At 34.6% G+C, this 115,343-nt stretch carries 94 protein-coding genes, 1 tRNA gene and 1 riboswitch (2 of these 96 cut by a window edge); of the genes, 32 read left to right on the top strand and 63 right to left on the bottom strand.

Going from position 1 to position 115,343, the window contains the following annotated elements; all coding sequences use genetic code 11:
• The 18 genes from ACNQGO_RS01000 to ACNQGO_RS00915 form a co-directional block, all read right to left on the bottom strand.
• A protein-coding gene (locus tag ACNQGO_RS01000; RefSeq protein WP_417983891.1) for a gliding motility protein RemB crosses the window boundary here: on the bottom strand, positions 1-296 show its 5' portion. Its footprint begins 1,828 nt before the window's first position; the window shows 296 of its 2,124 coding nt (coding positions 1-296); it begins with the start codon at positions 294-296; its stop codon lies off the left edge, out of view.
• Positions 297-314: 18 nt separating this feature from the next.
• Positions 315-1,058, bottom strand: a complete 744-nt coding sequence (gene deoC / locus ACNQGO_RS00995; protein ID WP_417983890.1) for a deoxyribose-phosphate aldolase — start codon at positions 1,056-1,058, stop codon at positions 315-317.
• Positions 1,059-1,280: 222 nt separating this feature from the next.
• Positions 1,281-1,634, bottom strand: coding sequence for a VanZ family protein (locus ACNQGO_RS00990; RefSeq protein WP_417969434.1), 354 nt, complete (start codon positions 1,632-1,634; stop codon positions 1,281-1,283).
• A 13-nt stretch (positions 1,635-1,647) separates the two neighbouring features.
• Positions 1,648-2,028: a glycine cleavage system protein GcvH gene (gcvH, locus tag ACNQGO_RS00985; RefSeq protein ID WP_417944735.1), complete on the bottom strand. Its 381-nt coding sequence runs from the start codon at positions 2,026-2,028 to the stop codon at positions 1,648-1,650.
• Between the two features lie 94 nt (positions 2,029-2,122).
• Positions 2,123-9,277, bottom strand: a complete 7,155-nt coding sequence (sov, locus tag ACNQGO_RS00980) for a T9SS outer membrane translocon Sov/SprA (RefSeq protein WP_417983889.1) — start codon at positions 9,275-9,277, stop codon at positions 2,123-2,125.
• A 23-nt stretch (positions 9,278-9,300) separates the two neighbouring features.
• On the bottom strand, positions 9,301-9,882 hold the full coding sequence (gene ruvA, locus ACNQGO_RS00975; RefSeq protein ID WP_417969438.1) for a Holliday junction branch migration protein RuvA: 582 nt from the start codon (positions 9,880-9,882) through the stop codon (positions 9,301-9,303).
• 95 nt (positions 9,883-9,977) lie between these two features.
• Positions 9,978-12,266, bottom strand: a complete 2,289-nt coding sequence (locus ACNQGO_RS00970; RefSeq protein WP_417977543.1) for an NADP-dependent malic enzyme — start codon at positions 12,264-12,266, stop codon at positions 9,978-9,980.
• Between the two features lie 157 nt (positions 12,267-12,423).
• Complete coding sequence (locus tag ACNQGO_RS00965) at positions 12,424-12,849, bottom strand: CBS domain-containing protein (RefSeq protein ID WP_309755326.1); 426 nt, start codon at positions 12,847-12,849, stop codon at positions 12,424-12,426.
• Between the two features lie 246 nt (positions 12,850-13,095).
• Positions 13,096-14,052 (bottom strand): tRNA epoxyqueuosine(34) reductase QueG, encoded by a 957-nt coding sequence (gene queG, locus ACNQGO_RS00960; RefSeq protein WP_417983888.1) that lies wholly within the window; start codon positions 14,050-14,052, stop codon positions 13,096-13,098.
• A gap of 89 nt (positions 14,053-14,141) precedes the next feature.
• Entirely contained in the window at positions 14,142-15,164 is a 1,023-nt protein-coding gene (gene ruvB, locus ACNQGO_RS00955; protein ID WP_309755327.1) for a Holliday junction branch migration DNA helicase RuvB, read from the bottom strand.
• 146 nt (positions 15,165-15,310) lie between these two features.
• Complete coding sequence (locus ACNQGO_RS00950) at positions 15,311-17,107, bottom strand: cytochrome c oxidase subunit I (RefSeq protein ID WP_417944741.1); 1,797 nt, start codon at positions 17,105-17,107, stop codon at positions 15,311-15,313.
• 28 nt (positions 17,108-17,135) lie between these two features.
• Positions 17,136-18,296: a cytochrome c oxidase subunit II gene (locus tag ACNQGO_RS00945; protein ID WP_417983887.1), complete on the bottom strand. Its 1,161-nt coding sequence runs from the start codon at positions 18,294-18,296 to the stop codon at positions 17,136-17,138.
• Between the two features lie 19 nt (positions 18,297-18,315).
• Positions 18,316-19,782: a quinol:cytochrome C oxidoreductase gene (locus tag ACNQGO_RS00940; RefSeq protein ID WP_417983886.1), complete on the bottom strand. Its 1,467-nt coding sequence runs from the start codon at positions 19,780-19,782 to the stop codon at positions 18,316-18,318.
• A 27-nt stretch (positions 19,783-19,809) separates the two neighbouring features.
• Complete coding sequence (locus ACNQGO_RS00935; protein ID WP_417944747.1) at positions 19,810-20,358, bottom strand: c-type cytochrome; 549 nt, start codon at positions 20,356-20,358, stop codon at positions 19,810-19,812.
• Between the two features lie 8 nt (positions 20,359-20,366).
• Positions 20,367-20,891, bottom strand: a complete 525-nt coding sequence (locus ACNQGO_RS00930) for a DUF3341 domain-containing protein (protein ID WP_417983885.1) — start codon at positions 20,889-20,891, stop codon at positions 20,367-20,369.
• Positions 20,884-22,287: an NrfD/PsrC family molybdoenzyme membrane anchor subunit gene (nrfD, locus tag ACNQGO_RS00925; protein WP_417944749.1), complete on the bottom strand. Its 1,404-nt coding sequence runs from the start codon at positions 22,285-22,287 to the stop codon at positions 20,884-20,886. The genes ACNQGO_RS00930 and nrfD overlap by 8 nt, the downstream gene beginning before the upstream one ends.
• Before the next feature lie 37 nt (positions 22,288-22,324).
• Entirely contained in the window at positions 22,325-25,381 is a 3,057-nt protein-coding gene (locus ACNQGO_RS00920; RefSeq protein WP_417983884.1) for a TAT-variant-translocated molybdopterin oxidoreductase, read from the bottom strand.
• A gap of 29 nt (positions 25,382-25,410) precedes the next feature.
• Entirely contained in the window at positions 25,411-26,754 is a 1,344-nt protein-coding gene (locus ACNQGO_RS00915; protein ID WP_417983883.1) for a c-type cytochrome, read from the bottom strand.
• Positions 26,755-26,969: 215 nt separating this feature from the next.
• Here ACNQGO_RS00915 and ACNQGO_RS00910 point away from each other — a divergent pair, with 215 nt between their 5' ends.
• Positions 26,970-27,359: an SPOR domain-containing protein gene (locus ACNQGO_RS00910; RefSeq protein ID WP_417944754.1), complete on the top strand. Its 390-nt coding sequence runs from the start codon at positions 26,970-26,972 to the stop codon at positions 27,357-27,359.
• 1,261 nt (positions 27,360-28,620) lie between these two features.
• Here ACNQGO_RS00910 and ACNQGO_RS00905 read toward each other — a convergent pair.
• The 5 genes from ACNQGO_RS00905 to rimP all read right to left on the bottom strand — a co-directional run bounded on the left by ACNQGO_RS00905 (position 28,621) and on the right by rimP (position 33,843).
• Positions 28,621-28,812, bottom strand: coding sequence for a hypothetical protein (locus ACNQGO_RS00905; RefSeq protein ID WP_417983882.1), 192 nt, complete (start codon positions 28,810-28,812; stop codon positions 28,621-28,623).
• Complete coding sequence (locus tag ACNQGO_RS00900; protein ID WP_417983881.1) at positions 28,812-29,027, bottom strand: hypothetical protein; 216 nt, start codon at positions 29,025-29,027, stop codon at positions 28,812-28,814. The genes ACNQGO_RS00905 and ACNQGO_RS00900 overlap by 1 nt, the downstream gene beginning before the upstream one ends.
• Positions 29,028-29,112: 85 nt before the next feature.
• The gene (gene infB / locus ACNQGO_RS00895) at positions 29,113-31,998 is read right to left on the bottom strand and encodes a translation initiation factor IF-2 (RefSeq protein ID WP_417983880.1); all 2,886 of its coding nucleotides are present in this window, start codon (positions 31,996-31,998) and stop codon (positions 29,113-29,115) included.
• Positions 31,999-32,111: 113 nt separating this feature from the next.
• Complete coding sequence (gene nusA / locus ACNQGO_RS00890) at positions 32,112-33,365, bottom strand: transcription termination factor NusA (protein WP_417983879.1); 1,254 nt, start codon at positions 33,363-33,365, stop codon at positions 32,112-32,114.
• 13 nt (positions 33,366-33,378) lie between these two features.
• On the bottom strand, positions 33,379-33,843 hold the full coding sequence (gene rimP / locus ACNQGO_RS00885) for a ribosome assembly cofactor RimP (protein ID WP_417983878.1): 465 nt from the start codon (positions 33,841-33,843) through the stop codon (positions 33,379-33,381).
• A 174-nt stretch (positions 33,844-34,017) separates the two neighbouring features.
• Here rimP and ACNQGO_RS00880 point away from each other — a divergent pair, with 174 nt between their 5' ends.
• The gene (locus tag ACNQGO_RS00880; RefSeq protein WP_417947970.1) at positions 34,018-34,842 is read left to right on the top strand and encodes a universal stress protein; all 825 of its coding nucleotides are present in this window, start codon (positions 34,018-34,020) and stop codon (positions 34,840-34,842) included.
• Positions 34,843-34,970: 128 nt separating this feature from the next.
• On the opposite strand, the gene ACNQGO_RS00875 is transcribed toward ACNQGO_RS00880, so the two are convergent.
• Positions 34,971-35,041 (bottom strand) — tRNA-Gln (locus ACNQGO_RS00875).
• 238 nt (positions 35,042-35,279) lie between these two features.
• Between ACNQGO_RS00875 and ACNQGO_RS00870 the strand changes: the two genes are divergently transcribed.
• The gene (locus tag ACNQGO_RS00870) at positions 35,280-38,561 is read left to right on the top strand and encodes a glycosyltransferase family 117 protein (protein WP_417983877.1); all 3,282 of its coding nucleotides are present in this window, start codon (positions 35,280-35,282) and stop codon (positions 38,559-38,561) included.
• 76 nt (positions 38,562-38,637) lie between these two features.
• Positions 38,638-39,285 carry a polysaccharide deacetylase family protein gene (locus tag ACNQGO_RS00865; RefSeq protein WP_417969466.1) on the top strand — a complete coding sequence of 216 codons (648 nt, stop codon included), beginning with the start codon at positions 38,638-38,640 and terminating at the stop codon, positions 39,283-39,285.
• A 9-nt stretch (positions 39,286-39,294) separates the two neighbouring features.
• Here ACNQGO_RS00865 and ACNQGO_RS00860 read toward each other — a convergent pair whose 3' ends face one another.
• From ACNQGO_RS00860 to ACNQGO_RS00850, 3 genes are all read right to left on the bottom strand, one after another.
• Positions 39,295-39,591: a thioredoxin family protein gene (locus tag ACNQGO_RS00860; protein WP_309759141.1), complete on the bottom strand. Its 297-nt coding sequence runs from the start codon at positions 39,589-39,591 to the stop codon at positions 39,295-39,297.
• 73 nt (positions 39,592-39,664) lie between these two features.
• The gene (locus tag ACNQGO_RS00855) at positions 39,665-40,900 is read right to left on the bottom strand and encodes a metallophosphoesterase (protein WP_417945971.1); all 1,236 of its coding nucleotides are present in this window, start codon (positions 40,898-40,900) and stop codon (positions 39,665-39,667) included.
• 166 nt (positions 40,901-41,066) lie between these two features.
• The gene (locus ACNQGO_RS00850) at positions 41,067-42,557 is read right to left on the bottom strand and encodes a hypothetical protein (RefSeq protein WP_417983876.1); all 1,491 of its coding nucleotides are present in this window, start codon (positions 42,555-42,557) and stop codon (positions 41,067-41,069) included.
• A 295-nt stretch (positions 42,558-42,852) separates the two neighbouring features.
• On the opposite strand from ACNQGO_RS00850, the gene polA reads away from it, so the two are divergent.
• Entirely contained in the window at positions 42,853-45,696 is a 2,844-nt protein-coding gene (gene polA / locus ACNQGO_RS00845) for a DNA polymerase I (RefSeq protein ID WP_417983875.1), read from the top strand.
• A gap of 79 nt (positions 45,697-45,775) precedes the next feature.
• On the opposite strand, the gene ACNQGO_RS00840 is transcribed toward polA, so the two are convergent.
• Positions 45,776-46,798, bottom strand: coding sequence for a LacI family DNA-binding transcriptional regulator (locus ACNQGO_RS00840; RefSeq protein WP_417983874.1), 1,023 nt, complete (start codon positions 46,796-46,798; stop codon positions 45,776-45,778).
• A 343-nt stretch (positions 46,799-47,141) separates the two neighbouring features.
• Between ACNQGO_RS00840 and rplM the strand changes: the two genes are divergently transcribed.
• The 5 genes from rplM (at position 47,142) to ACNQGO_RS00815 (ending at position 51,917) form a co-directional block, all read left to right on the top strand.
• Positions 47,142-47,597 carry a 50S ribosomal protein L13 gene (rplM, locus tag ACNQGO_RS00835; RefSeq protein WP_417945976.1) on the top strand — a complete coding sequence of 152 codons (456 nt, stop codon included), beginning with the start codon at positions 47,142-47,144 and terminating at the stop codon, positions 47,595-47,597.
• Positions 47,597-47,983, top strand: a complete 387-nt coding sequence (rpsI, locus tag ACNQGO_RS00830; protein ID WP_066080508.1) for a 30S ribosomal protein S9 — start codon at positions 47,597-47,599, stop codon at positions 47,981-47,983. Before rplM ends, rpsI begins: the two co-directional genes overlap by 1 nt.
• A gap of 238 nt (positions 47,984-48,221) precedes the next feature.
• A complete protein-coding gene (gene rpsB / locus ACNQGO_RS00825) occupies positions 48,222-49,019 on the top strand; it encodes a 30S ribosomal protein S2 (protein WP_417969476.1) in 798 nt (265 codons plus the stop codon).
• A gap of 109 nt (positions 49,020-49,128) precedes the next feature.
• Positions 49,129-50,091: a translation elongation factor Ts gene (gene tsf, locus ACNQGO_RS00820; RefSeq protein WP_417969478.1), complete on the top strand. Its 963-nt coding sequence runs from the start codon at positions 49,129-49,131 to the stop codon at positions 50,089-50,091.
• Positions 50,092-50,543: 452 nt separating this feature from the next.
• Positions 50,544-51,917: a S8 family peptidase gene (locus tag ACNQGO_RS00815; protein WP_417969480.1), complete on the top strand. Its 1,374-nt coding sequence runs from the start codon at positions 50,544-50,546 to the stop codon at positions 51,915-51,917.
• A gap of 357 nt (positions 51,918-52,274) precedes the next feature.
• Here the strand turns inward: ACNQGO_RS00815 and ACNQGO_RS00810 are convergent, their stop codons facing one another.
• From ACNQGO_RS00810 to ACNQGO_RS00795, 4 genes are read right to left on the bottom strand one after another with little or no spacing between them, the layout of a single operon-like run.
• Positions 52,275-54,854 carry a hypothetical protein gene (locus ACNQGO_RS00810; protein WP_417947419.1) on the bottom strand — a complete coding sequence of 860 codons (2,580 nt, stop codon included), beginning with the start codon at positions 54,852-54,854 and terminating at the stop codon, positions 52,275-52,277.
• Between the two features lie 10 nt (positions 54,855-54,864).
• Entirely contained in the window at positions 54,865-55,509 is a 645-nt protein-coding gene (locus ACNQGO_RS00805; protein WP_417947420.1) for a GLPGLI family protein, read from the bottom strand.
• Positions 55,510-55,526: 17 nt separating this feature from the next.
• Positions 55,527-56,294 carry a GLPGLI family protein gene (locus ACNQGO_RS00800; protein WP_417983873.1) on the bottom strand — a complete coding sequence of 256 codons (768 nt, stop codon included), beginning with the start codon at positions 56,292-56,294 and terminating at the stop codon, positions 55,527-55,529.
• Positions 56,295-56,352: 58 nt separating this feature from the next.
• Positions 56,353-56,628, bottom strand: a complete 276-nt coding sequence (locus tag ACNQGO_RS00795; protein ID WP_417947798.1) for a hypothetical protein — start codon at positions 56,626-56,628, stop codon at positions 56,353-56,355.
• 308 nt (positions 56,629-56,936) lie between these two features.
• Here ACNQGO_RS00795 and ACNQGO_RS00790 point away from each other — a divergent pair, with 308 nt between their 5' ends.
• The 11 genes from ACNQGO_RS00790 (at position 56,937) to ACNQGO_RS00740 (ending at position 65,982) form a co-directional block, all read left to right on the top strand.
• Positions 56,937-57,590, top strand: a complete 654-nt coding sequence (locus ACNQGO_RS00790) for a queuosine precursor transporter (RefSeq protein ID WP_417947800.1) — start codon at positions 56,937-56,939, stop codon at positions 57,588-57,590.
• Positions 57,587-58,156, top strand: coding sequence for a DNA-3-methyladenine glycosylase I (locus ACNQGO_RS00785; RefSeq protein WP_417947799.1), 570 nt, complete (start codon positions 57,587-57,589; stop codon positions 58,154-58,156). Before ACNQGO_RS00790 ends, ACNQGO_RS00785 begins: the two co-directional genes overlap by 4 nt.
• A 37-nt stretch (positions 58,157-58,193) precedes the next feature.
• Positions 58,194-58,290, top strand: a riboswitch (TPP riboswitch).
• Positions 58,291-58,353: 63 nt separating this feature from the next.
• Positions 58,354-58,560: a sulfur carrier protein ThiS gene (thiS, locus tag ACNQGO_RS00780; RefSeq protein WP_417983872.1), complete on the top strand. Its 207-nt coding sequence runs from the start codon at positions 58,354-58,356 to the stop codon at positions 58,558-58,560.
• A gap of 186 nt (positions 58,561-58,746) precedes the next feature.
• Complete coding sequence (gene thiC, locus ACNQGO_RS00775) at positions 58,747-60,591, top strand: phosphomethylpyrimidine synthase ThiC (protein WP_417977607.1); 1,845 nt, start codon at positions 58,747-58,749, stop codon at positions 60,589-60,591.
• Positions 60,592-60,691: 100 nt separating this feature from the next.
• The gene (locus ACNQGO_RS00770; RefSeq protein ID WP_417977609.1) at positions 60,692-61,291 is read left to right on the top strand and encodes a thiamine phosphate synthase; all 600 of its coding nucleotides are present in this window, start codon (positions 60,692-60,694) and stop codon (positions 61,289-61,291) included.
• Complete coding sequence (locus ACNQGO_RS00765; protein ID WP_417977611.1) at positions 61,264-62,019, top strand: hydroxymethylpyrimidine/phosphomethylpyrimidine kinase; 756 nt, start codon at positions 61,264-61,266, stop codon at positions 62,017-62,019. The genes ACNQGO_RS00770 and ACNQGO_RS00765 overlap by 28 nt, the downstream gene beginning before the upstream one ends.
• Positions 62,012-62,644, top strand: coding sequence for a thiamine phosphate synthase (locus ACNQGO_RS00760; protein WP_417948063.1), 633 nt, complete (start codon positions 62,012-62,014; stop codon positions 62,642-62,644). Before ACNQGO_RS00765 ends, ACNQGO_RS00760 begins: the two co-directional genes overlap by 8 nt.
• The gene (locus ACNQGO_RS00755) at positions 62,631-63,401 is read left to right on the top strand and encodes a thiazole synthase (RefSeq protein ID WP_417983871.1); all 771 of its coding nucleotides are present in this window, start codon (positions 62,631-62,633) and stop codon (positions 63,399-63,401) included. Before ACNQGO_RS00760 ends, ACNQGO_RS00755 begins: the two co-directional genes overlap by 14 nt.
• Positions 63,402-63,549: 148 nt before the next feature.
• Positions 63,550-63,927, top strand: coding sequence for a GxxExxY protein (locus ACNQGO_RS00750; protein ID WP_417948146.1), 378 nt, complete (start codon positions 63,550-63,552; stop codon positions 63,925-63,927).
• Between the two features lie 132 nt (positions 63,928-64,059).
• Entirely contained in the window at positions 64,060-65,181 is a 1,122-nt protein-coding gene (gene thiH / locus ACNQGO_RS00745; protein ID WP_417983870.1) for a 2-iminoacetate synthase ThiH, read from the top strand.
• Between the two features lie 90 nt (positions 65,182-65,271).
• Entirely contained in the window at positions 65,272-65,982 is a 711-nt protein-coding gene (locus ACNQGO_RS00740) for a HesA/MoeB/ThiF family protein (protein ID WP_417983869.1), read from the top strand.
• Between the two features lie 3 nt (positions 65,983-65,985).
• On the opposite strand, the gene aat is transcribed toward ACNQGO_RS00740, so the two are convergent.
• From aat to ACNQGO_RS00725, 3 genes are all read right to left on the bottom strand, one after another.
• Positions 65,986-66,624 (bottom strand): leucyl/phenylalanyl-tRNA--protein transferase, encoded by a 639-nt coding sequence (aat, locus tag ACNQGO_RS00735; protein ID WP_417977621.1) that lies wholly within the window; start codon positions 66,622-66,624, stop codon positions 65,986-65,988.
• Between the two features lie 122 nt (positions 66,625-66,746).
• Positions 66,747-67,127: a DUF3127 domain-containing protein gene (locus ACNQGO_RS00730; protein WP_309760170.1), complete on the bottom strand. Its 381-nt coding sequence runs from the start codon at positions 67,125-67,127 to the stop codon at positions 66,747-66,749.
• 24 nt (positions 67,128-67,151) lie between these two features.
• Entirely contained in the window at positions 67,152-68,033 is an 882-nt protein-coding gene (locus tag ACNQGO_RS00725; RefSeq protein ID WP_417977623.1) for a flavin reductase family protein, read from the bottom strand.
• 176 nt (positions 68,034-68,209) lie between these two features.
• Here ACNQGO_RS00725 and ACNQGO_RS00720 point away from each other — a divergent pair, with 176 nt between their 5' ends.
• Positions 68,210-69,358, top strand: coding sequence for a sensor histidine kinase (locus tag ACNQGO_RS00720; protein WP_417983868.1), 1,149 nt, complete (start codon positions 68,210-68,212; stop codon positions 69,356-69,358).
• On the opposite strand, the gene ACNQGO_RS00715 is transcribed toward ACNQGO_RS00720, so the two are convergent.
• The 3 genes from ACNQGO_RS00715 to greA all read right to left on the bottom strand — a co-directional run bounded on the left by ACNQGO_RS00715 (position 69,355) and on the right by greA (position 71,546).
• Positions 69,355-70,530 carry a transglutaminase domain-containing protein gene (locus tag ACNQGO_RS00715; protein ID WP_417947927.1) on the bottom strand — a complete coding sequence of 392 codons (1,176 nt, stop codon included), beginning with the start codon at positions 70,528-70,530 and terminating at the stop codon, positions 69,355-69,357. The genes ACNQGO_RS00720 and ACNQGO_RS00715 overlap by 4 nt on opposite strands.
• Positions 70,531-70,618: 88 nt before the next feature.
• The gene (locus ACNQGO_RS00710; RefSeq protein WP_417983867.1) at positions 70,619-71,008 is read right to left on the bottom strand and encodes an HIT family protein; all 390 of its coding nucleotides are present in this window, start codon (positions 71,006-71,008) and stop codon (positions 70,619-70,621) included.
• Between the two features lie 61 nt (positions 71,009-71,069).
• Positions 71,070-71,546, bottom strand: a complete 477-nt coding sequence (greA, locus tag ACNQGO_RS00705; protein ID WP_309757065.1) for a transcription elongation factor GreA — start codon at positions 71,544-71,546, stop codon at positions 71,070-71,072.
• A gap of 159 nt (positions 71,547-71,705) precedes the next feature.
• Between greA and ACNQGO_RS00700 the strand changes: the two genes are divergently transcribed.
• Positions 71,706-72,119 (top strand): hypothetical protein, encoded by a 414-nt coding sequence (locus ACNQGO_RS00700; RefSeq protein ID WP_417947262.1) that lies wholly within the window; start codon positions 71,706-71,708, stop codon positions 72,117-72,119.
• Here the strand turns inward: ACNQGO_RS00700 and ACNQGO_RS00695 are convergent, their stop codons facing one another.
• From ACNQGO_RS00695 to ACNQGO_RS00645, 11 genes are all read right to left on the bottom strand, one after another.
• A complete protein-coding gene (locus ACNQGO_RS00695; protein ID WP_417983866.1) occupies positions 72,120-74,789 on the bottom strand; it encodes a carboxypeptidase regulatory-like domain-containing protein in 2,670 nt (889 codons plus the stop codon).
• A 55-nt stretch (positions 74,790-74,844) separates the two neighbouring features.
• Entirely contained in the window at positions 74,845-75,579 is a 735-nt protein-coding gene (locus tag ACNQGO_RS00690; protein WP_417947259.1) for a GLPGLI family protein, read from the bottom strand.
• Positions 75,580-75,634: 55 nt separating this feature from the next.
• Positions 75,635-75,901 carry a hypothetical protein gene (locus ACNQGO_RS00685; RefSeq protein ID WP_417947258.1) on the bottom strand — a complete coding sequence of 89 codons (267 nt, stop codon included), beginning with the start codon at positions 75,899-75,901 and terminating at the stop codon, positions 75,635-75,637.
• A gap of 369 nt (positions 75,902-76,270) precedes the next feature.
• The gene (locus ACNQGO_RS00680) at positions 76,271-76,990 is read right to left on the bottom strand and encodes a GLPGLI family protein (RefSeq protein ID WP_417947256.1); all 720 of its coding nucleotides are present in this window, start codon (positions 76,988-76,990) and stop codon (positions 76,271-76,273) included.
• A 38-nt stretch (positions 76,991-77,028) separates the two neighbouring features.
• Positions 77,029-77,247: a hypothetical protein gene (locus tag ACNQGO_RS00675; RefSeq protein ID WP_417947254.1), complete on the bottom strand. Its 219-nt coding sequence runs from the start codon at positions 77,245-77,247 to the stop codon at positions 77,029-77,031.
• Between the two features lie 153 nt (positions 77,248-77,400).
• Entirely contained in the window at positions 77,401-79,563 is a 2,163-nt protein-coding gene (locus ACNQGO_RS00670) for a TonB-dependent receptor (RefSeq protein ID WP_417983865.1), read from the bottom strand.
• Positions 79,564-79,833: 270 nt separating this feature from the next.
• On the bottom strand, positions 79,834-80,235 hold the full coding sequence (gene arfB / locus ACNQGO_RS00665; RefSeq protein WP_417948204.1) for an alternative ribosome rescue aminoacyl-tRNA hydrolase ArfB: 402 nt from the start codon (positions 80,233-80,235) through the stop codon (positions 79,834-79,836).
• Entirely contained in the window at positions 80,235-82,358 is a 2,124-nt protein-coding gene (locus ACNQGO_RS00660; protein WP_417983864.1) for a DUF4301 family protein, read from the bottom strand. Before ACNQGO_RS00660 ends, arfB begins: the two co-directional genes overlap by 1 nt.
• Positions 82,313-82,942, bottom strand: a complete 630-nt coding sequence (pnuC, locus tag ACNQGO_RS00655; RefSeq protein WP_417983863.1) for a nicotinamide riboside transporter PnuC — start codon at positions 82,940-82,942, stop codon at positions 82,313-82,315. The genes ACNQGO_RS00660 and pnuC overlap by 46 nt, the downstream gene beginning before the upstream one ends.
• A gap of 210 nt (positions 82,943-83,152) precedes the next feature.
• Complete coding sequence (locus ACNQGO_RS00650; RefSeq protein WP_417983862.1) at positions 83,153-83,875, bottom strand: phosphoglycerol geranylgeranyltransferase; 723 nt, start codon at positions 83,873-83,875, stop codon at positions 83,153-83,155.
• 37 nt (positions 83,876-83,912) lie between these two features.
• Positions 83,913-84,554: a 4'-phosphopantetheinyl transferase family protein gene (locus tag ACNQGO_RS00645; RefSeq protein ID WP_417983861.1), complete on the bottom strand. Its 642-nt coding sequence runs from the start codon at positions 84,552-84,554 to the stop codon at positions 83,913-83,915.
• A gap of 251 nt (positions 84,555-84,805) precedes the next feature.
• Here ACNQGO_RS00645 and ahcY point away from each other — a divergent pair, with 251 nt between their 5' ends.
• Together ahcY and ACNQGO_RS00635 are read left to right on the top strand one after the other, a co-directional pair.
• Entirely contained in the window at positions 84,806-86,122 is a 1,317-nt protein-coding gene (ahcY, locus tag ACNQGO_RS00640) for an adenosylhomocysteinase (protein ID WP_417977644.1), read from the top strand.
• Between the two features lie 198 nt (positions 86,123-86,320).
• On the top strand, positions 86,321-86,791 hold the full coding sequence (locus tag ACNQGO_RS00635; RefSeq protein WP_417983860.1) for a hypothetical protein: 471 nt from the start codon (positions 86,321-86,323) through the stop codon (positions 86,789-86,791).
• Positions 86,792-87,312: 521 nt separating this feature from the next.
• Here ACNQGO_RS00635 and rpmA read toward each other — a convergent pair.
• Both rpmA and rplU read right to left on the bottom strand, forming a co-directional pair.
• Positions 87,313-87,579 (bottom strand): 50S ribosomal protein L27, encoded by a 267-nt coding sequence (gene rpmA, locus ACNQGO_RS00630; protein WP_086453627.1) that lies wholly within the window; start codon positions 87,577-87,579, stop codon positions 87,313-87,315.
• A gap of 23 nt (positions 87,580-87,602) precedes the next feature.
• On the bottom strand, positions 87,603-88,025 hold the full coding sequence (gene rplU, locus ACNQGO_RS00625; RefSeq protein ID WP_103998998.1) for a 50S ribosomal protein L21: 423 nt from the start codon (positions 88,023-88,025) through the stop codon (positions 87,603-87,605).
• 235 nt (positions 88,026-88,260) lie between these two features.
• On the opposite strand from rplU, the gene ACNQGO_RS00620 reads away from it, so the two are divergent.
• Together ACNQGO_RS00620 and ACNQGO_RS00615 are read left to right on the top strand one after the other, a co-directional pair.
• Complete coding sequence (locus tag ACNQGO_RS00620; RefSeq protein WP_417983859.1) at positions 88,261-89,586, top strand: M16 family metallopeptidase; 1,326 nt, start codon at positions 88,261-88,263, stop codon at positions 89,584-89,586.
• Positions 89,587-89,597: 11 nt separating this feature from the next.
• The gene (locus tag ACNQGO_RS00615) at positions 89,598-91,646 is read left to right on the top strand and encodes a M16 family metallopeptidase (protein WP_417983858.1); all 2,049 of its coding nucleotides are present in this window, start codon (positions 89,598-89,600) and stop codon (positions 91,644-91,646) included.
• Between the two features lie 198 nt (positions 91,647-91,844).
• Here the strand turns inward: ACNQGO_RS00615 and ACNQGO_RS00610 are convergent, their stop codons facing one another.
• Complete coding sequence (locus tag ACNQGO_RS00610) at positions 91,845-92,711, bottom strand: DMT family transporter (protein WP_417983857.1); 867 nt, start codon at positions 92,709-92,711, stop codon at positions 91,845-91,847.
• A 106-nt stretch (positions 92,712-92,817) separates the two neighbouring features.
• Here ACNQGO_RS00610 and ACNQGO_RS00605 point away from each other — a divergent pair, with 106 nt between their 5' ends.
• The gene (locus ACNQGO_RS00605) at positions 92,818-93,195 is read left to right on the top strand and encodes a heavy-metal-associated domain-containing protein (RefSeq protein ID WP_417983856.1); all 378 of its coding nucleotides are present in this window, start codon (positions 92,818-92,820) and stop codon (positions 93,193-93,195) included.
• Between the two features lie 198 nt (positions 93,196-93,393).
• On the opposite strand, the gene gldD is transcribed toward ACNQGO_RS00605, so the two are convergent.
• From gldD to mutY, 7 genes are all read right to left on the bottom strand, one after another.
• On the bottom strand, positions 93,394-93,957 hold the full coding sequence (gldD, locus tag ACNQGO_RS00600) for a gliding motility lipoprotein GldD (protein WP_417983855.1): 564 nt from the start codon (positions 93,955-93,957) through the stop codon (positions 93,394-93,396).
• Between the two features lie 6 nt (positions 93,958-93,963).
• Entirely contained in the window at positions 93,964-95,259 is a 1,296-nt protein-coding gene (locus ACNQGO_RS00595) for a gliding motility-associated protein GldE (protein ID WP_417969868.1), read from the bottom strand.
• 23 nt (positions 95,260-95,282) lie between these two features.
• The gene (locus ACNQGO_RS00590) at positions 95,283-95,723 is read right to left on the bottom strand and encodes a single-stranded DNA-binding protein (protein WP_417969866.1); all 441 of its coding nucleotides are present in this window, start codon (positions 95,721-95,723) and stop codon (positions 95,283-95,285) included.
• 99 nt (positions 95,724-95,822) lie between these two features.
• Positions 95,823-98,393 carry a hypothetical protein gene (locus ACNQGO_RS00585; protein ID WP_417983854.1) on the bottom strand — a complete coding sequence of 857 codons (2,571 nt, stop codon included), beginning with the start codon at positions 98,391-98,393 and terminating at the stop codon, positions 95,823-95,825.
• Positions 98,394-98,489: 96 nt separating this feature from the next.
• Positions 98,490-99,272, bottom strand: coding sequence for a GLPGLI family protein (locus ACNQGO_RS00580; RefSeq protein ID WP_309757510.1), 783 nt, complete (start codon positions 99,270-99,272; stop codon positions 98,490-98,492).
• An 80-nt stretch (positions 99,273-99,352) separates the two neighbouring features.
• A complete protein-coding gene (locus ACNQGO_RS00575; RefSeq protein ID WP_417983853.1) occupies positions 99,353-99,619 on the bottom strand; it encodes a hypothetical protein in 267 nt (88 codons plus the stop codon).
• Positions 99,620-99,789: 170 nt separating this feature from the next.
• Entirely contained in the window at positions 99,790-100,833 is a 1,044-nt protein-coding gene (mutY, locus tag ACNQGO_RS00570) for an A/G-specific adenine glycosylase (RefSeq protein WP_417983852.1), read from the bottom strand.
• 133 nt (positions 100,834-100,966) lie between these two features.
• Here mutY and ACNQGO_RS00565 point away from each other — a divergent pair, with 133 nt between their 5' ends.
• Both ACNQGO_RS00565 and ACNQGO_RS00560 read left to right on the top strand, forming a co-directional pair.
• Positions 100,967-101,257: an HU family DNA-binding protein gene (locus tag ACNQGO_RS00565; RefSeq protein ID WP_016989051.1), complete on the top strand. Its 291-nt coding sequence runs from the start codon at positions 100,967-100,969 to the stop codon at positions 101,255-101,257.
• Positions 101,258-101,573: 316 nt separating this feature from the next.
• Positions 101,574-103,118, top strand: a complete 1,545-nt coding sequence (locus ACNQGO_RS00560; protein ID WP_417946615.1) for an Rne/Rng family ribonuclease — start codon at positions 101,574-101,576, stop codon at positions 103,116-103,118.
• 197 nt (positions 103,119-103,315) lie between these two features.
• Here ACNQGO_RS00560 and pbpC read toward each other — a convergent pair whose 3' ends face one another.
• The 4 genes from pbpC to ACNQGO_RS00540 all read right to left on the bottom strand — a co-directional run bounded on the left by pbpC (position 103,316) and on the right by ACNQGO_RS00540 (position 113,035).
• Entirely contained in the window at positions 103,316-105,691 is a 2,376-nt protein-coding gene (gene pbpC, locus ACNQGO_RS00555; RefSeq protein ID WP_417983851.1) for a penicillin-binding protein 1C, read from the bottom strand.
• Positions 105,692-105,939: 248 nt separating this feature from the next.
• Complete coding sequence (locus ACNQGO_RS00550; RefSeq protein ID WP_417947681.1) at positions 105,940-106,530, bottom strand: transposase; 591 nt, start codon at positions 106,528-106,530, stop codon at positions 105,940-105,942.
• 128 nt (positions 106,531-106,658) lie between these two features.
• Positions 106,659-112,319, bottom strand: a complete 5,661-nt coding sequence (locus ACNQGO_RS00545; protein ID WP_417983850.1) for an alpha-2-macroglobulin family protein — start codon at positions 112,317-112,319, stop codon at positions 106,659-106,661.
• Positions 112,320-112,591: 272 nt separating this feature from the next.
• The gene (locus ACNQGO_RS00540; protein WP_417983849.1) at positions 112,592-113,035 is read right to left on the bottom strand and encodes a nucleoside deaminase; all 444 of its coding nucleotides are present in this window, start codon (positions 113,033-113,035) and stop codon (positions 112,592-112,594) included.
• 59 nt (positions 113,036-113,094) lie between these two features.
• Between ACNQGO_RS00540 and ACNQGO_RS00535 the strand changes: the two genes are divergently transcribed.
• Both ACNQGO_RS00535 and ACNQGO_RS00530 read left to right on the top strand, forming a co-directional pair.
• A complete protein-coding gene (locus ACNQGO_RS00535) occupies positions 113,095-113,946 on the top strand; it encodes an energy transducer TonB (RefSeq protein WP_417983848.1) in 852 nt (283 codons plus the stop codon).
• A gap of 181 nt (positions 113,947-114,127) precedes the next feature.
• Positions 114,128-115,343 carry the 5' portion of a 1-deoxy-D-xylulose-5-phosphate synthase gene (locus tag ACNQGO_RS00530; RefSeq protein ID WP_417983847.1) on the top strand. It continues 566 nt past the right edge of the window, so only the first 1,216 of its 1,782 coding nucleotides appear in the window; the start codon lies at positions 114,128-114,130; its stop codon lies off the right edge, out of view.

The raw sequence follows: 115,343 nt of genomic DNA, 5'->3' as shown, positions 1-115,343 counted from the left end.
TCCACATAAATAACTTTAAAAGTACCTGTAGCATCTACCTCAAAAAGTACTTTTATATTCCCATTAAAATTATTCTGTTTTAAAGATTCTGGAACTTGGAAATTTGAAAAAACAAAGTCTTGAACCTGGTTGTAAAAACATTTTTCTAATCCTTTGGATTGCAAATTCAAACATTCTGCAAATACAGGAAAACGCTCTGCTGTAGTGCCCGATTGTTCTACAATAACATTAGTATCTTGAGAAAAAGCAAAAAAGGAGAACGAAAACAAAAATAAAGTGAAAAAGGCTTTTATCATATTTATACTTTTGGAAATTTAATACTCATTTTGCGAATTCTGCCCGTTTGCTATATTCTTTGCACCCGAAGTTCCAATTCGCTTTACACCCAACTGGATCATCGCAACGGCCTCTTCATAGGTTCTTACACCGCCAGCCGCTTTAACAGGAAGTGGCGACGCATTTTCTAACATCATCTTTATTGCAGGTACAGTAGCACCATTTGGAAGATTGTCTTCCGTGTTATAAAATCCCGTAGAGGACTTTACAAAAACAGAAGAAAAAAGCTCTTGTTCAAAATTAGAAATAATCACGTTTTTTATCAAACTTGACAACTGTATGATTTCCATTTCCGTGAGTGCAGCCACTTCAATAATCCACTTAACTACCTTTTTTTTATTTAAACCTAACTGTGTACATTCAAAAATTTCCTCTTTAACGACAGAAAGTTCGCCCCGTTTAAAAGCTGCATAGTTGCATACAAAATCCAAATCATCAACACCTTCTTGGATCGCTTGACGCGCCTCATTAAGTTTGTCATTAGTAGAAGATGTCCCCTCAGGAAAATCGATTACGGTTCCTACAAGAACCATAGAATTCGCCTCAACGATCATCTTTTTGGCCAAAGAAACCATGTTTGGACGAATCATAACCAACTTAAAATTCTTCTCAATTGCTTCTTTGATAAACGCTTCGACTACCAGAGTATTCTCCTTTTCACTGAGTCCAGCTTGTTCAGCTGTTTTCAAATAGGTAGAATCCAAATATTGCTTGATATTCATGTGCTTTAGTTTTCTAATTCTTAACAAATTATGATACACAAAAATACATTTTATATAAACATAAGAGCATTTAAAAATTTTACTATTTATACGGTATTACTACATTCATTGTTTTTTAATGCTTGTCATAGAAATTAATCTTAGTCAAAAAAAAGACTCGTAGAACTAGATGTAAAATGAAAAATCCCACTAAAGTGGGATTTTATATGAAATTGTTTTTTATCAGAACCTCTTTTTCAAATTCAATAAAAGAACAACGACTATTCCTAAAATGGCGCCAGATACATTTGCTAAAACATCAAATACATCAGCATGCCTGGTGGCCGTACCTAATTCTTGAGTTATTTCTATACCGATTCCGAAAATAAAAGAGAAAAGGAACGCAGGCAATGTAGATTTCCAAATATGTACCGAATTTGTATGTTTTTGTAAAAAAGAAAAACAAAGAATCGTTAAAACAAAATGAAAAAAAAGATGCACTACTTTATCTAGGTTTGAGACATTCCCTAAAGGAACTGTCTCAATTTGAACCAAACAAAAAAATGCAATTACTCCAGCCCAAAACAAAGTAGCCACAAAGTAGAGCTGTTTAAGCACCAATAAGTTCTTTGTATGCCTCACTAGACAATAAATCTTCTACCTCTGCCATATTTGAAATTTTTATCTTGATCATCCATCCCGCTCCGTAAGGATCAGAATTTACACTTTCAGGAGAACTTTCAAGTGCATCATTGAATGCAATAATTTCACCTGACAATGGCTGGAACAAATCAGAAACTGTTTTAACCGCTTCAACGGTACCAAAAACTGCATCTTTGTCTAAGCTCTGATCTAAAGTTTCAACTTCAACATAAACAATATCTCCTAATTCTTTTTGTGCAAAATCAGTGATTCCTACTGTTGCAGTATCGCCATCAATATTAACCCATTCGTGATCTTTAGTGTATTTTAAATTTACTGGTATGTTCATAAAAATTGTAATTGATAATTAATTATTGATAATTTGAATTTTCAGACACAAATGTAACAATCTTATGCACAAAAATGGTTCTCTAAACGGAAAATTAATTTCCAAAATTATAGCGAATCGTAATTCCAGAACGAATATTTGTCAACGGAAATGAAGTCGATATTACTGCTTTTGAAAACGAATGGTCGTAATAGAAAATGGCTGTTAGGTTTTTGCTAAAAGCATAATCAGCTTTGACTGTTATAGACCAAATATTTTGCCCGCCTGCTAATTGATTGTTGTCATAATCCAAATACCTCACAATTGTTTGGTTATTTCTATAGGTTATATCCGCCTTAAGATTGATGTCACTTTTAATTATGCCAGTTGGATTATCGGCCAATCTGGAAGAGAAAATCACGTCCTTGAAACGATAGCCAAGTCCAATTACATATTCTATACCTTTAACTTCGGTCAATAAATTATTATCAAAACTCATTGATAAAGCACGGTCTTTTTTAATTTCGGCTAATACTTTTAAAGAGCTTTTCAACTCAAAATCCATGCGCATCAAAGGATTAAACTGCTCCACCAAGTTAATGTTGGACATGATGGTCTTATTGAAAAAGTTACCGCTCGCATCCACTCCATTTGGGTCTTTATCGAATTCAAAATTAGATCTAAACGCATTAATAGTATAAGAAGCTCTATAATTACTCTGCAATGAAAACCGTTTGAAATTCTTTTTAAAGATGCCATAACGCATCAAGCCACTGTATTTTATAGACCAGTTTGGAATGGGGAAATTTCTAAAAATACCGAGCGAAACATCATCTGCATTGCCGCCAGAATATGCTGCTAGAAACGCAGGCAGTAAAACGGCCTGATTGTTTTTGCCATAACCAATAGGATATCCCTCAGCATCCCTATTAGCTGGATTATTAATATCGATACCGCGTTGTAATGCCAATCTATTTGCCACTGTCAATCGGTTTAATCTAAAATCACTAAATGCTGTAGATGAATTTTCATCACTAGTCGAAAATGAAGTTTTAATCAATACTGTAGAAATAGAAAAAATACCGGTATCGTAAGGTGATCTAGGATTGTAAACACCATTTGTAACATCATACTGCTCCGAAGAGTTCTGGGAATAGGCACGATCAAGTGTCAAATCAATTTTTAAATCTGGAAACAAATCTACATTAGCCGTAGCTTTAAAAACCTTATTTGTCACTTGCGAGAAGTTTTGGTTAAAATCAGGATAGTTTGTCAACCAGCCATTCTTTGCCGCTTCGTAACGAACATCATCTTGACTACCAAAAATAAAACCTAACGATGGTCTTGATGAACCAAGAAACCCAACACCTGGCGTATACCCTGGCAAAACGGTACCGCTGTTGTGGGTGTAATTCATTTGAATGTTTTTAATACTAGTCAAAACACCGATAAAACCATCAACAAATTCACTGTTTTTTGGAACCTGATTTGAATTTGTATTTACTATTTTTTCACCTGGTTTTGGCGCAGTTACTTTTGGTTTTGGTGCAGTTTTATTTGCGTTTTTAGTCAATCCCAAATATTTGTACAACATATCCATATTCATTGTTGCATTCAAATTATTAGAGCTTGCGTTTTGCACCGTATTCCCTAAGTTGTAGTCCGTTCCATCAATTTTAATTTGAGATAGCGCATTAGAAGTACGCTGCCAACTGTAATCTCCTGTGTACGTATAATTAGCCTTGATAAAACTAAAAACTGGAATTTTATTAATTGGAATTTCATAATTTACAACTAATTGTTGCATGTGCTGATTGGGATCTCCAATATCCCAATAACTGTCCCAGATCGTAAAAGTATCGATTGGCTCATTATTTTCATTCAAATAATTTTTGACAATATTGCTGGAAGAAGCCGTATAATTCAACTTCAATGACTTAGTCAAATTAAAATTAAATCCATATTGGTAATTGAAGGCAAAATTTCTTCGGTATAAAGGATCTAGTCCAATTCCTTCCACATCCACTTGCCTGAATTGCTGACGGTTGTATTGTCTATTGATATTCGTATTAAAAGAAATATTAGAAGGTAAATAGTTAAAATTGAAATCTCTTAATAACTTCCAATAATTACTTTTCTTCATAAATTTTGTCTTCGTAAAAGGCTCGATAGGCTTTGGTTTAAAAGTATACGCATAATCAACAGAGGAATTTACTTGCTGGTCTACATAATCTTCAATTTCAAAATCATGTCTTTGAACTTCATTAATTGACTGCGAAAAAGTAAAGTTTTCCGGATCATAAACGTGCTGTTTTTGCTCTGCCCCTCTTTCTTTTCTAACCCCAATGAAGTTGATACTTTTACGTTTGGTATAATCAACAGCTCTTCTCTCTATATTGTCGCGCTCTTTTTGGTCTGCTGTATTTTCCAATAATTGTTTGAGCTTGATGTCTTGATTAAAAGGATCGTATTGTGGGGTTATGGTTTCCTCACCAATAGCATAATTAAAAGGGAGGTTAATTTGCCATTTTTGCGGTAATAATTTACCTAAATTCACATTGGTTACAATATTATATTGTTCGGTATCCTCACGATTTCTCTCGTTTGGCCCTTGCTCCAGCGTCCCAAAGCCTATGGTGCTCTTTTTACCCGACATGGAAACAGTAGCGAAATCAGCAAAGTTAGTATCAACATTTAATAGTGCAGCCATACCACCTTGATTGTCCATATCAGCCAAACGCAATTCATTGAACCAAACCTCCCCTTTGATATCGTTTCGGGTTTCATTGTTTTTAACTCCGACCATAAGAGTACGCACTAATCCAAAATTTGGATTTCCTTTTATACCCAATTTTAAGCGATCACTTCCGTCACCATCCGTATTAGCCAGATCATTATCTGGATAATAAATTCCATCAAGCGGAAGTGTATTTGGATTAATACTCATAGCAAGAATCTTCAATTTGGTCAATAATGCCAACGATAAATCTATTTCATTTTCTTCTGGCCAAACCAAATCAGCACTCACAGGGGGACAATCTGACGTTGAGGCTGAGGAAGGGTTTGTTACTTTTAAAGGAATTTCAATTTGATAGAAATTTTGAGTAAAGTCATTTCCAAAACGAATGAATCCTACCATTTGATTGTCTCTCAATGCTACTTCATTTGGTAATGATTCCGCATGCAAAAACATTTTCAATTTATTGAATTGACGCATATCAATACTTACATTTTTAAAAACAGCTCTAGAATCCTCAGGCTCTAATCCGTTTCCAGAAACTCGTAATGCAAGTGATTGCTCATTTTGATTGAGCACGGTATTGTTGTTGTATAATTGCTCCCGTTGTACTCCTGGCGGAACAACATAGTTAATAGGACATCTTTCGTTATTTTCTTGGACATTTACTGCTAAAACATCTAGGTTTGTGTTGTCATCAGCAATATTAGTGTCATTAAAATCTAGCGTATTAGTATAGCGTCGCCACTCTCCTCTCACTAAATCTAATGCGCCAAAACGAACGGTTACTTGGTCATTAAAATCCGTCATAAACATTCTCATGAAGCGAATCGATCTAAAATCAGAAATGTTTCCTATCGTGTTTTCTGGTTGTGAAACTGGTATTTTAAACTGCATCCACCTCGCTTCAGTAACAGAACCATCTGGCAAAGTCACTTGCGTATTTCTAATGTCTGTGATATAATTTTGCCCAACATTCATGTTAGGTTGCACATTAATGCTATACTCATAATACGCATTGATGGTGTTCATAGTATTGTCTCTATTGATATCTTCTACATCAGGAACCGTAGTTGAACCTCGGTTTGGATCTGTAATATCAACTGCTGAATTTCCGTCTGTGCCATTGTATTGTTTGTAGCGGTCTAAAATTCCACCCGAAGCATTCAAATAAAAAGAATAATCATCTGCCGCAGGATCTAATTCAGATGCAAAATTCGTGTAAACCGATCCCTCATTGGTATTAATCAAACCATCCAGACCAATATCCTGATTCCTTCTATTATCGGCATTGGTATCAAATGCATAAATTAACGACTGAGAAGCCGGAACATCACCCCATAAAGGTTGTGGATTGACTAAAATTTGATCTGGACCAAGTCCATTTTCATATTGTTTCCTTCCATCTTTCAAAACATCTTCCGAAATCTCTCCTAAATTGAAATAAATTTTCCCCGTGTTAGATTGAGGAATCTTTCCGTTTCCTACATAAGGATCTAACACCCAAAACTGAATGTACTCTACGTTACCTTGCTCAAAATTAGTCGAATTTATAGATCGCATGATACCTCCAAAATTTTCTCTTGGATCAACAGCTACAGATGAACTATTGTTATACGGCCCTCTATCAGACGGATAATAACTTAAATCTAATGTATTAACAACTTGTGACTGCCCTTGTGCAATATCTGTTAAAGGGTATAATTCCTCACTAAAAATTCTTCGAGTGGTGTTAAATGATAAATCCTCATTAGAAATCCCGGAAGGTCTTTGGGCATAAAAAATGGGGTCGATAGAATACCAAGCTAATTTGGCTCTTTTAAAACCGTAGCTCAAATCATTAGAATTAGCATTGAAATCATAGGTACTCAGCGCATTACGGTCTGGTGTCGATGCCAAGGACCAAGCATAAGGAGAACGCATATCAATAGTGGATTGTGAACCTTCGAAATCATCAACATAAATCGTGGATTCTCCTTCAAACTGATCCGCTTTTGGAGTATCGGGTCTCAAAAAAGCAACTTCACCTCGCACTGAAAGGTTAGATGGAACATCAGTATCGATATTTGGTAATTTATTTACTAAACGAGTAAAGAATGGAACTTCGGTTGAAAAGTTAGAATTGAATCCAAAAATAGTATTGTTTACTGATTCCTGACCAAAACTAGATTTTTGTGTAAATGGCCGTTCCGTCATCTTAAGGAATGTTCCCCCGACTACAAAATTATCAGAAATTTTATGCTCTACATTGACTCCCATAAATCTTCTGGTTTGTAAACCAAAAACAGAATTATTTTCTAAGGATACTTCTATTGGTGTATTAGATGCCTGTAGTGCCGGATCTAAAATCTGAACTCTTCCCAATTGATAGTTTACACTGTAATCGATCCCTTCTACTAAAATTCTTCCTGCAGCGGTAACCACTACAGAACCTGGTGGCACATTCAAAGCACCAATTGGTATGCCGTCTCCACCAGATGATTTGTATCTTCCTCTTAATAAAAATTTATTTTTATCACTGTCTTGTAATGCTCCAGATTGAGTGTTGCGGTACATGCTACGAAACACATATTTTTTCTGATTTTCATTGTAAGAACTCGTGTTGTTGTAATTTTCTCCTGAACCAGTATTTGACAATTTAGAAAATAATAGTTCTCCAAAAGGTTCTTTGGTAGTGAAAATAATTCGACCGTATTGCGCATCCATCGTTAAACTTGGCAGAAAATCAAAAAAACCATCCCCTCCAGTTTGCGGATCGTTGTTGTAGTTTAATTTATCTAAATTGAATACTTTAAGTAAAGGTGTTTCAGCGACTTTATTTTCTGGATTTGGATTAGAAGGAAAAGGACTTCCAGTCACTTCCGTAATATAATTTAAAGGTGAAGGATCTGTGTAAAGGATGTTAAATCTAAAATCTTCTTGTTTCACTTGATAGGCACCCGGAATTTGATAGATATTCTTCATCATCAAGTTCCAAACCGGATTTTTAACATTGGTCAAATTGCTTTTCAGCATTTTCAAAATCAAACTCTGAGATATAATAGCTTGCGTTGCAGGCGTATTCCCGGTAACCACGGTTGCATCTACTCCATCATTACCAAACTCTCCTACTTGATACACTTGATCGCCAATGGTGTATTGATAAGCCACAGCTAAAACCTCATCATTAGCCAAGCGTTGTTGCAAAGAAATATATCCTAATTGAGGACTAAAGGTATATTCGTTTGGATTCAGTTTTCGCGCGTTTTCAAGTTTAGAATAATCTTGTCCTTCGCTCACCGTGACATTAAAACCCGAATTTGCAGTAACAATTTCACGGATATTAGGATTCAATAAACCGCCACCCGCCTGAATTAACTCAGGGTTATAAGCATTGTTTTTATTGTCGCTCGGAGTATCCAGCCCTGCCGTAAAAAATGGAGGACTTGCTGGAATAGGATCCAAAACAACCACTTCATTATCTGCTAAACCACTTAATTGGGCTTCTCCCAAATCTTGTAAAGCAATGATATTTCGGAGATTATTATTCGTCGCTACTACCCTATTTTGTTTGTTGGTTACCCAAATTTCCAATCGGGTAATTTGAACTCTACTGTCTATAAATGGATAATTAACAAGAGACTTATCGTATCTGTCTCTAAAATACTGGGATAAGAAAAAGTGTCGGTCACTATCATAATCCAAAGCAAACATATCAAAGTCTTGAATCGTGCCGCCACCTTGAGCTACTAAGCTTTTAGTTTGTGATTTTTGCTCTGAAAAAACACCCGTAATTGTTGTTTTTCCAAATTGCAATTGTGTTTTTACACCAAATAAACTTTGAGCACCTCGAATTAAAGAGCTGTTCAAAGGCATGGATACATTTCCTACTTCAATTTTTTGAATAATGTCATCTTCAGTTGGTGCATATTCCAACTTCATTAGGTTTTGAAAGGCAAATGTGGATTGCGTATCATAATTTGCGTTAACACTCAATCGGGTTCCTACTTTACCCATCAAACTCATGCTAATCCTTTGGTCAAAATCAAATGAAAGATTGGATCTATTTCTTGGTGAAAAAGAAGGATTGTCTTGTTTTGTATACCGCAATCCCAAATCCATTTCTACAGATCCAGTGGGTTTTACATCGATAGTGTTACTCCCAAAAATGGATTCAAAAAGCCCCGATTTTACATAATATCTCGGCAGTAAATCTTTTTTGGCATTTTCGCTGCCTTCTTTTTTTCCTTCAATTGCATCCAGCTTTTTTTTGAAATAATCCCGCATAGATTCTTTCAAAACCAGCTTTTCATATTCTTTTGGCGTCAATATAATGGGGTAATTGACAGAAAAGCCATCCAATGTACTTGTATAGATGTATCGATCTGAAATGGGATCATACGTGTAGGAGGAGAGAATACTCTTTGGATTTTTTAGCTGTACTTTTCCAACAGAAAATCCAGTTTTAACAGTATCCTGAGTAGCTGGTTTTACTTGAGCTTGCACAACAAAGCCAGACAAAAAAACAAGCAGAAAAATGTAAATTTTACGCATACAAACGTGTTACTTGAATACCTTTATAAATTTTTTAGCGCTTTCTTGATTATGGACTCTACAGAAGCATCTGGTTCCTCTTTAACAATCTTTTCTACGACTCGTTCTGAAGCTTTTCTTAAAAAACCTAAAACCTCCAACGCAGATAACGCCTCATCACGATTTGTATTGCTTTGAGACATAGAAACTTCGTCTAAATCAAACAATTTCAACACTTTTTCTTTTAAATCTAGTATTACTCTTTGCGCGGTTTTGCTACCAATTCCTTTTATAGACTGAATGGCAACTACATCAGCAGAGGCTATGGCATTGGTAATTTGTTTTGGATCTAATGATGACAGCATGGTTCGAGCGATATTGGCTCCTATTCCAGAAACCGATAATAGAAGTCTAAAAATTTCTCGCTCTGACTTTTCCATAAATCCAAAAAGTGTATGCGCATCCTCTTTTATTTGAAGATGCGTATATACTTTTATAAAATCTGTGTTGGGAAGCAAAGAATACGTGTGTAAAGAAATATTTACATGATAACCAACACCACCACAATCTATAATAATTTGAGTTGGCGATTTCTCCACTAATTTTCCTTGTAAATGTGCTATCATTAATTTTTATATATATCCTCCAAATATAATAAAATTACGACATGATTATGTCCATTTATTAGATTTAACACACTTGTAATTTACTACGTTTAATACTAAATTAAATTTGCTTTTTTCTTTCCTTTCTCCTGCGCATCAATAACGGCAATAGCAGCCATATTGACCATTTCCTCAACACTTGCACCTAATTGAAAAATGTGAACTGGTTTTCCCATTCCTAACATTATAGGTCCTATGGAGTCTACTTTATTCAATTCTTTCAACAATTTATAGGTGATATTTGCAGATTCCAAATTAGGAAAAATTAAGGTATTCACTTTTTTTCCTGCTAACTTCGAAAAAGGAAATTTTTCTTTTAACATTTCAGGATTCAGAGCAAAATCAGCCTGAATTTCTCCGTCAATAACCATATCGGGATGGTTTTTATGCAAATAAGCTACTGCTTCTCTCACTTTGGCAGCACTTTCATTAGTAGATGATCCAAAATTAGAAAATGATATCATTGCAATTACTGGATCTACACCAAACATTTTAGCCGTTTTTGCAGTCATGATTGCAATTTTAGCCAAATCATCTGCAGATGGATTAATGTTTATGGCGGTATCTGATAAAAACATTGGCCCACGAGCCGTCATCATCATGTTTGTAGTGGCAACAATCGAAGCTCCATGCGCTTTGTCAATGAGCTGCAACATAGGTTTCACAACTGATGGATAACTTCTAGAATGTCCTGTCACTAGCGCATCGGCCTCTCCTTCATTGACCATCATTGCTGCAAAATAGTTTCTTTCGCGCATTAGTTTTTGAGCATCCAAAAAGGAAATTCCACGTCTTTGTCTGGAAGACCAATAGGTATTGGCAAATTTATTTCTGCGGGCTTCCTCTTCTTTAATTTTAGGATCTATAATTGGAACATCGGCATCAAAACCAATTTCCTCTTTTAATTCTAAAATGATTTCTTTATTCCCCAACAAAATAGGAAAACCGATACCCTCTTCCCATACAATTTGGGCAGCTTTTAAAACATCCAAATGATCTGCTTCCGCAAAAACAATTCGTTTGGGATCGATTTTGGCTCTGTTGGTAATCAAACGAACCATTTTGTTATCATTCCCAAGACGATCCATCAATTCCTCTTCGTACTTTTTCCAATCGGTTATAGGATTTAATGCTACACCCGAATCCATCGCAGCTTTTGCAACAGCTGGAGCAACAATGGTAATTAATCTTGGATCAAATGGTTTTGGAATAATATAGTCTCTACCAAAATTTAATTTGGTAGCACCATAAGCAATATTTACTTGTTCCGGAACGGATTCTTTAGTCAATAATGCTAGTGCTTTAACAGCAGCCATTTTCATAGCCTCATTTATTTTCGTAGCACGAACATCTAATGCTCCTCTAAAAATATATGGAAAACCAAGAACGTTATTGACCTGATTAGGAAAATCAGATCTTCCTGTTGCCATAATTACATCTTTACGAGTAGCGATTGCTAGATTATAATCAATTTCTGGATCTGGATTTGCCATTGCAAAAACGATAGGATTGTCTGACATCCCAAGCAGCATTTGCGCCGACATAATATCGCCCGTTGACAAACCTAAAAACACATCTGCGCCCACAAGTGCTTCTTCCAGATTCATGGAAGGAATATCTTTAGCGTATTTTAATTGTAGTTCGGATAGTTTTGGATTGTCTTTAGTCAACAATCCTTTGCTATTGAACATGAAAATATTTTCAACTTTTACACCCAATAAAACGTATAAATCAGCACAAGCCAAAGCAGCAGAACCCGCTCCAGAAACTACTAATTTTACATCTTCTGCCTTTTTATCTGCTAATTCTAAAGCGTTTAATAATGCTGCTGACGAAATGATGGCTGTACCATGCTGGTCATCATGCATTACAGGAATGTTTAACTCTTCAACCAGACGTCTTTCTATTTCAAACGATTCTGGTGCCTTGATATCCTCTAGGTTTATCCCACCAAAAGTTGGCGAAATATTTTTAACTGTCTGTATGAATTCTTCAATATCTTTTGTGCCAATTTCGATATCAAACACATCAATATCAGCAAAAATTTTAAACAACAATCCCTTTCCTTCCATTACGGGTTTTGATGCTTCTGGGCCAATATCGCCCAAGCCTAAAACGGCAGTTCCATTAGTAATTACAGCTACTAAATTGCCTTTTGCAGTATATTTGTAAACATTGTTGATGTCTTTGGCTATTTCTAAACAAGGCTCAGCAACCCCAGGTGAATACGCTAAAGATAAATCTCTTTGTGTTGCATATTTCTTAGTGGGAACTACTTGAATTTTTCCAGGAGTTGGCTTTGCGTGGTATAATAATGCTTCTCTTCTTTTACTGTTTTTGTCCATTTTTTTAGATTTTATTCTAGCTTACAAAGATAGAAGACTTGGTTTAAAAAGTCAGCTTTTATACTATTCTTTTCAAAAAAATAGATTAATGACAGCTCATAGTAACAAAAATAGCCACATATAATTGTGGCTATTTTTACTTTTAATCTAATTGGACCTATTGTGTAATATAAGAGTTTAAGTGTTGGATCGTATCTTTTTGCATTTCGATAATTGCTTTTACCACATCGCTAATAGAAATAATTCCTATCACAATTTCGTTTTCTAAAACAGGCAAGTGTCGCACTCTTTTTGTACTCATTAATTCCATACAGTACTCTAGATTATCCGATGGACTTACCGTCACTACATCAGTTTCCATGATTTCATGAACAAAAGCTTTCTTTGAAGATTTAGCTTTCAAAACAATTTTTCGTGCATAATCCCTTTCAGACAAAACGCCTTTAAGAACAGTATCCTCGATGATTAAAATTGCCCCAATGTTTTTTTCGCTCATCACTGTCAAAGCTTCATACACAGTGTTAGTAGAAAGTATAGAGAAAACTTCCTTTCCTTTGTTGCTTAATATTTGATTTACCGTCATAATTGGTTCATTTAATGAATTATAAAGTTAAAGAAAATATAGATTCAAAAAACAAAATTTAAACTCTAAAAAACATCATTTCAATAAATTAACGTTTTTAATATAACTTTAAATTCATTTTTTGGAAACTTGCACTATATAAATAGGAACAATTGCTCTACCAAAACTTTCTATTACCATGTAATCATAATGAGTTGCTCAATACTACAAAAAATGCAAGTAAACGGATTGGTTTGTCACTCTCTTTTACTTAATAAAATCTACATTCCTTCTAATGCCCTCAAACTTGGCTCTTTTTAAAGGAGAATCTTTAAATACAGTTTTAAAAGTTTCCTCTGTCAATTCTATCCAATCCTTTTTGGACATGGAGAGTAGTTCTGGATTTGGGTTAAATAAGGGTTGGTTATGTGGTTTCGAAAACTTATTCCAAGGGCAAACATCCTGACAAACATCACAACCAAAGGCCCAATCATCAAATTTACCTTTCATTTCCTGAGGGATATTCTCCTTCAATTCAATTGTAAAATACGAAATACATTTACTTCCATCAACCACATAAGGTGCAACGATTGCCTGTGTTGGACAAGCATCGATACAAGCTGTACAAGTGCCACAGTGGTCAGTAGTAGGATTGTCATAATCTAGATCTAAGTCGATAATAAGTTCTGCGATAAAATAAAAAGAACCCACTTTTTGCGTCAATAAGTTACTATTTTTCCCAATCCAGCCTAAGCCACTCTTTGCAGCCCACGCTTTATCGAGTACTGGAGCTGAATCTACAAAAGCACGTCCTGAAACTTCCCCAATGGTGGACTGAATAGAAAACAAAAATTCTTTCAACTTTTCCTTAATTACAAAATGGTAATCTGAACCATAAGCATATTTTGATATTTTAAAAGTATCCGAATTTTGAAATTGTTCTGGATAATAATTCAATAGCAACGAGACGACACTTTTGGCACCATCAACAAGTAACGTTGGATTTAAACGTTTGTCAAAATGATTTTCCATGTAGGTCATTTGACCATTACTATTATTTTTTAACCAATTTTCTAACCGACGTGCTTCTTTATCTAAAAAACCTGCTTGGGATATACCACAAGACATGAAACCAAGCCGTTTCGCTTCGGATTTGATAAATTGCGTGTATGTTGATTTATGGTTTATGATAATCAGAATAGTAGTTAATAAACGAAAGCCCATAGCCCCGATAGCAGTGAAAATCCTTTCCTCTCGTTTCTTTAACGACCGGAAAGATTGCAACGAATAGCGGGAAATAGCTCTCGAAAATATTAGAATAAACCTCCTTGAATGTTTGTATTTAGTTTTCCTAAATGTTTATAGGCTTTATCTGTAACTTCACGACCACGTGGCGTTCGCATAATGAAACCCTCTTGTATTAAAAACGGCTCGTACACTTCCTCAATTGTTTCGCTACTCTCTGATACGGCTGTCGCCAAAGTAGTCAATCCTACTGGACCGCCCTTGAATTTTTCAATAATAGTGGTAAGTATCTTATTGTCCATTTCATCTAATCCATGCGCATCCACATTAAGCGCTTTTAAGGCATAGCGAGCAATTTCAATATCAATTGTACCATTCCCTTTTATCTGAGCAAAATCACGTACACGGCGCAATAAAGCATTAGCTATTCGCGGCGTTCCTCTACTTCTACCTGCAATTTCTATAGCAGCTTCTATAGAAATTGGCATTTTAAAAATAGCGGCGCTTCGCTCTACAATAGTTGTTAATAGCTCAGTGGTATAATACTGTAAACGAGAGGATATTCCGAAACGTGCTCTCATAGGAGCTGTTAATAAACCCGATCGTGTGGTAGCACCAATTAAAGTAAAGGGATTCAAATTGATTTGAACGGTTCTTGCATTTGGCCCAGATTCTATCATGATATCAATTTTGAAATCCTCCATAGCAGAGTATAAATATTCCTCTACAATAGGGCTCAAACGATGAATCTCGTCTATAAATAATACATCACGCTCTTCAAGATTTGTCAACAAACCAGCTAAATCGCCTGGCTTATCTAAAACGGGACCAGATGTAATTTTAATTCCAACTTGCAATTCATTTGCTAGAATATTTGCCAAAGTAGTTTTACCCAAACCAGGCGGACCATGAAAAAGTGTATGGTCAAGTGCTTCATTTCTTTGATTTGCAGCTTGCACAAAAACTTTCAAGTTCTCTAATATTTGGTCTTGGCCAGCAAAATCATCAAAAGAAAGCGGTCTTAATTTCTTTTCAAGATCTAATTCTTCAGAGTCATATGCGTTGGATGTAGGATCTAAATTTTCATTCATAGAACAAAGATAACAAAGCTAGATTAAAATAAAATTTAAAATAATAATTGCTTTAAATTAAACCAAAGAATGTATTTGATAACTGTTTTGATCAATTAAACGTATAAAAAAAAACCTCTATTTTCATAGAGGCTTTTGTGTATATTTTAGTGATGTAGAACTTCTTCACCTTCTTTCATTGGAACATTTTGAGGTACAAAATCCACATCGTGAGATGGATTACTGTAGTCATAAGGCCAACGGTGAACTTCTGGAATCTCTCCTGGCCAGTTACCATGTATGTGCTCAACTGGTGCAGTCCATTCTAGAGTATTTGATTTCCATGGATTCATTACAGACTTCTTACCATAAAAAATACTACTGAAGAAGTTATACAAGAAGACCAATTGGAAAGCTCCACCAATTAATGCAAAAGTTGTAATTAAAACATTTACGTTTTGCAAATCATCAAATAATGGAAAGTTAGTATTGGTGTAATAACGTCTTGGCAAACCAGCTAATCCTATAAAGTGCATTGGAAAGAAAACACCGTAAGCACAAATTGCTGTTACCCAAAAGTGAACATATCCAAGGTTTTTGTTTAACATTCTACCGAACATTCTAGGAAACCAGTGGTAAATACCAGCAAACATTCCGTAAAGCGCCGATATACCCATTACCAAGTGAAAGTGTGCTACAACAAAATACGTATCGTGTACATTAATATCTAACGTACTATCACCGAGAATAATTCCAGTTAAACCACCTGTTATAAAAGTAGAAACCAAACCAATAGAAAACAACATCGCAGGATTCAATTGCAAGTTCCCTTTCCACAATGTAGTGATATAATTAAAAGCTTTTACAGCAGAAGGAATCGCAATTAACAACGTAGTAAAAGTAAATACTGATCCCAAAAATGGATTCATACCCGATATAAACATGTGGTGACCCCAAACTATTGTAGATAAAAAAGCAATAGCTAATATAGACATAATCATCGCTCTGTATCCAAAAATTGGTTTACGAGAATTCGTTGCTATAACCTCAGAAGTTATTCCTAAAGCAGGCAATAAAACAATATAAACCTCAGGATGACCTAAGAACCAAAATAAATGCTCAAACAATACTGGTGATCCTCCTTGGTAATGCAAAACTTCACCTGCAATATAAATATCAGAAAGGAAGAATGAAGTTCCAAAACTTCTGTCAAAAATTAATAATAAGGCCGCTGATAACAAAACTGGGAAAGAAACAATTCCGATAATCGCCGTAACAAAGAACGCCCAAATAGTAAGTGGCAATCTTGTCATTGACATTCCTTTTGTTCTCAAATTAATAACGGTTACAACATAATTTAAAGATCCCATTAAAGAGGATGCAATAAAAATAGCCATAGAAACCAACCATAAAGTCATCCCCATACCAGAACCTGGAATAGCTTGCGGCAAAGCACTCAATGGAGGGTAAATAGTCCACCCTGATGAAGCCGGCCCAGCTTCAACAAAAAGGGAACCAATCATAATTACACTTGAGATGAAAAACAACCAATATGAAATCATGTTCATGAATCCGGAGGCCATATCTCGTGCGCCAATTTGTAATGGTATCAATAAGTTACTAAAAGTACCACTAAGGGCAGCCGTTAATACAAAGAATACCATGATGGTTCCGTGTATGGTGACTAATGCAAGATAAATATCGTTGGCCATAACTCCATTCGGAGCAAATTTATCACCAAGTAAAATATTAAATATCTTGAATGATTGTTCTGGCCATGCCAATTGCATTCTAAATAGCATAGACATACCAACTCCAATAATCCCCATGAAAATACCTGTAATTAAGTATTGCTTGGCAATCATTTTATGATCTATACTAAAAATATATTTAGTAATAAAAGTGTCTTTATGGTGGTGTTCGTGTTCGTGATCCATTGCGTGATCGTGACCTTCTGCTGACATATATGTTTACTTTAAATTTTCTTATTAATTATTTCGTACCCATTGGGGCAACAACTTCAGTTTCTTTAGCTTTAGTGGTATCCACATCCATTGCTCCGTCTACAGGTGCAGCAGGTGCAGCAAGTGCCGCCTTAACTTCGCTAACTATAGTAGCTTTATCTTTTAACCATGCTTTGTAATCTTCAGGAGTATCTACAATAATTTTCATTTGCATATTATAGTGAGAAGCACCACAAATTTTATTACAAAGTAACAAGTAATCAAATGTGTAGGGATCTAAAGCTGTTTCACCTTTAGCAACAAGATCGGCGCTTTTTTTAGTTCTAATAGCATTGATATTAGCAACTTTTTCTACCATAAAAGGTAATTCTCTATATTCATCAGTCGTGTAGATCGGTTCAAAAGCAAATTGTGTTACCATTCCTGGAACGCAATTCATTTGTGCTCTAAAATAAGGCATGTAAGCTGAATGTAGTACATCTTGAGAACGCATCTTGAAAAGGATTTTTTTGCCTTTTGGAATGTGTAATTCAGTAACTACAATATCATCTTGAGCATAAGGATCTGCTAAATCAACACCAACAGCATTAGCACCTTCAATAAATCTAACATTTGCTTTACCTAAAACATTGTCATTACCTGAATATCTTGCTTTCCAGTTAAATTGTTGTGCATATAATTCGATAACAATAGTATCTTCATCTTCATCAACAAACATAATATTAGTCCATGCAAAAAGTCCATAAAGAATCAAACCAGCCAAAACAACAGCAGGAATAACACTCCAGATTGCTTCTAATTTATTATTGTCTGCAAAATAAAGCGCCTTCTGATCTTTCTTACCTCTATATTTAAAAGCAAAATAATGTAATAAAACCTGAGTAATAGCTTGTACAATAAAAATAAGAACCCAAGTAATGTTCATCAAATTATCAACTTCAGCTCCATGAGCAGAGGCTGGAGTATGAAGAACAAGTGGACCCCATTTAAACAATCCGTAAATTGAAAAAATATAAATGAAAGCTAAAAAACCAAACATCAAATAACCTTGTACGTTATTATCATCATCTGTAGCTATTTCTGAACTATCTGAAACGGAACCAACTTGCGTTAGATCGAATATTTTAGTCAATTGCCATAAAGCAACAGCTAATAAAACTAAAACTATAATTACCAACAAACTTGTCATCTGTTTTTTTCTTTAAATATTAATAATGAAAATGTTTACTTTCGTCAATGAAAGGATTTCTTTTTGGTAACAATGGATTTTTTGTAAGTGCTGTAAAAACAACAAAAATAAATAATCCAAGGAAGAAAAGAACAGAAGCAATTTCTGAAATTCCAATAAACCATCTGTCACCTACTGTTCCTGGCATAATCATATTAAAGAAATCAACGTAATGACCCGCTAAAATAACAACACCAGCCATAACCAAAATCCAAGTAATTCTCTTGAAATCTGTATTAATTAATATTAATAAAGGGAACAAAAAGTTCATTACAACAGCACCAAAAAATGGTAAATTGTATAATTCAATTCTAGTTATAAAATAAGTTACTTCCTCTGGTATGTTCGCATACCATATTAACATGTACTGTGAAAACCACAAATAAGTCCAGAAAACACTAAATCCAAACATAAATTTAGCTAAATCATGTATATGACTTGTATTGACATACTCCAAAAAACCTCTTGATTTTAAATATAGAGTAACCAATGCGATAGTTGTTATAGCGCTTACAAAGAAACTTGCAAAAACATACCAACCAAACAAAGTACTGAACCAATGTGGATCAATAGACATAATCCAATCCCACGACATAATTGATTCGGAAACTATAAAGAAAACTAAAAAAATTGCAGAAATATTAAAGTTCTTTTTATAATTCAAATTATCATTTGCTTCATCTTGTGCCAAACAATTCTTTTTAGAATAGTATTGATAGAGACTCCATCCTGTTAAAAAAATTGCCGCTCTAATTATCCAAAAAGGAAAATTCAAATAACCTGATTTATTAGCTATTAATTTATCTGTTGCTACTACCTCAGGATCTAACCATATAAAAAGGTGATTGAAATGCAGACCACACAAGATTAAAATAACAAAGAAAATAATAGAACCAACAGGTAAATAGGATGTTATACCCTGCATTACTCTAAATAAAACTGGTGACCATCCTGCTTGGGCTACTTGTTGAATTGCGTAAAAAACTAATACACCTAATGAAATAAGCATAAAAAATATACAGGCAACATACAAAGCCGACCAAGGTTTGTTTTGCAGTTGGTGCAAAACATGATTTAAATGCTCTTTATGTTCAGCTGCCCCAGTAACATCATGTCCTTGCTTTTCAGCTGAAGATTCATTATGCATTGCTTCAACTGCACCAATATCAGTACTGTTAACAGTATCAACATTCACAGAACCTGCTTCATGAGCACCTTCTTCCTTAACTTCGCTACCTTCGACATGTTTAGAAGCAGGAGCATGAGCAACAGTTGCCACTGTCTCATGTTTAGCTTCCCCATGCCCACCATGGCTTTCAGCAGCAAGTAGTTTTTCAACTTCTTGAATATCTTTTGGTGCAGTTAAAAAACCATATCCAATTCCTAAAAGACCTAAAGCCATTAAGATGAATGAAAAAGTTTTTAATTTACTTGAAAATGTATACATATCTATTACGATCAGTTTGTTCTACAATTATAATTTTGCTCTCAGTTTCATAACATAAGAAGCTACTAACCAACGCTCATGCTGATCAATTTGGTTAGAGTAAGCACCCATGGAGTTTAAACCATAAGTCATTACGTGATAAATGCTTCCTTCGTTTATGTCTCTGTCTTTGTAATTAGGAATACCTAATAATTTACCTTGGGTAACCAATTTACCTTTACCATTACCTTCATTACCATGACAAATGGCACAATAAATCTCATACAATTCTTTAGCTTTCGCCTCTTCTTTCACGGAAATTGTATCTAATGGTGACTTAGAATTTAATTTAGCTAAATCGTAACCTTCAGTAGAATTATCATAACCGTAAGGAACAAAACCTCTTTTTAAAGTCCCATCTGCAGGTAGTTGCCCTTCTTTACCATTTTTAAATGCGCTCGATTCGGAATATGTGTCATATCCAATGTGCTCATACATATTTGGGAAATACTGATAGTTTGGTGCTGCATTATTATGGCAAGATGAAACTAAAATAGTTATGCCAAATAAAAGTGTTATTTTATATACGCTTTTCATATCTATAATTAATGCTTTTCTATTACTTTAACTTCTACAGCTCCCGTGCTTTGGAAAAAAGAAACCAATTCTTCTTCGTTGTCATTTACAGCAACTTCCATTAAAAAATGGTCATCTGTAGTTCTTACATCTGGATTTTCTGCTACTTTAAAAGGCCACAATTTACTTCTCATGTAAAAAGTAATAACCATTAAGTGAGCTGCAAAAAATACTGTAAGTTCAAACATAATTGGGACGAAAGCTGGCATATTTTCAATATAACTGAAACTTGGTTTTCCTCCAATATCTTGTGGCCAATCTTGAATCATAATATAATTCATCATTGCTGTAGCAACAGAGATTCCAACACAACCATAAAGAAAGGCACAAATGGCTAATCTTGTTGGTGCAATTCCCATAGCTTTATCCAAACCGTGAACCGGAAATGGAGTAAAGACTTCTTCGATATGATGATGAGCTGCTCTGGTTTTTTTAACCGCATCCATCAATATATCATCGTCATTATAAATGGCGTATATTACTTTATTACTCATGGTGTGAATCTTTATTTGCTTCTCTTTCTCTTTTATAATTATCTCCTGTTCCTTTCAAAATTGTTTTAACCTCTGCTTGTGCAATTACAGGGAATGTTCTAGAATACAACAAAAACAACACGAAAAAGAAACCAATTGTTCCAATAAAAATACCTATATCAACAAATGTTGGTGAAAACATCGTCCAAGAAGATGGAAGATAATCCCTGTGTAACGACGTTACGATAATAACAAACCGCTCAAACCACATTCCAATATTAACTACTATTGAAATGATGAATGAAAACATAATGCTTGTTCTCAATTTTTTAAACCACATGAACTGTGGTGAAAACACATTACAAGTCATCATTGACCAATATGCCCACCAATACGGTCCTGTTGCTCTGTTAAGGAACGCATATTGTTCGTATTCAACACCTGAATACCATGCCACAAATAATTCTGTAATGTAAGCAACCCCTACAATAGAACCTGTGATCATGATTACAATATTCATCAACTCTATGTGTTGAACAGTAATGTACGCTTCTAGGTTAGATACTTTTCTCATGATGATCAGCAAAGTATTAACCATTGCAAATCCAGAGAAAACTGCTCCAGCTACGAAGTAGGGAGGAAATATAGTTGTATGCCAACCAGGAATTACAGACGTAGCAAAATCCATCGATACAATAGTATGTACAGAAAGTACTAAAGGAGTTGCTAATCCAGCAAGAACTAAGGAAACTTCCTCAAAACGTTGCCAATCTTTAGCTCTACCACTCCATCCAAAACTCAAGATGGAATAAACTCTTTTGTTAAAAGGAGTAATTGCTCGGTCGCGCAACATCGCAAAATCAGGTAATAAACCAGTCCACCAGAAAACTAATGACACGGAAAGATACGTAGAGATTGCAAATACATCCCAAAGTAATGGCGAATTAAAGTTTACCCAAAGTGAGCCAAATTGGTTCGGAATTGGTAATACCCAATATGCTAACCACGGACGACCCATGTGAATGATTGGAAATAAACCTGCTTGAATAACAGAGAAAATCGTCATTGCTTCTGCAGAACGGTTTATGGCCATTCTCCAACGCTGACGGAAAAGTAAAAGTACTGCGGAAATTAGCGTTCCTGCATGACCAATACCAACCCACCAAACAAAGTTCGTGATATCCCAAGCCCATCCAACAGTTTTATTTAAACCCCAAGTTCCAATACCTGTTGATACAGTGTAAATGATACAGCTAAGTCCCCAAAGGAAGGCTATTAATGCGATTGAAAATACAATCCACCAATGTTTGTTTGCTTTACCTTCAACAGGCGCAGCTACATCTACAGTTACATCGTGATATGATTTATCACCTATAACTAAGGGTTTTCTAATGGTTGCTTCGTAGTGAGACGACATAATCCTTTATATTGATTCTTAATTAATTATTTTTGTACTAGGTATTTCTAACTTTAACGTGATAAATCACATTTGGTTTTGTTCCAACATGCTCTAATAAATGATACATTCTTTCGTCAGCAGCTAATTTAGTAATTTCTGCTTCCTTATCATTTACATCTCCAAATTTCATTGCTCCAGTGGAACAAGCATTTGAACAAGCCGTTTGGAATTCACCATCAACGATTGGCCTTCCTTCGTTTTTAGCTTTCAAAATAGTCGCTTGTGTCATTTGAATACACATTGAACATTTCTCCATAACTCCACGAGAACGTACATTCACATCTGGATTCAATACCATACGACCTAGATCATCATTCATGTGATAATCAAATTCGCTGTTTTTGTTATACAAGAACCAGTTAAAACGACGTACCTTATACGGACAGTTGTTTGCACAATAACGTGTACCAACACATCTGTTATACGCCATATGGTTTTGACCTTGACGAGAGTGTGATGTTGCAGCAACAGGACAAACTGTTTCACAAGGTGCATGATTACAGTGCTGACACATTACAGGTTGGAAAGAAACTTGTGGATTATCTCCTGCTTTTTCCATTTCATTAAATGTAGACAATGAACTAGATAAACCAGCAATATTTTCTTTTCTTTCGTTATCTCCTTCAAAAGTACTTTCAGAAGAATAATACCTGTCAATACGCAACCAGTGCATATCACGACTTCTTCTAATTTCCTCTTTACCAACAACAGGAACGTTGTTTTCAGCATGACAAGCGATTACACAAGCACCACAACCGGTACAAGCATTCAAATCTATCGAAAGATTAAAATGGTGACCTGTTGAACGATCAAATGAATCCCATAAATCTACTTTTGTTGCTTCAACTTCTTTATGATCCAATGAAACCATTGGTTGTTCATTCCAAACATGAGCATCTTTGGTATTAAAAATTTCTAAAGAGGTTTCTTTGATAATATCACCTCTTCCCATTAACGTTTTCTGTCCTTGAACACATGCAAACTCATGTTCCCCATCGGCTTTCGCCAAAGTAACTGATTGCACATTATCAAATCCTTTGTATAAAGAATAGGCGTTTAAACCTACCATCATTTCTTCTTTTAAGGCTGCTTTACGACCATATCCTAAAGCCAAACCAATAGTTCCAACTGCTTGACCTGGTTGAACAATAACTGGCACATTTTCTAATTTGAATCCATCTGCAGTTGTAATAGTAGCATAACTTCCGTTTAATCCACCATTAGCAACAATTTCATTAGAAAGTTCGTATTTTTTTGCATCTGCATTAGACACTGTAACATAATTATCCCAAGAAACTCTTGTAATAGGATCCGGAAACTCTTGTAACCAAGGGTTATTCGCTTGTTGCCCGTCACCCATACCTGTCTTGGTATACAAAACAAGCTCCAGTCCTGATGCTGCTTTTGCTTTTGCCAAAGCATTTGCAGCAGCGCTGTAATCAGCAGAACTCGATGAAGCAGCAGAAGCTACGCCAACATAAATACCGTCATGCAATACTTGATTCCAAGTTGAACCAGTAATCATGGTACCAGCGTTAGCTTTAATATAATCATAAAACGTACCTGTTAATCCAGTCAAAGATAACAAGACATCTTGAAATTGTTTAGTATTAAAAAGAGGACGAATCGTTGGTTGTGTAATTCCGTAATTTCCTTTTGTAATACTCACATCATTCCACGATTCTAAATAATGAGGAACAGCAGCAGCTATAGTACTAACTAAAGCAGTTTCATCTTCTTTTAGTGAAAACAACACTGAAGTTTTAACTTTTTTAAGACCTTCAACAAATGTTGAACTGTCTGCCAAAGTGTATACAGGATTCACACCACTCATAATTAAAGTATGCACACTTCCCGCCTTCATATCCTTGATAAGCTGAGTAACTTTTGCATCTGAACCTTTTCTGATTTGTCTAACACCAGAAGTACTGAACGCTTCACTTGCCAACACTTGGTTAATAGCCAAAACAAGCAACTGAGCATTTTTATCTTGAATACCTGAAACCAAAATACCTTTGGATCCAGCAGCTTTTAATTGCATTGCAGCTTTCGTAACTTCTGCTTTGAACTGATTGTCTAAAGTAACTGCAATTGCAGAACCTGTTACAATATTATATATGTGAACTAATGCTTGTTTTTGATTTGCAGTAGACATTGGTAAACGCTTATCAGCAGCTGCACCAGACAAAGTCATGTTTGCTTCTAATTGAAAATGACGAGACATCTTCCCTGCTTTAGGAATTCTTCCTTTAGCATAACTAGCATCAAAACCTCCACCTTGCCAATCGCCAAGGAAATCTGCACCAACTGAAACTATAAGTGATGCTTTTGAAAAATCGTAATCAACTAAAGCTCTTTCACCATAAACCATTTCAAAAGCGTCTAACGCTTCTGATTCAGATACAGCATCATAAACAACATGTTTAGCATTTGGATTTTTACCAATAAACTCAGCAATCAACTTTTCAGTTGACGGACTCGCTAACGTATTTGTCAAAAGAACAACCTGACCACCTTTTGCAACAGCATCAGAAAGACTAGTTTTAATTTTGGCATCTACAGCAGACCAAGTTGAATTTTTTCCTTCAATCTTTGGTTCTTTCAAACGCATGTTGTCATACAATGAAAGTATCGAAGCATGAATTCTTGCATTTGCACTAAACTTAGCTCCAGCAATTGTATTATTATCAATTTTAATAGGACGCCCTTCACGCGTTTTAACCAAAAGGTTAGCAAAATCAAAACCATCAAAAACCGAAGTCGCATAATAATCAGCTACTCCAGGAATGATTTGTTCTGGCTGAAGAACATAAGGAATTGACTTGTTCACAGGACCTTCGCATGCTGCAAGGGTAGCTGCAGCAGTACTAAAACCAACGTACTTTAAAAAGTCACGACGTGATGTTGATGAGGACGATAAAGCATCACCATTTCCTAAAAATTCATCAGTAGGAATTTCTTCAACAAATTCGTTATTTCTAAGCGCCTCAACAATAGAACTATTTTTGTCTAGTTCTTCAACACTTTTCCAGTATTTTTTGTTTGATGACATATATAAATATTAAAATCTTAATAATTTGATTAATAGTGGCATTTACCACATTCTAAACCTCCCATTTGCGCTGCAGTCAACTTGTCTACACCGTACTTTTTAGAAAGTTCATCATGAATTTTTGTATAGTATTCATTCCCTTCCATTTTAACTTCAGTTTTTCTGTGACAGTCTATACACCAACCCATTGTTAAAGGGGCGAATTGTTTTTGAATTTCATATTCTTGAACTGGCCCGTGACATGTTTGACATTCGACACCAGCTACATTTACGTGCTGTGAGTGATTGAAATACACAAATGAAGGCAAGTTATGAATACGAACCCATTTCACAGGCTCTGTTTTACCAGTATACTTTTGATTGGTAGCATCCCATCCAACAGCTTTATATAACTTTTGGATTTCTGCATCATAAAAAGCTTTAGAATATTCTGGAGTCGCTGTAGTGTCAGAAACCTCAGCAATACTTTTGTGACAATTCATACAAACGTTCAATGAAGGAATACCAGAATGCTTGCTTACTCTTGAAGAAGAGTGACAATATTTACAGCTAATCCCATTGCTTCCTGCGTGAATTCTATGTGAATAGTGAATTGGCTGAATTGGAGCATAATCTTGGTCAACACCTACTTGCATTAAAAATCCGTAAACAAAGTACGCACTTGCCAAAAGCAAAAATATTGCGCTAACTAAAATTAAGAATTGATTTTTAGCAAAGGCTTTCCAAAATGATTGTGTTGGTGCTTTCGGAGCAACTTCAATTCCATTTGCTTTTGCTACTTTCGACAAAACGTTATTCACTAAAAACAACATTACCACTAACACTAACATTACTAGAGCTAAAGCACCTAAAATAATGTTATTTGAAGTACCATTATCAGCAGCAGGACCAGGAAGTGCAGCGCCACCCACAACAGAAGGAGCAGCTTCAACTTTAGGCTCTGAAGTATACGCAATGATGTTATCAATATCTGCATTTGACAATTGAGGAAAAGCAGACATTACTGCCTTGTTGTTTTCTTCATAAACTTTTACCGCCTGAGGATCCCCAGACTTAATTAGTTCAGAGCTGTTCTTAACCCACTTGTAAAGCCATGCCATTTCATACTTAGCAGCAATTCCTCTTAACGCAGGACCTGTAGCTTTCGCATCTAATTTGTGACATGCAGCACAATTTGCATTAAACAATTCTTTACCCTTTACAGCATCTCCACCTGTTGCAGCAGCAGGAGCCGCCGTTGCTACAGTAGCCGCCGCGTCAGTTGCCGCCGGAGCAGCCTCTTGACCTAATGAAGTTAAAGAGAAAATTAAAGAAAAGGCTGCGCCTAAAAATAATTTCCTTGTGATCGAATTATGGTTACCCACCTTTTTCATATAGTATAATGATTATCTACTAAAAATTGGCACAGTTTTTTCTATTTGCTTTGTAAAAACTGGTCCTTTATTTAAAAACTTCGACAAAAATACGACTTAAGAACTATTCTCAAAACCCTAAAATAGTCTTAATTTCAATTTATATCTATTCTAAATAACATTTATTACTTGCTTTCAACACTTAAATAGTACTTTTGCACAAAAACCATCACATTATGAGAATTTTAGCCCTTAGAAAAGCATTTTTCATCACTCTTACAATTTGTATTTCCTATTTAAACACCAATGCCCAAGTGGGAAATACTACTCTAAAGCAAGACTCGAAATTTGAACAGTTATTAAATGAAAAGAGAAAAATAAATGTATCAAACGCCGTAAATGACTATTACAAAATTCAAATATTCAGTGGTGATAGCGAAAAAGCAAAAAACACCTTGGCTGAATTCAGACAGGCGTTTTCGGGGATGGATGGAACCATCATTTTCAACACGCCAAACTACAAAGTATGGGTGGGAAATTACAAATCACGCATTGAAGCGGAACGCAACCTTATCGATATTAAAAAAATGTATCCAAACGTACATTTGATCCGCCCAACAAGGTAATAGTACATTTTAATATGTTGTAAAAAACCGAGCAAATTGCTCGGTTTTTTTAATTTACAGTATTTCTTTAATTCCGTTTTACGGTTCGCATTTGGTAGTTATTAAAAAAAACCATTAATACACATTCATTTGACCCAACCGACAAGGCAATCTAATACTTTTTAAAATACTAAAACGAGCAGTTTGCTAGGGTTTTTTTGACTTATTTTAGTTGCTCTCGATTGCTGGCACAGTTTGGAAAACTACGCCAGCAAACCGCTTACATATCAAAATGTTGTGGTACAAGCCACGTCTATGGAAAGCATCACAGAAAAAGTCAGGAGACCTTTAACATATTTAGCATTTTCAAGAACTTTTAAAAAAACGCAAAGTCAGAGACATTTGCGCAGCCCGCATGACAACTTATTCACTCTTAGAAGAGCGGGGGATAATTTTTATTGTATTATACCTTTACTACGAAAAACATATAATAGAAAAATCAATAGACAAGAGGTCAAAATAGATAATATTAGTGCAATAATGTATTTTAAAATTTTGTTCTCTTGAAATAAGTCATAATTATTAAATAAGTTTTTAATGATAAAAAAAAATGGCAATGCTAATACTAGGTAAAAAGCAAATACTACAAAAAAAGAACTCAAGTTTAATTCTAGAAATATCATCACATCTTATTTATTATAATTGTATTGTTTTCGATTTTCAATATTTCTTTGCCCAAACTACCTGTTTTGGTTGCATTATTAGATTTAGATATATAATCTGTACCAATTAAATCCAACAACCTTTTAACAATTTAAATTGCTTATTATTAAGCATATTAAATTCTTTTTTTCCTGATTGTAATTCAATATATGAATTTAAAAGAAAAATATTATTTTTATTAATTTTTCCATTCTGTTGAAAGTAATTAAAAATTGTTAAATCAGGAGATTTTTGATCACCTGCATAAACTTTTGAATAACTTATGATAATGACTTAACATACAACATATATTAAACGCTTCTATACGCTATATTGCCAGCATGCTTTCCATCTTCTGATCCACCCATAGCACATACTCATATGTAATATCTCCTAAAACTGCTCGAGCGAATAAAGCATAATATGGTTCATTGTTCCCCTTAGCCCCATACACCACAAGTATGCCGTCTTTCATATAACTGTGCACCCAAGAATCCCCTATTGTGTGCAACTTCAAAATATAAAATGATAAAATTTCATTTATTGCGATATTTAAAACATCTTTTTGAATCCCTCCTGTTCAACCATGATACTGTTTTTGCAAAGCAGGGTCAGCCCATGTCCCTAGACCTCCGTCACTCTCCCAAGATAAATAACTTTTATGTGGGGTAATTTTCATAGAATTATTATTCATTATTTCATGATCATACTTTTCCGCAGCTTGAGCCAAAATTCTAGCCGTAGATTTATTAGGTCCCATCGCAATTCCCATTACATAAACTGTCCATAATGACCATCCTCTTCCCAATTTCCATCAGAATCTTTATATCTCATGAGACTATCAAAAGCAAATCTATAAGGCGACCATTCAGGTGTCATTGATTTCATCTTATCAGCACTAAACCATCTATCAATTCTCGGATCTAAAATCCTTGCTCTAAAATCATAACTATTTCCTTCGCCTTTCAGCTCATCATCTTTTTCCATGCCGTTAAACCCATACCTATATCAGAATAACTAAAATACAAAAAATCCCGACGAATCGGGATTTTAATTATTAACATATTGAATTCTATTTCAATTTCTTTTTAACAGCAACTTCATGGTACGATTCAATAACATCTCTTTCTTCGATGTCGTTGTATCCTTTTACTTGAATACCACAATCATATCCTTTCGCTACATCTTTAACATCGTCTTTAAAACGTTTCAATGCCAGTAAATCTCCTGTAAATACTACGACACCTTCTCTGATGATTCTCATCTTAGCGCTACGTACAATTTTACCATCCATTACCATACAACCTGCAATAGAACCTACTTTAGAGATTTTGAATATCTCTCTGATCTCAGCAGTTCCTAGAATTTCTTCTTTCATCTCAGGAGCCAACATTCCTTCCATTGCATCTTTCAAGTCATCGATTGCTGCGTAGATAATAGAGTAGTAACGGATATCAATTTCTTCTTTATCTGCTAATTGTCGTGCATTTCCAGCAGGACGAACATTAAATCCGATGATAATTGCATCTGAAGCAGAAGCCAACATAACATCGGTTTCTGTAATCGCTCCAACACCTTTATGGATAATATTGATTTGAATTTCTTCAGTAGATAATTTAGAGAACGAATCAGACAGTGCTTCAACAGAACCATCAACGTCACCCTTAAGGATTATGTTCAATTCTTTAAATTGACCCAATGCAATTCTACGTCCAATTTCATCCAATGTAATGTGACGTTGTGTACGTACAGATTGTTCACGCATTAATTGAGAACGTTTCGAAGCAATTTGTTTCGCTTCTTTTTCATCTTCAAAAATATTGAACTTATCACCCGCAGTTGCTGCTCCATCAAGACCAAGTACTGAAACCGGAGTCGAAGGACCCGCAACAGTAACTATATTCCCTCTTTCATCATGCATGGCTTTAATTTTACCGTGATGCTTCCCTGCTAACATATAATCTCCAACTCGTAACGTTCCGTGCTGTACTAATATGGTAGAAACATATCCTTTTCCTTTGTCCAAGAATGCTTCAACAACGGTTCCTTGTGCCGCTTTGTTTGGATTTGATTTTAGATCTAAAAGTTCTGCTTCAAGCAATACTTTTTCTAATAATTCTTTCACGCCTGTTCCTACTTTCGCAGAAATATCATGTGATTGAATTTTTCCACCCCAATCCTCAACAAGTAAATTCATACCTGCTAATCTTTCTTTTACTTTTTCTGGATTCGCATTTGGCTTATCAATTTTATTGATTGCAAATATAATTGGAACACCAGCTGCTTGAGCATGGCTAATAGCTTCTTTGGTTTGCGGCATGATATCATCATCAGCTGCAATTACAATAATAGCAATATCCGTAACTTGAGCACCACGTGCACGCATCGCAGTAAACGCTTCGTGACCAGGTGTATCTAAAAATGCAATTTTTTGACCGTTATCTAAGGTTACTCCATAGGCACCAATATGTTGCGTAATACCTCCAGATTCACCAGCAATTACATTTTCTTTACGAATGTAATCCAGTAACGATGTTTTACCGTGATCGACGTGACCCATTACCGTTACGATTGGCGCTCTGAAAACTAAGTCTTCTTCTTTATCTTCAACAACCTGAATTGCTTCTTCGATATCAACAGTGATAAACTCAACTTCGTAACCAAATTCATCGGCAACAATAGTCAATGTTTCTGCGTCAAGACGTTGGTTCATGGTAACCATGATTCCAAGTGACATACACGTACCAATAACTTTAGTAATTGGCACATCCATCATAATGGCAATTTCACCTACAGTAACAAACTCCGTAACCTTTATAGTTTTACTTCCTTCGTCAATAGCTCTTTGCTCATCATCAGATTTCTGACGGTGCGTATCTCTTTTATCTCTTCTATATTTAGCCGCTTTAGATTTACCACCTTTACCTTGTAGTTTCTCTAAAGTCTCTCTAATTTGGTTTTTAACTTCCTCTTCTGTTGGCTCAACTTTAGCAACAATAGCGGGTCTGTTTCCTTTAACGAAACCTGGCCTAGCACTTCTGTTAGCATTAAAACCTCCACCTCCAGTATTTGGCGTAATCTTATTAGGATTTGGCGCACCTGGAACACCAGGAGTTGCCGGCGGTCTTGGTGCACCCGGCTTAGGAACAATCCTTTTACGCTTATTTTTATTGGCATTAGCTGCCGCTGATCCTGGAGCACCCGGTTTATTCGGAGTGATTTTCGGTTCTTCTTTTTTCTTTTTAGGTTTATTAAATTGAGATAAATCAATTATCTGACCCGTTAAAGTAGTACCCGATAGTTTTTGATATTGCGTTGTGATGGTTTCATCAACAGGAGCTTCATCAACTTTAACTGCCTCGGTTTTTTCAATTACTTTCGGTTCAGCAACTGCTTCTTTTGGAGCCTCTAATTTTACCTCTTTTATACCAGTAATTGGTTTTACCTCTTTTTTATCTGAAATTGGTTTCTCAGGTGACGGTTTCTCAGCTATCGGTTTCTCAGGTAAAACTTCCTTTGCAGGCGCTTTTACCTCAGGTACATTTACAATTGGAGCGACTACTTTTTCAGGAGTAACGACTGCTGGTTTTTTCGGATTGAGATCAATCTTACCAACTTGTACTGGGCCTGCTATAACTGCTCTAGCTTTTATAACCTCTTGTTGTTTTACGCGCTCTTCTTCGATCTTACGTTTGTCATCGATTTCCTTCTCTCGTTCTAAACGCAAAGCTTCTTTTTCTTTTCTCTTCTCTTCTCCTACTTCTTTAGAAGCTTCTTTATTCCCTTTGTCACCAGCAAACTGACCGCACAAGACATTGTATACATCATCAGAAATTTTTGCGTTCGGATTTGCTTCCATAGCAATCCCCTTATCTTTCAGATAATCCACAGCTCTTTCTAAAGAAATATTCAATTCCCTCAAAACTTTGTTTATTCTAATAATTCTCTCTTCAGACATAAAACCTTTTTATTATTACCTTTTTTGTTATTCCTCACTTTACTCCCAACTTGATACCTACCGAGCAAGAATTCATTGTAAAGTGGCATGTTTATCGTTGAAGATGTATTTGACTAACTGTCAAATTCTTCTTTCAATATTCTCATTACATCTAGAATCGTTTCCTCTTCTAGGTCTGTTCTTCTTACTAAATCTTCTACGTCTTGTTTCAAAATACTTTTTGCAGTATCCAAACCAATTTTTGCAAATTCTTCGATAACCCAATCTTCAATTTCATCTGAAAACTCAGTCAATTCAACATCATCCTCGTCCGCTGTAGCACCTGCAACATCACCTTCACGAATAACGTCAAGCTCATAACCTGTCAACAAACCTGCTAATTTAATGTTGTGTCCACCACGACCAATTGCTTTAGAAACTTCTTCCAATTTCAAGAAAACTTCAGCTCTTTTAGTCTCTTCATTAATTTTAATAGAAGAAACTTTTGCAGGACTTAACGCTCTTGTAATAAACAACTGAATATTACTTGTGAAATTGATTACGTCAATGTTCTCATTTCCTAATTCGCGAACGATTCCATGAATACGAGATCCTTTCATACCGACACAAGCTCCTACAGGATCAATCCTATCGTCATATGAATCAACAGCTACTTTTGCTTTTTCACCAGGTATTCTTACCACTTTTTTAACCATAATCAAACCGTCAAATACTTCTGGAATTTCTTGTTCAAATAATTTTTCTAAAAACTTCTCAGAAGTTCTAGACATGATTATCTGCGGTTTATTTCCTTTCAATTCAACGCTTTCAATGATTCCTCTTACATTATCTCCTTTGCGGAAAAAGTCAGAAGGTATTTGTTTTTCTTTTGGCAAAATAATCTCATTCCCTTCATCATCAATCAAGATAACTACTCTTGGACGCACATGGTGCACTTCAGCAGTGTAAATATCACCTATTAAATCTTTAAATTGCTTGTAAAGATTCGTATTATCATGCTCATGTATTTTTGAAATTAAATTCTGACGCAAGGCTAAAATCGCTCTTCTGCCTAAATCAATTAACTTCACTTCTTCGGAAACTTCTTCACCAATTTCAAAATCAGGCTCTATTTTTCTAGCTTCTGTCAATGTAATTTCAAGATGATCAAAATCCAAGTCTTCATCAGCAACGATTACTCTCCTCTGCCAAATCTCCATATCACCTTTATCAGGATTTATGATGATATCAAAATTATCATCTGAACCGTATTTTTTTTTCAATGCATTTCTAAATACATCTTCTAAAATTGCCATAAGCGTTACACGATCAATGAGTTTGTCATCTTTAAACTCTGAGAATGAATCGATTAATGCTAAATTTTCCATGCGAATTCTTTAATTAAAATGTTACTGTAACAATTGCTTCTTTTATATCTACGTAAGGCAATGTTAGCTCTTTTTGAACTGTTTCCTTCCCTTTCCCTAACTTCTTAGGTTCTCTTGCTTTCCACGACAAAATTACAAAATCATCATTAGCATTTACTAATTCTGCTTCAATAATTTCCGTAGAAGTCTTCACTATCAGTGTTCGACCTATATTTTTCTTGTATTGTCTGGTTAATTTTAATGGAGATCCCACACCTACCGAAGCGACTTCTAGAGAATAATCTTGTTCCTCTCTATCTAGGTTACTATCCATGAATTTGCTCACATCGATACAATCTTGCAATGCAACTCCGTTATCACCGTCTAGCGTCACAATAACCTTGAAAGCATCAGTGATGATAAGGTCTATCAAAAAAATCGATGGCTTTTCTAACAAGCCTTCTGTCAACAATGTAGTTACTTTTTCTTTAAATGTCATATTTTTATAAAAAGAGGGGACATTTAGTCCCCTCATTATCTAGATTTTAATAAATAACCGTGCAAAGATAGTGTTTTTTTACAAACTAAAATAATCAGCTGCCGTAAAATAATTTCTTATCTTTATAGTAGCATTAAAATAAGAGTTTTCACCCCTAATTTAAACTTTAAAGCTATGAAACGAATTTTAGTACCGACCGATTTTTCTACTTTTGCTGAAAACGCATTACAAGTTGCCGCTTCAATTGCAAAAAAAAATAATTGTGAACTATTTTTGCTGCATTTATTAGAATTGCCGCATCAAATGAATGACGCAGTAACTGAAGGGAGAAGCATTCCCGAGGTAATGTTATTTATTCAAAAAGCAAATGAAAAACTTGAAAAAATAAAAGAGCAGCCCTATTTAGATGGCATTTCTGTTCACGCATCCATTCAATTTGAGAGAGCTTTTAGTGGTATTTTATCCTTTAATAAAAAAAATGAAATTGATTTAATTGTCATGGGTTCACATGGAACATCGGGCATTGAAGAAATGGTTATTGGATCAAATACTGAAAAAATAGTACGCCTCTCCGAAATCCCGGTTCTCGTGATCAAAAAAAACAATCCAAACTTTACCTTCAACAATTTTGTTTTTGCCTCTGATTTTTCGGACGAAACTAAGAAACCTTTCCAAAAAATGGTCGAATTTTCCCAAATGTTTAATGCCAATCTGTTTTTAGTAACGATTTGCACGCCCAATAGCTTTAAAACCACCAAGGAAGCCGAGGATATCATGAAAAAATTCATCAAAGGCTTTGAAATCAAAAATTATACTGCTCATATTTACAATGATGTCAACATAGAAAATGGAATTATCAATTTTACCAACAGCATTAATGCCGATTTAATAGGCCTTTGCACACATGGACGAACTGGACTTGCTCACTTTTTTAACGGAAGCATCAGTGAGGACCTCGTTAACCATACCATTAAACCAGTCATTACTTTCAAAATCTAGTGCGTTCAATGTAAAACCTCATCCTATTATAATTTACACACTCTATCACAATAGCATTCTAAAGCTATACATTATGAAATCATTGAATTTATTCCATAAAAAAACCCCTCGTTTTGAGGGGTTTTAAGTTGGTCTACTAGGACTCGAACCTAGAAAGACTGCACCAAAAACAGTTGTGTTACCATTACACCATAGACCAGCATTACTGCTAAGCGAGTGCAAATTTAAAATAAATTTTAGTTTGTACAAATTTATTTTGCCTTTTTATGAAAAAAAAATTGCCAAAATTTCAAAACAACTTCAAATGAACACAAAACCCGTTTACAATCAATGTGTTATTAAAATGTACTACTTTTCTAGAAAATAATGTTAATGGCATGCACGTTTAACAAAAAAACATTTTCTTTGTAACTCAAAATTAAATTAAATTTAAGTACATGGATAAAGCAGCATTCAATTTCAATAAGTGGAATACAATTATTGGTTGGCTTACATTTGGAATTGCATTATTAACATACACTTTAACTGTTGAACCCACTATGAGTTTTTGGGATTGCGGGGAATACATTGCCACTGCAGCAAAATTAGAAGTAGGTCACCCTCCAGGAGCGCCCTTATACCAAATGATTGGCGCCTTTTTTGCCATGTTTGCTTCCGACAATACAAAAATTGCCTTAATGGTCAATATGATGTCGGTATTTTCAAGTGCCTTTACCATTTTATTTTTATTTTGGTCTTCATCAATCATCTTAAGAAAACTAGTTTCTCGATTTACAGAATTGAATAAAAATAATGATGTTGTTATTCTTGGGAGTTCCTTCGTAGGGGCATTAGCCTATACTTTTTCGGATAGCTTTTGGTATAATGCCGTTGAAGCAGAAGTTTATGCCATGGCCTCCTTATTTATTGCTTTGTTATTCTGGTTGGGTTTGCGCTGGGAACAAGACATGGACACACCAAGAGGTAACAAATGGTTGTTAATTATCTCACTGGTTGTTGGACTTTCTTTTGGGGTTCACTTCATGGCTTTATTAACAATTCCTGCAATAGGTTTTCTTTACTTTTTCAAAAATTATAAAGTAGTTACACTTAAAAATTTTATTATCGCTAATATCGTAGTGATTGCTGTATTACTATTTATTTTCAAATTGCTTTTGCCTCTTACTATGGGATTCTTTGGTAAAACCGAAGTTTTTATGGTAAATAGTCTTGGGCTACCATTTGACTCAGGAAGTATCTTTGTTACTGTATTGCTCATTGCGTTGTTTTATTTTGGTTTGCAATACACTAACAAAAAAGGGTTTGCAACCTACAATACCTTAATCTTGTGTGTTCTTTTTATCCTGATTGGTTTTTCGACTTGGATGATGTTACCTATTCGTGCTAATGCTAATACCGTTATCAACGAAAACAAACCTTCTGATGCTGCTGAAGTTCTAGCCTATTACAACAGAGAACAATACGGTGTAAATCCTTTATTTTACGGACCGCAATACACTGAAGCTTTTGCTGGTTTAGACAAGGAAAAACCCTATCTAGACAAAGCGCCCAATTATGAACGTGATTATAAAACTGGGAAGTATATCATTACCAATAATTTCAAAAATGCCGATCAAAATACGGATAACAACCAGAAAACGATTTTACCAAGGATGTGGAGCGGTGATCATATTGAAAACTATATGAATTTTACCAATCCACCAGAGTTTAAATTGAATCCTGATTATCCATACGAAGATGATTTAGCTAAATACGGTATTGATCCAAGTCAATTAAGTGAGGAAGATTACAACAAAGCAATTGCGCAGCTGAGAAATGAAACTGAAAAAATTGTTACCGAATTCAGACAAGCGTATGCTCAAAAACAAATTGATAATGAAGGTTATGTTACCTTCTTAAAAAGCTATGGTGATTATTTATTAGTTGAAAAACCTAGCACTATTGATAACCTAGGATTCATGGTTGAATACCAATTTGGTTATATGTATTGGAGGTATTTGATGTGGAATTTTGTTGGAAGACAAAATGATATTCAAGGAAAATACGATTATCTGGACGGAAACTGGCTCAGTGGTATCAATTTTATTGATGAACTACACTTGGGAAGTCAAGACAATCTCCCATCGGATGTACTCAATAATAAAGGACGCAATGTGTATTTCTTTTTACCTTTTATTTTAGGATTAATTGGTTTAATGTATCATGCCAATAAAGACTTGAAAAGCTTTTACGTTTTACTTGCTTTGTTCCTTTTTACGGGAATAGCACTGAAAATCTACCTTAACGAAAGACCTTTCGAACCAAGAGAAAGAGATTATGCTTTGGTTGGATCCTTTTATGTCTTTGCTATCTGGATTGGTTTTGGAGTATATGCTTTATATGAGAGCGCTACAAAATATCTGGCTCCAAAACTAGCAGGCCCGTTACTTATAGCAACCTGTTTACTAGCAGCGCCAGTACTTATGGCATCTCAAAACTGGGATGATCACGATCGATCTGGAAAATACACAGCTGTCGCAATGGCAAAAGCCTATTTAGAATCTTGTGATCCAAATGCCATTTTATTCACTATTGGTGATAATGATACCTTCCCACTCTGGTACGCACAAGAAATTGAAGGCGTAAGAACAGATGTCAAAATCGTAAATACAAGTTTGTTTATGACCGATTGGTATATTGATCAAATGAAAACTAAAACCTATGAATCAGATCCATTGCCCATCTCCTTTACACACGATCAATATGTAGGCGACAAGCTGGATTATGTAGCTCATATTCCAAAAGTAGAAAGCCGTTGGGATATCAAGGATTTGATTGCTTTTATTAAAAATCCAAAATCAACAGTAGACATGCAAAATGGTCAAACCATCCATTTTTACCCAACAAATAAGATCAGAATTCCTGTTGATAAAAATACAATTATTAAAAACAAAGTCGTTAATCCAAAAGATAATGACTCGATTGTTCCATACATTGACTTAGATATTAAAGGCAATGCCTTATACAAAAACAGGTTAATGATGCTTGATATTGTAGCTAATAATAACTGGAAAAGACCAATCTATTTTAGTGGTGGAGCTTTTGATAGCGAGGACTATCTCTGGATGAAAGAATACCTTCAACTTGAAGGAATGGTTTACAAACTAGTTCCGATAAGAACAATTTTAACAAAAGACGCAAGCCCACTTGACATGGGACAAATAGATGCGGATAAAATGTATGCCAAAGTAATGAAATGGGATTGGGGCAATAGCGAAAGCCCTAACATATACCATGATCCTGAAACAAGAAAGAACAGTGTTAACTACCGTTCCTATCTCTCAAGGCTAATGAACCAATTGATATTAGAAGGTAAAAAAGATAAAGCAAAAAACATCATCAATCTGGCAATGACAAAAATGCCAGTAGAATATTTTGACTATTATTCTTTAGTAGAGCCGTTTGCCGGTGGCTATTACAAAATTGATGAGCCATTAAAAGCACAACAATTACTAGACAAATTGATCATGAAGTACAGAGAAAACCTGAATTATTATGGTAAACTTGCTCCTTCAGAACAAACTAGCATTGCAATTCCTATCATTACAGATATTGAGCGCTACAGAAGTCTGCTGACGGTTATGAAAGAGAATGGCGATTTAAATTTTTACAATAAAAACCGAATCATTTTCAATACGTACATCAAAATGTTTGAACGTTTTGGACGAGATAGAGAATAATTGAAACTGAAAAACTCCAATTAGAAAAAATAGCGATGTTGAAAAATGTCGCTATTTTTTTTATATTTAAAAAAAAATGAAATTCTACTGGATCAAAACAAGTTGGATTATTAAAAAAATTTTCTCTCGTTATACTTGGGATGTTTCCAATGTAGAAAAAGATAAAACCGTCTACCTCACCTTTGATGACGGACCTATTCCTGAAATCACTCCATGGGTTTTAAAAGAATTAAAAAAACACCAAGTACACGCTACTTTTTTTTGCATTGGAAACAACATTGAAAAAAATCCTGAAGTATTTCAAACCATTATTAGCGAGGGTCACACAATAGGAAACCACACCTACAACCATTTGAACGGTTGGAAAACCACAACAGCATCGTACCTTGCTAATGTTGCATTATGTGAAGATGCAATTCAAAAAAACAGCAATTATAGTCTAAAAGCAAGCCTTTTTCGTCCTCCATACGGAAAAATAAAAGCCGCTCAATCAAGAAGATTAAGAGGAATGGGTTACACAATAATTATGTGGGATGTTTTGAGCGCTGATTTTGATGCAAATGTTTCGCAGGAACAATGCCTAGCAAACGTATTGTCAAATATAAGACCAGGAAGCATACTTGTTTGTCATGATAGCTTAAAAGCTTTCAAAAACTTAGAATATGCGCTTCCTAAAACTTTAATTTATTTAAAAGAAAACAACTTTACTTGTGGAGTATTGTAAGCAATAAAATTACAATTGTTCTTGAACGATATTAATGATTGTATTGGCGTCTAATTCACCAGATTGTCTCCAGATCATTTGGCCTTGTTTGTAAATCATCAACGTAGGTAAACCCTTGATGCGTAAAGCATCGGCTAATTCCTGATTCTTGTCTACATCAATCTTTATTACTTTTGCTTTATCGCCAAGAGCGGCTGCTACATCCCTAATTACAGGATGCATTAAAACTGAAGGTTCGTTCCATTCTGTGTAAAAGTCTATCAACACAGGTACTTGAGTATTTATAAGTTCTCCAAATTTTGACATAAAACCAAAAATTTAATTTTTTAAATTCACTAAAAAGAGCTGTATATAGTACAAATGTAGCATTTAAAACGAATTATGCCACACTAACACCTTTTTTTAGTTCGATGACCGTTATTTCGGGCATGATTCCTACTCTCCCGGGATAGGCATGAAATCCAAAGCCTCTGTTTACGTAAACGTATCTGCCCATGTTTTCATACAATCCTGCCCATTGTTTGTACACATATTGCGCCAAACTCCACTTGAAATATCCCGGTATTTCTATGCCAAACTGCATTCCGTGCGTATGACCCGAAAGCGTGAGATGAAAATTTTTATCGTGATCCTTTACTTCATGTTCCCAGTGTGAGGGATCATGGCTCATCAAAATTTTAAAATCTTTTTGACTTAGCCCTTCAGAAGCTTTATTAATATCTCCTGCTTTTTTAAAGTTGTTTCCCCAATTCTCTACACCAACTAATGCAATCTTTTCAGTTCCCTTTTCTATAAAAGTATGTTCATTCAGCATTAACTTAAAACCTATTTGACCGTACAAATCTTTAATAGCTTTAAAATTATTTTCTTTGGCAACCTCAGAAGGCCAAGTGACATACTCTCCATAATCGTGGTTTCCCAAAACAGAATACTTTCCATATTCGTGTTTTTTAATCCCATTAAAGGCTTCTATCCAAGGGTGCATTTCTTTGGCATCGGTATTTACGATGTCGCCAGTAAACAACATTAAATCAGAGTTTTGTTCGTTTACTAAGTCAATTGCATACTTAATTTTCTCTGGATTATCAAAACTTCCACTGTGTAAATCTGAGATTTGAGTGATGGTAAAACCGTCAAATGCCTCTGGTAAATCTGGAAAGAAAATGCGTTGCTTTATTACCTTATAATTGTATTTACCAACAGTGATCCCATAAATTAAAGATAAAAAAGGTACTGCGGCAATCCCCAATCCAATTTGACTAACAAATTTTCTTCTCGATTTAAGAAAATCGGTAGAATTATCATAGTCAACAAAATAATTGACAGCTCCGGCTCCAACTCTAAAAATATCTTCACCCATTAATATGAAGGTCAAGATTAACTTTGGCACATAAACAATAAGCAACAAACCCATAGTAAACATTGTTTGTTGCGTTTGTCCAACGCTACGATCAAATTGCATCAAGGCATATACGATGTACACTAAAACCAAGATGCTTACTAACTCAATCGAAATTAATACTAGTTTAGATTTTATTAAAGTTTTTAATACCTGAAAAGTATAAAGTTCAATTACTAATAGAATTGAACATAAGAGTACGATACGAAAGATCATTAAAATTATTTTTTTGACAAAATAACAAAAGATTTGAACAAACTAACTTGGCATTAATTAAAATTTAACGGTTGGTTAAGCTTCAAAAAAATGTTTTCTGATTGTGGAAAACCGCATCATATAGTATTTTATGACGCGGTTTATTTTTAGCAGAAATTATTATTGTTTACTTGATAGACATATTATATGAACGAAAAGTGAATAATTTATTTGATCCATTTAATCGTCTTATACACAATTCAACATACTCACCATTGGCGAGAGTTACAGTTCCCAATACTGCAATACTCTGTATATTTGTATTGTTAGAATCGATAAACGTTTCGGAAGAAGTAATCAATGTGATAGGAGTTCCTCCAGCAGCAGATTTCACAAAATAAAATAAAAGATCTGTACTACCATTGTCACCTTCAAAAGAAATTGAAGCTGAAACAGAAAAAGTTCTTGATTTTTTACCTAGATAAACAAGTCTATTAGCTGTTGCACCATCCATTCTAAATAAATTGCTTGAAATAGTGGTTCCTGGTACTTTATAAGTTGCATTAGTATCCGGTAAAGTGCCAGAAGGTGAAGCTGGCACCCTATCTAAGTGCACGCTACCCGTTGCAAACGAATCTCCTTCGGTAGGAATTCCCGCGCATCTTACGTTCCAATTATTATTAAAATTATACCCAGAATAAGTTCCAACTGTGTATCCATTTACATATTTACCTGTAGATACTGTACCTGTAAAAACAACACTCTCCATTACAGCATCTCCAGTAATAGTGGGATTTGTAGAAACATCTACTCCTGTAGCTGCACCATTTACTTCACTAAAACCACCTTGTTTTTGTAGTAAAGAGAATGTACCAGTAAACTTTTCAAAAGTACCTGCATTATTTCCAAACCAAGCAGTGTTGCTTAATAGAACCCTTGAGCAGTTGGTATAAGTGATTCCCGTTGTATTCCCTAAATAATTAACAATTGAGAAAAATACTAAGGCAAAACCACTAATTGTTCCCACATTGGCTGAACCAGAAACAATACAATCTCTGAAGATCAAACCTTGTGTGTTACCCGAACCAATCAAATTAAAAACAGAACTCCCTCCTGCAATAGTAAGATTTTTTACTACTCCTCCCGATGCGCCATCAAATAGAAAACCACTTGTTTTGAAAAGTATATCCTCATTAGTATCTATTCCGATTAAACTGGCATTGTTCAAATCAATAGGATTATCAAAAGTAACAAGGCCATTTATTTCATAGTGGGTTGCACTATCTAATACATATTTAGCACCACCACCAGCTGCTAACTCTGTTGCTAAAACAGTAGCTAAAACATCAGTAGATCTAATTCGCTTGAATTTTAATCGTCCAGTGGCAGCACTATTCATAATCGTCCAAGTTGCAGTCGATGAGTTGTAATAATGAAACGCTTTTAAATCTGTATCGTACACCATTAATCCATCTGCTGGCGATGCAATGGCAGTTCTTTGCGCCGTTGTCATTCTAGGCGTCAACATTCCTTGGGTTGTTGATGTAATATCCAATACAGAACTAGCATTTGGTGTAACAGTTCCTATGCCTACTTGGGCAAACACATTTGTAGTCAATATTAAAAAAAATAATATGCTGACTTGCAATACCTTTTTTGAAAAATAATTTTTTACCATGATACAACGAATTAAAGATTAGAGAACTACGTCGTTTTTAGCTCTGATGTAAATATACACAAATAATCGTTTAAATACACAAATAATCGTTAAAAAGCACAATACACCTAATTATTGGGTTAAATTCTTATTAATTTTTAGATTTAAAAATAATTAACCTGTTTTTTCTTATAGAATATAGTTTTAATTTTTTTACAACAGAAACCAATACGCTATCAGAATAAGAATTGTTTAATTCCTTTACTTCATTTTCTTGCAAGTTTTGTACTTTTGAAATCTTTACAAAATCACAACTATGTCAGCACAAAAACGACTTTTTCTCCTTGATGCCTATGCTTTAATTTTTAGAGGCTATTATGCTTTTATTAAAAACCCAAGAATCAACTCTAAAGGAATGGACACCTCAGCCATTATGGGGTTTATGAATTCCTTAATGGATGTAATCAAAAGAGAAAAGCCAGATCATTTAGCCGTAGCTTTTGATAAAGGAGGTAGCCAACTGCGAAATGATATCTTCCCGGAATACAAAGCACATCGAGACGCAACACCCGAAGCCATAAAAATAGCAGTTCCATACATTCAGAATTTACTAAAAGCCATGCACATTCCTATCATAGAAGTAGCAGGTTATGAAGCCGATGATTTAATAGGAACTATTGCAAAACAAGCCGAAAAGCAAAACTACCAAGTGTATATGGTGACCCCAGATAAGGATTTTGCTCAGTTGGTATCCGAAAATATATTCATGTATAAACCTGCTCGTATGGGTAATGGGATTGAGATTTGGGGTATTCCTGAGGTTTTGGCAAAATTTGAAATCGAAAGACCCGAGCAAGTAATTGATTTTCTTGGAATGATGGGCGATGCTGCAGATAATATTCCTGGACTGCCAGGCGTAGGTGAAGTAACTGCTAGGAAATTGCTGAAAGAATTTGGCACTATGGAAAATCTTTTGGCTAATACGGATAAGCTAAAAGGTAAAATGAAAGAAAACATTGAAGCCAACAAGGAAAAAGGACTACTGTCCAAAACTTTAGCCACAATAATCCTTGACTGCCCTGTTGTTTTTAACGAAACGGATTATGAGCTTTCTACGCCCGATGTTGAAAAAACAGATGCACTTTTTAATGAATTAGAGTTTAGACGAATGGCGGAGCAATTTGACGCCATTTTTAAAAAAGGCGATTCCGCAGCAACCACAACAAACACTGTTGACGACGCTAAGCTGTATAAAAAACCACAACCAAAAAACGAAGATCAGTTTGATCTTTTTGGGAGTACTTCCGCAAATGATTCTGATGAAGAGGCGCGCCATCAATTTTATAATACATTAGACAATACCACGCATTCGTATCAAATTGTTCAAGGCGATTTGGGATTGCGATTGCTGTTGCAAAATTTACAAAATCAAACTGCAGTGTGTTTTGATACCGAAACTACTGGATTAGATGCTTTGCACGCTGAGCTGGTAGGAATCTCTTTCTCTTACGAAAAAGGAAAAGGATTTTACGTTCCTTTTCCAGAAAATCAAGAGGAAGCACAAACTTTAATTGAAAAATTCGTTCCTTTTTTCGAAAATGAAAGCATCGAGAAAATTGGTCAGAATTTAAAATACGACTTAAAAATTCTTTCTAATTACAAGGTTACCGTAAAAGGAAAGCTATTCGATACCATGATTGCACATTATCTGATTAATCCAGATATGCGTCATAATATGGATATTTTATCGGAAACGTATTTAAAATATTCGCCTCAATCCATTGAAACTTTAATTGGTAAAAAAGGGAAAAACCAAAAATCAATGCGAGATGTTGAACTGGAGGAAATCAAAGAATATGCTGTTGAAGATGCTGATGTGACGCTGCAACTCAAGGAAATATTTACTTTGGAATTAGACAAGACCGGCACCAAAAAACTTTTTGAGGAAATTGAAATTCCGTTGGTAAAAGTTCTGGCTGACATGGAAAAAGAAGGAATTCGTGTAGATGTGGATTTCTTGAAATCATTGTCGAAAACATTAGACGATGACATCAAAATATTAGAAGCAAACATATTTGAAACTGCAGGAGAAAAATTCAACTTAGCATCACCAAAACAGTTGGGTGATGTTTTATTCGATAAATTGAAAATTGGTGGTGTAAAGCAAAAGAAAACCAAAACCGGCCAGTACGCAACAGGCGAGGAAATTTTAAGTTATTTAGCTGCAGAAAACCCAATTGTAAAAGACATTCTTGATTGGAGACAATTGGTGAAATTACAAAATACTTATGTCGAGGCTTTACCCAATCAGGTTGACAAAATCACAAATCGCATTCACACCGATTACATGCAAACGGTGGCCGCAACAGGCCGATTGAGTTCGAATAATCCCAACCTACAAAACATCCCTATTCGTACCGAACGTGGAAGACAAATTAGAAAAGCATTTGTAGCTAGAGACGAAAATTACACTTTGGTTTCTGCGGATTATTCTCAAATAGAATTGCGCGTAATTGCTGCATTAAGTGGCGAAGAAAACATGATTAAAGCGTTCCAAAATCAGGAAGACATTCACAAATCTACCGCTTCAAAAGTATTTAATGTACCGCTAGAAGAAGTGACTCGCGAGCAACGAAGCCATGCCAAAACGGTAAATTTTGGAATTATATATGGTGTTTCTGCTTTTGGATTAAGCAATCAAACCAATTTGTCTCGAAAAGAAAGTGCTGATTTGATTGAAGCCTATTACCAGACGTATCCCCGATTAAAATCTTATATTCAGGAGCAAATAGATTTTGCAAGAGACAATGGTTTTGTACAAACTATAGTGGGGCGCCGTCGCTATTTAAAAGACATTAACTCACAAAACGCTATTGTTCGTGGTGGTGCCGAACGCAATGCAGTAAATGCGCCTATTCAAGGAAGTGCTGCTGATATTATCAAAATTGCGATGATTAACATTCATCAAAAACTAACTGACGAAAACTGGAAGAGTAAAATGCTGCTTCAAGTACATGATGAATTAGTGTTTGATGTACATAATGATGAACTCGAAAAAATCAAACCGATGATTAAACAGGAAATGGAACAAGCATTCCAGTTAGATGTTCCGTTGGAAGTTGATTTAGGAGCAGGAAAAGATTGGCTGGAAGCGCATTAAAATGATCTTCCTCATCACAAAAAAATGGCTAATCATTCAAAAACGATTAGCCATTTTTTGTTGCTATAACAATCAGGTACTACAATTTTCTTGTTGACTCTCTTTCTTTTAATTTTGTTTTAATGACCACGGTTTCATAAGGAACATACTCTTCTTTAGATTCTAATCTATCGATAAGCAATTTTGCAGCAACCTCACCTATTTCGATTCCGTGCTGACTTATTGTTGTTAAACTGGGAGACAATCTGCGAGAAGCCAAAATTCCGTCAGCAAAACCAATTATTGAAATATCATCTGGAACTTTAAATCCTTTTTTTAATGCCAGACGTAATGCAGTAACCGAGTCGTTCTCTTCAATAGCAAAGATTCCGTCTATTTTATTCTCGAATATTTTTTCTATTTTCCCTGTCAAATCCTCTTCAGCATCCGTTCGAATAATAATACTAGAATTAATAGCAATATCATTATTTTCTAATGCTTTCAAATATCCTTCGGCTCTTAGCTTACCTACACTCAAATTATCAATTGAGGATATCAAAGCGATATTTTTGCACCCCAAATCAATAAGGTGCTGTGTTGCATTACGTGCAGAGTCAAAATCATCTACAATTACCTTGTCGCAATCAACCCCTTCTGCAATTCGATCAAACATCACGATTGGAGTTCCATCATTAATAATTGCTGAGAAATGATCGTAATCTTGATTTTTCTGAGCTTCCTCAGACACCGAAACAATAAATCCATCAATAGTGCCATTACTCAACATTTCCAGTGTATGTGCTTCTTTCTCTGAAGATTCATTAGAAATACACATAATAACGTTGTATCCTTTTTCGTCTGCCACTTTTTCTATACCACTAAATACTTTAGCAAAAAATGAATTGAGGATATTAGGGATAATAACACCAATGGTTTTAGTCTTTCTATTCTTGAGATTTATACCAATTACATTGGGTTTGTAATTTTTGAGCTTAGCATATTCTTTAATTTTTATCTTCGTTTGTTCGCTAATCTCTGGACTATCGTTCAATGCTTTAGAGACTGTAGATACAGAAACATTTAATTCTTTGGCGATTTGTTTTAAAGTTGCTTTGGCCTTCATAGGTGAAATATTAGAAAATATATGGTGGGTTTTGAAGAATAAAAAACATACAATATAGCTATAAGCTGTTTTAAAACCAAAAATAGCCAATAAAATATAATATTGAGTTCAGAAAATTGGAAAAACACAATTAATCAAAATAAAAACATGCAACACTCTAGTAGAATTAGTTCAGAAATGGGTGTCGCCATTTTATAACTCGGCTCGTAATCTTAAATATACATTTGATAATCAGGACAAATACCAGATAAAAATATTCATTTAAGGTATTTGTATTTAAAATAATTAATTGTACTTTTGCAACCCCTTTATTGGGGATGGAATGTTTAATTAAAAATATATTATGGACGCATTAAGCTACAAGACACAATCAGCAAGCAAAGCCACCGTTACAAAAGAGTGGATTGTTGTTGATGCTGATGGTCATAACTTAGGTCGTCTTGCTTCAAAAGTCGCTATGATTTTGAGAGGTAAGTACAAGCCAAGTTATACACCACACGTGGACTGCGGGGATAACGTAATCGTTATCAACTCAGAAAAAATCAACCTTACAGGTAACAAAATGGACGAGAAGACTTACATCCGTCACACTGGTTACCCAGGAGGTCAAAGAACTTTAACTGCTAAAGTATTGCAAGCAAAAAATCCTGCATTATTAGTAGAGAAAGCAGTAAAAGGAATGTTACCTAAAAACAAGTTAGGTGCTGAACTTTTTAGAAATTTAAATGTTGTTGTAGGTTCAGAGCACAAACAAGGAGCTCAAAAACCAAAAACAGTTAACCTTAACGATCTTAAATAATGGGAGTTATTCACAAAATCGGTAGAAGAAAAACCGCTGTTGCACGTGTTTATGTTTCGGAAGGAACAGGAGTAATCACCGTAAACAAAAAAGCATTCGAAACGTACTTCCCAACGGCAACTTTACAGTACAAAGTATTACAACCAATGTCTATGACAGAAAATGTAAGCAACTTTGACGTTAAAGTAAACGTTTATGGTGGTGGTTCAACTGGTCAAGCAGAAGCTGTAAGAATGGCATTAGCACGCGTTATGTGTGAGGTAAATGCAGAAAACAGAGCTATCTTGAAACCAGAAGGTTTGTTAACAAGAGATCCAAGAATGGTTGAACGTAAGAAATTCGGTCAGAAGAAAGCTCGTAAGAGATTCCAATTCTCTAAACGTTAATATTCAATCTGGATTTAATTCAGATTCTCAAGTTTATAGACTGGTTTTATTATCAGCTTAAACGAAAAGACACTGAAATAAATTTAGCATAAAAATTTAAAAACACAGTTGTTGTTGCTCTCCTATCGAGGTAGGAAATAGTTTAGCATCTAAATAAGTCGAAAGTCTATAGACGCAAGTCTCAAAGTCGTATCAAAGAAGCTTATTGCTAATCAACAGAACGTAAACTAGAACAAAAATGGCAAACAAAATAGAAGTTAAAGACTTACTAGAAGCAGGTGTTCACTTCGGACACATGACTAGAAAATGGGATCCAAACATGGCTCCTTACATTTATATGGAACGTAATGGTATTCACATTATCAATCTATATAAAACTGCAGCAAAAATTGAAGAAGCAAATGACGCTTTGAAAAAAATCGCTGCATCAGGTAGAAAAATATTATTCGTTGCTACCAAAAAACAAGCAAAAGACATCGTTGCTGAAAAAGCAAAAGCTGCAAACATGCCTTACATTACTGAAAGATGGCCTGGTGGAATGCTAACTAACTTTGTAACTATCCGTAAAGCTGTTAAAAAAATGGCTACTATCGATAAAATGAAGAAAGATGGTACATTCATGACCCTTTCTAAAAAAGAGCGTTTGCAAGTAGATCGTCTTCGTGCTAAATTAGAGAAAAATTTAGGTTCAATCGCTGACATGTCAAGACTACCAGCTGCATTGTTCGTAGTTGATATCAAAGCGGAACATATCGCAATAAAAGAAGCTCAAAAATTAAACATTCCAGTTTTTGCAATGGTTGATACAAATTCTGATCCTCGTGAAGTAGAATATGTAATTCCTGCAAATGATGATGCTTCTAAATCAATTGATAAAATTTTATCATTAGTTACAGCTGCTATTGTTGAAGGACTTTCTGATAGAGGTTCTGACAAAGAAGGTGATGCTACTGCTGAAGTTGTTGCTCCTGCTGCTGAGGCTGTAGAAGTTGCTCCTGCTGTAGAAGCTGCTGCTCCAACTGCAACTGAAGAGTAAATAAACAATTACGAATTATGGATTATGAATTATGTAAGTTTTGCATAATTCGTGATTTGTAATTCGTAATTTCTTTTAAAAGAATTTTCAATTTTAAAATAAAAAAATTATGGCAACAATTACTGCTGCAGATGTAAATAAATTAAGACAAACTACAGGTGCCGGAATGATGGACTGTAAAAAAGCTTTAGTTGAAGCTGAAGGAGATTTCGATAAAGCTATACAAAACCTTCGAGAAAAAGGACAAAAAGTTGCTGCTAATCGTTCTGACCGTGAGTCTAGCGAAGGAGCTGCTGTTTCTTTTATCAATGCTGATAAAACTAAAGGAGCGATCATCACTTTAAACTGCGAAACAGATTTCGTAGGTAAAAATGAATCTTTCGTAACTTTAGCTAAAGAATTAGTTGAAAAAGCGATTAACTTCTCTTCTAAAGAAGAATTCTTGGCTTCAGATTTCAACGGAATGACTGTTGCTGAAAAATTGATCGAGCAAACTGGTGTTATCGGTGAAAAAATCGAAATCGGTGGTTTTGAAATTTTAGAAGGTGCTTTTGTTGGATCTTACGTTCACGTTAACAAAATTGCTGCATTAACTGCTATTTCTGCTGCTGTACCTAATGCAGAAGTTTTGACTAAAGACGTCTCTATGCAAGTGGCATCAATGGGAGCTGATACATTATCTTACAAAGATTTTGACCCTGCTTTTGTTGATTCTGAGCTAGCTGCTCGTATTGCTATCATCGAAAAAGAAAATGAAGAAGCAAAACGTTTAGGAAAAACTTTAAAAAATGTTCCTAAATACATTTCTTTCTCTCAATTAACTGAAGAAGTTTTGAAACAAGCTGAAGAAGATGCAAAAGCAGAATTAAAAGCAGAAGGCAAACCAGAACAAATTTGGGATAAAATTATTCCAGGTAAAGTACAGCGTTTCATCTCTGACAACACTACTTTAGATCAAGAAAAAGCATTATTAGATCAAAACTTCATCAAAGATGACAGTAAAAAAGTTGGTGATTATGTTAAAGAATTCAATGTTGAAATTACAGGTTTCAAAAGAGCTGCTTTAGGATAGATTCATTTTGATTTCAAATAATTACTATTTGATTTCAGATTTTAATACAAAGCCCCATTTCAAATCATTTTGAAATGGGGCTTTTTTACATACAGTCAAAATTTGCCTTTTTGATCTCAAATTAGCTTAAATCGGAATAACATAATCCATCACATATTTTTCAATAAATTCACTATCGCACTTTAAAACAAGAATGCACTACCCTTACATGAACTACCTATAAACATACTGTTTTAATAAGTTTACACAAAAAAACCACCCCTATATTTTAGAAAAAAACCTATAGAAACAACTTTCTGCTCTACCTCTTGAAATTTGTATTTTCATTAAAATATTAGATAAAATTAAATATTTATAACAATTTCATAAGAATAGACTAAATTTTTAATATCAATACTTTGTTATTATCTTTTTTTTAATATTTTTACAACTGTTAACCAAACCATAAAATTATGAAAAATTTATTTTTGGGCGCTTTAGCCCTGCTTACTATTTCCTCTTGTAGTGATGAAAACAATAACGCTCCAGCCGAAGTACAAAATAAAGTGCAACCTGCATTTGTAGCTAATCAAATACTTATTAAATTCAAACCTACAAAATCAGGAGAAAGAACGTCCAATACCATTTTATCTCTCATTGGTGGTTCAACAGTTGAAGTAATTAACACCAAATCCATGCAATCTTTAAGTGCGAAAACAAAAGGCCAAGAAGGAAAACTTTTATTAGTAAATTCAGATTTGGGTACAATGGAGGCTATTGATCTAATTAAAGACCTCAAAGAAGTAGAATACGCAGAACCTAACTGGATTTACAACCACTCCGCTGTGTCAAATGACACGTACTTCACTAATAGCTCTCTTTGGGGGATGTTAGGGTCGACAACTTCTCCATCAAACCAATTTGGTTCAAATGCAGCAGTTGCTTGGGCAAACAATAAGTTAGGATCCGCAACTGTATATATTGGAATTATTGATGAAGGCTATATGTATACCCACGAAGATCTTGCAGCAAATGCTGGTAAAAATCCTGGAGAAGTGGCTGCAAATGGTGTAGATGATGACAGGAATGGTCTTGTTGATGACGTTTATGGCTGGGATTTTGCAGGAAACAACAATACTGTTTTTGACGGAGTTGACGATGATCACGGAACCCATGTTGCTGGAACTATTGGAGCTGTAGGTGGCAATGGAAAAGGAGTTGCTGGAGTTGTATGGAACGTTAAAATGCTAAATGCTAAATTTTTAGGAGCAACAGGTGGAACATCTGCCAATGCAATAAAAGCAGTTGACTATTTTACAGATTTAAAAACAAGACAAGGCTTGAATATTGTAGCTACTAATAACTCTTGGGGAGGAGGAGGATTCTCGCAAGCCCTTCAGGATGCAATTGAAAGAGCTAATTCTGCTGGAATATTGTTTATTGCTGCAGCAGGAAATAGTGGAACTAACAACGATGCTACACCAAGTTATCCAGCAAGTTACCCTAATGCAAATATTATTGCAGTTGCATCGATTACGAGTACCGGAGCATTGTCTAGTTTTTCTCAATACGGAGCTACATCAGTAGATATAGGAGCCCCAGGTTCTGGAATTTGGTCTACAGTTCCTACAAGATCTAAGGGCCAGAATATTTCTAGCTACGCTAGCTATAATGGAACTTCTATGGCAACTCCACATGTTTCTGGAGCAGCTGCTTTATACGCATCCTTAAATCCTGGAGCAACGGCAGCACAAATTAAAGCGGCACTTTTGAATAGCGCTACACCTACTGCATCACTTTCAGGAAAATGTGCAACAGGCGGCAGATTAAATGTAAGTGGATTCTAATATCTTAAAACATAAAAAAACAAAAAGAGTACACTAGTTGTACTCTTTTTTTATGACCAAGATTTCGCATTGCCTTAAAATCTAAATTGTCTAAAATAGTATACATACAAAGTGTAAATTGTGTGTCGTTTGACGACTATTTAAGTAAATTATAATTATATTAAAAATAACAAATAAAGCGTTATTGCTTATAGTAAATCTAGACATAAAGAGTTTATCGTTAGGATTTTCAAAGCGCAGCTTTAGAATGAAGTTAGTGTGAGAAAAAAAATCACAGTAGCGAATTTCAGACCAGCAATAATTTAAAAACCCCATTTGACATTATTTTTGAAATGGTTTTTTTTGCCAGCATTTCCCTTACAGTGAATAATTAATCCCAAGCATTATAAATCCAGGTCGAATAGTGACTCTTGAAGTGGTGAAAAAACTTGCACTTGCTACATTTGTCAATAAAGTGGACTGATCTAGATTTAGCATGTTGCTACCATTAAAAAATAATTTCCAATTTTTATTCGCAACATACTGTAAATTAGCGTTTAAAAAATACAAAGAATTAATTGCCAAACCTGAATTTTGGTTGTCGACAGTAAAACCCAAATCCCATTTTAACTTTGTTTTATTTGTACCTCTGAGAGATAACGCAATTTGATGATTTTGACTCGTATTCCTGAAACTGCTGCTACTTTGCTCAACAGAGCGCTGAATAAAATTATAATCAATTCCAAATTGAACATTTGATTTCCTAAAATTGGAGATTAATTGCATGCGGCTAGTGAAATTATGGGTCTGCGTTTCATTATCAAATCCATTAAATTGGGACAATCCATTTGATTTTAAATAAAATAATGTTGTTTTAATCGATACAGGAAACCGGTTCAATTTTAAGTCATAAAGAGCTAATCCTCTCATGCTTTTTCGATCTCCAGTTGTAATACCGGTGGTTTCAATAAAATCGAAATTATAGATCGTATTTGTCGACACCGAATTTTGCTCTACATCATAAGATAAAGTGGAGAAAAACACACTTTGATTCCTCGCGTTCACACTGAAATATTGCAATGAAAAACTATTTTTAGGCATTACTTGATAATAATTAATCCCAGAAGGTTTAGAAAGAGTTTGAAAATCTAGCACCATATCCGTTTGCTGCAGTTGCCTCATAGCAGGTAACTGATGATTTAATGAATAATTAAAAGTTATTTTATTTAGTCCCTTAAAATTATAAATTAAGCTCAAATTAGGTTCTAATCTAGTTAAAATGTTTTCCGTGACTTGAAATGAACTGTTTACTAACGTGGAGGAAAAACCCAAAGCAGACTGAAATTTAGCGTTCCAATTTTTTAACCAAGAAAAATTGTTCTGTATGGTTTGTCGATTTAATTTTACAGCTGTATTATTACTTTCATAGTCCAAAATGGTATTCCCAAATCTACTTTGAATAGATAGAAAATTTATTTTTACAGTAAAAATATTTGACTTTAACGTCTTTGTGAGTACATTATTCCAACTCAAATTGACCTCCTTATTGTTTTGGCTTTGATAAATTGTATCTAACGCAGTACCAAACAAATCTTGTTGAGAAAACAAATTAATTTTTTGACCATTATTATCTACTGAATGTCGCAACATACTTTTATAATTAATAGTTTTAAAAAGTGTGGTTTGTACTTTTGCAACTTGAGCAAAACTAAAATTGGTATTGCTTTTGGTATAGAATAATTGGTTAGCCGAACGCATTAAATCTTGATCATCTGCGTCTACATTTGGAGTAAATCCTGCTACATAGGAAATGAAGGTTGTTTTAGATTTATTAAATTCCCATTTCAGAACACTATTGTTCAAACTGTAGGTAGCCTCTTTATTTTCACTAAATAAAACTTGACTTTGTGTTTGTCCGATGTTTGTTTGAAGTCTGGCATTCTCCTCAATAATATTCGTTTTATTAAAAATATTAGACACCGTAATCTTGGAGCGCTTGCCTATTAAACTAGTGTAATTAAGTCCACCAAAAGCATTTTTTTTATCTTTAATAAAAGTGTTTGGATTTAAAAAAGTGGGAGTTTCAAAAGATTTAAAGTCCCCATTTTCACCATCAACTTCAGAAACAATTCTCATTTCATTGTAATCTTCTCTTGAAATCGGTGTTTTTGCAATCGTATTGTAATCTGAAATAATAGCAAGATTTCCCTTTTTAAAAAATTTAAACGCATTAGAATGAAAACGAAACGAATTATTTAGTCCCGCTGCCAACTCAAAATCCGTAACCCACTTATTTTTATAACTATCTTTAGTTTTTAAGTTCAATGCAATTCCTTTTTTGCCACCACTAGCCTGCGCAAAACCAGAGTAATTAGTTAACAAATCGATGCCTTCAATCATGTCTGCATTAATATTTTGGGTCGCCATTTGATGTTTGTTTCCAAAAAACTCATTCCCATCAACAAGAACGTTATCAATTTGTTGCCCTTTGTACAATACTTTGCCATTTTGGTCAATATCCAGACCTGGAAGTTTTTTAATTACATCTTCGATTTTATTTTCGGTACCATCAACCACAGCTTTTAAGTTATACGAAATAGTATCACCCTTTACCTTCATTATTTTAGGTCTACTGGTAATAATAACATTTTTAAGTTGATTCGTTTCAGTCAGTAATGTAACTGTTAATAATTCCTCTTTTTGAACTAAAAGCACCTCTGTGATAGGTACATAACCTAACTTTTTGATTGTAACCGTATAGGCTCCTGCCGCTAATTGCTTTTCGATAAAACCATTTGCATCAGTAGTACCAAAAGCAATTTGATTGTCCTCTTTACTAATTGTAACTATAGCTCTTTGTATAGGAACTTTAGCGTCATCAATAGCTTTAATACGAACAGTGTGCTGCGAAAAAAGCAAAACTGGCAATAAAAAAAATAGTAAGAATTGAAACTTCAATAGCGCGCAATTATAAGAAATTAGTAATAATAGGAACGTTCAACTCAACCTTAACCGCCTTTACATAAAAGCGACTGTAAGAATACTCTAAAATAACCCCATCCAGAAACGGAAGTGTATCTGGACTGCCTTTTATGTTTAACTCTTTAGTAAAAAAAGCCGTAAGCTTATGTTTTTTAAAAGTAGTTGTTGCTTCATAGCAGTTATAACCCGCTATTTTTTTAATTTTATTGGTAAACTTCCAGATTGCTTTAGGCAATGGAGTTGAAACTAACTTTCCATTTACCTTAGTTAAGTAATTATTTTTTTTGATGTTTTTTATAAATTTCAATTCTTTTGAATTTACTTCTATACTTGAACCTACAATGGTTGCTCCGTTTGTTTCGTTTTTTATATTTTTTAAATTATCATCCTTTTTAGTAAAATCCGTTCCTTTAAAGTGGTATAAATTGGTATTCCCTTGCAGGTTTAAAACAGATTGTGATTTATGGCTATTGACATCTTTTGCCATCTCATCCCTAAGCATTTGAGGAATACTTTTTAAATCATTCTTACTAATGCGTGTTTGGTTTTCATAATACACCGCAGTTCCTTTTTGACAATAGCCAACAAGAACTATAAAAAAAAGTATAATTGATAAAATTGGCGTTTTCATAATTGTTATTTTTTTAGTTATAAACCTTTAATAATTAACGTATTCGATTCATGTTTTCCTCCAAATTCATCGGTATATGATTTTGGCTTTTCAGATTCTCTAATTTTATGCTGTAGTTCTACTTCAGAAATAAAGTGAGTTTTTTTATTGATACCATCAATCACCAATTTTTTGTCATAAAATTCAATTTTAGTCACATACACAACTTTCTTTTTAGACTCCATACTTAATACCAAGCCCGGAATAGCGCTCATTAAAAAAGGACCATCAATGATAGGAATTTCTTGGGTGTACCAATACTGGATGGTATCGTTTGTTGCCGAAACGATATATGCTGACATGCTAGTATAACCATCAATGAATTTTGTTCTTTTATCATATTTTAAATCTTCAACTATAAAGGGTTGTTCTACATAATACTCTTGATCTTCAACTATAGTACCCTTGATCGTAGACTGTTTCGTAAAATCTTTTAAAATCCATACGTAATAAGGCTTTATAACAGTTCCTTTGTCTATAGATGTTGCAGTATTAGCCTCAGTAGAAGGAATTACAATTTCCTTTTCGACGATATTTTTAAATAAGGAATAATCACCGTTGTGTGTCAACTCAAAGACTTTAGGTTTTCTAAAGGCAGCTTTAAATTCTTCGCTTACACCACCTGGCACCTGATTGAAAAAAGCATCACTATAGAAATTTTTTTGCTCATACGTGATTCTAATACTTTTTTGAGCATTAATAGTGTTACAAGCTAGTAACAAAAGCAGTAATGAATACTTTTTCATACAATTGAATTTTAAAAATGAATGGCGTCCCACTCATTTAAATTATTATAACATTTATTTACTTTCCAGTAATCGTTACACTACCATCGTCACAAACTTCAATATCGACACGGTGGTAGATAATTTTCATACCGTCCGCACCATCACTTACACCTTCATTCCATCTAAGGTGAATAATAGTACAATCGGCAGTTTTTTCTTTTGTTGCTACCTCAGTTTTTTCTTTCGCTGTATTAACTTTTGACTCTACAGAGTCATTTGTTGTCTTCTCAGCAGCGAACGAAGTTAAAGAAAAGGCAACTAATAAAGTTGCACTTAATAAGAATTTTTTCATAGTTTTAAAATAATTTGATTATTGTCTTACTAAACTTTTTAGTAGGATGTTTTGGACGTCCGAGTACAAATCAAAAAAAAAAACAATTTAACCTAATGTATTTACTACAATTTTATAAATTATTTTACCATTATTCCTACAATACTATAAACATTGGGCTTGGCAAGTTTTTAAAAGAAAACATATCCTATAAAATTACCTTTCAAAACATCAGCCTGACAAATACCAACTTTTCGAGTGAAAAAATTTGCTATTTGCCTAATCTTAAAAAAGATAAAAACACTATTTTTGAAATCAAATCCTACTTCATGTTCAAAACCAAAAAAAAACTTGTCTTCATCATCCTTGCTGGGATATTTATCACCAATGCCGTTACTGCCGAGTTGATTGGTGGCAAACTCATTCAAATAGGACCGTTTGTAATGAGCATCGGCATTTTACCATGGCCTATGGTTTTCTTGACAACCGATTTAATCAATGAGTATTTTGGAGAAAAAGGAGTCAAAAAACTATCCCTAATTACAGCAGGATTGATCGCCTATTCTTTCCTTATTTTACTTTTGGCCCTGAACATCCCTGCCGCAAAAGGAATAAGTCCGGTAAATGACGCGCAGTTTACTGCTGTTTTTGGTCAAAGCATGTGGATCGTAGTAGGAAGTATTGTTGCTTTCTTAGTTTCACAATTAATCGATGTGACTGTTTTTTGGTTTTTCAAAAATAAAACTGGAAATAATAAGATCTGGCTCAGAGCTACGGGTTCAACTGTTATTTCTCAGTTATTCGACTCTTTTATTGTTTTAGGAATTGCTTTTTGGTTACCCGGAAAAATAAATTTTGATACATTTTTAACCTCAGCATTAACGGGTTATACATTTAAACTTGGTATCGCCATTCTCTTGACTCCTTTAATTTACTTGGGTCACTATTTAATAAAAAACTATTTAGCCTCTGAAAAAGAATGATTATAGTTGATAAAACACGCTGCCGCTGGTGTCATTCCAGTGATTTATACATGAAATACCATGACGAGGAATGGGGAGTTCCCGTATATGATGACACCACACTATTTGAATTTTTACTCCTTGAAACCTTTCAAGCAGGACTCAGTTGGATAACTATTTTGAACAAAAGAGAAAATTTCAAAGCTGCTTTTGACCACTTTGATTATAAAAAAATTGCGCAATATTCTGATGATAAAATCCTTGATTTATTACAAGATGCTGGTATTATACGCAACAAACTTAAAGTCTATTCGGCAGTTACCAATGCACAAGCTTTCCTAAAAATCCAAGAAGAATTTGGAAGTTTTTCGCAATACATTTGGGCTTTTGTAAATCACACACCTGTTAACAACTTCCCAAGAAACTTAAAAGAAGTTCCAGCTACTTCACCAATTTCTGATGCTATAAGTAAAGATTTAAAAAAACGCGGATTCAAATTTGTAGGATCCACGGTTATGTATGCCTTCATGCAAGCCACAGGCATGATCAATGATCATGTAGAAAATTGTTGGAAACGAAATTCATAATTTATAATTCATAATTCATAATTTTCATTACATTTGTTCCACACTTTAGGGGTGTCTACAACACTGTAGGCTGAGAATTACCCTCTGAACCTGATCTAGTTCATACTAGCGTAGGGAAAAGTAAGATGACTTCCGCGCATATTTATGTGCCATTATAGCCATTCCTAAAGTATAACTGAATACTAAATTCAAAAGGAATGGAGCTTAAAATCAACAATCAAACGAAACAATTTACAACTGACAGTCTTTCTGTTCAGGCACTTCTTGACTTGGAAATTCCCGAAAAACAAAACGGAATTGCTGTAGCCATTAACAATACCGTGATTCCAAAATCCGATTGGAATTCTCACCTTATACAAGAAACCGACGACATTCTCATCATCTCTGCAACTCAAGGAGGATAGTATGGCTGCTCGGGCGGGCTATCCATTTCAAGTCCGCAGTTGCAATCCTATAAAACATAGTCTTAGTCAAAGCTTCCTTACGGTCGCTTCACTAATCCTTGTTTTATTCGGCTTTCCGCTTTACGGGCTATCCATTTCTATCCCTAGCAGAAGACAAACACTAATCAAAACATAAACTACTGAACAATGAATAACGAAGAAAAAATCTCAAGAACTCCTTTCCCAAACTCTACAAAAATTTACGTAGACGGAATCCTTCATCCCATAAAAGTAGCCATGCGAGAAATTGCATTAGCAGACACTAAAATGTCAAACGGACGAATAGAAAAAAACCCGCCAGTAACCGTCTACGATACTTCGGGCCCATTTACCGACCCAAATATCGAAATTGACATTCGAAAAGGATTGCCACGTATTCGCGAACAATGGATTTTGGACCGTAATGATGTTGAAGAATTAACTGAAATCTCATCTGAATATGGAAAAAAGCGTTTGAATGACGAAAAACTAAACGAATTGCGTTTTGAATATTTACACAAACCCATGCGTGCCAAAAAAGGGGCCAATGTATCTCAATTGTATTATGCAAAACAAGGAATCATCACTCCCGAAATGGAATACATTGCCATTCGTGAAAACCAACGCTTGGAGCTAATAAACGAACAAACCAAAGCCATGCAATGCCAACACGAAGGAAATAGTTGGGGCGCAAACACTCCCTCCTTTTCGGGGAGGTCTGGGGTGGGGCAAATCACACCTGAATTTGTCCGTAGCGAAGTAGCCAGAGGGCGTGCCATTATTCCAAATAACATCAACCATCCCGAAAGCGAACCTATGATTGTAGGTCGCAACTTCTTGGTAAAAATTAATGCGAATATCGGGAACAGCGCCGTAACCTCAACTATCGAAGAAGAAGTAGAAAAAGCAGTCTGGGCTTGTCGTTGGGGAGCTGACACGATTATGGATTTATCAACAGGAAAAAACATTCACGAAACCAGAGAATGGATTATTCGAAATTCTCCAGTACCTATTGGAACGGTACCAATTTACCAAGCTCTAGAAAAAGTAAATGGCGTGGCCGAGGATCTCACTTGGGAAATCTATCGTGACACCTTAATCGAACAAGCCGAACAAGGTGTTTCTTATTTCACTATTCATGCCGGCGTTTTATTGCGTTACATTCATTTGACTGCGGAACGGGTTACCGGAATTGTCTCCCGTGGCGGTTCGATTATGGCAAAATGGTGTTTGTATCACCATAAAGAAAACTTTCTTTACACCCATTTTGAAGATATATGCGAAATCATGAAACAATATGACGTAGCCTTTTCACTAGGAGACGGTTTGCGCCCAGGTTCTATTGCCGATGCTAATGATGCGGCTCAGTTTGCCGAATTAGAAACCCTTGGCGAACTGACAAAAATTGCTTGGAAACACGATGTTCAGGTATTTATTGAAGGTCCTGGTCACGTACCAATGCACATGATTAAAGAAAACATGGACAAACAATTAGAACATTGTGATGAAGCGCCATTTTATACTTTAGGACCATTAACAACTGATATTGCTCCAGGTTATGACCACATTACTTCTGCGATTGGAGCCGCAATGATTGGCTGGTATGGCTGTGCAATGTTGTGTTATGTTACGCCAAAAGAACACCTAGGTTTACCCAACAAAAAGGATGTCAAAGACGGTGTTATCACTTATAAAATCTCAGCACATGCAGCAGATTTGGCAAAAGGTCATCCCGGCTCGCAATACCGTGACAATGCATTAAGCAAAGCACGTTTTGAATTCCGCTGGGAAGACCAATTCAACTTATCCTTAGACCCAGATACAGCTCGTGAATTTCATGATGAAACTTTACCTGCTGATGGTGCAAAAGTCGCTCATTTTTGCTCTATGTGTGGACCAAAATTTTGTTCTATGAAGATCTCACAAGAAATTCGTGATGTTGCCGAAGCCGAAAAAGGAATGGCAGCCAAATCAGAGGAGTTTATTGAACAAGGGAAAGAAATTTATATTTAAAACTACTAACCTGCAAGGTTTATAAAACCTTGTAGGTTTAATACAACAACCAAATTAATACTTACAAGGTCAAAAAAGATCTTGCAGCAAATTCAGAACTATGTTTATAATTTCTAGCCCAACTCCACAAGTCGGTGAAATCGAAACCATTCATTCTCTTTTTAAGAATGGGCTAGAGTTGCTTCATGTTCGAAAACCAGAATTTACTAAACTTGAAATGGAAGTTTTTGTTTCAGCAATTAGACAAGAATATAGAAACCAACTTTCATTGCACAGTCATCATCAATTGGCAGAAGCATTTGGAATTAATCGCATTCATTTTACAGAAAAAAAACGAAATGAAACATCCGAATATTATTTGAAGGATTGGAAAGAACGAGGATTTAAACTCTCTACTTCCATTCACAGTATGAGTGACTTTGAAAAATTATCTACTGTTTTTGATTACGCATTTTTTGGACCCGTTTTCGAAAGTATTTCTAAACCAAAGTACGTTTCAAATATTGATTTTGAAAAAGAATTAAAACAAAGAAATAACAATAAAACTACATTAATTGCTCTTGGAGGAATTACATCTGAGAGAATCAAAACTGCATTGAATTATGGTTTTGATAATGTGGCGCTTTTAGGTATCATCTGGAATAGCAACAACCCACTAGAAAATTATAAACTATGTCAGCAAATCGCCCTTTCGTATTAACAATTGCGGGTTTTGATCCTTCTGGAGGCGCAGGAATTCTGGCAGATGCGAAAACATTTGAGCAGCATCATGTATATGGATTTGCAGTGAATACAGGCAATACCATTCAAACTGAAAATGAGTTCTTCGAAATACAATGGACTGACTTAGATTTTGTTTTAAAATCATTAGAGAAACTGTTCGAAAATTACACTATTAAAGCCGTCAAAATTGGAATTATTCCTTCATTAAATTATTTAAGAAAAATTGTTTGGGTTGTGAAAAAACTTTCGCCAAAAACAAAGATTGTTTGGGATACAGTTTTGAAGTCCAGTAGCGAATTCCATTTTACAACTATCGAAAACCAAGCTATTTTGATTGAGATATTAAAAGAAATAGATTTAATAACACCTAATTATAATGAGATTTTACAATTGTCTTTGAGAGAAAAAAATCCAGTTTTAATCGCTCTTGAACTTTCAAAATACTGTTCCACTTTACTTAAAGGAGGTCATAATCCGTTTGCTGTAGGTATTGATTATTTATATACCGGAAATGAAATCTTCAGGCTTGCGCCAAATAGCACTTTAGCTTCCGAAAAGCATGGCTCCGGCTGCGTATTATCATCCGCTATTACAGCCAATTTAGCCTTGGAACAAGACCTAAAAACAGCATGCAGCAACGCCAAAAAATATATTGAAACCTATTTACAATCGAACCAAACAAAATTAGGATACCATTATGCATAACCAATTACAATATATTTCGCAAGGAAACACAGTCGAAGAACAAGTATACAACATCCACAAAGCATTGGATAATGGTTGTGATTGGATACAAATGAGATTCAAAAAAAATTATTCAGATGATGCTTTTACTTTGGCGGAAGCCGTAAAAATGTTGTGCAAAGAATATTTAGCAACTTTTATTATCAATGACAACGTTCATTTAGCTAAGCAATTGGATGCGGATGGAGTTCATTTAGGTTTGAGTGATATGAGCGTTGAAGAAGCAAGACTCATTTTAGGCAAAACAAAAATCATAGGAGGCACCGCAAATACTTTTGAAGACGTGCTTCAAAGAACAGCCGAAAATTGTGATTATATTGGTTTGGGACCATACCAATTTACAACTACTAAACAACATTTAAGTCCAATTTTAGGACTGGAAGGATATCGTTCGATTATCGAACAAATGAAGGCGAAAAACATCCAAATCCCCATTTATGCCATTGGAGGAATCACACTGGAGCATGTAGAAAGTTTGATGAAAACTGGAATTCATGGTATCGCTGTTTCAGGTTTGATTACACAAATTAAAAATGCTTCGCAACTGATAAAACAACTTAACGACAAATTATATGTTACCATTTAAAATAGGAGATAAAACATTTGAATCCCGCTTGTTTATGGGCACAGGAAAATTTGGTTCGAATCAGCAAATGGAAGAAGCCATTTTAGCATCTGGGAGCGAGCTAGTTACAGTCGCGCTAAAACGTATCGATCTAGAAACCGAAACAGATGCAATTTTAGCACATCTAAAACACCCTAGAATTAATTTATTGCCCAATACTTCGGGTGCAAGAAATGCGAAAGAAGCCATTTTTGCTGCGCAATTAGCCCGCGAAGCATTAGAAACCAATTGGCTGAAACTCGAAATTCATCCTGATCCAAAATATTTACTGCCTGATGCAATCGAAACTTTGAAAGCTACAGAAGCACTAGCCAAATTAGGATTTATCGTTTTGCCTTACATTCATGCGGACCCGGTTTTATGCAAACGTTTGGAAGATGCAGGAACTGCTGCGGTAATGCCTTTGGGCTCGCCAATTGGAAGCAACAAAGGATTAAAAACTATCGATTTTTTAGAAATCATTATCGAACAAAGTAGAGTTCCTGTGATTATAGATGCCGGAATTGGCGCGCCATCTGATGCTGCAAAAGCAATGGAACTTGGAGCTGATGCGGTTTTGGTAAACACTGCGATTGCAGTGGCAGGAAATCCCAAACTGATGGCTGAAGCTTTTAAAGAAGCGGTAATTGCAGGACGAAAAGCATACGAAGCACAATTAGCACAAAAGGTAAATCGAGCGGTGGCTTCGAGTCCTTTGACTGCATTTTTATACGAGTAATTTTTAAATTAGCACGTAGATTTTACAGATTTACGCAGATAAAAAGTGAAAACAGATTTAAAAAATTCTAGGTACTAAACAATTACGTTCATCATTTTTGAAATAAAACAACTACATTTAATTAATGCTAATTTTTAAATTCAAAAAAATGATAGAAAATGAAATTTCATATCAAATAAGAGGAGCAATTTTCAAAGTTTATAACACACTAGGTCCCGGTTTGTTTGAGTCTGTATATGAAAGTGCGTTATACTGTGAATTAACTAAATTGGATTTAAAAGTGCAGAGACAAATTGAAATCACCATTCCTTATGACGAAATCATATTAGATGTTGCTTTCAAAATTGATTTATTAGTAGAGGATAAGGTAATTATTGAGTTAAAATCTGTGGAAAATTTAGCACCTATACATTATAAACAAATTACAAACTACTTAAAACTTACTAATAAAAAACTAGGAATTCTGGTCAATTTCAATACCATCACTATTTTAGATGACATTAAACGAATTGCAAATAAAATATAAATTGAGAATTAAAAATCAGCCCGCAGATTTGTGAAGATGAAAATTAAAATAAATAGTTAAAAAATCTGCGAAAATCTGCAGAATCTGCGTGCCAAAAACAGTATTTTCTTTTTGCAGTAAAAAAACAAAACAATGAAAACATTTAAATCGGTTTATGACAACTACGATTGGAATACCATTAAATCCAAAATATACAGCACAACAAATGTAGAAGTCGAACAGGCGTTAGCCAAAAATAAGCGCAGTCTCGATGATTTTCTAGCTTTACTTTCACCTGCTGCTCAACCCTATTTAGAGCAAATGGCGCAACAAGCCCATGAATTAACTAAAAAAAGATTCGGAAAAACGATTCAGATGTATGCGCCTTTGTATTTAAGTAATGAATGTCAGAACATTTGCACGTATTGTGGTTTTAGTTTAGATAACAAAATCAAGCGAAAAACACTTACCGAAAGTGAAATTACGCTAGAAATTGAAGTCTTAAAAAAAGCGGGATTTGATCACGTTTTGTTGGTGACTGGCGAAGCAAATTATACCGTAAACATTCATTACTTTCTAAAGGCAATTACTCAAATAAAAAATGATTTTTCTACTATTTCAGCCGAAGTGCAACCACTGTCAACAGAAGAATATGCGCAATTACATGAAGCTGGTGTTTATTCGATTTTAGTGTATCAAGAAACTTATCATCGTGATGTTTACAAGAAATACCACACAAAAGGAAAAAAATCCAATTTTGATTTTCGTCTAGATACACCAGACCGAGTGGGAACTGCTGGTATTCATAAAATTGGACTGGGCGTTTTATTAGGATTAGAAGATTGGCGTACAGACAGTTTTTTCAATGCCTTGCATTTAGATTATTTACAAAAAACGTATTGGCAAACTAAATATGCGGTTTCTTTCCCCAGATTGCGACCGGCAGAAGGAGTTATTGAGCCTAACTTTATCATGGATGATAGTGATTTGACCCAGCTCATTTGCGCCTACCGTTTGTGGAATGAAGATTTAGAAATCTCCCTGTCGACCCGTGAAAATGAAAAATTCCGTGATAATATTATTCCAATTGGGATTACTAGTATGAGTGCCGGTTCTAAAACGAATCCTGGTGGTTATATTGTTGATCCGCAATCCTTGGAACAATTTGAAATCAGTGACGAACGATCGGCTTCAGAGATTGCAAAAGTCATTACCAGTAAAGGATATGAACCCGTTTGGAAAGATTGGGATAAAATATACAGTCAAATGTCGTAAACTCTTCATGTCGAAAGAACTCAACTTAATTTTTTTATCTTCTTTTGACTTTCAACTTTATGACTTTTCAACTTTAAGACTTAATAAAAAATGAGTATTATTCAGGATTTTTTACGCTATAACCGACAAATGATGTTACCGGAAATAGGTGATTTGGGACAGAAAAAATTAAAGAAAGCTAAAATTTTAGTGATTGGCGCAGGCGGACTAGGATGTCCTATCTTGCAATATATAGCAACGGCCGGAATTGGAACTATAGGAATTGTAGATTTTGATACAATAGAATTACACAATTTACATCGCCAAATTCTATATACTGAGGAGTACGTTGGTCAATCAAAAGCAATTACTGCAAAATCAGTCTTAGAAACTTTAAATCCATTGATTACTGTTATCGCCTTTGAAAAAAAATTAACAATTGAAAACGCAGCTCAAATTATTAAAGACTTTGATGTGATTGTTGACGGTTGCGACAACTTCGAAACCCGCTATCTGGTAAATGATATTTGTGTACAACTAGGTAAATCATTAATATACGGTAGCATTTTAAAATTTGAAGGCCAAATGGCGGTTTTCAATCATAATGGAAATAAGAATCTTCGTGACTTATTCCCTGAACCACCAAATCCAAAAGACGTTCCAAATTGTAATTTGAATGGCGTATTAGGCACGCTTCCTGGAATCATAGGCACGATGATGGCGCAGGAGACGTTGAAACTGATTATGGATTTACCAACTTTAGAAAATGAATTGGTACTATTTAATACACTGGATTGGAGTTTTAAGAAACTGAAGTTTTAAATGCTAATTGCTGTTTAATATTTCCATAAAATCGATTCTGTTAATTTCTCTACAACCCAAACTTTCTAAATGTGGATTATAAACTTGGCAATCCAATAGCTTGTAATTTTCTTTTTTTAAATGGTTTACCAAAGCAATGAAAGCTACTTTTGAAGCATTAGAAACTTTAGAAAACATACTTTCCCCACAAAATACATGACCCAAATCAATGCCATACAAACCTCCTACTAAAATGTCATTTTGCCAAACTTCAATTGATTTTGCTATGCCTAATTGGTGAAGTTCACAATAGGCTTCGATCATGTCATTTGTAATCCAAGTTCCGTTTTGACCCTCTCGTTTGATATTTTGACAATTTGAAATTACGTCTCTAAAATTTTGATTGAATGTTATTTTAAAAATATTTCTATTCAAAATATTCCTCATGCTTTTAGAAACAATTAATTCATCCAAAAATAAAACCATACGAGGATTGGGTGACCACCAAATAATGGGTTCGCCATCTTCAAACCATGGAAAAATACCACTTTTGTAAGCTAGTTGTAAGCGTGCCGGAGTCAAGTCACCACCAATAGCAAGAATTCCATCCTTATTGGCTTCAGAAACTGGTGGAAAAAATAAAGCTGGAGATAAATAATACATTTTTTAATTTCAAAAATCAAGGACAATGGCAATTCCGAAAATCAATTTCAAAAAAAAACCAAATTCCAATATAAAGACAGGCTCAATTTGGAATTTGGAATTTAAAAATATAACTTTTTATTTTAGAACGGCAAATCGTCTGCTTCTTCTTCGTTTAAGTTGGTTGCTGGTGCAAAAGCTTCAGCAGCAGGCATAGGAGGCATTTGTCCAGCAGAAGGAGTTTCAACTTGTAATTTCCCTATTCTCCATCCTTGAATCGTATTGAAATAAACGGTTTCTCCCTGCGCATTCGTCCATTCTCTACCTCTTAAGTTGATGTCTATTTTTACCGCTTCTCCTACTTGAAAAGTATTCAATAAGTCACATTTATCTTGAACAAATTGAACTGAAATGTGTTGTGGATATTGCTCATCTGTTGTTACTACAACATCTCTTTTTTTGAAACCGCCAGATCCAACTTCTTTAGTTTGATCGATCATTTTAATTTTTCCTGTAACTTCCATCTTCTCTATTTTAATTGTTTTGTTCTATTTTTTTCTTTCCGCTAAAAGTACCTTCCAGGCCGAGGAAACATCGTTAGCATTTAAATATTTTTTGGCTTCCAGATGCACTTTTTCGGCATCATCAGCACTTAAAACTCCTTTTACTGCAAAATCTTGTTGTACAAATATACTAACTTCTTCGGTTGTAGGCAAGGCTTCTACATTTCCTAAAATCCCTAAATCATTTCCATCAAAAATGGGACTTTCTTTGATGAAAGTCGGAATTGCATCTACTCCAATTCCTAATGTCGATAATGGTTTTGGAACTTCAAAAAGGCCTTGATTGGATCTTGAATACCAGTTACCACCCAATCTAGAAACCAAGTCGATTTTATACTGATCTATCGCACCCTTCTCGTCTAAAACCGATTCATCTATGTGAATTCGAAGCACTTCGCAAAGCACTAAATTCCCAGCTCCACCTTCGGTTCCCAAAGGAATTATCTGAGTGACTTTGCATTCAAATTGCACTGGTGATTCTTTTACTCTATACGGTTTTACCACCTCTGAAGCTACAGGTGTTAAGCCTGATTTTACGAACTCATCTACTCCATCTGCATATTCTGTACTGGCCAAAGAAATCTGTTGCACCATGTCATAATTCACAACATTAATGACTACTTCCCCAGTTGCTTCTACATTAATAAGTGTGTGTTTTATCGAATTATCGCGAACGCGTCTCGCAGGCGAAAATATCAAAATAGGAGGATTGGCACTAAATACATTAAAGAAACTAAACGGAGAAACATTGGCATTTCCCTTCGCATCCATCGTACTCGCAAAAGCAATAGGTCTGGGTCCAACGGAACTTTGCAAATACCCTTGTAATTTTGCGGTTTCAATACTTTTAGGATCAATAGTTATCATATCTTAATAATTTAATACTGTGGAATACAAAAGTAGACAAATGAATTAAGTATAAAAAGCGGTGTCTCCAAATTAGAATGAAATTAGATCGAGATTTATTATGAAAAAATTTCTTTGCTCAAAACTAAAATACAAGTGCTTATATTTCGTTACATTTATACCTCTAAAACATATTTATGCAGTTTTCTGAAAGAAGAAATACAACCCGTTGGATAATAATTGTTGCCTCTTTTTTAATTATCTCACTGATTCTTTGGAACACCTATACTTTTTTTCAGATCTTCAAAAATGAAGAACGATTAAAAATGAATCTTTGGGCAAAAGCCCAAAAAACACTGAACAATGCCGGTGAAAATACAGACGTAGAACTGCCACTTCTAATATTTAGCAATAACACATCTATTCCCATCATAGTAACGGAGAATAAGCGCATTATCAATACAGTAAATATTGACGATGCCATTGTAAAAAATGATCGCAAAGCCCATGTTTTTTTATCCAAATTAAAAAACGAAAACGAACCCATTGTTATTGAGTATGTACCTGGAAAATTTCAGAACTTATATTATGGTAATTCTGCCTTGCTCAACAAATTAAAATATTACCCTCTTGCATTACTACTTATTATTGTCCTTTTTGGCGGATTGGTTTATAATTTTTATCGCAGTACAAAAATTGCTACTCAAAACAAACTTTGGGCTGGTATGGCCAAGGAAACGGCGCACCAGATTGGAACTCCGCTCTCTTCATTGATTGGCTGGGTTGAACTCTTAAAAACTGAAAATATAGACGAAAGCACCACATTTGAAATTGAAAAAGACATTGAGCGCTTGCAAACCATAACCGATCGTTTCTCTAAAATTGGCTCAGAGCCAAAATTAGAAAATAAAGATATCGTTGCCGAAACTTTTCAATCTTTTGACTATTTACAATCTCGATTCTCCAAACAAATTGAATTTTCGTTCCAAGCGCCACAAACCCCAATTTGGGTTTCCTTGAACCCAACATTACACAGCTGGACCATTGAAAATTTAGTAAAAAACGCCATAGATGCGATGAAAGGAAAAGGAAAATTAGCACTTCGAATCGAAATGGAAGGTGAAGTTGTAAAAATAAATGTTTCGGATACGGGAAGCGGAATTCAAAAAAATCAATTCAAAAATATTTTTGAACCCGGTTTTACTACAAAAAAACGCGGTTGGGGATTGGGTTTATCGTTGTCCAAAAGAATTGTTGAGGAATACCACAATGGAACAATCAAAGTTCTGAATTCCGAGATTGGAAAAGGAACAACAATGCAGGTTAGTTTTAAAAAAGTAGTTTAGCGTAAAGGAACGCCAAGCCAAGTGATTTTTGAGAACATCGTTTTTCTAACTATTTTAGACTTACTCAAATAGTTTTTTACAAACAACGAATGTTCCTCGGCTTGCGCCAAAGCGGTTGCAATTGATTTTTTAATCGACGTTACATTTGTTGCATTTTGATCACCAACGGAGCCAACACTATAAATATCATTCTGACATCTCATTAATTTTTCCTTCGGGATTTCAATCATTCTGCTAGTCTCCTCATCTGAAAAAGTAGGTTTGAATTTATTGTTTCGGTAATGAATAAAATCATTTAGCAAGACTACCGCTTCATTCAATTCTTGTACTACAGCATTCAATTTTTCGATATTTGTATTGTATCGCAAAGTAGTCAAATGTTGCTTTTTATCTTCGTAACGCTCCACTATCATAGCGTTTTTTAAACCATTTTTAGCTATTCTTTCAGCCGATGTGAACAACTGATCTTCTTCTGAAAGTTTTTGATAAATATTGATTTCTTTCTCAAAATCGAAGTATTTCTTAGTTTTATTCATTTGAATTTTGCCTTCATAAAAATCATTATTCGAAATAGGATAATTCGAAAATTGCCACAAATAATCAAACGGCATATGTGATGCGATGATCACAGACGGAGCTGCTTTAAAATAAATATTATTCAACTTTTTAATGAATTTACCGTTATTCACGTAACCAGCGCCCCAGGTAGGATCAAACACATACCACTTGTTATTAATTTTTGCAGCTGTCCACGCATGCGCCAAACTACTCACTTTCCCGTATTGTTTTGTATATCCTTCTATAATATAGGACTGAATTCCCACTTTTTGAGCTAGATCATTAAAAACGACAGCATAGTTAGTACAAACTCCTTTTCTAGTTTTTAGTGTCTTACCGATTTTTTCTGAAACTGTTTCATTAGCATTCAAGGCAAACATTCCCGGAACATCATAGCTTATATTTGATGCTGTCCAATAAAAAATAGCTCTAATTTTATCGGTTTCTGTTTTGAAATTAGCGTTGATATAATTTGCAATCGCATCCGTTGATTTCGTTGAAGTACTAGGAATAGATGTCATTTTAGCATCCACAATAGCAAAAGCAGGTGTGGCTTGCCCGAAACTAAGTGTAAAGCAAAAAATTAAAAGTACCGTACAAATATTTTTCATCATAAAAATCTAAGTTTAAAATAAAAAGGGAAAAGGCTTTCACCTCTTCCCTTTTAAACTAAAACTGTACCAATTTATTTTATTGCAAAAATTAAATGTTGGCTGCAATACGCGCTGCCAATGCTTCGAATTCGTCTTTAGTCAATACTACTTTATTTTGAAAACGCATTTCATCCATTTCATTCAAAGGTATCAAATGCACATGCGCATGTGGAACTTCCAATCCAATAACTGACATTCCTATTCTTTTACACGGCACTGTTTTTTCAAGAGCCACCGCTACTTTTTTGGAAAACTGCATCAGTCCCAAATACAAATCGTCTTCCATCTCAAAAATCTTATTGATTTCTTGTTTTGGAATACAAAGCGTATGCCCTTTTGCATTTGGATTTACATCCAAAAAAGCTAAGAAATTTTCATCCTCTGCAATTTTGTAGCATGGGATTTCTTTGTTAACGATTTTTGTGAATATGCTGCTCATTCTACTATTTTAAAAAATTAAAAATCTTTAAACTGCGTTAGGTGAGACCTAATAATTGAAATTAATCACGAGATATTTCTAAAATTTCGAATTTCAAAACGCCATTAGGCACTGTAATTTCGGCAAATTCGCCTACTGATTTTCCTAATAACCCTTTCCCAATTGGAGAAGTTACTGAAATTTTTCCGGTTTTCAAATCGGCTTCGCTCTCTGCTACCAAGGTGTATGTCATTTCCATACCGTTGGTTTGATTTTTGATTTTCACGTTAGACAACACCAAAACTTTAGAAAGATCCAAATGCGTTTCATCTATTAATCTAGCATTAGAATGTACTTCCTCTAATTTTGCAATGCGCATTTCTAGCATTCCTTGTGCTTCTTTAGCAGCATCATATTCAGCATTCTCAGACAAATCTCCTTTATCTCTCGCTTCGGCTATATCTGCAGATGCTTTTGGACGCATTACGCTTTTTAAATAATCTAATTCTTCTCTTAATTTCTTTAACCCTTCTGCGGTGTAATACGATACTGTACTCATAACTTCATCATTTATATAAATAGAAAAAATCCCATCAGGACGGGATTTCTTTCCACTAAGATACTACTATTTTTTTAACTATAAATATATGTTAATCATATATAATTCAAAGTTAAATAAATTAAATTTGTTTCACTAATACTTTTACACTATTTTAAAATGAAAAAATACTTACTGCTTTGCATAATAGCTCCCCTCTTTTTTTCGTGTAGTGATTCTAGTTTTGATAATACAAATCCATTTGTTCCTAATTATACTTTTACGGTAGACATCAACATGAATTTGCCTGCCTATTCTAACCTACAATATGCTAGCAATGCTATTTACTATCCTGGTGTTGGTGCTCGAGGAATTATTGTTTTTAATACCGGTAGCGGTTACAATGCCTTTGATGCTGCTTGTCCTAACCAAGTCATAAGTTCCTGTTCGACCATGACCATTAAAGGAATTAATGCTCTCTGTGATTGTGATACTGAAGAATACAGTTTGTTCAGCGGGCAGGGAAAATTGCAATATCCTATGAAGCAATATCGGGTTCAGGTAAATGGAACTACGCTACGGGTTTATAATTAATTACAACTTATAACTCATCGAAAACAAGAATACTCGAGGCAAAACATAGGTGGTGCGCTGACTGATTAAATAATCCGAGAAAGAATAATCATTTTTGACTTTGTTATCCAATAGATTATTAACCATCACTTCAAAACCAAAAGGGCTGTTTTTCTTTTGATAGCGCAACGAGGTGTTGGCGATATCGTAAAAATTACTTTGCTTGTTGCTGTTAGTGTTTTTTAGATTTTCGTAGCTGCATTTAAACGTCCAAAACTTTGCAATGGTGATATCAAAATCAGAAGTAATCGCATCGGTTTGAAACTGAGATTGGGTCAAGCCCGAAAACTGACTAAATACTTTGTTGTATCCTACACTAAAACCCGGCCATTTTTTGTGTGCCGTACGAAGTAACACTCCCACTCTTTGATTGTTTCTATTATTTAAAGTTTCCGTATTATTTAGCGTTTGGAAATAAGTAAACCAACTCATATTAGTATTGAACCTCAAGTTAAAGCGGTATATTTTTTTGCTAAAAGAACCGCTTACATTGTAATTCGTCTCAGGATTGTTGCTCAAAATGGGCGTGTTAAACTGATTGATACCGTCTAATTGAATTTTGTTTCGAATCGTTCTTACTTTTTTATTCCAACTTGCCATGGCGTTCCATGTGATCCCGCGGTACAAATTAGTTTTTGTGTAGCGCAAGTTGGCATTATGGTACCGTTCGTTTAGCAACAAGGCATTTCCTCTGTAAACCAAGTTATAATTTTGCAACGTAAACTGCTCGGCTAATTGTGTGGCTTGCGGAAAACTATTTTCAAGTTTGTAAACAAAATTTAAAGATTCTGATTTGTTAAACTCGTAGTCACTGTTCAACTGTGGTTGCAAAAGTGTTTTAGACAGTTCTCGCTCACCCGATTTTTGTTCGGTGCTTAAATGGTACCAATGAACATACAATCCGGGTTTATTGGTCCATTTACCTATTCTGAACTTATATTCTAAACCTATATACGCATCGTTCAATTTGTATTTTACTCCGTTACCAAAGCCTGCCAAAGCAAAATCATTGACGTTCCCATTGGTTAGTAGTTGTTGTTCCGAGGTTTCTAAACGGGAGCTCCCGTAATTATTCCCCACATTAGTATACAAGTGATTGAAGTTGTTTAAAATCCAATAATGCTTAAAAAGTGCATCAACGCTATTGGTTTTTACTTTTTTTACTTGTTCAATGCGGTACGCGCTATCCTCTTGCAACGGAATTAGTCCTGCTAAGAAAGGCTGATCAGTAAACCAGTTGGTTCGTGGCGTGTTGTAATCGTATGCTTGATTGATTACTAAAGTGGTGGTGTGTTTTAGATTGTAACTTTTGTGCCACTCGATGTATTGTTTTATGGCGGTATTATCGGCTTTGTTGAGTGTTTCAAAAATACTCGCATTCACATTAGTTATCGAATTGATGGTGTTTGAAATAGTATTATTACTCGACTGGTATTGTCCGTTATAGTACCATTTTTCTTTGGCGCTAGGCGAATAATCGAGTTTGATATTCCCAATTCCTAAAACAGACCGATTGGTACCTTCTTGCAATCGTTTTTCAAAAGCGATATCACTATTTTGCAAATACTCATTTTTACTTTCGGTTTGTGATGCCGTCAACACTTTCGAAAAAATAGAAAAACCAGAAATAGACAGTTTTGATGAGGTATCGTGGCTAAAATTAAACGCACCAAATTGGGAAGTATTCTGCACCACATCTTGGTTGTCATTGGCAAAGGAATACAAATTTGTGAGTGATTTTCGACCCGATAAAAAAGTGCTCATACCGCCACCAAAACGCATTAAATCATCAAATGTAAAGGTGCGTTTACCTATATTATTCAAGTCACCTATAAAACTTAAGTTAGTTTTAGGAGCATAATAAAACAAAGCGGCGTGGGCAAGATAAAAACCATTATCGGCATTGCCTACCTCGGCACCAGCTTCTACATCACCAAAAACAAATTTCTTTTTATCGGCTTTGAGTTTTACATTCATGGCTAGCTCATCACTATCCGATACTTGCTTCATAAAACCGACTTCGTTGAAATGATCAATAACTTCAATTTTATCCAGCGCATCAGCAGGAATATTTTCTACAGCTAGTTTAGAACCTCCACCAAAAAAAGACTTACCCTCTACGAGCATTTTGGTTACTTTTTTACCTTGTACGGTAACGCCCCCGTTTTTATCGACCTCAACTCCAGGAAGTTTTTCGAGGATTTCTTTCATTTTGCGTTCGTTGCCGTTTGAAAAACTCTTAACGTCAAAAGTCATCGTGTCTTTTTTAATTTCGATGGGCTTGAACTCGTGTTTGATCACAATTTCTTTCAGTTGTTCTCCGGTAGGCTTTAGTTTAAAATCGTGCGAACTCACAACAGCATCAGCCTCTAGGACAAACACTTCCTCCACAAACCCAATGTATGAAACCGTAATTTCATACTTCACAGCTTTATCCAGCTCTAGGCGATAGCGCCCTTTGTTATCAGCAATAGCAAACTTAAGACTGGCTTTCTCCTGTAAGGGTTTTGCAATGACATTAGCAGACTCTAGTGGTTTGTTGCTATCCTCAGCCACCACACCCGTAATAGTGCGGGATTGAGAGAAACTTAGAGTTGTAAAAAAAAGAAAATAGAAGAGTATTTTGTGCATTTATTTAATTCTTATTTGGCCTCAAAATAATAAAAAGGAATTGAACTGTTTTTATTTATTGAGAGTTCTTCTCTTTTTCTCTTTTTTTGCCAATTATCACACCTCCCATACTAGCTTCAAGTTTTTTATCATATTCCTCCTTTGAAATTGTTTTACCTTTTGGGAAATCTATTTTAATTTCTTTGCTAGAAAGAACAACCTTTGTAACCAAATAAGTAGTTTTATTTTCATGCAGTTCTAAAATTAAACCCGGTAATCCATAAAAATTTTTAGGTCCAAATGTAAAAGGCAAGCTAGGTGCAAACCATGCAATTATTGTATTAATGCCTGAAATCCCTTTTCTATTAACAAAAGTTATTTCTAAAATTGCTTTATAACAGAGATAATTACTAATTGATTTTGATTCAGATGTAATGTCCCATTTTGTAAATGATTTTATGGTTTTTATTAATGTACCATCACCTTTCTGCTCTATTTCAGTTTCAAGATTCTTATCATAAAAAAAATCTGAACCAGTACTAAACGCCAACCTTGCCAAGATTTCAGCTTGTTTATCATAATCATTATCTAGACCTGCTTTTTGAATAGAGACAAATCTTGATATATTTTTATTAAAAGTCAGTTCAAACTTCTGACTATTGGCATGATCAAGTGATTTTTTTAAAATCTCTGAGAATTCTTTTGGAACCTCCTCACTTTGCTTTTCTACTCTGACATCATATGTTATGATCCCAGATTGAGAGTAAATACTAATAGTGAAAAGTAGAAAGCAGACAATAATATATTTCATCGTTTAAAAATTTTAATTACTCCAGAATTAAAAATTCTGGAGTAATATTATTTTTCTATTTACATTGTGCCAATAAATTATGTAATAAATCTAGATTGTCACCTCCATTATTATAAGTATTCATTACATACTCATAAATATTAATTGCCGCATCTTGACATGGAGTAGCAGTAGCTTCACTGTCGCCAGGGCCTTGTACAGCTAAAATTACTACTTCGCTTTCTTTGCCTACTAAAACTTCTTCTTTAACTTCTGCTGTTTTTGCCATTGCAGCACCACTAAATGCTACCACTGCAAGAGCGGTAAATACTAATTTTTTCATTTTTTAAATGTTTTTAATTTATTAATAGTTTATTTGGTTAACCAAAGCAAAAATGAAAAAAAAAAAAACTGATTAGAAGAATTTACTTTAAATTTTAACTAAAATTTAACAAGTTTATACCTTTAATATATTTTATAACTTCCACGAAATATATGCTTTACATCAAATAGTAATTAGAGATCAAACTTTACAAAATGAAAAACACAATAATCGACAAAATAATTAATTTGAGAGTGCTTTTTTAGTGTATTCCTCTTGGCTTACAGTTTTTTTCTTTTTAACTTCCTCAGTTTTCGCAGTTGTAATGCTACTAAATACTACCGCTGCTAGGGCGATAAATACTAATCTTTATAATATAAATCAAATAAATCATCTTATGGCAGCAGCAGTATTTTTTACAGTTTTATTTACTATTTCATAAAATTCAGTTTCCGATATTACTTTGCTATTTACTTCTTTTATTATCACATTCAAATCATTATTTAGCTCGATTTTCGAAGCTAAATATGTTATTTTATCATCTTGCAACTCCAAAATTAAACCGGGCAACTCACCAAATTCTTTGGGTCCGTTTGGTGTAGGAATAGAAGGACAATACCAAGCAACCACAGTATGAGTTGGATTGTTTAGTTTTAGACGTAATCGCTTTTCCCTGCTGGCCTTAAAGCAAGTATACCCATTAATTATCTTTTGCTCATTTTGCAGTTCCCATTGAGGAACTGAGTCTAATTTAACAAAAAATATTTCATTTGAAAAGTCAACTTTTTTAATTTTTACTTTTTTTCGTTTATCTTTAAAAAACTCAGCATTTCCAGCGAAAGCTCTAGCTAACCTAGCTGGTTTTTCATTAAAATCTAATATTGACTCTAAGTAAAAATGTGATTTATGATCTTTGATTATCAAAATGTAGTTCAATCTTGACATGGCTTCATCGACCCCAATAAATGAGCTGGCTACTTTACTCTTTACTACCTCCTGGTTTTTTTCTAATGACCCCCCAGTTGGCATCACTGCGTAACTAATCCTTGCATTACTTTGAGAAAATAACGTCAGACTCTTAAAAAATAAAACAAAATAAATATACTTCATATATAAAAAAATTAACCCGTTAAAAACGGGTTATTAAACTAATTTAGACCTTTACAATCTTTGTAAGCGGCAAAAGCTTCAGCTGTAGCTTCTTCCTCAATCCCTAGAGCTTCAAATTCTTTATACGTTTCATAATAAACATCTGTGCAATTATCAGCTAAAACCTCTATTTCAATTTGTTTATTTTCTGCCATTGCAGCGCCACTAAATGCTACACTAATATAGTGGCAAATACTACTTTTAAATATTGGTTTCAATTTATAAAATGTTTCTGGACTAACCAATGCAAATTAAAATGAATATAAAAAAATTCACAAAACTCCCTTTTAGTGATATTGATAAAAATGGATAAACAAAAAATCCTGATGTTTTACCATCAGGACTTTTCGCAATATAACTAAAATAAATCACTAAAACCTCAACGTTACTCCTGCTAAGAAATTAATTCCCGCTTGTGGGTAATAGTACGGATAGATATCATACATGTAGCCATTTGAAACATATTTTTTATCTAAAAAATTGTTTACAAGACCGGTTACAATTATTTCTTTGAAAATTGATTTGGGTTTAAAAGTGTAGGCAACATTTAAATCATTCACAAAATAATCTGCCAATTTTGCTGCTGGCAATTCGATGTTATTCATGTATTGCTCGCCTACAAATTTTTGCAACCATGAAATATGCAAGTTTTCAATAGGCGTGTAGACTAGAATATTTCCTGCAATAATCGATGGTGAATACGCGATATCTGTAGTGCCGTAATCCTTTCCTTCAACAGCTAAATCCTTATTTTTATTAGCACTCACAGTAAAATTAGGACGGATAATTAATTGGTCGGTTAACGCTATTGTAGCATCTACTTCCAGTCCTAAACGGTAGCTTTTTTCGCTGTTGGAACGTATTGGAGCGCCTACATCATCGAGATTCCCTGTCAAAATCAATTGATCTTTATAGGCCATATAATACACATTTGAGTTGAATTGTACTTTCTCGGCCACATATCTCCAACCCAATTCAAAGTCATTCAACTTTTCTGGCTTTACGTTTCTACCCTCATAATCCGTTCTGTTTGGTTCTCTATTCGCTCTAGCATAGGAAAAATATAAGGAGTTATTAGTATCAATATCATACGTTAATCCCGTCTTTGGATTAAAGAAATTAAAGGTATCATCTACAGAATTAGCTTGAACGCCATCTGCTTTATAGTTTACAGAACGAAATTGTAAATCTCCAAACAAACTTAATTTATCAGTAATTTGATAATTGGCTTTGGCAAAAATATTCCCATCTGTTTTTACGGCATAATCGTCATAATATTTGTCTCCAAGCTCACTTTGAGATGCAAATCGAGCCCAAATGACTTTACCAAAATGGCTTCCTTCATACTTATTCCAGCCTCCACCAAAAATAAAATCTAATTTAGCATCCTTGTAGTTCGCAGAAAATGTAGTCCCGTAGAAATCATTATCCAACCATTTTTGACGGACTAAATCAGTTCTATTAATCGTTGTCCCTCCAATAACAATCGGCGTTAATCCATAACCAGAAAACTTAGCATTTTCTTTATAGTTTTCATAAAATCCTTTTCCTTTCGTGTAATGTAAGGCAAAATTAGTATTCCAGTTTGTTGCTATTTTTTCGTTCCAATGCAATTGAGAATGATCTTGCTGGTAATTGTCGGTTTCGTTATCATAAAAACGAGCATTACCTTGTTCGTCCGTAAAAGCGCCTGCTGAATTGAAAGTTCTATCTTTTTGTAAGGTCTCGCCATCTATACCATTCCACGACTGATACGTTTGTTCATTTCCACCAAAAACGAGTGCTTTTATCAATGTGGTTTTACCTACATACGTTCCTTGCAGAAAATATGATTTCAAATCCGAAGCACCGCGATCAACAAATCCGTCTGATTGGATCGCTGATAAACGTCCTGCGATTTCAAAATGGTCGTTCATCAAACCGGTACTAAATTTTACGGTATGCTTCCGAGTATCGAAGCTTCCAAAAGAGTTGGATATTTCTCCCGTACTTTGGGCAGCATAATTATCTGTTAGCATGTTCAGGCTTGCGCCAAAAGCACCCGCGCCATTTGTAGAAGTTCCCACACCGCGCTGCAATTGCAAACTCTCTACAGAAGAAGCAAAATCTGGCATGTTTACCCAATACGTACCGTGACTTTCAGAATCGTTATACGGAATTCCGTTGATGGTAACGTTCACACGAGTAGCATCACTACCACGCACTCGAATTCCTGTGTAGCCTACACCATTTCCGGCATCAGAAGTAGTCACAACTGATGGCAAATAATTCATCAAAATGGGGATATCCTGTCCTAAATTGCGAAACTTGATTTCCTTTTTGCCCAAATTGCTAAAGCTGACTGGGGTTTTTGCAGTGACACGAACTGCCGAAACCAAAACTTCATCTAACTGATTCAATTTTGTAGTGTCTTTAACTTGTGAAAATGTGAAAAGTGAAAAGTGAAGTGTACAAAGTAATACTGATACTCGTACAAATTTAGTTTGACTTTTAGTCTTTGGCTTTAAGCCATTCTTAAAAAATAAGGTGTTCATTCGTAAAAATGCTACGAATAAAAGGGGGAATTATTCTTGTTGTTAAATAAAAAAAATGAATGCTTCCTATGACAAATAAAATAGAGTAAACGCTATTATTTTGTCATTTTTTCCCTTGACAACATTACTTGTCCAGGTTCTTTGGGTATAATCTCAGCTATATTCTGAATTTGTTTCAGAATCTGAAATAAATTCAGATTTAAGCACCCCTTTGAGACAGCGCAAAACTAATTATAAATTGTGAATTAAAATTATGAATCGGAATAAATTTTAAAAATCGGGTTTTCTACGATTTTTCTTGACTTCAGAAATGGTCTTTTTATCCTTGATTCTTTTTCTAATCACCGATTTCGGAATTCTGGTAGGTTTACGTTCTTTAGGAATAAACAACGCATCTTTTATCAGTGTTAGAAATCGTTTGATAACAATTTCTTTATTTCTAATTTGGCTTCGGTCTTCATCACAATTCAATATTAATACTGCATCAGTAGTCAGTCTAGATGCAAACTTGGTTTCAACCAAAAGTTTCTCCTCTTCGTTTAATGCCTGAGAATTTTTTAAATCAAAAGTCAATACTACTTTCGAGGACACTTTATTGACATTCTGGCCACCGGCTCCACTACTACGGACGGCTTTAAAACTCAACTCTGATATGATTATTTCGTTTTCCATTATTTCGGCTGATGCGCTGCTTTCAATAAATCATTTACGCTTTTTACAGGATTGAAGGTGATTAAAGGAACTTGGACAAATATTGTAATCCAGTTTGCCATAGCTCCATTCCATAAGCCCGGTAATTCGTATGATTTTACTGTTTTTCCTAATGTTGTTTTCTCTACAATAAAACCACTGTTATGATCGACAAACTGTGCCAAATCAAACTTCTCATTTTTATAATTTTTTATACCGCAAACTAAGTCGACTGGATTAAAATGAGTCGATGCGTTCAGAATATTTTTTTGATTTTCATCAGACAAATCAACCTGTGAACTTTCTACGATTTGTAATGAAATCGCTTGATCTTTATCTTTTACCCAAAACGGACCTCCGCCTGCTTCCCCTTCATTTTTTACCATTCCACAAACTCTAATCGGTTTGTCTAAAAGAGCTTTTAATTCTATAATTTTGTTTTCAAAACTAAATTGGTAAAAAGCATCTAGAATTTTAATATTCAGTTTTTTCTCTAAAAAAAGTACTATTTCATCTATAGATTCTTCACGAAATTCTTCAGCTTCGATTGCATGTAGGTACTTAAAAATTTGACGCTGTAATTCTATCAAGATTCCAGCTAATGCTTTTTTATAACGAGCCGTTTTTTCGATTTTATTTTGAATTACATTATCGATATTTTTGATAAATACAATATCAGCATCACGGTTATTTAAATTTTCAAGTAAAGTGCCGTGACCTCCTGGTCTAAAAAACAAGTTCCCGTTTTCATCTCGAAATGGATTGTTGTCCGCATCAACTGCAAGGGTATCTGTAATCTTATTTTGAAATGAATAACTTACATTTATTGTTGTTTCAGAGTTGCGTTCGACAGCACCTTTAATAGCATTAATTATAGTTTCAAACTGACCTAAATGAGCTTCAGACATTGTAAAATGCAAATTCGAACTGTTGTTTGAACTCGAATAATAAATACACTCTTGAAGATGTTCCTCAACAGGAGTTACTAATCGGTTTTGATAATTATGAAAAGGAAGCGCCCCCTTCGGTTTATTCGCAAAATCAAAGTAATCTTTTGCTAAAAGTAATTTTATAAAATAGTAATTTTTTCTGTCTCGGTCAAGACATTGAAAATCAGAAAACACCTCTTTTAATTTGTCATCAAGGATCTTAAAAAAAGGGAATTTTTCTAAACCTACTATAAAAACAGACAACTCGGTATCTTTTTTCTTGTTGATGTAGGCATTAATACTTTCTTTCTCAATGTCAAAATCATTCAAAAAAGCGATCAAAAATTTAAACATCCTACTCGCCGCCCCAGATGCTGGAACAAATTTCTCTAACTTAAAACTGTCTTTATTTTCATCAAAAAAAAATGCCTTTTCTTGAAAATCATTTTCTGATAGTTCTAAAATTCCATTAAGTAATGTGGCTGGCGCTACTAAATTACTTTTTGCAATTCCGTTTCTAAAAAAATTAAGCTGTTGTTCAATGTTATGTATTGAAACTCCTTTGTCATAAATTTGAACGAAATCAAGTGATGAAAATCCCATATCTTTCGCTTTTGACAAATCATCAATAATTGCGATTGCTTTCTTGAATCGTAAATTTTTATCCCCTGAAAGAATTACAAATGGCTTGTTATTGTCAAGTAAGGATTGCTTGAAAATTGCAAATACAGACTCTCTCTGGTCAGGACCATCTCGTAAATCGTCTTTTTCCCACGGAACATCAATATCCGTTAGAAAAAATAGGTCATACTCGTGTTCGCGAGCCGCTTGGTCCAATTTAGGATCACAAAAATTATAATACACCTCCGAAAAAACTTTGGTAACTAATAAATTTGTATCACAAAAAAGATATTTATTAGCAATTGAAGTACTTTCATTTTCTAATTTGGTTTGTCCAAAAGCAATCGGCAACATATCATCAACAGTGCATATTTGCTGGTTTTTATCCCATTTTTTTTGAAGATATTCGCGTGCATATTCTGGAACCCATTCGGTTTTATAATACTCCGCAAGCTGCCTGGCTAATGTGGTTTTTCCCGTACTTTCGGGACCAAATAGAGCAATTTTAATTATTTTTGTAGTTCCGTTTGGGAGCTGTCTAAGGTTTTCTTCCATTCTAAATAGCCAAAAATGGCAACAATTGTAAATACTATGTATTGAAAACTAGTAAAAGTAAATCCTTTTGAAAAATATAGTGGAATTGAAATTACATCTCCAATTATCCAAAATATCCAGTTTTCGACTTTTCTTTTGGCCATGAGCCACATTCCTACAAAGAAAATTCCTGTAATAAATGTATCTACATAAGCATACCAAGTGGTAAATTTTCCGAAATAATGATATACCGAAACCACAAAGGCTACCGTAAATATAAAAAGAATTATCGCAATTCGTTTTTCGGTGCTGGAAATTTTTGAAATTGGAAACTCAATTGCATCTCCTTTTTTCCGAGTCCAGTGGTACCAGCCATAAATGCTCATCACAAAATAGTATCCGTTGATCATCATATCGCCCCACAAAGTCCATTTCCACAATAAATAGACAAAGATCGATGTGCTAACCAATCCTGTTGGAAAAACCAAAATATTATCTTTTTTGGCATACCAAACACTCAGTAAACCAAAAATAACAGCCACGATTTCTAGAACAATATCTAGGGTTGGGTAATCTCTATACTGAGAAAAAAAGTATTCTAACATTGAAGTATTTTAGGTTTGTAAATTTACATCCTTGTCCCACGACTGCGCTCGGGATCAATGTCATTAAGTTAAGGAATAATCCCCATGATTGTGTCATTCCGACGAAGGAGAAATCGCAACAAACATGCGCAACAAACAGAGATTCCTTCTTCATCAGAATGACAAATAAACACTTACTTAATGACATTACGCTCGAGATACCAAATAAAACTAATGTCTGTCATTAAAAAAATTAGTGTTGTTTTCAAAAGCGGTTCCAATAACCACTAAATCTGCTCCTGCATGATACGCGTCTTGAATGCCTTGCAAATCTACAATTCCGCCACCAACTAGTAACGGAATCTCAATATTTTGATCTACTTTTTTAATCATTTCTAACGGTACAGCATGTTTTGCTCCGCTTCCCGCCTCGAGATAAATTAACTTATTGCCTAACATTTCGCCGGCTTGTGCGGTTTGAACAACGTAATTAATATGATCACGACCTAAAGGCTTGGTTTTACTTATGCGTTCAACAGCGGTTTCAGTTCCACTTTCTATCAAAATATATCCTGTAGAAATAATTTCTAAATCTGTTTGTTTCAGTATAGGAACGGCGTTTACCTGATGCTCTATCAAATAATCAGGATTTCTTCCTGAAATTAATGACAGAAACAAAATTGCATCTGCTTCATCTGAAATTTGGGATGGATTACCTGGAAATAAAACGATTGGTAAATTAGAGTTTTGTTTAATTTGCACAACTAATTGATCAATAATAGTTGTTATAACTTGGCTTCCGCCAATAAAAATATGACTTGCAGGTGATTGATTGATTTTTAAAATTAGATCGGATAAAGTCTCCAAAACTACTTTATCAGGATCAAGAAGAATAGCGAGTAATTTTGTATGCTCGCTTTTTGCTTTTAAAATGTCTTTATAAATATTTGCCATACTCTTTACCGCGAATTCGCAAATTTGCAGTTTTTTTTTAATTTTCTAAAGCGTAAACTAACGTAAAATCCTCTATTTCTTCAAAATGAATATTGAAATTTTTAACTAAATTATTAAAATGAAGTTTGGCAGTGGTTAATTTACTGTTTACATGAAACTCCTCAACACTTATATGATCTTTGAAACTGATTCCTTTTTCGTTTCTAATTTTAAAAATGGCTTCTTTGGCTCCCCAAATAACCGTTAATATCCTAATATATTCGTCACTATTCGTATTCAAATATTGAAATTCTGAATCACAAAATTTATCAGCAATACGAATGATTTTGTCTCTTTGCAATTCGATGTCGATTCCTACGGCTTCATCGCTGATACTAATTGCCGCAAAATTATGGGAATGCGTTATCGAAATATACTTCTCGCCTTGTAAATGTGGTTTGCCAAATTCATCATAATACAAATCTAAATCGGTATGACCCGTTTCCTGTAATAACATACGTACACTAAGAAAGGCGCGTTGGTGCATTTCAGATTTCATTCCGTTTAGGCGAATGCGGTTGCTGTCGTTTAAGACCACTTGGTCTACTAATTCCGCATAAGACTCGGTTACTTTCCAAACGAGGATTTGGGTAGTATTCCCGGCGCTTCGGGAGAAATGTTTCGTTTTATAAAGCGGCATCGTGTTATGATCTTGATTTTTAGCCCCGATTGAAGTGGAAATCCTTTTTATTTTTTCTTTAAAAATAAAAAGATTGCAACAAAAAGCGGGAAATAGCTCCAGAAACTGAAATAAGTTCAGCTTAAAGAAATTATTTAGTTAATGTTCAAAAGATTAGCGAATTAAACAATTCATAAATCTTCTGGAAAACAGTAAAATTCTAAAGTTATTCCGTAAATTTGCAAAAAATTTACAATACAAATATACTATAAATGAGTACTACAACTATGCCTTTTGTGGCTTTCAAAGTAAAAGACATTTCTCTAGCGGCTTGGGGAAGAAAAGAAATTGAACTAGCTGAAGCTGAAATGCCAGGTTTAATGGCGCTTCGTGCTGAATATAAAGACGAACAACCGCTTGCAGGTTCTCGTATAGCTGGATGTTTGCACATGACAATCCAAACTGCGGTTTTGATCGAAACATTGATCGCTCTTGGAGCTGAAGTTACTTGGTCTTCTTGTAACATTTTCTCTACTCAAGATCAAGCTGCCGCTGCAATTGCTGCTGCGGGAATTCAGGTTTATGCTTGGAAAGGATTGAACGAAGAAGATTTTGACTGGTGTATTGAGCAAACCTTATTCTTTGGTGAAGATAGAAAACCATTGAACATGATACTTGATGATGGTGGAGATTTAACTAACATGGTTTTTGATCGCTACCCAGAATTAATTCCTGGAATCAAAGGTTTATCTGAAGAGACTACAACAGGAGTTCACCGTTTATACGAGCGTATGAAAGAAGGAACTTTACATTTGCCTGCAATAAACGTAAATGACTCTGTGACTAAATCAAAATTTGATAACAAATACGGTTGTAAGGAAAGTGCAGTTGATGCAGTTCGTCGTGCAACTGATGTAATGCTTGCTGCAAAAAGAGTAATCGTTTGTGGTTACGGTGATGTAGGTAAAGGAACTGCAGCTTCATTTAGAGGTGCTGGATCTATAGTTACAGTTACTGAAATTGATCCAATTTGTGCGCTACAAGCTGCAATGGACGGTTTTGAAGTAAAAAAATTAGATACTGTAATTGCTACCGCTGATATCATTATTACAACTACTGGAAACAAAGACATCGTTTTAGGTTCTCACTTTGAGAAAATGAAAGATAAAACTATCGTTTGTAACATCGGTCACTTTGATAACGAAATAGACATGGCGTGGTTAAATAAAAATCATGGTGCGTCTAAAGTAGAGATCAAACCACAAGTTGACAAGTATACCATTGCTGGAAATGATATTTTGGTTTTAGCCGAAGGTCGTTTAGTAAACTTAGGTTGTGCAACTGGACATCCAAGTTTTGTAATGAGTAACTCGTTTACAAACCAAACTTTAGCTCAAATCGAATTGTGGAAAAATAGTGCTTCATACAAAAATGAAGTATACATGTTACCGAAGCATTTAGATGAAAAAGTAGCATTCTTACACTTAGCTAAATTAGGTGTTGAATTGGAAACTTTACGTGACGATCAAGCAGCTTATATTGGTGTTGAAGTTGCTGGACCATTCAAACCAGAGTATTACAGATACTAGAAATATTTTTGATTTAATTATCGAGGCTTCGGTTTAGGTTTTAAATTTTTAATTCATATTTCAAACCCGATAGATTTTTAAAATCTATCGGGTTTTATTTTTTATCTTATCCGCTTTCAATAACAAAAACAAAATTTCGACAAAATTTTCTTAATTTCGACAATTAACTTTCAAATTTGATTCAAATAAACTAACCACATGAGAAAATATTTAATTTTAATACTGTTTACAGTAATACCTTTTTTATCAAATGCACAAATGCCAAACTCGCCAAGAACACAAATGGCTCAAAGAAATCAGCAATGGACAAATCAGCAAAACCTAAAATGGAACAATAGAATGATGGGGAATTCAAAGTCTCAAACGGAAATAGCAGAGAAAAAAATTGCCAAAGAAGAACAGAACAGACAGGAATTAGAGGAAAAAATAACACAATTAAGTTCTGATCTAGAAAAACGGAGAAATCAGTTAGCGGCGTTTGAAAATTCTGTTAATAACAAAAATGATTATTCCCAAAAAGAAAGCGACAAAACAAAAGAACAAATAGCTAAGACCGAAGAAAAACTAAGTAAAACAAAAACCCAACTCGAAGCAAGTTCTAAAAAAATTGAAACTTTAAAATTAGTCGGCAAATTTTCTGTAACAAATAAAGAAAAACTTAATAAATAAGCATAATATGAAAAAATTTTTGAATGGAGTCCGAACCATACCGATAAAAAAGAATTTCAGAAAAGCTACTATTTCAGATTTACAAGAAATAAAGAAAATCTAAATAAAGGTTATTAAGTAGGTTTACTAACCAGAATACTATAGATACTAATCCTATTTTGTCATTCTGACGGTAGGAAGAATCCAAACTCTTGCAGAGATACGAGGGTTTTTTGTTTTTGGGCATGACCCTTCAGATTGCTTCGTCGTTCCTCCTCGCAACTGCGGGTCGGGGTATACGCTGTATCTTTTATTGCGCTGCGCTCCGTAAAAGGATGCCGCTGCTATCCCTCATGCAGGTCATATTTACAATTAGACTACTAGACTTTTAGGTTCTAGTAACTTAGTTCATCGAACTTTTATCTAATTGTTTTTCCTATCGACTCCCTCTCCTTCAGAGAATCTCGAGACTTCGGGATGGGTGAGTAAACAAAAAAACCCATTTCTTTCGAAATGGGTTTTTAAATAATTGAGAAAATCAATTATGCTTCAACTTCAAATGGAAGGATAGAAACATAAGATTTGTTATCTCTTTTCTTTTGGAAGAAAACAACTCCATCTACTCTTGCGTGTAGTGTGTGATCTTTACTGATGTAAACATTAGCACCTGGATTATGTTTTGAACCTCTTTGTCTTACGATGATGTTCCCAGCAATAGCAGCTTGACCACCAAAAATCTTTACGCCTAAACGTTTTGATTCTGATTCTCTACCATTCTTAGAACTACCGACACCTTTCTTGTGAGCCATGACGTATTAGTTTTATTTTGTTATTATTCTTTTGTGTCTTCTTTTTTAGCTTTAGCTACCTTTTTCTTAGGAGCTTCAACTTCTTCTGTAGTTGCTTCAACTGCTGCTTTTTTAGGAGCTGCTTTCTTTGCACCAACACCAGTAATACCTTCAATTACAATTTGAGTAAGATACTGTCTGTGACCGTTTCTCTTTTTGTATCCTTTTCTTCTTTTCTTTTTGAAAACGATAACTTTATCTCCTTTTAAGTGTTGTAACACTTTAGCTTCTACTGAAGCACCTTCTATAGCTGGGGCGCCTAAAGTGATAGTTCCGTTATCATCTAATAAAAGAACTTTGTCAAAAGAAACTTTTGAACCTTCTTCATTAGTCAAACGGTTAACATAAACCTTTAAGTCTTTGCTTACTTTGAATTGTTGCCCTGCTATCTCTACGATTGCATACATACTGAATTGTTTTAATAATTTTTAAGGTTGCAAATATACAATTAAATTTTTAACCTGCAATTGGTACTGCGAAAATTATTTTTTACTTGCTAAACACTTGATTTAGTTCACTTTTAAACCCTAGTGTTTAGTACTCCAATTGAACAGTTGTTAAAGTTTCATTCGGTTCTCAATGTAGTGTAACAAAACGATGAAAACCACTACTAACAGGCATATTAACAAAATTATTAACCTTATGAAAAATTCATTAATGGCTTTAGGTGCTGTGTTTATGCTAGGAGGAGTCGCTTCTGCGCAGAAAGTAGCTTTTGAGGAATACAAATTAGACAATGGCTTACATGTAATTTTACACAATGATCCATCAGCTCCTACTGTGATCACATCTGTGATGTACCATGTGGGTGCCAAAGACGAAAATCCTGAAAGAACTGGTTTTGCTCACTTTTTTGAACATTTATTATTTGAAGGAACTGAAAATATTAAACGCGGCGAATGGTTTAAGATTGTAACAGGTAATGGCGGTGTGAACAATGCCAACACTACTGATGACAGAACTTATTATTACGAAGTTTTCCCATCAAATAACCTAGAGTTAGGTTTATGGATGGAAGCTGAAAGAATGCTTCACCCTGTAATTAACCAAATTGGGGTTGATACACAAAATGAAGTGGTAAAAGAGGAAAAAAGATTGCGTGTTGACAACCAACCGTACGGAAACTTTTTAGCAGAAGTTAAAAAGAATATTTTTACAAAACACCCGTATCGCTGGGCAACTATTGGTTCTATGAGCCATCTAGACGCCGCAACTTTAGAAGAATTTCAAGCCTTTAACAAGAAATTTTATATTCCGAACAATGCTGTTTTAATTGTTGCTGGTGATTTCAAAAATGAGCAAGCTAAGGAATGGATTCAAAAGTATTTTGGACCAATAAAAAAAGGAGCTGAAATTGTTAGACCTACATTTGTTGAAGAACCAATAACACAGACAATAAAAGCAAAATTTGAAGATGCAAACATTCAAATTCCAGCAATCGTTGCGGCATACAGAACGCCATCTATGAAAACCAGAGATGCTAGAGTATTGGATATGATTTCTTCTATTTTAAGCGATGGAAAAAGCTCCAGATTGTACAAAAAAATAGTTGACGATAAGAAAATGGCCTTACAAATTGGTGCTTTTAGCAACAATCAAGAAGACTATGGAAGCTACATAATTTACGGTTTGCCACAAGCACCAAACACCGCAGAGAGCATTCTTGCTGAAATTGATTTAGAAATTGTAAAACTACAAACAGAACTACTTTCTGAAAAAGACTTGCAAAAATTACAGAACAAAATCGAAAATCAATACGTGAATAGTAACGCAACTATCGATGGTATTGCTGATAACTTAGCTACGTACCATTTATTATACGGTGATGTCAATTTGATCAATACCGAAATTGAAATCTACCGATCTATTTCTCGTGAAGAAATTAGAGATGTTGCTAAGAAATATTTAAATCCAAATCAAAGATTAGTTTTGGATTATGTTCCATCTAAAGACAAAGCTCAAAACTAAGATATCGCATTATGAAAAAATCAATATTAATTATATCAAGCTTGTTCTTAACAGTACTTATGCAAGGACAAATCATCCCTCAGCCAAAACCTGGAGTAGCCCCAACGGTAAAAATTGGAAAACCAGTAACTTTTGAATTAAAAAATGGTTTAAAAGTAATGGTTGTCGAAAACCATAAATTACCACGCGTTTCTTTTAGTTTAACATTAGACAATGATCCGTACACAGAAGGCGACAAAAAAGGTGTCGCTGACATGACCAGTACCATGATGGGAAGCGGAACGACTAAAATTTCAAAAACAGCGTTCAATGAAGAAGTAGATTTCTTGGGTGCCAACATCAATTTTAGCGCAAGTGGCGCCTCAGCAAGTTCGTTATCTAAATATTCTGGAAGAGTTTTAGAATTAATGGCAGATGGAGCTTTGAATCCAGTATTCACGCAAGCAGAATTTGACAAGGAAAAAGCAAAACTTATTGAAGGCTTAAAATCGAATGAAAAAAATGTTTCGGCAGTAGCAGCAAGAGTAGTTGACGTTTTGACTTACGGAAAAAATCATCCTGCAGGAGAATATGTGAGCGAAGCTACTTTGAAAAATGTAACCCTAGCTGATGTTCAAGCAAATTACAATACGTATTTCGTTCCAAGTAACGCCTACCTAATCATTGTTGGGGATGTGAAATTCAGTGAAACCAAAAAAATGGTAGAGAAATTTTTTGGACCATGGAAAAAAGCAATCGCTCCTTCAATAACATTCTCTGATCCTAAAGATGTACCGCAAACACAAATTAACTTTATTGATATGCCAAACGCAGTTCAATCAGAGGTTGCAGCGATAAATGTTTCGAATCTAAAAATGACAGATCCAGATTATTTTGCTGTTTTAATAGCGAACCAAATCCTAGGTGGAGACTTTAATAGTTACATCAACATGAACTTAAGAGAAGCTCACGGATGGACATATGGCGCAAGAACGAGTATTTACGGGGACAAACGCGTATCTACTTTCAATGCTTCGACACAAGTTCGTAATGCAGTTACTGATAGTACGGTTGTTGAAATTTTCAAAGAATTCAAAAAAATAAGAACGGAGAAAGTAACAGACGAAATGTTAGCTAGCGTAAAAGCAGGATACATTGGACGATTTGTTATGCAAATTGAAAAGCCACAAACAGTGGCAGGATATGCTTTAAGAATTCAAACGCAAAGCTTACCAGCTGATTTTTATGAGAATTACATAAAAAATATTAGCGCAGTAACAGCAGATGATGTTTTAAGAGTAGCGAACAAATACTTCTTAGAAAATAACAGTAGAGTAGTTATTGTAGGTAAAGCGGCAGATGTTGCTCCAAGCCTTGAAAAATTAAAATATCCAGTATTGTATTTTGATAAATACGGGAATCCAACTGCAAAACCAGAGTTTAAAAAAACGGTTCCTGCAGGAGTTACAGTAAAAAGTGTTCTTGACAATTATATCAAAGCTATTGGCGGACTTCAAGCAGCGCAAGCAGTAAAAACTATTGTGATGAACGGTAGTACTACAATTCCTCAAGCTCCAGCTCCATTGAGTTTTGTTTCAAAAACAGATTCAAAAGGGATGTTAATGGTAGAGTTAGCAATGGGAACTATGAGTATTATGAAGCAAGTGGTAAATGAAAAAGGAGCTTATGTTATGCAACAAGGGCAAAAACAAATTCTTGAAGGCGAAATGTTGAACGATATGAAAGCAGAAGCTACTCCATTCAAAGAATTAACACTAGCAACAAAAGAAGGTCTTACATTGGTAAACATTGAACCAATCAATGGTAAAGATGCTTACGCCATTAAAAATGGTAAAACTACATTGTTCTATGATGTGGCTTCAGGTCTAAAAGTAGCTGAATCAATTGTAATGGAACAAGGTGGCAAAAGCATGACTAAAACCAACTCGTACAGTGATTATAGAGAAGTAAAAGGTGTTAAAGTTCCTTTTAATATTATTCAAAATGTAGGTTTTGATATTGATATTAAAATGAGTGATGTTAAAATTAACGAAGGAGTACTTGCTACTGATTTTCAATAAACAAACAGCGCTTAAATGATTAAGGTTGTCTAGCAATAGGCAACCTTTTTTGATTTAAAATTTCTTGGGCGTGACCCCATAAAAAAAGGGACCAACTAGCAATACCGGCTAGTTGGTCCCTTTTTTTATAGGGTCGGGCAATACGCGCTACTTCGGTAGCTTGCTGCTTTCCCTCACGCAAAACTGCCACAAGAACAGTTATTTCTTTGCAGACAAATAAACGCCAATCAAAATAATAAAGGCACCAAAAAATTGAACTGCAGTAAGCATTTCGTTGTCTAATAATCCCCAACAAAAAGCAACAACAGGAATCAAATACGTTACCGACGTAGCAAACACAGGTGAAGAAATTTGGATCAGTTTAAAGAATAAAATATTAGCAATTCCGGTTCCTACAACTCCAAGAACCATTATAAACAAAACGGACTCCTGCACTTTCACCTCTTGTACCACTTCAAAAAAACCAGAGAAAAACAAGACAATGAATGCTGGAACAAATAACACCACAAAATTACCCGTTGTAATACTCAACGGACTCAAATCATGCAGGTGTTTTTTAATTAAATTCACATTAACTGCATAACATATTGAAGCAATTAAAACTAGAATAGCGTAGTAATAGTTTTGTTCTGGATGATGAATCGCTCCATTCAAAATCAACAAAGCACTTCCTGCCAAGCCGATTAGAATGCCAAAAATTTGATTGCGTTTGAATTGTAATCCAAAAACCAATGCGCCTAAAATTAGAGTATTTAAAGGGGTAAGTGAGTTTAAAATCGAACTTACAGAACTATCGATCTGTGTTTGAGCAATAGCAAATAAATACGCAGGAATAAACGTTCCAAACATTGAAGTCAAAGCAATGTATTTCCATTTGACCTTTGGTATCTTTGCTAAACTTCTAAATCCTATTATCATTAAAAAAATAGCTGCGAAAAGAATGCGCAATGATCCCAATTGCAGAGCTGTCAACCCTATTAATCCTTTTTTTATCAATATAAAGGAACTTCCCCAAACTAAGGCAAGAACAACCAAGTAAACCCATTTCAACTGCTTTGACTCCATAAAGATAATTTTGGCCAAAATTGTAACTATTTTATGAATTTGTCCTTATTTTTTTAATTAATTTTACAACTCAGACTTTCTTATAACCTTTTAAATTTTCATTCTAATGAATTTCAAAAAATCAATGCTGACTGTTGTACTTGCAAGTGTTCTGTTTACAGGCTGTAAAGACAAACTAAATGAAACTGATTCAAAAGAAATAACAACAACAGACATACCACAAATTAAAAAGAAAATAGCAGCTGCCAATCTTCAAACAGCTCGTTTTTCTGTAGAAGGAATGACATGCGCGGTAGGTTGTGCTAAAACAATTCAAGAAGATTTAACGCAATTAGAAGGAGTTCAGAAAGCTACAGTCGATTTTGAAACAAAAATAGCCACGGTAACTTTTGACAAAAAAGTGCAAAATCCAGAAAAACTCACAACTGTTGTAGAAGCAGCCGCCGATGGCAAGACCTACAAGGTTACTAATATGAAGTTATAAATAGACTTTTATATTTTTACACAACAAAGCATTCTCTAAATGGGGATGCTTTTTTTGTGTTTTTTTTTGCGAGGAACGAAGCAATCACATTTAGCAATTCCGTTTCAATTATTCTTACCTAAGTTAGTGAGTTTGCTTCGTTCCTCGCATTCACTATGATTGCGTTATTGCAGACTGCAGTCTACAAACTGAAACCTGTTACTTCCATTTTAAGGTTTCCATCAATCGCTGCATGTCATTTTTGATATAACTTGCTGCTGGCATAATAGAATCGTAATTGGGTTTTGTATAAAAATAAACGGATCCAATTACAAAATGCTTGATACTGTCAGTGACATAAAATTGAGAGTTGGTTGCGGCATTTCCCTCTACTTGATAAAACATACCAAACACTTTTTTATCCGGATTTAAGTACGGTTGCTCCAAAATATCATCAGCTTTTATAACGTGTTCATAAGTTAGTTTTTGTGCATCACGCAACAGTTCATTAATGTTTTTCGTGACTGGTTTATAGGTAAGATAAATAGTTGCTTTCATTTTGGGATAGGTTATAGTAAACCCACAATCCGTTTCTTTTTTGATAATCGCATCTGAGTTCATTTCAAAAGCAAAAGGACATTCGTTTTCAAAATTCACATATTTGGCCTCTGGATAATCCAACCGTAAATAACTAGAAGGTTTGGGCAAGACATCATTCTTGCAACTAAAACTCAACATTGAAACTACTACTAGTACCGAAAAAATGATAGTTTTTTTAAACATTTATATTTATTCAAGAGTTACTTTTATTTGTTTGATTCTTTTTTGATCGACAGCTTCCACGGTAAACAGACAGTTTTGAAAAGTGATTTTTTGGTTCTTTTTGGGAAAATTACCTATAATTTCCAAAATAAAACCAGCCAAAGTTTCCGCTTCACCTTTTTTGATTTCGAATAATTCTTCATCAACATCAATTATTCTATAAAAGTCTTTTAGATTTATTTTCCCTTCAAAAAGATAATTTTTATCATCAATTTGGGAAAAATTAATGTTCTCATCGTCAAATTCGTCACTAATATCGCCTACAATTTCTTCAATTACATCTTCAAGAGAAACCAATCCTGAAGTTCCTCCATACTCATCAACAACAATTGCCAAATGGCTTTTCATGCTCTGAAAATCCTTTAATAAATTGTCTAGCTTTTTATTTTCAGGAACAAAAAACGGCTCTCGCAACAGCGACTTCCAGTCAAATTCATTGGTATTGATGTGAGGCAATAAATCTTTGACATATAAAACGCCTTCAATCTGATCTATATTGTCTCTATATACCGGAATTCTCGAGTACCCTTTTTCAATAATTTTAGGGCAAATTACGGCAAAAGATTCTTCGATTTCTAATGCAAAAATATCAATTCTAGGACTCATCACTTGTCTGGTATCGGTGTTTCCAAAACTGACAATTCCCTCTAAAATTTTTTGCTCTTCTGTTGAGGTTTCGTCTGAGGCTGTTAATTCTAATGCTTGCGAAAGCTGATCTACTGAAAAGTTTGTTTTTTGTTTTCCTAATTTGTTATGCAAATAAATAGTAGCTGCCCGCATGGGTAAACTTATTGGCGACAGCAATTTATCTAAAAAAAGAATTGGATAAACAGTTAACTTACTAAACTTCAGACTATTTCTACTAGCGTAAACTTTAGGCAATACCGCTCCAAACAATACAATTAAAAAAGTAGCCATTAGAACCTCTGACCCAAATTTAAAAAGCGTTGTGTTTAAATCTGAAAAAATGGTTTCTACAACTAAGTAAAACAATAAAATAATTGAAATATTCAAGAAATTACTAGCAATTAGTAGTGTTGCTACCAGTTTTTTTGGTTTCTCTAAAAGTGCTGCGATCATCTTCCCTTTGGAACTATTTACTTGAGTGATTGCATCAATATCTTTTTGCGACAGGGAAAACAAAGCTACTTCGGCACCGGAGACTAATCCTAAACAAAATAGCAAAACTACTATTCCAGCAATGCCAAATACAAGATTTACATCAATAGCATAAGAAAAAAATAAACTGGGCTCTGGGTCCAAATCGGTTAGGATTAATTAAACAATCAAAATGGCAAGTCATTTATAGGCAAGACATTATTTTCTGGATCAAAATTAGTATTTTTAGGGACATCAACCGCAGGAATTTGTTTGTTGTTTTCACTTTCCTTTTTGATAGTCAAGAAAGTGAATTCAGTTACTTGAATTTCGATAGTATGTTTTGTACTTCCATCCTCTGCTTGCCATTGACGCGATTTAATTCGGCCTTCTACATATATTTTATCTCCCTTGGAAAGGTATTTTTCACAAAGTTCAGCCGCTTTATTGCGTACAACTAAATTATGCCACTCTGTAGAAGTGATCTTTTCATTGGTAGTTTTGTTGATGTATACTTCATTGGTGGCCAACTGAAATCTTCCAATACAATTGCCTCCATCAAAATAATGCATTTTGATATCATCGCCAAGAAAACCAATTAGCATGACCTTATTTAATGTTCCGTTCATTTTAAATTGTGGTATTTATCAAAGGTACATTTTTTTAGAAACTCTATAATTCCTTTTCAATAAAATTATGGATCACAATTGCAAGGATTTGAAATTAGACTAAAATGAAAAAGAAACACCCAAATTTAAAAACCCCGACAAGGAACTAAACTGGGTTTGCTCAAAATAAGAATTTTGGTTTTCAACTTTTAAACGAATATTATTATCCCTTATGTTTAGAATATTAACGCCTCTTACTTTAAAATTCCAATTTTTGAATTTATATTGAATACTAGGACTTATTTCTAAAATATATTTTTGTAGTGCATTATTAGACGAAAAATGAATATACTTAGAGTCTAATTCCCAATTTAATTTTTCATTAAATACTAAACCATTTAGTTTTATAAAAGCTGTTGTTTTACCTAAAGTGTTTTTTACATTATTAGAATTATTGATTGAATTATTTACAAGATATTCTATACCAAAATTTATATTAAAATCATTCGATTTGAAGTAAGACAAGAAACTAATTTCTGCTTTATTTTGAACAGTATTAAAAGTATTACTCAAATTGTTAATGAAAGATTCCCGACTAGAGTACGATTGCAACGTTTCCAATTTTGCTGACCAAGGAATACTTTTCATTTTTTTTTCAAGCGTAAAAAACAAATACGAAGAATCATCTAAATCTACAAAATCATACTGTCTAATTGAAAGGTTGTTGGTGTTTATGGAATTGAATCCTATTTCTTTTAATTTATTAGTGTAAACCAGACCAAAAAAAGAAATAAAATTAGTTTGCAAATTCGCATAAGAACCGTTTAAACTTATTGTGTTTTTGGGCAGCATCGCATCATAAAAAATGTTGCCGTTTTTTATAATAGTTCTATAATCTTCAATAAACAAGCCAGGCATAACTTTATCTATTGAAACATTCGAAAAGTCCCTTTTGTAATTCAAACTAATATTCGCTTTCTTAGAAATCTCATAAGACAAATTAGCAAAAGGCAGAAAAGTCAGGTTGTTTTCTTTTTTAAAATCATATTGAAACTGTGCTTGAACAAACCTAAAACCCAGAGAATAATTAAATCTATAGACCTTTTTTTTACTAAAACTTGCCCCAATATAGTTTTTGGTGTTTAGTAAATTTAATTCTGAATTAAATTCCGGATTAGATTCATTCACAAAAATGTTTAACGATTCATTATTGTTAGACGAACCAGCGTTTAGACTAAAAGTTCCCCGTTCACTTTTAATGGTAAGTTTCGAATTAATCCCAAAAGAATTTGCATAGCCATCCGTTTCTTGGAAAACCGCAAAATCATCATTGAAGTTTAAGTTCAAAAAAGAATCATTTGATTCTAAATTAATATTCTTTCGGAAGCTTGTAAAATCATTAAATAAATTATATTCAAATAGATAATTACTGTTTAATTTTATTTTATGTGTAAAAAACTGACCAATATTTGTACTGGAACTTCCTTTGTTTTCATCAAAGTTAGTTCGATTTATGATTGATTGATTGTCAATAAGACTACCTTGATTGTCCTTATTATAATTTACAGTCAAGATATAATTATAATAGTTTCTTTCATTGGGTTTTGATTCAAATTGAATTTTATTTGTATTAAACAACAATGATCCTTCAACATTTGAATTTTTATCTATAACTATATCGTTACCTGCAAAAAAAGTTTGTTTTGACTTTAGAAATTCACTTTGTTTTATATAATTCAACATAGAAAATCCATGTATTTTACTCATTTTTGAAATTTTGTCGCTAAAATTTACTGAATAAAATTGAATGTCTTTTTTATTTACATTATCCGTAGAGAATAAAAACGAAGGTAAATTTTCATCAATAGTCATTGAATTAGAAGCCGTTTCATTTAATATCTCGCGTTGAACTCCTTTTTTTAATTCTAAATAATCATTGACCGTAAAAACCAGATTGTTGGTATTATTAATATCTGAAATAAAATTAACTTTAACTTTACTAGCAAAATTATAGATGTTATTGTGTTGCCTATAGCGATTCTTGTATCCATATTCGGCTTCAATATCTCCTTTGATCGTATTTTTATATGCTTCCTTTATAGAAACATTTAAAGCCGTTCTACTTGTATTATTAAATCCTACGATAGAAGAAAAATTTTGAAAATTTTTTAAAACTTCTATCTTTTCAATCATTTCAGATTTTATATTTTCGGTAGCCAGCTGATGCTGATTCCCATAGAATTCATCTCCTTCAATTAATAAATCGTCGATTTTTTTCCCCTTGTATTTTATCTTACCGTTGCCGTCTATGCTAAGTCCTGGGAGTTTTTTTAGGACATCTTTTAGCTTTTGCTCGGATCCGTTAAGTAGTCGTTTTAGATTAAATGTTATAGTATCATTCTTTTCAGCAACATCCCGAAAATCAGCTTTAATGATAACCTCTTTCATGGCTACAACATCATTTTTTAAAATAATGTTTTTATCAATAATTGAACTATTACCATCCGTATTAAATGCAAAAACGAACGTTTTATATCCCAAAAAGCTTGCCTTGAGTATAAAGTTTTTAGTTTCTGCATCAGGACAAACCAATTCAAATTGACCCAAATTACTGGATTGTTTGAAATCTATAAGTACATTATCCAGTTTATTATACAATAGAACATTTACAAGTGATACTGGATTTTGCAATGAATCTTTTATTGTTCCTCTTATACTAGTTTGGCTTTGAATTTGGAGAAATGAAAAAATGAAAAAAAATAATATGATCCGCATAAAAATTGTTGCCTATCTAATAATAGTTGTAGTTCTTGTGGTCGTTGTATTACCATTTACAGTAGTTTTAGTACTCGATTTCAATTTACTAATTTCTACCTTAGCATAATTTTCCACTTCTGCCATAGTAACGGTTTCTTTTGGCATTTCTGGTTTCACTATCACTATTGGAGTCTTTTCAATTTTCACTGTAGTAGCATACGTCTCATAATATGCCGTGCCAAGATACAATATAAGTCCCGGAAGTCCATCAAATTTATCTGGTCCCGCATTTATTGCGATATCCTCCGTAAACCAAGCCGTAAAATAGTAACCAAAGGCATCAGATGTCGCTTTTTTACAAGTAAATCCATTTATTTCTTTAGTCTCTTCAGTAATTAGCCAATTCCACTTTAGTAAATTGTCCTTTCCATAAAAATCTTTACCATTATAAAAATTAAATAGTAACTCATTCTTATTTAAATCTTTATAATACCACTTTTCTATAAATTTATTCGTCACTCTATGTAAAAACTCTTTTTTATGATTCGCATCTCCTTCAGTCACCTCCTCTGAAATACTTTTTTCAGATTTGTCAATGTTATTTGTTTCTGTACTGTTTTTATAAAGTGAAATACCGTTGTTATATTGCAAAATATAATTGTAGGACTCTAAAGCTTGTTTCCTTGCAAATTCTGGCATGGCTTCAAATCTTTCTTTACTAATAATTCTTTTTTCAGAATAATTTACAATTACAGTTTGTGAGTAACTCATAAAAGAAAGAAAGAAGAAAAGCACTAAATTTTTTATTTTCATTTTTATCTGGAATAATAAAAAGCAAATTGTATTTTAAGAACAATTTGCTTTTCTGATTTAATTTAAAAATTTAATTAATTCTAGTAACAAGTTACTGTTGTTTCAACTTCATATTGATCGTATAGGTTACCATCCATAAGTCGGACAGTGCCAACATACCAATAATTTGTTCGTGTTATACAAAATTCAAAGAGGAGATTTTCAGTTTCACCTTCTTTTGAAACTGTGATTCCCTTTGTTTCGACAACTTCGCTTTTATCAAAAATAATAGTATTTGACTCAACCTCATTTGCACTAGCAAATAAAGAAACAAATAAAAATGCGAATAAAAAAATAGTTTTTTTCATTTTAAAAAGTTTAAATTAATGATTAGGTTAATTTGGTATACCAAACACAAATCAATAAAAAAAAAAAACATACTCGCAAGTTTTTTCCTAAAAATTTTAAATTTAATTAAAAATTTAATTTTCTGACTATCATTAAAATACTCAAAATAGGTAAGAAACATCCGTTATTGCTAAGTTCGCAAATCCTTTTCAATAAAATTATGGATCACAATTGGAAACGGAAAAGTTCTCAATGTTTTCAGATCAATCCCGCCTGCCACGATTCCTTTTACAGCAAGTTTCCAAAACTTGATATGCAAATGTTGGTGTGACAATTTATGAAGAATACTTTTTTCGTTGTATTCTAGCAAACTCTTAACTTGATAATGATCCCTAAAATTGGTTTGTAAATGCACTGTAACAGCATCAAAATCTTCTTCCTTCTCCGTCTCTATCAAAGGAAACTCGTATAAGTTGTGCCAAATTCCTTTATCCGTTCTTTTCTGGACAATTGTATTTCCAGTTTCGTCTTCAAGAACCAAGTAATTAAAGTATCGATTCCTAACTTTCAGTTTTTTGGACTTTACAGGCAATTGATCGACTTTGTTTTTTTGCAAAGCAGCGCAACTTTCGTTAAAAATACAAATACTGCAATCGGGACTTTTAGGAACACATTGCAAAGCACCAAACTCCATAATAGCCTGATTGAAAATGGCAGGGTTGTCTTTTGGCATGACTTCGAAAGCCAAAGCAGCGAATTCCTTTTTGGCGGGAGCCTGAGCAATATCAGTCTCTACATCAAAATAGCGAGACAAAACCCGAAAAACATTTCCATCAACAACAGGAACCGCTTCATTATAGGAAAAAGATGCAATTGCAGCAGCAGTATATTCGCCAACCCCTTTTAATTTTAATAAATCAATATAGGTTTCTGGGAATACCCCTGATAACTCAGAGGCTACGTATTGAGCTGTTTTATGTAAATTACGTGCTCTAGAATAATATCCTAATCCTTGCCATAATTTTAACACTTGTTCTTCACTTGCCTCAGCGAGATCAAAAACAGTGGGAAATGCAGTTGTGAAAGACAAAAAATAAGGCATTCCTTGTGCAACACGCGTTTGTTGCAACATGATTTCAGAGAGCCAAATGGGGTATGGATTGGTAGTATTTCTCCAAGGCAAATCGCGTTTATTTTGTAAATACCATTGAATGAGCGCTTTAGAAAAAATCATGTTTTAATTATTTGTTAGCAAAAGTAAAAGTTTAGTTGATTAAAATTTAATGAATTAGCTTGAATAATTGTTTTTTAAATTCCTATATTTGCAACCTCAAAAAAATAGTACAACATTATAAATAGGAAAGAAAATGACGAAAGCAGATATCGTGGCAAAAATTTCAGAAAAATTAGGTCTTGAAAAAGGAGATGTACAGGCGACTGTAGAGACTTTTATGAATGAAGTAAAAAATTCATTAGAAACTGGAGACAATGTATATTTAAGAGGTTTTGGGAGTTTTATAGTGAAGACTAGAGCAGAGAAAACAGGAAGAAATATTTCTAAGAATACTACAATAAAAATTCCTGCACACAATATTCCTGCGTTCAAACCTGCAAAAGTTTTTGTAGAGGGAGTGAAAATAAATAACGAAGCAAAATAACAATATTAATTAATCATAAAATCTACAAGATATGCCAAGTGGTAAAAAAAGAAAGAGACATAAGGTAGCAACGCACAAACGTAAGAAAAGAGCGAGAGCTAACCGTCACAAAAAGAAAAAGTAGTTTTAAACTACTTTTTTCTTTTTAAAAGTTCATTGAAATTGAAAATTAGTAATAAGTCTTCAGCTTTAAGTATTCAGTTACCTGCGTACGTACAACTGCAAAATGCCAGCTAATTTTCCCCGGGTACAATACCTGTTAAAATATTGTTTAATCCATTTGTTCGCCTCGGCGAATAGATAAAAAATTTACATTGTGAATAAAGAATTAATCATTAGATCTAGTTCTGAAGCAGTAGATTTTGCCTTATTAAAAGATGGAAAACTAATTGAATTACACAAAGAAGAAGAAAAAAGCAACTTCCAAGTTGGTGATATTTTTATCGCTAAAATCAGAAAACCAGTTGCCGGACTTAACGCTGCTTTTGTAAATGTAGGCTTCGAAAAAGACGCCTTTTTACACTATCATGATTTAGGACCTAATCTAGCTTCCCAGCTGAAATTCATAAAACTTGTAAGCGCAGGTAAATTAAAAGATTTCTCCCTAAAAAACTTTCAGTTTGAAAAAGAAATAGACAAAGATGGCACCATTACTGATGTTTTGAGTTCCAATCAATCTGTTTTAGTACAAGTCGTCAAAGAACCTATATCTACAAAAGGACCAAGAATTAGCGCTGAGCTTTCTCTTGCCGGAAGATTTATAGTTTTGGTTCCGTTTTCTGACCGTGTTTCTATTTCACAAAAAATAGAAGACAAAAAAGAAAAAGAACGTTTGAAACGATTAGTACAATCCATCAAACCAAAAGGATTTGGTGTTATTGTTCGCACAGTAGCCGAAGGCAAAAATACAGCCGAATTAGAAAAAGATTTGCAGAACCTGCTCAGCAGATGGACTGCAATGTGTAAAAAATTACCAACTGCTCAGCATCCGTCCAAAGTATTAGGAGAACTCAACAGAGCTTCTTCAATATTAAGAGACGTTTTCAACGATACCTTCAGCGGTATTCAGATAGATGACGAAGAGTTGTACAACCAAACAAAGGATTACCTGCAAGAAATTGCACCATCCAAACAATCAATTGTTAAGTTTTATCAATCAAAAGACACACCTATTTTTGAGAAATACAACATAGAGAGACAAATCAAAACTTCTTTTGGAAAAACAGTATCCATGAGTAAAGGAGCGTATCTTATTATCGAACACACTGAAGCTTTGCACGTTATAGACGTAAACAGCGGAAACCGTTCTAATAAAGCCACCAACCAGGAAGATACCGCCATGGAAGTCAATATGATTGCAGCTGCCGAAATCGCAAGACAATTACGTCTTCGTGATATGGGCGGAATCATCGTAGTTGATTTTATCGATATGTCAAATCCTGAAAATCGCAAAGTGTTGTTCGATTTCTTGAAAGAAGAAATGAGCGATGATAAAGCAAAACACAAGATCTTGCCTCCTAGTAAATTTGGATTAGTTCAAATTACAAGACAAAGAGTAAGACCAGAAGTAAATATTAAAACTAGAGAAGAGGATCCAAACAATGAAAGCGGCGAAATTGAAGCGCCAATTCAAATCATTGATAAAATCGCTTTCGATCTAGAAAGAGTATTAAAAAACCACAAAGATGTTGTGCTTAATGTACATCCTTTTGTGGCCGCATACCTTACCAAAGGTTTTCCATCATTACGTTCAAAATGGTTTCTTGAACATAAAAAATGGGTGAAAATTATACCTCGTGATGCTTACACGTACCTAGAATATCATTTCTACGACAAAAAAGAAAATGCTGTCATAGATTAAAACAAAACTCCTCAAGAAATTGGGGAGTTTTTTTTTGCTGTTTTTTTAGGAGCTATTCCAGCTATCCGCTATATCTTTAATCAAGTAACCAGCTTTTAAGGCTGGCAACTTGATTAAAGGATGCCGCTACTATCTGGGCTAGGAGAATCAATTTCAAAAGAATATTCTCTAGTAAATGATATTCAGAATTTAAAAAGCTACTCTCTTACAATCTCAATCTTCCTCCGAATTTCGTTTCCAAATTCATCCACCACAGTAATGTAATGAAATCCTGTTGTTGCCGAAATAGGCATTTCATGAAAGGTTTTGGTTCTGCCTTTGAAAACATTATCAACATACCAAAACAGCTTACTTTCCCGTTGCGAATGCGCTACTTTTAAAATCACGGGCTGAACCTCGCTATTAAAATTCTTGGTAAGATAGATTTTGCTGTTTGTTTTTGGATAAATAAAATCCATTGTAGCCGTTTGTGTTCCCATACAATCACTTCTGAACGGTGGTAACGGCAAATACTCTATATGCTGACTTTTGTAATACCAAGCCATCACAGGTGGCAAAATAAACCAGGTTTTTGTCACTATTTTTTCTATGTTTTCGCAACTGCTGTTGACCTGAAATTGCAGTGATTTATCCAAATGCACCGTTTTGTGATACGGACAAATCGAAGTATTTTTTCCTTTCTTCGGAACGAGTTGTTTTATTGTTGGACAACCGTCTTTGGCCAAATGACCGCTTAAAGTACACACTTCAACTTCCTCTAAATCCTTAATTGGCGTATCAAACCATCGTTGTCTAGGCAATAAATTAAAAATATCAAATAAAATAGGCGCTGCACTGGTGACTCCCGTCAATGTGGGCCTACCCTCGCCTGTTGCGTTACCCACCCACACACCTACCACATATCTCGCATTGGTACCTATCGCCCACGCATCACGATTCCCGAAACTTGTCCCCGTTTTCCAAGCAATCTTGAGTGAACTGTCATAAAATTTCCAGGCCTCATCTCCTTCAGGGCGATTGACTTGCTCCATTGCGTTATACGTGAGCCAAATTGAACCTGCTCCTAAGATGTTCTTTTGCTTGGATTTATCGCCAAAATCAACTTGTAAATTATCATCGAAATTCAGCTCTGCAAATTCATTAGTTCTGTAAAGCCCTTGATTCGTATTAAAATAATTCAAAGTCGAAGATAAACCTGCGTAAGTTCTACACAAATCCCATAAATTACTTTCGGCACCACCCAAAATAAGTGACAAGCCATAATGATCAGGCGATTTTGAAATATCCCGTAATTTAAATCGCTGCAATTCTTCGTAAAATTTGTTCACTCCAAAATCCTGTAACATTAATACAGAAGGAATATTCAACGATCGCGCTAATGCCCGATGGGCAGGAACTGCTCCGTCAAATGTGAGGTTGAAATTCTGAGGCGTATAGCCAGCAATCTGCGTTGGGATATCTGCAACTAGCGTATTCGGCAATAGCTCCCCATCGTCTAGCATACCTGCGTATAAAAGCGGTTTTAGAATACTTCCTGTACTTCTTGGCGCATCGATAATATCGACATCTTTTTGATGATTCCCATCCGTTGGCGAGTTGCCCACATAACTCATCACTTTTCTATTGGACACATCGATAACTAAAATAGCCAAATTATGCACTTCATTTTGCTTATATTGATTGTAATAATACTTTGCAATTTGATTGACCCTGTTTTGCAACCCAATTTCTACTGTCGTTTTTACCCGATTTCCTTCCTGATTCTTGGCAACACGTTGCAATAAATGAGGGGCAATTTGTGGTAAATCATATGGTTTTTGAGGCAAAGGTTCGTTTATAGACAGCTCATACGTTTGCTTGTCGATTACTCCTTCTTGGTTTAATTTCAACAAAAGTCGGTTGCGTTTACTCAATAATTTAACTTGGTTTTTTCCGGGATAAATTAAACTGGGCGCATTAGGTAAAACAGCTAAAGTTGCACTCTCGGCCCATGACAATTGATGGGATTGCACGCCAAAATACCGCCAAGAAGCCATTTCGAGACCTACAACATTTCCACCAAAAGGGGCGTGAGAAGCATACAATTCTAAAATGTCGTTTTTAGAATACCCCAATTCTAATCGGGTGGCGAGAATGAGTTCGATTATTTTCTCAAAATAAGTTCGTCCTTTTCCGTTTCTGGACAAGCGAATGACTTGTTGTGTCAAAGTACTTCCACCTCGAACGACTTTGCCTGCTTTTCGGTTTTGCTGAAAAGCATTGACCATCGCCACAGGATTGAACCCTGGATGTTTATAGAAATATTCGTCTTCAAAATAAACAATACACTTTTTAAACTTATCGGGAACACTGTCTTGAGCAGGAAATCGCCATTGCCCGTCAAGAGCAATTTTGGCGCCAAGCAACTCGCCTTCTTTACTTTCAATCACCGTAGAATAGGGTTCTTGAAACAAAATTCGGGGCAACGAAAAATAATAAACCACCAAAAGTAAAAAGACTATTGATGATTTTATTTTATTTTGTTTTATCCAACTGATGATGCGTTGTAGGAACGCTATGAGTTTGTTTTTCAAAATGAAATTTGTTTGTTTTATCCTAACAGGTTTCCAAAACCTGTTAGGTATATTTTCCCCCTCTAAAAGAAAATTAAATTTACATAAACCATACTGTTGAATACCTAACAGGTTTTGAAAACCTGTTAGGATATATAAAACTCAATCATACTGACATGACTAATTTATCCATTTAGATGTACTTTGATATGAATTTACAGTTCTAACTAATAAATAACAGGTTTTAGAAACCTGTTAGGATAAACAACCTAAGTATCCATTTTATCAATCATATCAATTACCCCTTCATAAACTAATCTTCTTTCATTATGATAAACCTTAAAATTCTCCAGACCTCCAAATAGTTCGAGAATGAAATCTCTATCAATATTTGTTTCTTTATTTGACAAATAAGAACGGTATGATGAATGCAAATACGTTTCGAATGATTCAGTAAATTTATGTTTTACAGGATTTAAATGAACATACACTATCAATTGTTTCAAATACGCTTCATTTTCGATTCTATTTCTTTGCAAATGCTCTTGAAATAAACTTCCTGTTCTGCTATAAGAAGTATTGATACTTTTGGCATAGGAATTAAAAAAGTTAGAAAAAGGCACATGAATTTTCTCTTTTAATTTTTCTGGCAACTCTTCCTTGTCTTTAATTCTTATGACAATATGAAAATGATTCTTGAGTAAACAGTAAGCATAAACATCTGCAATTGGTAAAAGATATTTCTTCATTTTCTCAAGAAAATAATTATAGTTTTTCTCCTCAATAAAAATATTCTCCTTGTTATTTCCTCTATTGTATATGTGATAATATTGACCTGATTCGAAAATATCTTTTTCCATAGCTAATACCCTTTTTTATCATCCTAACAGGTTTCCAAAACCTGTTAGGTATAATTTCATCCTAAAAACAAAAACCCTTTAAACTTTTGTAATATGTAACAGGTTTTGGAAACCTGTTAGGATGCGTGCTATTTCACCACTTGTACCCAAAACCCTTTCGTTCTTGCCAAAAATGTATTATCATACATTGCTTCGCATTGTAATCCAGGCAGATAATAGGTTCCAAGATAAGAAGCATTTAGCAATATTTTAAACGTTTTTACTTCTCCCGCTTTCAATCCAAAATAGAAATTAGTTCTATCATCACGAATATCAATATAATCAGCTACGTTATTGGTTGCATCCCCATAATCTGTAAAACGGGTATTTACAATCTCGAAACCAGAAGGCAAAATTTGTGACAATGCCACATTTTCTACACGCTCATTCTTTAGGTTTTTAACCGTGACCTCAGCAACAAATTCAGTTCCTTGATTAATTTTAGACACATTGATAACGCTTCCTTTTCTGTTTTTGAAAACAATAGACGCTGAAGCATTACTCTGAATCGCTTTTTCTTGTCCAATTGGAAGAATTCCGGTGTTCAACACACGAACAAACAATCTATTCTTTCTATTGTTTTTTAAAGTCACACTATTCGAACCCGTTTTGACAACCAAACTTCTGTCTGCTATGGTTTTCATCGTTTTAATTGATTGTGTTTTTCCGTCTTTACTAAACTGGACATCGATTCCTTTCGGACCATTACTTACAGAAAACTTAGCCATTGCATACAATCCATACGCCGTAGTTTGCGTACTCATCCACTGGTCGCTTGACATATTTTTGGCCAATTTTGTTGCCATCACAAATGCTTTTTGCTTTTGCCCAAGCAATAACAATGTTTCGAGAGCCATGGCACGATTCCTATCGGCAGATCCATAATAGTAATAATTATAATTAGAATTATCATCTATTGAAGTATTCAGCAACAACGTCAAACCTGCTGATTTTTGTCCCGCTAATACATAAGCCGAAGCCAAACACAATTTACTTTCGTTTGAAATTCCTTTGGTTTCACGCAATCTGTTCATCGAAGACAAATCGGGCGCTCCCACCAAAGCTAATGTGTATAAGCGATACGATTGTGCTAAATCATTTCCATAATTCGGCATAAATCGCCACTGTTTGGCTTCTTTTTGCTGATACGAAATCCATTTGGTTTTGAAATTGATCGGTAAAAAATATCCTTTTTTCTCTGCTTCAATCATAAAATGTCCTGCATATGAAGTGCTCCAATCATCAGCTACGGTTCCACCTTGCCAGTATGCCATTCCACCATTCGATAATTGAAAACCTCCCAAACGAGTAATTCCTGCGGTCACATTTTTTTGAATTAATTGCTGACGCGTAGCATCCAAATCGACAATCTCATTCAGATACAATTGTGGAAAAACAGACGAAGTCGTTTGCTCCACACAACCGTGGGGATATTGAATCAGATATTGTAATCGTCCGTTTAAATTGATGGTTGGCATTGAGGAAACCTCCAGTTTTGCTTTATTACTTCCCGCAACACCAAACGTTTTCCATGAAATAGTTTTAGTACTATTCGGTTCCAAAATCACATCAGTAAATGTATTGGTCACTGGATTCGGATTAGTCATGTCAATCTCTACATCATACACTGATTTTTCCGTGCCAGAAGTCGCTATAATTTGCACTTTCCCAATTCCTGTTGTAGCACCGACAACCAAATTGAAATAGGCCATTTTTTCGTCAGGCTGAGCGAATGACAATTTTTGAGCGGCACTTCCTATAACTTTTAATCCGTTGTTCGTTTTAATCTGAACCGTTACATTTTTGATGTTTTTTTCCATGGCAAAAATGGTAACTGGAATCGTTACTTTCTCAGATGGAGAGATTTTTCTTGGCAACGAAGCCAAAACCATTAACGGACTGCGAACCGGAGTTGCTTTTTCGGCACTTCCATATGCGCTTGTAGTCGCATCACCAGCTACGATCATTGTCTTTACGGAACCAATGTACTTCGGTAATTTCACCTGGTGGGTTTTAGTTTGTCCTTTTTCCAATTTAAAAGGTCCCATATAAATTACAACTGGTTTGAAACGATTGGCTTTTTTGGCTTTTCCACCACCCAAATCTTGGTCACCACCAATACTGAAAATCTGATTTACTTTTCCGCCATACGCTCCAATCACATCATCATAAATATCCCAAGTTTTTACACCCAAAGCTTCGCGAACATAAAAACTATCCCAAGCATTTGGCGCTTTGAAACGGGTTAAATCCAATAATCCTTCATCCACAATGGCAATGGTGTAGGTCATTGCTTTTCCGGATTGCTCACTCACTTTTATAGGGAATGATTGCTCGGGACGCAACACATCTGGCATTACTAATTTAGGAGCTAGGATGGTGTTTTTATCAACTACTTCAATGGGCACAATTCCATACATTCTTATTGGCAAATCATTTTTAGTTGAAGCGTGTGGTTGCAACAGCGTAATATTGAAATACACATTTGGAGCCATAGCAGCCGTAATCGGAATGGTAACTTTGGTTTCTCCTTTTTGGGTCTTCGCCCAAAGCGTTTGTACCACTTTCGAGCCATTTTCGATAGAGATAAAAGCTCGCCCTCCTGCACTTGATGGGAACGAAATTTGAGCATTTTCGCCCACAGCATACTTCTCCTTATCGGTTGAAAACACTAACATATTGGCCGTAGCAGCATCTGTATTTCTAGTTTTTCCAGACCATGTTGGCCAATCGATATTTACCGTCAAAGCCGTTGCGTGACCGCCAACCTGATCCGAAACCCGAATTATATAACGTCCCCACTCTTCATCAGTCAAGACAAAACGTACATTTCCTCTTCCGTTAGCATCGGTATTGATTATAAAGGTTTTGTATGAAGTCGTTGCATTATCAGCGTTATAATTCGATAAATTATCGCTAGACGCATCCCACCACCAACGCCATTCTACTTTATACACTTTTACTTCCAGATTTTTAACTGACTTTGGTCTTCCGTTTTCATCGACCGTAACTACATCAAATTGGTTCATGGTACGGGTTTCTAGCATTCCGTATTTGTTGGGCTCAGGTGACTTTATCCCCACATAAGTACTGTACGGAGAATAGGTCGTCGCTATGACATCAGTACTAAAATCGCCACCTTCTTCATACACTTTGGTAATAAACGACGCTTTCAACATTCCTGGTGCTTCAGCTTGTATTTTCGGGTCTATCGTAGCATTCGCTTTTCCATTACCATCTAATTTTCCGGAGAAAACAGTAACTTCTTCGGTGCTGAATTTTCGAACCAAATCATCAAAAATATACTTGTCATAATTCTTAAAAGTTGTAGTTTGTTGCGAAAATTTGGCTTGCATTTCAACGTTCAAATTTTTGGTCACAGCGCCATGAAGCCAAGCCACTTCAAGGTTGCTCGTATTGGGATAAGCCGAAGAAAGTATAGCTCGTTTGAAAGTGTTTTTGATTTTCAAACGATTGGGTTTGATGGTTTCAATTTTTATACTTTTATAAAACTTAGCACCACCCACGCTAACCATTGCTTCCCAATTTCCAGTAGGCGCATCATTTTCTGTTGGAACTGTAAACGCATAATGATTCCATTCATTCGATTTTTGAACCGTTTGATACGTTACTTTTCCATTTGGATCGGTTAGTCTAAATTTTATAGGGTGTCCTAGTGGAATTTTATTCGAAGCATCATTCAAAATGAAGGACAAATACAAATTATCCCCAGGACGCCAAACGCCTCGTTCACCATAAATGAATCCTTTAAGTCCTTTCTGTAAAGTCTCGCCAGAGACATTAAAATTACTTACGGACAGTGAATTCCCGTCGTCTAATTTAACATAAGTAGACTCCGTGCCTTGCGTTACAATAGCAAAATAGGCAAATTTATCCAACTGAAAAGTCGCAATTCCATCGCTATTGGTAGTTCCTGTAGTTATTTTTTGCTGCTGAAAAGTATATAAATCTACTCTTGCATTTGTAACTGGCTCCGTGGTGACAATATTATTTACGGCAAACAAATACGATTTATTTTCGCCTCTTTTAGCAATTACACCCAAATCAGTAGCCAGAATATTAGTTGCTATTTTAGCATTATAAAAATAAGAACTCGAGCAAGGATCCTGACTTTCTCGCCATTCGTAATCATCGTAGTAATAATCATCATAAGAGTTTCCGCTGTAATTGACATCATTCTCATCAACCTCTTCTTCCTCTTCGGTTGAATCCTCATCAGCGGTTTCGCATTTGTACAAAGAATATTTTTTCTTGTAAACAAACTCTACTCGATAAATCGCGCCTGGTTCAGGAGTAATAATTTTAGATAAATCGAGAGCAAAAGTGTTCCACTTACTTAGATTTAGCAATGTATTTTCTTTTAAATTCAGAGTTGATTTGGCAATAGGTTGCGCCACTCTTTTTAGGTTTTGACTGCCATTGAGCTCGTTGTATTGCAAAAACTGCATGATGTTATTTTTATAAATTTTATACACTTTTACATCAACAGCACTAAGGTTTACAGCCTCAAAATTGAGTTTTAAGTTATTAGAACTTGGCAGAATTGTTCCGTTTTTAATAAACCGAATGCTTGGCTTTATTTCATCAAATGATATTTTCTCAGCGTAATTCTCACTTAACTTTCCACCGTATTCACTTTCTATTCCCTGAAAAACTTCCAGCAAGAGTTCCCCTGTAAGCTTTTGCAAATCCACAACTGGCTCAGGCTCCATAACGGCAACTTCTTCAGGTTCCTCAACCAAAGCACTATCAACAGCGACAGCCGAAGTATCAACAGTTACAATTGCTGCAACTGCTTCTGGAGCAACTTCAAAAGGTTTTTGAACGGGTACTTCATTACTAAAATAAACTTTCAACACATTTCCTTGTACAGAAAACTTTAAATTATTGGTGTTCTGAATGGCAACCAATCCTTTAAAATCTTGTCCTTTTTCTAAGGGTTCCGAAAAATTAATAGACACCGTTTGATTATCTCCTTCTTGAATTTCTGTCTTAACTATTTTAAACTCTTTCAATGCCGTAATCGGGAAATCGATAGTCCCTTTTTGATCGATATCAAAATCACTTCCGTCGTATTTTATCTCCAAATTGCTTTTAAATTCCAATCGTTGAATGCTGTCAATTCGGAACTTAAATTCTTTTCCAACTACATTGGTTTTTTCGAAAACAATTTTCAAATCGCTTCCGTTATGTTCGGCTTCTATCAATTTTTTAGCAGTTTCCAAATCGATATTGTCTGCAGTTTTGAGCACACCATTCAAGTATTGATATTCTTGGCTGTAGGATTGAAGATCTAGGGTATTAACAACAAAATCCTGTTTTATAGTTTTTACCGTAAAGTTGAAATTGGAAAGTGTTTTATCTTTTTCGGCAACCTTTGGATTCAGTTGATCCAAATGCAAAGTCACTTGATATTCCGTACCCGATTCCAGCTTTTTCTCGGGAATAAAAGCAATCGTATTAGTTGAAAGGGCAATTACTTTTCCGTCTACACTAGGAGAAATTGTAAACAAATCGTTATCTAAAACCTCATTGACTTTCCATTCTTTTTTATCAAAAGCCAAAACTACCCTAATATCAGATTCTGAAGAGACAATTCCTCCCGTAAAACTGACGATAAACTCTTTGAATAATGAAAAATCTGAATTAAAATCGGCGGCTGATTTTCTGCCACACGCTTGAAACAAAAAAAACACACAAAACACGTAAATTAATCCTTTTGTTTTCACTTTTAGCTAGAGTTAATGGGTTATAAATTAAATTATTGCAACATCTCACAAGTAACACCAAAACTAGGATGTTACGGATATATTGTAGTAAATGTAGAATAATTAATTTATTATTTTAAGAAGAAAATTCTTTGAGAGAAAATTATTTTTTAGAGGTGTTTTTAAGGAGCTAATCCAGCTATTCGTTACAATCTTATATGCCGTCCCGAAGTTTCGGGATTGGCACATAAGGATTTTCACTGCTATCTGGGCTAGAGAACATCTTGACTACTCTACTTCCTTCTCTCAGCAAAAAATCGTTTCATCAACTCCGAAGCTTCATTGGCAAGAATACCAGATACAACAGTGGTTTTAGGATGCAATTGCGTTCCCATTTTTACAAAACCGCGATTTTCATCGCTGGCTCCATACACAATTTTAGAAATTTGGCTCCAATATAAAGCTCCAGTACACATCTGGCAAGGCTCCAATGTGACATAAAGCGTACAACCTGTTAAATATTTTCCGCCTAGATAATTTGCAGCAGCAGTGATGGTTTGCATTTCAGCATGAGCCGTAACGTCATGAAGTAATTCGGTTAAATTATGACTTCTGGCAATGACTTTATTATCAATGACAATTAGCGCGCCAACAGGAATTTCGCCTTTTTTAAAAGCTATTTCAGCTTCCTGCAAAGCTTTTTTCATAAAGTATTCGTCCGTAAATATGTTTTCCATAAAACAAAAATACACTTTTGCAGTAATTTTTATTACTTTTAAAATCAGAAACACATTGTATGGAAAGAAAATATAAAATCGTAATTCCCGAACCTTGTCAAGAAGATTGGAACAAAATGACACCAAATGACCAAGGTCGTTTTTGTATGAGTTGCGCTAAAACCGTTGTTGATTTTACTGAAATGCTACCCGAAGAAGTGCAGCATTTTTTCATCCAAAATCAAAGCCAGAATATCTGTGGTAGAATGAAAAAATCGCAATTGGATTCGATTACCATTCAAATCCCTAGTCGTGTGCTTTATAAGCAAACTCAGTATCACAAAATGTTTTTGTTAGCATTATTTATCACAATGGGAACCACTTTGTTTAGTTGTGCCGATAAAAACGGAAACAAACAAAAAATCGATGCTGTTGAGGTGGTTAAAGATACTACAACATCGACCCAAATAACTGTTGGAATGATGTTGCCAGAAAAAAACATTACGCAAAACCACGTTCAACCTCCTGGACCAGCAACCAAGGTAAATCATGTAAAATTTATAAATCCCCAAACAACTGCTTGCGACGAAACAACAAAGAACGAGACTGTTGTCGAAGATGTAATTTACAACGGAGGTATCGGTTTCGAATTCCCTGCGGAATACAAAGGCGGGATTGAAAAATTTTATGCTTTTTTTAAAGAGGAGTTTAAACAACCAGAAAATATAAAAAATAAAATTACCGAAATCTCAATCTCATTCGTTATCGATAAAGACGGCTCATTAACCTATGTCAAACCCAAATCCGAAATTGACGTGGCTTTAGAAAATGAAATTGTTAGAGTTTTGAAATTATGTCCTAGATGGAAACCAGGTGAACAAAATGGTAAAAAAACACGAACGTTATACACTGAATCTATTTCTTTGATCTAAACAAAATAATTTTGACAAAACGTATTTAGCATAACTAATTACAATTGTTTCAGAAAGCAACCAATCTGAACTTAGTTAACCCATTTAATTACCTACTTGCTAAAATAATACAGATACTAGAATCGTCTAAAATTGAAAAAAAATTCCATTTTAAAACCGTAAATTCGCTTTTTATAGAACAATGAAAAACAGTTTACTTTCAAACATCAATAACCCAACCGATTTACGCTTGCTTGACGAAACCCAACTTCCTCAAGTTGCCCAAGAATTACGCGATTTTATCATCGATATTGTGGCCGTAAAAGAAGGTCATCTCGGCGCAAGCCTAGGAGTCATCGAATTGACAATCGCCTTGCATTATGTTTTTGACACCCCAAACGATTTATTGATTTGGGACGTAGGCCATCAAGCCTATGGACATAAAATCTTGACCGGCCGAAGAGAAAATTTTCATACCAATCGTCAACTCGGCGGTATTTCTGGTTTCCCAAAAAGAAGCGAAAGCAACTACGACACCTTTGGCGTAGGCCATTCTTCAACTTCTATTTCGGCGGCACTTGGAATGGCAATTGCTTCAAATTTAAAAGGCGATTTCAACAAACAACACATTGCTATTATAGGTGACGCATCTATCGCTTCAGGAATGGCTTTTGAAGGGTTGAACCACGCGGGAGTTACTGATGCCAATTTACTCGTAATTCTAAATGATAACGCTATCGGTATTGACCCAAGTGTAGGTGCCTTGAAACAATACCTCACTGCGGTAAAAGAGGGGAAAAACCCAAGGCAAAACAACATGATTAAGTCCTTGAACTTTGATTACTCGGGGCCCATTGACGGTCATGATCTTTTTGCTGTGATAAAGGAATTAAGGCGTTTGCAAAAGATAAAAGGTCCTAAATTTTTACATTTAATTACCACCAAAGGAAAAGGTCTGCAACAAGCCGAAGAGGATCAAGTAAAATACCACGCGCCTGGCAAATTTGATGCAGCAACTGGCGAAATCATTACAAAACAAGAAGAGAATTTACCGCCAAAATACCAAGATATATTTGGCTTGACCGTTTTAGACTTAGCTCGAAAAAACGAAAAAATTATAGGAATCACACCTGCAATGCCTTCTGGTAGTTCGTTGAAATTTATGATGGATACGTTCCCAAAACGTGCTTTTGATGTGGGTATTGCAGAGCAACACGCTGTAACTTTGGCCGCTGGTATGGCAACACAAGGCATGATCGTTTATTGCAACATTTACTCTACTTTTCTACAAAGAGCTTATGACCAAATTATTCATGATGTGGCTTTACAAAATCTTCCCGTAATTTTTTGTTTGGACAGAGCTGGATTAGTGGGCGAAGACGGAGCTACGCACCACGGTGTTTTCGATTTAGCTTACT

Origin of the sequence: Flavobacterium frigidum (assembly GCF_048286735.1) — a bacterium.
GTDB lineage: Bacteria > Bacteroidota > Bacteroidia > Flavobacteriales > Flavobacteriaceae > Flavobacterium.
The sequence above is the reverse complement of the archived record's forward strand: the minus strand, read 5'-3'. Positions and strand labels throughout refer to the sequence as shown.

Excerpts from the sequence above, each read along its gene's own strand:
- ACNQGO_RS00615 (WP_417983858.1), top strand. The coding sequence starts at position 89,598 with ATGAAAAAATCAATATTAATTATATCAAGCTTGTTCTTAACAGTACTT.
- arfB (WP_417948204.1), bottom strand. The coding sequence starts at position 80,235 with ATGGAAAACGAAATAATCATATCAGAGTTGAGTTTTAAAGCCGTCCGT.
- ACNQGO_RS00690 (WP_417947259.1), bottom strand. The coding sequence starts at position 75,579 with ATGAAATATATTATTGTCTGCTTTCTACTTTTCACTATTAGTATTTAC.
- ACNQGO_RS00590 (WP_417969866.1), bottom strand. The coding sequence starts at position 95,723 with ATGAACGGAACATTAAATAAGGTCATGCTAATTGGTTTTCTTGGCGAT.
- ACNQGO_RS00920 (WP_417983884.1), bottom strand. The coding sequence starts at position 25,381 with ATGTCATCAAACAAAAAATACTGGAAAAGTGTTGAAGAACTAGACAAA.
- rpsB (WP_417969476.1), top strand. The coding sequence starts at position 48,222 with ATGGCAAACAAAATAGAAGTTAAAGACTTACTAGAAGCAGGTGTTCAC.
- ACNQGO_RS00860 (WP_309759141.1), bottom strand. The coding sequence starts at position 39,591 with ATGTCAAAATTTGGAGAACTTATAAATACTCAAGTACCTGTGTTGATA.
- ACNQGO_RS00610 (WP_417983857.1), bottom strand. The coding sequence starts at position 92,711 with ATGGAGTCAAAGCAGTTGAAATGGGTTTACTTGGTTGTTCTTGCCTTA.
- rplM (WP_417945976.1), top strand. The coding sequence starts at position 47,142 with ATGGACGCATTAAGCTACAAGACACAATCAGCAAGCAAAGCCACCGTT.
- deoC (WP_417983890.1), bottom strand. The coding sequence starts at position 1,058 with ATGAATATCAAGCAATATTTGGATTCTACCTATTTGAAAACAGCTGAA.
- infB (WP_417983880.1), bottom strand. The coding sequence starts at position 31,998 with ATGTCTGAAGAGAGAATTATTAGAATAAACAAAGTTTTGAGGGAATTG.
- ruvA (WP_417969438.1), bottom strand. The coding sequence starts at position 9,882 with ATGATAGCACATTTACAAGGAAAATTAGTGGAGAAATCGCCAACTCAA.
- ACNQGO_RS00930 (WP_417983885.1), bottom strand. The coding sequence starts at position 20,891 with ATGAGTAATAAAGTAATATACGCCATTTATAATGACGATGATATATTG.
- ACNQGO_RS00965 (WP_309755326.1), bottom strand. The coding sequence starts at position 12,849 with ATGACGGTAAATCAAATATTAAGCAACAAAGGAAAGGAAGTTTTCTCT.
- ACNQGO_RS00755 (WP_417983871.1), top strand. The coding sequence starts at position 62,631 with ATGTTACCATTTAAAATAGGAGATAAAACATTTGAATCCCGCTTGTTT.
- thiC (WP_417977607.1), top strand. The coding sequence starts at position 58,747 with ATGAATAACGAAGAAAAAATCTCAAGAACTCCTTTCCCAAACTCTACA.
- queG (WP_417983888.1), bottom strand. The coding sequence starts at position 14,052 with ATGGGCTTTCGTTTATTAACTACTATTCTGATTATCATAAACCATAAA.
- ACNQGO_RS00800 (WP_417983873.1), bottom strand. The coding sequence starts at position 56,294 with ATGAAAAAGTATTCATTACTGCTTTTGTTACTAGCTTGTAACACTATT.
- ACNQGO_RS00915 (WP_417983883.1), bottom strand. The coding sequence starts at position 26,754 with ATGAAAAAGGTGGGTAACCATAATTCGATCACAAGGAAATTATTTTTA.
- nusA (WP_417983879.1), bottom strand. The coding sequence starts at position 33,365 with ATGGAAAATTTAGCATTAATCGATTCATTCTCAGAGTTTAAAGATGAC.
- ACNQGO_RS00635 (WP_417983860.1), top strand. The coding sequence starts at position 86,321 with ATGAGAAAATATTTAATTTTAATACTGTTTACAGTAATACCTTTTTTA.
- ACNQGO_RS00970 (WP_417977543.1), bottom strand. The coding sequence starts at position 12,266 with ATGGACAAAAACAGTAAAAGAAGAGAAGCATTATTATACCACGCAAAG.
- ACNQGO_RS00950 (WP_417944741.1), bottom strand. The coding sequence starts at position 17,107 with ATGTCAGCAGAAGGTCACGATCACGCAATGGATCACGAACACGAACAC.
- ACNQGO_RS00730 (WP_309760170.1), bottom strand. The coding sequence starts at position 67,127 with ATGGAAGTTACAGGAAAAATTAAAATGATCGATCAAACTAAAGAAGTT.
- polA (WP_417983875.1), top strand. The coding sequence starts at position 42,853 with ATGTCAGCACAAAAACGACTTTTTCTCCTTGATGCCTATGCTTTAATT.
- gldD (WP_417983855.1), bottom strand. The coding sequence starts at position 93,957 with ATGTTTAAAAAAACTATCATTTTTTCGGTACTAGTAGTAGTTTCAATG.
- ACNQGO_RS00575 (WP_417983853.1), bottom strand. The coding sequence starts at position 99,619 with ATGAAAAAAACTATTTTTTTATTCGCATTTTTATTTGTTTCTTTATTT.
- ruvB (WP_309755327.1), bottom strand. The coding sequence starts at position 15,164 with ATGAATGAAAATTTAGATCCTACATCCAACGCATATGACTCTGAAGAA.
- thiS (WP_417983872.1), top strand. The coding sequence starts at position 58,354 with ATGGAGCTTAAAATCAACAATCAAACGAAACAATTTACAACTGACAGT.
- ACNQGO_RS00765 (WP_417977611.1), top strand. The coding sequence starts at position 61,264 with ATGTCAGCAAATCGCCCTTTCGTATTAACAATTGCGGGTTTTGATCCT.
- nrfD (WP_417944749.1), bottom strand. The coding sequence starts at position 22,287 with ATGTCGTCTCACTACGAAGCAACCATTAGAAAACCCTTAGTTATAGGT.
- ACNQGO_RS00870 (WP_417983877.1), top strand. The coding sequence starts at position 35,280 with ATGGATAAAGCAGCATTCAATTTCAATAAGTGGAATACAATTATTGGT.
- ACNQGO_RS00750 (WP_417948146.1), top strand. The coding sequence starts at position 63,550 with ATGATAGAAAATGAAATTTCATATCAAATAAGAGGAGCAATTTTCAAA.
- ACNQGO_RS00785 (WP_417947799.1), top strand. The coding sequence starts at position 57,587 with ATGATTATAGTTGATAAAACACGCTGCCGCTGGTGTCATTCCAGTGAT.
- ACNQGO_RS00910 (WP_417944754.1), top strand. The coding sequence starts at position 26,970 with ATGAGAATTTTAGCCCTTAGAAAAGCATTTTTCATCACTCTTACAATT.
- ACNQGO_RS00710 (WP_417983867.1), bottom strand. The coding sequence starts at position 71,008 with ATGAGCAGCATATTCACAAAAATCGTTAACAAAGAAATCCCATGCTAC.
- ACNQGO_RS00815 (WP_417969480.1), top strand. The coding sequence starts at position 50,544 with ATGAAAAATTTATTTTTGGGCGCTTTAGCCCTGCTTACTATTTCCTCT.
- thiH (WP_417983870.1), top strand. The coding sequence starts at position 64,060 with ATGAAAACATTTAAATCGGTTTATGACAACTACGATTGGAATACCATT.
- ACNQGO_RS00790 (WP_417947800.1), top strand. The coding sequence starts at position 56,937 with ATGTTCAAAACCAAAAAAAAACTTGTCTTCATCATCCTTGCTGGGATA.
- rplU (WP_103998998.1), bottom strand. The coding sequence starts at position 88,025 with ATGTATGCAATCGTAGAGATAGCAGGGCAACAATTCAAAGTAAGCAAA.
- ACNQGO_RS00685 (WP_417947258.1), bottom strand. The coding sequence starts at position 75,901 with ATGAAAAAATTAGTATTTACCGCTCTTGCAGTGGTAGCATTTAGTGGT.
- ACNQGO_RS00670 (WP_417983865.1), bottom strand. The coding sequence starts at position 79,563 with ATGAACACCTTATTTTTTAAGAATGGCTTAAAGCCAAAGACTAAAAGT.
- ACNQGO_RS00935 (WP_417944747.1), bottom strand. The coding sequence starts at position 20,358 with ATGAAAAGCGTATATAAAATAACACTTTTATTTGGCATAACTATTTTA.
- ACNQGO_RS00645 (WP_417983861.1), bottom strand. The coding sequence starts at position 84,554 with ATGCCGCTTTATAAAACGAAACATTTCTCCCGAAGCGCCGGGAATACT.
- ACNQGO_RS00855 (WP_417945971.1), bottom strand. The coding sequence starts at position 40,900 with ATGATCTTTCGTATCGTACTCTTATGTTCAATTCTATTAGTAATTGAA.
- ACNQGO_RS00540 (WP_417983849.1), bottom strand. The coding sequence starts at position 113,035 with ATGGAAAACATATTTACGGACGAATACTTTATGAAAAAAGCTTTGCAG.
- ACNQGO_RS00660 (WP_417983864.1), bottom strand. The coding sequence starts at position 82,358 with ATGGAAGAAAACCTTAGACAGCTCCCAAACGGAACTACAAAAATAATT.
- ACNQGO_RS00865 (WP_417969466.1), top strand. The coding sequence starts at position 38,638 with ATGAAATTCTACTGGATCAAAACAAGTTGGATTATTAAAAAAATTTTC.
- ACNQGO_RS00880 (WP_417947970.1), top strand. The coding sequence starts at position 34,018 with ATGAAACGAATTTTAGTACCGACCGATTTTTCTACTTTTGCTGAAAAC.
- ACNQGO_RS00770 (WP_417977609.1), top strand. The coding sequence starts at position 60,692 with ATGTTTATAATTTCTAGCCCAACTCCACAAGTCGGTGAAATCGAAACC.
- ACNQGO_RS00720 (WP_417983868.1), top strand. The coding sequence starts at position 68,210 with ATGCAGTTTTCTGAAAGAAGAAATACAACCCGTTGGATAATAATTGTT.
- aat (WP_417977621.1), bottom strand. The coding sequence starts at position 66,624 with ATGTATTATTTATCTCCAGCTTTATTTTTTCCACCAGTTTCTGAAGCC.
- ACNQGO_RS00620 (WP_417983859.1), top strand. The coding sequence starts at position 88,261 with ATGAAAAATTCATTAATGGCTTTAGGTGCTGTGTTTATGCTAGGAGGA.
- ACNQGO_RS00945 (WP_417983887.1), bottom strand. The coding sequence starts at position 18,296 with ATGACAAGTTTGTTGGTAATTATAGTTTTAGTTTTATTAGCTGTTGCT.
- ACNQGO_RS00805 (WP_417947420.1), bottom strand. The coding sequence starts at position 55,509 with ATGAAAACGCCAATTTTATCAATTATACTTTTTTTTATAGTTCTTGTT.
- ACNQGO_RS00700 (WP_417947262.1), top strand. The coding sequence starts at position 71,706 with ATGAAAAAATACTTACTGCTTTGCATAATAGCTCCCCTCTTTTTTTCG.
- ACNQGO_RS00905 (WP_417983882.1), bottom strand. The coding sequence starts at position 28,812 with ATGGGAATTGCGATGGGACCTAATAAATCTACGGCTAGAATTTTGGCT.
- ACNQGO_RS00565 (WP_016989051.1), top strand. The coding sequence starts at position 100,967 with ATGACGAAAGCAGATATCGTGGCAAAAATTTCAGAAAAATTAGGTCTT.
- gcvH (WP_417944735.1), bottom strand. The coding sequence starts at position 2,028 with ATGAACATACCAGTAAATTTAAAATACACTAAAGATCACGAATGGGTT.
- ACNQGO_RS00840 (WP_417983874.1), bottom strand. The coding sequence starts at position 46,798 with ATGAAGGCCAAAGCAACTTTAAAACAAATCGCCAAAGAATTAAATGTT.
- mutY (WP_417983852.1), bottom strand. The coding sequence starts at position 100,833 with ATGATTTTTTCTAAAGCGCTCATTCAATGGTATTTACAAAATAAACGC.
- ACNQGO_RS00900 (WP_417983881.1), bottom strand. The coding sequence starts at position 29,027 with ATGGAAAAAGATGATGAGCTGAAAGGCGAAGGAAATAGTTATGATTTT.
- ACNQGO_RS00535 (WP_417983848.1), top strand. The coding sequence starts at position 113,095 with ATGGAAAGAAAATATAAAATCGTAATTCCCGAACCTTGTCAAGAAGAT.
- ACNQGO_RS00580 (WP_309757510.1), bottom strand. The coding sequence starts at position 99,272 with ATGAAAATAAAAAATTTAGTGCTTTTCTTCTTTCTTTCTTTTATGAGT.
- pnuC (WP_417983863.1), bottom strand. The coding sequence starts at position 82,942 with ATGTTAGAATACTTTTTTTCTCAGTATAGAGATTACCCAACCCTAGAT.
- ACNQGO_RS00760 (WP_417948063.1), top strand. The coding sequence starts at position 62,012 with ATGCATAACCAATTACAATATATTTCGCAAGGAAACACAGTCGAAGAA.
- ahcY (WP_417977644.1), top strand. The coding sequence starts at position 84,806 with ATGAGTACTACAACTATGCCTTTTGTGGCTTTCAAAGTAAAAGACATT.
- rpsI (WP_066080508.1), top strand. The coding sequence starts at position 47,597 with ATGGGAGTTATTCACAAAATCGGTAGAAGAAAAACCGCTGTTGCACGT.
- ACNQGO_RS00650 (WP_417983862.1), bottom strand. The coding sequence starts at position 83,875 with ATGGCAAATATTTATAAAGACATTTTAAAAGCAAAAAGCGAGCATACA.
- rimP (WP_417983878.1), bottom strand. The coding sequence starts at position 33,843 with ATGACATTTAAAGAAAAAGTAACTACATTGTTGACAGAAGGCTTGTTA.
- tsf (WP_417969478.1), top strand. The coding sequence starts at position 49,129 with ATGGCAACAATTACTGCTGCAGATGTAAATAAATTAAGACAAACTACA.
- rpmA (WP_086453627.1), bottom strand. The coding sequence starts at position 87,579 with ATGGCTCACAAGAAAGGTGTCGGTAGTTCTAAGAATGGTAGAGAATCA.
- ACNQGO_RS00725 (WP_417977623.1), bottom strand. The coding sequence starts at position 68,033 with ATGATAACTATTGATCCTAAAAGTATTGAAACCGCAAAATTACAAGGG.
- ACNQGO_RS00680 (WP_417947256.1), bottom strand. The coding sequence starts at position 76,990 with ATGAAGTATATTTATTTTGTTTTATTTTTTAAGAGTCTGACGTTATTT.
- ACNQGO_RS00695 (WP_417983866.1), bottom strand. The coding sequence starts at position 74,789 with ATGCACAAAATACTCTTCTATTTTCTTTTTTTTACAACTCTAAGTTTC.
- ACNQGO_RS00605 (WP_417983856.1), top strand. The coding sequence starts at position 92,818 with ATGAATTTCAAAAAATCAATGCTGACTGTTGTACTTGCAAGTGTTCTG.
- ACNQGO_RS00550 (WP_417947681.1), bottom strand. The coding sequence starts at position 106,530 with ATGGAAAAAGATATTTTCGAATCAGGTCAATATTATCACATATACAAT.
- ACNQGO_RS00850 (WP_417983876.1), bottom strand. The coding sequence starts at position 42,557 with ATGGTAAAAAATTATTTTTCAAAAAAGGTATTGCAAGTCAGCATATTA.
- ACNQGO_RS00715 (WP_417947927.1), bottom strand. The coding sequence starts at position 70,530 with ATGATGAAAAATATTTGTACGGTACTTTTAATTTTTTGCTTTACACTT.
- ACNQGO_RS00940 (WP_417983886.1), bottom strand. The coding sequence starts at position 19,782 with ATGTATACATTTTCAAGTAAATTAAAAACTTTTTCATTCATCTTAATG.
- greA (WP_309757065.1), bottom strand. The coding sequence starts at position 71,546 with ATGAGTACAGTATCGTATTACACCGCAGAAGGGTTAAAGAAATTAAGA.
- sov (WP_417983889.1), bottom strand. The coding sequence starts at position 9,277 with ATGCGTAAAATTTACATTTTTCTGCTTGTTTTTTTGTCTGGCTTTGTT.
- ACNQGO_RS00740 (WP_417983869.1), top strand. The coding sequence starts at position 65,272 with ATGAGTATTATTCAGGATTTTTTACGCTATAACCGACAAATGATGTTA.
- ACNQGO_RS00795 (WP_417947798.1), bottom strand. The coding sequence starts at position 56,628 with ATGAAAAAATTCTTATTAAGTGCAACTTTATTAGTTGCCTTTTCTTTA.